We start from the raw sequence: 110,863 nt of genomic DNA, 5'->3' as shown, positions 1-110,863 counted from the left end.
CAGGATCGCGCAATCGTAGGATTCGCTGAAGAAATCGACGGTGTCGACATCCATCCACACGCTCGCGATCTGCACCTCGAATGCGGGCCGCGTGTCGCGAAAGGCGGCCAGCGCGTCGAGCAGCCAGCGCATCGTGAGCGTGGACGGCGCCTTGAGCCGCAGCACGTCGCGTTGCGACTGGAACAGCATGCAGGCTTCCTCGATCTGCCGGAAGCCGCGCCGCAGGCCCGACGCGAAAATCTGCGCTTCCGCCGTGACGGTCATCCTGGGCCCGCGCCGGACGAACAGTTTCCGGCCGAAGTAGGCCTCGAGCGTCCTGACGTGCTTGCTCACCGCGCTCTGCGTGAGGCTCAGTTCCTCGGCGGCAAGCGTAAACGAGCCGGTGCGCGCGGCGCTTTCGAATGCGCGCAACGCGTAGACAGGGGGGAGCGGTTTGGCCTTCACGGGGCTTGAATATGAATAAAACTCATGTCATTCGACAGGATTTTCCGTTTTTCAGCAGCGGGCCGGGCACGCGATACTGCAAAAAACCATGCAATCCGCCGCGCTGAATCCCGATGATGCCATCGTAGCGCGCACGCGCGTCGATCCATCCAACAACTTTTTGTCATGGCACTCCATTACCCGCTGCTGTTCGCCTATCTCGCCGCGATCGTGCTGCTCATCGCGACGCCCGGCCCCGTCGTCATGCTCGTGGTCGGCACCGTCGCGCGGCGCGGGTTCCGCCAGGGCATGCTGACCGCGGTGGGCGCGAATGCCGCGAGCCTCGTGATGATCGCGGGGGCGATGCTGATGGTGTTCGGCGTCGTGCTCGTCAGCGATCGCCTGCTCACGGGGTTGCACGTGGCGGGTTGCGTCTTCATCGCGGTGCTGGCCGTCCGGACGCTGCTCGGCGAATGGCGCGCCGGCCGTACGCGCGACGCCAACGGTGCCGCGCCAGGCGAACCGGCGTCGCAAGCGTGGCGCTTGCCGGGTGTGGTGCGTGGTTTTCTCGTCGGCATCGCGAACCCGAAGGACCTGCTGTTCTTCGTCGCGTTCTTTCCGCAGTTCGTCGGCATCACGCCGGATTCCCGCGTGAGCCTGGCCATCCTGGCCGTGCTATGGATCGCGGTCGATTTCACGATCATGGTCGGCTACATGGCCGCGATCAACCATCCGCTGATTCACCGCAAGCAACGATGGATCACGGCCTCGTCGGCGGGTGCGCTGCTCGTGATTGCGCTTGCCGGGCTCGGCGGCGCGATCGCGGGTGGTGCGTAAGCCAGCGGACGATCTGCGTGACGTTTCGTTTGTCCTGTTTTTTGTCGAGTTCAATCATGTCCAGCACTGCCCCGACTTTCTCCGAGCACCTCTTTTCCTATGGCACGCTGCAACTCGAACCGGTGCAGCTCGCCACCTTCGGCCGCAGGCTCGACGGTCGCGAGGATGCGATGCCCGGTTACGCGATGACGATGCTGAAGATCGACGATCCGGAGGTGGTCGCGACGAGCGGGAAGACGCATCATCCGGTGGTGGCTTATACCGGCCGACCGGGCGACCGCGTCACGGGCACCGTGTTCGCGATCACGCGCGAGGAACTGCAGCACGCGGACGACTACGAAGTCGACGCGTATCGCCGCGATCGCGTGGTGCTGGAATCGGGCGTCAGCGCGTGGGTGTACGTGGATGCGGGTTCGCCGCGCCCGGAATGAATCCGGGGCACGGGAACGATCGACGTCGTCGCGTGTTTCCCGCTACCCGTTGCGCAGGAACACGACATAACCGCGGAACCACGGGTTTGCCGCGAGGTAGGGCGGCGCGTCCCATTCGCCGCCCTGGATGATGCCGATGCGAAACGGCAATTGCAGCCGCGCGACGCGCGGCAGGTAGTCCGCATAGTCGGGAATCGTGCGGCGGCCCTGGTAGGTCTGCACGACGACTTCGTCGACGATCCCCCTGAGCTGGTTGACCTGGTCGGTATCGATGCGGCTGCTCCAGTCGAGCAGCCCCGTGATGCTCAGCCGGCAATCGGCGGGCAGCGTCTCGCGCAGCGTCCGCAGGAATTCGAGGTAGTCCTGCAGGTGGCGCGTGCGTGCATCGAAGTCGATCTGGATACCGGTGATCGTGCGACCCGACGCGCGCCAGCGTTCGAGTTGCGCGAGCATGATCTGCGTGACGCGCGGCGTCCAGCGCAGCGTATGCGCACGATAGACGAGCCACACGCGCGCATGCGGCGCGGGTGGCAGCGCGACGCCCTGCGCGATCACGCGTACTTGCGACTCGTCGCGCGGGGAGGCCTCGATCTGCCCTTGCAGCACGTAGACGGCGCGGGCGCCGCGCACGACCGCCTGCGGCTTCACGCCCGCCCACAGCCAGAACGTGTCGTACTGCGCGGCATCGACGGTGCCGGCCAGCGCGACGCGTCCGGCCAGCAGCAGCGCCATACACGTGATAAACGCGACATACGCGACATTCGCGACACGCTTCACGCGGCGCTTACCAGTAGTAGCGGAGTTTCTGCGCCCACAGGCTGCCCGCGTAGCTGGCCTTCAGCGTATCGAACCAGCGCTTGCGCACGTTCTTCGGCACGTCCTTGCCGCCGCATTCGTTGGAGCCTGCCGGCGCATAGCATCTGATCGCGCGGTAGTACGCATACGCGCGGTCGTTCGGGTTCGCCTGTGTATCGGCCATCACCGTCACGTAGCTCGACATCCGCTCGTACGGCTTGCCCGCGAACTGCGACGGCGCCGCGCCGAGCGTCGGCGGCACGCGCGCGGCGGTCGCCGACGACGCGTTGCGCATCCACGGAGGCACCGCATCGCCTTCGAGGTTGGCCGTGAGCGGGTTGACGCGCACGAAATCGGCGAGGCAGTTCAACCCTTTCGCGTCGGCCGGATTCTGCTGGAGCGTCGCCGCGATGTCGCGCGCGGACGGGCACGTGTAGCCGTCTTCGTTTTTCGCGCCGGGCGCGACGAACGGCTTCAACGGATCGGCAGGCGTGCCGGACACCAGCGCGGCGTCGGCGATGAACTCGGCGTAGTGCGAACGCGTGAGTTCCTTGTACAACAGCGTGTACAGCGCGGTGTCGCGCAGCGCGCCGCCGGCCGCGGGGTTTTGTGCCTGCGCGCGCAGCAGGTCCGCATTGGCGGCGCGTCGCAGCAGCACGGCGCGGATCGCGGCGTTCTGAACGGGCGAATCGTCGGCGAACGCATCGTTGACGAGCCCGGCCTGTTCCAGGTTGATCGCGAGCGCGAGTTCCAGCGCCTCGCGCTGGAAGCGGAATTTCGCGAGCGGGATCAGGTCGCGCCACAGCTGGCGCGCCTTGTCGGCCTGGCCGCTATCCTCCAGCGCGAACCCGCGCAGCGCCTGCTGGCTCAGGCCGAAGTAGTCGAGCGGCTCGGCGGGCGCCTGCGGCAGCAACGCGAGCGCGGCGTCCGGCTTGTGGCCGATCTGGACATACCAGGTCGCGAGCAGGTAGTCGTAGAGCGCGGGCGCGTTCGCGAAGCGCGGCTTCTGCGCCTGCAGTTCGTCCAGGGTCAGCGGCTTGCTGCGGCTCGAATCGCTGTTGTCCGACGTGCGCATGCGCAGCAGGTCGACGGTCGCGAGCACGGTCGGCGACTGGATCTGGCGCGCGTCGAATTCCGAGCCGAACAGCAGCTTGCTGTCGAGTTCGTTCGCCAGCTGGATCAGCGGTACGTTCGACGTCGCCGGCGACCAGCGCGCGAGCGCGTGGCCGTAGAGGTCGGCCTGCTGCGTGACGTTGCCGCCGAGCCACGCGACCCGCCGCAGCAGCCCGTTCGCGGAGGTCGCGTAGCGTCCCTGCGGATAGATCTTCAGGTAGGTGCGAAACACCGTATTCGCGGCGTCGAGCGACACCTTCGTCACGCGGCCGAGCGACGGCGTCGGGTTGTCGTTGTCGAACACGTTGGCCTGCGCGGCGTTCAGCTGCGCGCGCCCGGCCATGTAGAGCCCGGTTTCCTTCAGCCACGGGTTCGCGCTGTGCGACGCGTTCGCGAAGGCCCGGGTCGCGGTGAGGAAATCGGCGCGGTAGAACGCGTTCGTGCCGTCGAGGTACGCGGCGAACTGCTGGCCGAGCGGCGACTTGACCGGCGGTTTGGTCCACGCGGCGCTCGCGCCGCCGGCGTTGCAGGTCTTCTGCGCGATGTCGGCGCGGGCCGCGCGCAGGCGTGCGGCTTCGTCGGCGGGGAGGCCGCCGGCACCGCCCAGTGCGTCGTTGAACGCGTCGGCGCCCGAGTTCATGCTGCGGCAGATGCTGCCTTCGCCGTCGGCGTAGCGGTTCGACGACGCGTCGCTATCCGCCGTGTTGCCGGCCTTGGCGGTCGTGTCAGGCTCCTTCTGCCCGATGTAGATCCACCCGGAGAAGTCCATCGGAAACGGCACGATGATCTGGTTGATCCGGTCTTTCGCGGGGATCGTCTTCGGGTCCGGAAACGCCTGCGCGACCTTGGCGCTGTCGACCATCATCAGCATCGCGTTGATGCGCGTGTCGTTCGCGGGGCTCAGCATCGGCAGGTTGGCGCACGAGTAGGCGGTCTGCCGGAGCGTGGTGGGCGCGTAGCAGCCATCGTCGCCGCTGGCATGGGCAGCCGGAATCCAGAACAGGCCGGCCGCCAGCGCGGCGAACAGGTGTCGGTGCAGCAATGGGTTTCTGGGCATTTTTTTCTTGTGCCGGGTGTGGGGCCGCAGCGGCCGGGTCTCTCAGGTGAGGCGTTTCGCCCCGGCGCGTATCGTACCGCACCCGAGGCCCCGGCCGCGAGCGCGCGCAGGCGGGCCGGCGAAATGGAAGTCCACTCAGTGTGGACGCATCGCCACCTTGAATCCGGACCGCCTGAATTAAGATGCAGCCGGCAGCGACGGACCTTCGACGACAGACGTCGGTCGGCGTCCTCGTTGCCCGACGGGGGTGGTCTGCCGAAGGCGGTGTTCGCATCGATCCGCACGACGGAGCCGATCATGACGGGGGGCGAACGGACGGCGGTTTTCGTGCCTGTTCAATAGCATTGCTTATCAATATGCCGATCGGTGCGGTACAGCGTATCGGCGAACGGCAGACGAGAGTACGCCGGAAAGAGAAAAAGAGGATTCCGATGAAACCCATTGCATGGATGGTCATGGCAGCCGCGCTCGCGCTGTCCGCATGCGGCGGTGACGACGTTGCCACGAACGGCGGCGCATCGTTGTCGTCGCCGAACAATTCCGGTTCACCTTCCGGTTCGACCTCGCCCGGCGGTGGCTCGAACGGCGGCTCGAACGGCGGGCCGACGGGCGGCGGGACCACGCAGCCGCAGGCCGGCTGGTCGAAGGCCGCCGCGGTGGACGGCAAGGGGCCGGAAGGCGAGCCGAGCGTGACCATCGACGCGAGCGGCAACGCGCTCGCCACCTGGATGACCAACGGCACGGCCGGCACGACCGGGAACGAGATGTGGGGCGCACGCTATGTGCCGGGCTCGGGTTGGGGAAGCGCGACGCGGCTCGACACGAGCGACGGTTCGCATGCGATGAATTCGCTGACCGGGGTGCAGCCGCAACTGGTCGGCAACGCGAGTGGGCAGGCGGTCGCATTCTGGACCGAGTGGACGCCGGGCCCCAACACGTATGCCCTGTGGGCACGCCCGTACACCCCGAATGGCGGTTGGGGCACCCCGGTCGCACTGGTGCCGGACATGGCCGGTTCGTCCTATTCGGCCGGCATGGACAGCCAGGGCAACGCGCTCGTCACATGGACACAGTCGATCAGCCTGCTCGACACGCGCATCGCGTGGACGCGCTATACGCAGGCCGGACAGTGGTCGCCGACGGCGCTGGTCCAGATGCCGGTGCAGACCGGGCCGGGTGCGGTGACCGGCGATACGGACAACGTGAGGCCGATGCTGTCGGTCCTGTCGTCCGGCCGCGCGGTGCTCGCGTGGCGGCAGACCAACCATACGAAGTCGGCGTTGTGGACGGCCACCTACGACGCGACCAACGGCTGGACCAACGTCAACCAGGCCGTATCGAATACGAGCCTGTTCACGACGATCATCTCGCCGGTCGCCGGCATGGACGCGAAGGGCAACATCACGCTGCTCTGGGGGCAACTCGACGTGACGGGCGGGAAGATCTACACCGCCACGATGTCGCAGCGCTACGTCGCCGGAACCGGATGGCAGCCCTCGCAGCCGGTGGCGCCGGCGATCGCGGAGCCGACGGGTTTCATCGCGACGCCGATGCTGGCCGTCAACGAAAACGGCGTGGCCGCGGCGATGTGGGCGGAAGGGGGCGCGGTCCTGCAGGCTAGCGTGTCCGATGCCGGCGGAAACTGGGGGGCGCTGCAGCGGTTGACGGAACACCTGAACGGGGCGGCGCTCCAGTACCCGCCGCTGGTGATCGACGCGGCCGGTAACGTGACCGTCGCCTGGCAGGACACGGGCACACCGAACGCGTCGCTCCTCCTCGTGGCCGGCTATCGGAACGGGACGTGGAGCACGTCGACGCTGGATCCGCAGGACGGGTCGTGGCCGGCGCTGGCCGTCAATGCCGCGGGGGCGATGGCGCTCGTCTGGCAATCGTTCGTCGCGAACGTCGGCAGCCAGATCCAGTCCAGCTTTTTTACGCCGGGCTCGTAATCGTGCCCCACCGGGAATTCGAAGGAGAAACCATGAAGCAGATCCTGCAATGCGCCGTCACCTTGCGGACGGCGCTGGGCGCGGCGGCCGCCGGCCTCGTGTTGTCCGCGTGCGGTTCGACGCAGATGAACATGGTCGACGTGCAGACGTCGACCGCGAAGACGCTCGGGCTCGCGTCGTCGGACGAGATCACGATCGCCAACGTGCAGTACGGGAAGAAGGACGGGCTCGGTGGCCAGAAGGTGAGTTACGACGCGACGACCGGCAAGGGGCGGCGTTTCGGCTGTACGGTGTTCATGATTCCGGGGCTCACGCCGATCGATCGGCCGACGTACAACAACTGGGAATGCCATCCGCAACGCTGATGGCCGCGGCAACGACGGCGCCCGTCGCGGGGCGCCCGTCGACCGCCTGGGTGGACGATGTGCCGCGCCGGCCTTGCGCCGGCGCAGTTTGGTCCGATAATCTGCGAACCGATCTATCCTCTCGTGTCGGCTCGATAAAAACACTGTCATGGATCAAACGGCATTCGTCCCCGTTTTCAAGTTTCGCACCATCGACTACCCCGAGCGGGACAGGTTCCATGTCTGGGTCAAGGACATGCTGTGCGACTGCCGCCTGGAAGACGACGGCGGCCACGGCGCGTTCGACGCGGAAGCGAGCGGCGCGGCACTCGGCCCGCTGATCCTGTCGGGCCGCCACTGGCGATCGCGCGCGCCGGCCTACCGGGTGCATCGGACCACGCGGCGGATCCGCCTCGACGGACAGGATTCGATCCGCTTCACGCTGCTGCTCGGTGGCCGGATGGCCAGCCACACCGGCGGGCCCGAACTGGTCAAAGGCGCCGGCGACGTGTTCGTGTACGACGTCGCGCAGATCAACGACTGCAAGGTCGAGGCCGGCGACGTGATCAGCCTGGTCGTGCCCAGGTACCTGCTGCCGAGCCATGCGGCGCAGGCGCACGGGCAGACGCTGACGAGCGGCGTCGGGCGGCTGCTCGGCGACCACATGCTGTCGCTGTTCCGCAATCTGCCGAATCTGCGCACGCACGAGATCCCGAGCATCGTCCAGTCGATGCTGGTGCTGCTCGCCGCGGCCGTCGCTCCGACCGCGCAGGCGCTGCACGACGCACGCGGCCCGATCGACGGGGCGCTGGCCGAGCGGGTCCGCCGCTACATCGACGTGCATCTGCTGGAGCCCGACCTCGATCCCGACCGGATCTGCCGCGACATCGGCGTGTCGAGAGCGCGGCTCTACCAGCTGTTCAAGGAAGACGGCGGCGTGATGCGGCAGATCACGCGGCGGCGGCTGCGTCACGCGTACCACGTGCTCGGCGACCCGCAGCGCCGGCATCAGCGCATCGCGGAGATCGCGTGGGCGCACGGTTTTCCCGACGAGAAGTATTTCCACCGGCTGTTCAAGGCGGAGTTCGGCCATACGCCGAAGGAAACGCTCGAATGCGCGGCCGCGCCGATTCTGCTGCCGTGCGATGCGGCCGGCGATCGATGGGCGGATGGCGGCCGGCTGGCGGGATGGACGCTGCCGTTCGGCGTGCTCACCAACTGAGCGGGCCGCGTGTTCCGGCCGCCGCGCGGCGGCTCGTTTCGTGCGTCACGCGTACGCGCTGCTGGCCGCGCCGCCTTCATCGACCTCGTCGATCGCGGCCCGCAAGTCGTCGATCGCCACCATCAGCTCGCGCACCTGCCGCAACGACGGGTACTGGTGCAACACCGCATGCCATTGCGGCATCGTCAGCAGCGCGTGCCAGACGACGCCGAGGCCGTCAGGGGTGGTATGCGGCTGTTGCGCGAGCGCGCTCGCGTACTCGAGGCTGGCTTGCGCCGACAGCAACTGCATCCGGCTCGCGGCGCCCAGCAGGCGCGGCGTCGCGTCCGCGGACGCATCGCAGCAATAGAGCACTTCCCGTTGCAGTGCGGCGTCGTCGGTCGTGAGCGCCCGCAGCGACGCGCCGTGCACGCGCACCGTGCCCTGGTGCGTCTCGAACGAATAGATCGTGTCCGGGTCGGCCTGCGCGAGCAGGGTCAGGCCGCGCAGCAGCCGCGGCAGATCGGTCGTCGCGGCATCCGCTGACGCTTTCGCTTCGACGAGGAAGCGCACGTTCCACGCGGGCGCCGGGTCATCGCCGCGAGGGCGTTCGAGCAGGATCGCGTCCCATTCGGTTTTCGCGCGATCGTGCCGGCCCGGTATCGACGACGGCACGCGCATCGACGTCACCACCCGGTACGTGCGGCGTGCGTCGACGGCGTCGAGCCTGCGGGCCAGCGCGTCGAGCGCCTGTGCGGCCAGCGCTTCGACGGCTGCGCCGCGCTGCTGCGATGCGACGCCCTGTGCAACGGCGACCGAGCTGCCTTCGAGCGGGCCCTGGCGGACCCACAGCGCACGGTAGCGGCGCACGTGCTCGTCCGATGCCAGGGCGTCGACACGCAGCAGGCGTTCGAGCGCGGGGCTGTCTTTCAGCTTGACGATGTCCTGTTCGAAGGCCGGGTCGGTCTTCATGTCGGGCAGTGCGAGCAGGTGCCGCAGCGTGTCGTGCAGATCGGCCCACGACGCGCCGGTGGCGGCCGCATGCAGCCGCGCGAGCCCGTCGCGTTGCCACGGCCGGGCGCTGCGCTCGAGCTTGGCGGGGTGCGCGACCGCGTTGACGGCGGAGTGCAGCGCGCGACGGTCCTGCTCCGCGTGTGCCGACAACGACGCGTATTCGCGCACGCTCGGCGCATCGTGCCGCAGCACCGCGGCCTGAAACGCGGGATCGCCGGAATGCGTATCCATCGCATCGCGGATCATCCGCGCGAGGGCGTCGATGAAGCGCTGCCGCAGCGCTGCGTCGGATGTGTGCCCGTCGCTTCGCATCCTGCGCGCTTCCTCGATCACGATCGCGAGCGTGGCGGCCGGGTTCGCGGCGTCGGCCGGCGACGACGCGCTGTCGAGCGGCGGCAGCCGGTAGCGGCGCACGACGGTGCGCAGGGTTTCGTCGAGCAGGGCGGGAAGCGGTGTCAGCGACATGTTCGATATCGGCGTGAAAGCGGTGCGCATGCCAAGAGGTGGGGCGCGGTGTGCGCGGGGATGTGCAACGTTATCACGGTGTGGCCGAAAGAGCGGATGGCAGGGCAGTCGCGCCGGCGCAGAACGCGAGTGCTCGCGGAGTCAGTTCCGCGCGATGTCTTTCGTCAGCGTCTCGATGGTCAGGGTGTGGTCGCGCGGTGTGCCCACACCCGCGTCGAACGGGCCCGTCGTTTCACCCATCGGAGTCACTCTGTGTGAGTTGCTGCGGTTTGTCATGGACGTCACGTCGTCCAGGGAAGGTTTCCAGGGATGGTTGAACGGCCGGACGGCGGTGATTGGCGACCGGGGCCGGCCCGGTCAGCCGGGCCCGCGCGCCGCGTGCATCAGGCCGTCAACGTCACCGACAAACTGCCGAGTTCGCCGAAGCGAACCGTCAGCGCATCGCCGAGCGGCACGTCGATCGCGCCCGCGTACGATCCGGTCGTCACGATCTGCCCGGCGCGCACCGGGTCGCCGCGCGATGCGAGGAAGTTGACGAGCCACACCAGCGGCTTCAGCGGATCGCCGTCCGGATGGCGGCCGTCGATCGTGCGGTTCAGCGCGCCTTCGAACGACAGCGCCAGCGTCTCGAGCGGCACGTTCAGCCCGTCGGGCACGACCGGGCCGACGCACAGCCCCTGGTTGAATTGCCCGTCGGCCAGCAGCTCGAACTTCGACGCGCGCGCGGGCTCCGCATAGCGGCAGCCGAGCACCTCGAGCACGATGCGCACCTCGCGGATCGCGTCGCGCACGTCCTGTTCGTCGTACGGCTGTTCGCGCGCGGGCAGGTCGCGATCGAGCACAAACGCGATTTCCGGTTCGATCCGCACGATCGGGCCGCCGACGACGCGGTACGGCGCATCGGCCTCGCGGATCGTCGACGCGAAGATCGGTGCGAGGATCACGCGGTCGGGCGGCGGCAGCGCGCATTTCCATCCGCCGACGGATTCGCCGAGCAGGTCGGCCACGCGCTGCTGGATCGCGAGCGCGGTGTCGCTGTCGTCGGGGCGCAGTGCATCGGGCAGTAGCGGGCCGGGCGAGCCGGCATGGCGGGCGGCGACGAGATGCTGGGCGGCGCCGTCCACGCGTTCGGTAGTCGTTGTCATGTCGGTTGAGCGAGTTGAAAGTGGGCCGGGAAATAAGGGCCGGACGAAAGTCGCACATCCGATGATAGCGCCTTCGGCATGGTGACCGCTCGATTCCGGTGCGCACGGGCGGCGCGCGGCCGCCGCGGGCCCCGCGGGCCCGGCGGATTCCGTCGCGCGCCGGCGGGTTCGACAAGCACGCGTATCGCGCGCCGCATACGCGAAGACGCACAAGGGTGCGGGCTCCGGCGCGTGTGCCGCGCCCTGCGTCGGCCGGTCGCAGCCGGCATGGGCGCTCGCTTGATCGCCGTCAACATTCGAACCTGCCGTCCGCCGATGATGGTGACAGGCCGCGCGCACCCAGCCGCGCGGCAATTCACCCCAGCGAGGTTTGCATGTACAAGAAGATCATGGTGGCCGTCGACGGCAGCGCTTCGTCGAAACTGGCGCTTGCCGAGGCCGTAAAGGTCGCGCTGGCAGGCGACGCGCAAGTCAGTGCCGTGTATGTGGTCGACAAGTCGGTGCTGTTCACTTACGCGGGCCGTTTCGATCCACACGCGCTCGTCGAGGAAATGCGCGACGACGGGCGCAAGGTGCTGCGCGAAGCCGAACAGGTCATCGCGCTCGCCGGTGCGAAAGGCGAAGCCGAACTCGTTGAGACGGAGAGCATCGGCGAGGACATCTCGGAACGCCTGCAGCGCTATGTGAAGGAAGGCGGGATCGATCTCGCGGTGGTCGGCACGCACGGGCGGCGCGGCATCCGGCGCGTGCTGCTCGGCAGTGTCGCCGAGCGCTTCGTGCGCGGCTCGAAGTGCCCGGTGCTGCTGATTCGCGGCGACGATGCCGACGTAGCGGCTGCGGCCGCGTAACACGGAGGGGCGCGATGATACGCCGCCAATCCAGAATCGTCGTCGCGGCGATCGCCGTGTTCGTCTCGCTCGCGGGGATGATGGCCGTCGTGACGGGGCTATTGTTCGACAACGCGATGGCGCTGCGCGGCGGCGCGGTCGCGCTGGTCGTCGGCGTGGCCGGCTTCGTCGTGATGCTCAATCCGGGCGCGAAAGGCGAGGAGTGACGACGCGTTACGCGGCGTCGCTCCCTGAAATCACGGCGCGCGGCGCGTGCGGTTACGTACCGCTCGTACCGCTCGTACCGGGCGACGCCGCGCCGTCCGGGCTCGCCCCCACGTTCAGCCGCTTCAGTGTTTCTTCCAGGTCCGCGTTGTCCGGCTGAATCTTCCGCGCCTGCGCGAACGCATCGCGCGCGTCATCCGCGCGGCCCAGCTTCCACAGTGCTTCGCCCTTGTGCGTCAGCCCGGTCGCATGGGCTTCGCGCACGTCCTTGTCCGCGTCGCCTTCCTTCGCGAGGATCGCGATCGACCGGTCGAACCACGTCAGCGCTTCGTCGTCGCGACCGAGGCGATGGAGCGCCCAGCCCTTGCTGTCGAGCGCATACGGGTCGTCGGGTGACTGCGCGAGGCGCGCATCGATCATCGCCATCGCACGATCGATCTTCAGGCCGGCGTTGACGAGGTCGTAGCCGATGCCGTTCAACAGGTCGCCCGAGAAATTGCCTGCGTCGAGCGCGGTGTCGATGCGGCCTTCGTCCCGCTCGGCAATCGCCAGCGCGATCATCTTGGCCGCGATCTGTTCCCGGAGTGCCCGGCCGAGGTGCCGGCCGTCGGCGACCAGGCTGCCGAGATACTGCGTGTAGAGATCGGGCGTGCCCGGATCGCCGGCATGATTGGCGATGTCCGTGCCGGGCCCCGCACACCAGTCGGTGTCCGCCGGCGCGCGCAATACCGTGCGACGCAACCTGAGCTTGCGGTCCACGTTCGACTGCACGAAGACGGTGTAGCCGTTGGCATCGATGCGCCCGCAGACGAGGTATTCCCCCGTCACGTCGAGTACGTACGGGTAATGGCCGTAGGGCCGCCCCGTATCTTCGTCGATCACCTGAAACGTCCCGCCGCTGTCGCCTTCGCCCACGACAGGCTGAAGCGCCCATTGGCTCTCGGGGTACCGCGCGGGCAGGCGGATCCGCACGGTGCGTCCGGCGGCATCGGTCGTGCCGAACACGACGCTGTCGCCGCCTGCCTGATGGGGCGGCAGCCCCGCGATCGCGTGTCCGGGCAGCAGCAACCGGTATCGCGCATTCGGCAGCGGCCGGTGCGTGACGGGGTCGCGCAGCACGAACCGATGCACATAAGGCCCGTTGCCGAACGACGCTGTCGGCGGGACATAGGTGCGCGCGTGGGCAGCGGGCAGCACGGCGCAGCTCAAGGCCGCGGCAGCGAGCGCGGCGAGAAGTCGGAATGTCATGGAATTGGCGTGCTTGTCGGTATGGATCTTGTTGTTCGACGGCCGGAAATCGACATGCGTTGACGCTGTTGCGAAACCGTCGTCGGCCTGCGGCGGATCGTATGGGCGCTCGGCGCAATTCAGTGCGGAACCCGCGCGCCGCAGCGTCATGCAAGGAAGCGGCGGACGAATGGCGTGCGAATGCAGTCGCAGCATAGCAGGCGTGTACCAAGCGCTCGTTTCCCGTTTGGTTTCGGTGCTGCACGTGGATCGACGATGTCGCGACTCGTGTCGGGTCGTGACATGTCGACCCGCACGACAATCGATTCCACAGCGATGAAACGGGTGAAACGACCTCAATTCGATCGATCCTCGCATCCTTTCGCGCTACGCGTCACCGCTGCGAACTTTCCGGCGCCCGGCGCCTGCCGTCCCCGGAACGCCGTGCGCGACGTATCCGGCCACGCGCGCTTCTGTCAAACTGGCGCCCATGAAACCGCGCCTCGCCTCACCGCCTTCCTCCGATTCCGCGCCTGCGCCCGCAGGTTATCCCGACGCCGACGAACTGGCCGCGCTGCGCGCATGGTACGCGGGCATGACCGTGCGCCAGGCCGTCGAGCGTTACCTGCCCGATCGTCTCGGCGAAGGGCGCTCGGCGCGCGGCGTGATCGGCGGGATTCGCCGCCGCCTCGTGCGCGTCGCGCGACAGGCCGGCCGGCCCGATCTCGCTGAGCGTCTCGGTCATCCCGACGGTGAGCGTATTCGGGAGGCGAAGGCGGTCGCCGAAGCGATCGGCCTGCTGCGTCATGCGCGCGCGCCGGTCCCGCAGATCAGCGACGACGTCGGCCTGTGGCTGCCCGCGCGTGCGGTCACCGCGCTGCGGGCGCACGGGATCGCGACGCTCGCCGATCTCACGGTGCGGATTCCGCGCCGGCGCCAGTGGTGGCGTGCGATCGCGGGCCTCGGCGTGGCCGGTGCGCGGCACATCGAGGCGTTTTTCGCCGCGCATCCGGACCTGACCGAACGGGCGCGCGCGCTGATCGCGGCGACGCCGCGCGGCAGCATCGTGCCGTGGGAGCAGTTGAAGCTGCCGCACGAGGTCGACGGCTCGGCCGGCACGTTCCGCGCGCCGCGCGCGACCAGCACGCTCGATGCGGACAACGATTACGCGGCCGTGCACGCGTGGCTGTCGCTGCACGAATCGGCCGCGACGCGGCGTGCGTACCGGAAGGAGGCCGAGCGGTTGATCCTGTGGGCGATCGTCGAGCGCGGCCGCGCGCTGTCGTCGCTGACGACCGAGGACGCGGTCGCGTATCGCGCATTCGTGCGGCGCCCGAGCCCGCACGAACGCTGGGTCGGGCCCGTGCGGCCGCGCGGCGCGCCCGACTGGCGGCCGTTCTCGGGCGCGCTGTCCGCGCGTTCGGCGGCGTACACGCTGTCGGTGCTCGGCGCGTTGTTCCGCTGGCTGATCGAACAGCGCTACCTGCTGGCGAATCCGTTCGCGGGCGTCAAGGTGCGCGACACGCGCGGCGCGAACGCACTCGACACGTCGCACGCGTTCACCGAAGGCGAATGGCTGCTCGTGCGCACGATCGCCGACGGGCTCGAGTTCCGCACCGGCACGGCGGCCGGTGCGCCGCAGTCGGGCTGGACGCCGGCCGCCGCGCAACGGCTGCGCTTCATCCTCGATTTCGGTTATGCGACCGGGCTGCGCGCGAGCGAGCTGGTCGGCGCGACGCTCGGCGGCATCGAGACGGATGCGCACGGCGACGCGTGGCTGAAGGTGGTCGGCAAGGGCGGCAAGGCCGCGCGCGTCGCGCTGCCGCCGCTCGCGCGCACGGCGCTCGACCGTTACCTGGTCGCACGCCGGCTGCCGGTCACGCCGGTGCGCTGGCGGCCCGATACGCCGCTGATCGCGAGCCTCGCGGAAGACGGCGCGGCCGCGATCACGAGCGTGCGGCTGTGGAAGGTGATGCAGCGTTTCTTCACGCAGACGGCCGATCAGGTCGAGGCCGACAACCCCGCGCTCGCGCAGAAGCTGCGACAGGCGAGCCCGCACTGGATGCGCCACACGCATGCGACGCATGCGTTGGCGCGCGGCGCGGAGCTGACGACCGTGCGCGACAACCTGCGGCATGCGTCGATCTCGACGACGTCGATCTACCTGCACGGCGACGACGTGAAGCGGGCGCGGCAGATGTCGAGCGCGTTTGCGGCAGACAAGTAACGACGTCGCGACGATCCGGCAGGGCCCGCGTGCGCGTCATGCCGGTTGTCGGTTCGCGTCGGGTTGCGCGAGGCGCTGCGCCGCACGCGCCACGACCGCATGACGATCGGGCCGCACGCGCTCGAACAGCGCGGACACCGATGCGAGAATGTCCGGCGCGGCCTGCTCGGGACGTCCGCAGTCGAACGGCGGCTCGGGCGCATATTCGATGCCGAGCTGCACCGCTTGCGCGTAGGCCGGGCCGGCCAGGTCGGCCATCACCGAGAGCGCCATGTCGATGCCGGCGGTGACGCCGCCCCCCGTGACGACCGGGCCGTCGCGCACCACGCGGCCTTCGTCGACAATTGCACCGAACGGCGGCAGCAGGTCGCGCCACGCCCAGTGGCAGGCGGCCCGCCGGCCTTGCAGCAACCCGGCCGCGCCGAGCACCAGCGACCCGCTGCACACGGAGGTAACATAGCGGGCGCCGAGCGCGAGCCGGCGCACCTCGCGGACGAATGCAGCGTCGGCGATCGCATCGATCACGCCGAGCCCGCCCGGCACGCAGACGAGATCGGCGTGCGCGATGTCGGCGAGCCGCTCGACCTCGGCAACGGTCAGGCCGCTGTCCGCGCGAATCGATCCGCCGCGCACCGAGGCCCGCCGGATCCGCGCGCCCGGCAGACGCCAGAACACTTCGTCCGGCCCGGTGAAATCGAGCTGCGTGACATGATCGAACAATGCGAAAACGACGACGAACGGCGTGGTGGCCATCACGATCTCCCAAGGTATGAGCGGCGTGTAGCATCGCGCCGCGCGCTGTCCGTCGCAATGTCATTTCTCCCGCACTTTCTGCCATGACCCATCGCGTCGCCATGCTCGTGTATCCCGGTTTCCAGGTGCTGGATGCCGCCGGGCCCGTTTCCGCGTTCGAGATGGCCGACTACGCGCGCACGCCGTATTACGCGGTTCGCATCGTCGCGGCGCAGCCGGGGTTGGTGCGCAGTTCGTCGGGCGTGAGCTGGCACGCCGAACCGTTGCCGGATGCGGAGGATCTCGATACGTTGCTGGTCGCGGGCGGCGACGGCGTCGATGCCGCGATGGCCGACGCGGCGACGTGCGCGTTCGTCCGGCGCTGCGCGGCGCGCGGCATCCGCGTGGCGAGTGTCTGTTCGGGCAGCCTGCTGCTGGCCGCCGCCGGTGTGCTGGACGGCCGGCTGGCGACCACGCACTGGGGCTGCGGCGAGCGGTTTGCGCGGGCGTTTCCGCAGGTGCGGCTTGCGCTCGATCGCATCTACGTGAACGACGGGCCGTTCTGGACGAGTGCCGGCATCACGGCCGGCATCGACCTGACGCTCGCGTTGATCGGCGAGGATCGCGGCGAGCGGCTGGCGCGTGCCGTCGCGAAACGTCTGGTCGTGTACTACCGGCGCCCCGGCGGACAGTCGCAGTTCTCGGCGCTGATCGAACTCGACAGCGCGCAAGGGCGCTTCAAGCCGTTGCTCGACCACATTCGCCGCAATCTCGGCGCACGCTTGCGCGTGAGCGACCTGGCCGAGCAGGCGTGCATGAGCCCGCGTCAATTCGCGCGGGCGTTCCAGACGGAAACCGGCCTCACACCGGCCAAGGCCGTCGAGAAACTGCGCGTGGAAGCCGCTCGCGCGGCGCTCGAAAGCGGGGCGTCGTCGCTGCAGCGCGTGGCGAACGAGTGCGGTTTCGGCGATACCGAAAACATGCGGCGCAGCTTTCATCGCTGGCTGGGCGTCGCGCCGTCGGCACTGCGTTCGTAGGCGGGCGTTGCCGCTTTGTTACGTCGTCGATCGCGATCGTCTCGCTCGGCCGCGCGCCGTCATGTGACTGTCGCGACACGGAACGACACGACACGGCACGCAGCGTGTTGCGGGCCGCGAATGCCTGCACGTGCCTGAATGCACCCGAATGCGCGTTCCGCCGACGAACGGATGACGCACCGCAGCGCATCCGCCGATCAGGCGGAACGGTCGGGCACACGCTGCGGTCATACACCTTTTGCAAGGAGCAGGGATGGCATCGAGCCAGGGCACAGTCGATTTCATCGTCGAGCAGATGGCGGCGGCCGGCACGGTATCGGCGCGCAAGATGTTCGGCGAGTACGGTATCTATTGCGACGGCAAGATGGCGGCGCTCGTCTGCGACGATCGGCTGTTCGTCAAGCCGACGCCCGAAGGCCGAGCGTTTCTCGGCACGTGCGAGGAAGGCTCGCCGTATCCGGGCGCGAAGCCGCACCTCGTCATCTCGGGCGAGCGCTGGGACGATCGCGAATGGCTGTCGGCGCTGATCCGGATCACCGCCGCGCAGTTGCCGGTGCCGGTGAAGCGGCGTCGATAGCGGCCTCTTCGCATGCAATGTTGCGCTGCGGCCAGGCGTATTCTGTGACACATGCGCGCGACCATCGCGCGCCAGGCGGGAGCACAAGAATGAAGACATCCGGACATCCGCGCGGCACGTGGCTGGCTCGCCGCGCCCGGTACGCGCTCGTCGCGGCCCTGTGTACGGGCTGGAGCGCGCTGTCGTTCGGCGCGGACGATGCGGCGGCGTTGCTCGACCGTTACCGCAGCCTCGGCGCGCAACTGAAGGACAACGCGTTTCATCGGCCGCTGGTGCTCGAATCGGCGGAAGCGTCGTCGTCGCTGAAGGGCGACATCTACGCGGTGGTCGACTATCCGTTCTCGGTCGTGAGCGGCCAGCTCGACGATCCCGCGCAGGGCCCCGCGAACTGGTGCGCGGTGCTGATCCTGCACCTGAACACGAAGTACTGTCATGCATCGGGCGGCGGCAACGGCCCGGTGCTCGACGTGAACCTCGGCCGCAAGATCCAGCAGAAGCTGTCCGACACCTATCGCGTGCAGTTCCGCTATCGCGTGGCGGCCGCATCGCCCGACTATTTCCAGGTCGACCTGACCGCCGACAGCGGCCCGATGGGCACGAAGGATTACCGGATCGCGCTGGAGGCTGTGCCGGTCGGCGCGTCGCGCACGTTCCTGCATCTCACGTATTCGTATGGTTTCGGCACGGTCGGCCGCATGGCGATGAAGACCTACCTCGCGACCGTCGGCAGCGACAAGGTCGGCTTCACGAACGTCGGCGGATCGGCCGCGCAGCCGCAGTACGTCGGCGGCGTGCGCGGGCTGCTGGAGCGCAACACGATGCGCTACTACCTCGCGATCGATGCGTATCTCGCGACGCTCGACAAGCCGCTCGACCAGCGCCTCGCGCGCTGGTTCGACGCGACCGAGCAGTATCCGCAGCAGCTGCACGAGGTCGAGCGCGGCGCTTATCTGCAGATGAAAGTGCAGGAGGTGCAGCGGCAGCAGGCGGCGCGATGACAGTGTGGTTCCCGGTCGCGCCGCCGCGCGTCAGTTCGACGCGCCGCCGACCGTGCGGATGCTGTGCCACTGCCCCTGTTCGACGCGGAACAGCGTGTACGGCGGCTTGATCAGGTCGCCGCGCTCGTCGAACGAGATCTTTCCGGTCACGCCGGTGACCGACACGCCGGGCAGGCTCGCGACGATCTTGCCGCGATCGAGCGAATCGGCCTTGCGTACCGCCGCAATCATCGCGAGCGCCGCGTCGTACGAGAACGGCGCATAGAGCTCGACATCCTGGTTGAAGCGTGCCTTGTAGCGCTGCGCGAACGCGACGGCGGACGGCAGCTTGTCGAGCGCCGGCCCCGGTTCGAGATCCTGCGTGCCTTCGCCTGAGGTGCCGGCGATCTTCAGGAATGCATTGCTTTTCAATGCACCGGCGCCGAACAGCTGCGCGCGGATGCCGAGCGAGCGCATCTGCTTGACGAGCATCGCGCCCTGTTCGTCGAGGCCGCCGAAGAACAGCAGGTCGACGTTGTTGCTCTTCATCGTCGTCAGGATCGCGCGGAAATCGACGGCCTTGTCGTTCGTGTATTCGCGCGACACGATGCTGCCGTGCGCGTCCTTCACGCCCTTCTCGAACGCGTCGGCGAGACCCTGGCCGAACGCGGTGCGATCGTCGATGATGCCGATCCGTTTCGCCTTCAGCTGCTCGACCGCGAAACGGCCGGCCACCACGCCGCCGACGCCGTCGTGCCCCATCGTGCGGAACACGTTCTTGAAACCTTGCATCGTCAGTTGCGGATTGGTCGAGCCGGGCGTGATCATCGCGACGTTCGCCTGCTTGTAGACGGCCGACGCGGGAATGCTGCAGCCCGAGTTGTAGTGGCCGATCACGCCGACCACGCCGTCGTCGACGAGCTTCTGCGCGACCTGGATCGCGATGCGCGGATCGGCCTGGTCGTCCTGCACGTCGAGCACGAAGCGCACGGGCTTGCCGCCCACGGTCGGATGTTTCGCGTTCTCTTCGTCGAGCGCGAGTTGCGCGCCGTATTGCAGATCCTTGCCGACGCGCGCGACGGGCCCCGTCAGCGGGCCGGCGAAGCCGATCTTGACGGTTTCGGGGTCCGCGGCCTGCGCGGATGCGCCGACCGTGCCGATCGAACAGACGGTCAGCCAAACCAGCCAGTTACGACGATTCATGATGGATGCCTCCTTGCAGTGGTGAAAATCGCGGCGCGCGTCAGAATCGCGCGGCCCGGTACGGTGCGAGGTCCAGCGGCGGTGCGCGCTGGGCGACGAGGTCGGCGACGATTTGCCCGGTGATGCCGGCGAGCGTCACGCCGAGATGCTGATGGCCGAATGCGTGGATCACGCGCGCGCTGCGCCGCGCGCGGCCGATCACGGGCACGCCGTCCGGCAGCGTCGGCCGGAAGCCGAGCCAGCTGCGCGTCGGTGCGCCGAGCGACGGCACGGCTTCGCGCGCGGAACGCGTGAGCAGCGCGACGAGCGACGGATTCATCGGCGCGTCGAAGCCGCCGAGTTCGACGGTGCCGGCCGCGCGCAGCCCTTCGTCGAGCGGTGTCATGTAGAAGCCGCGCTCGGCCCAGCCGACCGGCCGCGAGACGATCGGCTCGTGCGCGCCGAACTGCACGTGATAACCGCGCTCGGTATCGAGCGGCACCGTGTCGCCGCACGCGGCCGCGAGTGCGCGCGAGCGGGCGCCGGCGGCAATGACGACGTGATCGAAGGTGCGCACGGCGCCGCCCGCATGAACGGTCACGCTGTCGCCGGCGGGCTCGATCCGTTCGACGCGCGTGCGTTCGAGCGCGGCGCCGTCGGCGGCGAGGTGCGCGAACAGGGCGCCGAGAAATCCACATGGATCGGAGAAGTGCCAGCTTCCGACGAACAGCACGCCGCGCGTGAAGATCGGCGCGAGTGCGGGCTCGAGCCGGCGGATCGCGCTCGCGTCGAGCGTCTCGAACGGCACGCCGAGCCGGCGCCGCAGCGCGAGCGACGGCTGCGCGGCGTCGAACGACGCCTGCCGCGCATACAGGTACAGGCATTCGCGCGGCCGCACGAACGCGGCGAGCCGCGACGGTGCAAGCAGCGGCGCATAACCGTCGGCGGCGCGCGACAGCAGCGCGGCCAGCGCGGTCGCGCTGCGTGCGTGGCGCGCGGGCGTCGATGCGAGCAGGAACCGCACGAGCCACGGCGCACCGCGCAGCAGGTACGGCCAGCGGATGCGCAGCGGGCTGTCGGCGGCGAACAGGAAGTGCGGCATGTCGCGGAACACCGACGGGCCGTTCACCGGCACGCAGCCGTACGGCGCGAACGTCGCGGCATTGCCGAACGACGCGCCCTGGCCGATGCCGGCCGGATCGAACAGCGTCACGCGATGCCCGTCGCGCTGCAGCCATGCCGCCGCGCCGAGCCCGATGAAGCCTGCACCCACGATGGCGACATTCGCCATGACGCGTTCCCTCCGGTCCACATGATTCACACAAAGTTGCGATCAAGAATCACACAGTAATTTTTTGTGTGCAATCAAAATGAGATTGTGTGGTGCTAGTGTTTACCCGATTCCAACTGACTGATTCGACAGACTTTTCAGCTGACGTTTGACGGGGAGGGGATGTCGGATACAATCGCTGGGCAGGTCAAAATGGCAGACAAACGCTTTTTGTGTGGTCACGGGCGATAAATGGCATCAGACAAACTTTCCGGCGAGCGCGCCGGCGGCGCGCCGGCGCAGGCGAAGCGGCCGACCTACGTCGAGGTATCGAGCTCGATCGAGGAGGAAATCCGCAGCGGCATGTATCCGCCGGGCAGCCGCCTGCCGCCGCAGCGCCAGCTCGCGACCGAGCTCGGCATCAACGTGTCGACCGTGTCCCGGGCGTACAAGGAATTGCAGCTGCGCGGCCTCGTGATCGGCAGCAAACGGCGTGGCTCGCTCGTCACCGGCGGCGCGATGCCGAGCATCGAGCCGGCCCGCGCGTCGCTCGCGGCGGGCAACGGCGTGATCGACCTGACGGTGAACCGCCCGGCCACCGGCGAGTTTCTCGCGAGCCTCGCGCAGACGTTCGGCACGCTGCCGAACGACCCGCGTTTCGCCGCCCTCCAGGAATACCAGCCGCCGCAGGGCCCCGACTGGGCGCGTGCCGCCGGCGCGCAGTGGCTCGCCGCGCCGGGCTTCGCGCCGTCGCGCGACCAGGTGGTCGTCACGAGCGGCGCGCAGCACGGGCTGTACGCGGTACTGAACAGCCTGATCGGCACCGACGGCGTGATCGTGGCCGACCGCCTCACGTATTACGGGCTCAAGGCGCTCGCGCCGGTATTCCAGTTCGAGATCGTGAGCGCGCCGGCCGACGACGACGGCCTGCTGCCCGACGAGATCGAGCGGATCTGCCAGCGCATGCCGGTCAAGGCGATCTTCGTCGTGCCGAACCTGCAGAACCCGACCGTGACGACGATGAGCCTCGCGCGCCGGATGGCGCTCGTCGACATCGCGCGCCGCCATCACGTGACGATCATCGAGGACGACGTATACGGCCCGCTCGTGCGCGACCGGCTGCCGGCGATCGCGGGGCTGTGCCCCGAGCTGACGTTTCATATCGGCGCGACGTCGAAGATCCTCGCGCCGGGGCTGCGCCTCGGCTATCTGAGCTGCCCGCGCGACAGCGTCGCACTGTGCGCGGAGGCTGTGCGCACGACCGCGTGGATGCCGGCCCCCACGTCGATGCTGATCGCGACCGTGTGGATCGAGGACGGCACCGCCGAGCGGATCATGGGCGCGCAACTCGCGGAGATCCGCGCGCGCGTCGATCTGGCGCGGGAGCTGTTGCCGGCCGGGCAGCTGAAATCCGACCCGGCGTGCATGTTCGTGTGGCTGCGCCTGCCGCCGCCGTGGCGCGCCGACGACTTCGCCGCGAACGCGAAGGCGCGCGGCGTGATCGTGATGCCGTCGTCGACGTTCGCGGTCGATCGCGCGGAGATCGAGCACGGCGTGCGCATCAATCTCGCGTGCCCGGCCTCGCGCGACGAACTCGTCAACGGGCTGCGGATTCTCGCCGGTACGCTGAAGGACCGGCCGCGCGCGCTGTTCGGTTCGATCTGACGGCGTCCGCTCAATCGAGCAACCCCGCGACGACGTCGACGATCCGCTGCAGCAGCGCTTCGTCGTAAGGCAGCCACGGCACCGCGCGCAGCGGCGACGGCGGCGGCTCGATCGCGGCATCGACGGGTTCGCCGTCGCGCATCACACGCCCGGTCGCGCAATGCACCGACCACGCGCCGACGCGCACGTGCCGTTCATCGATCGTCATCTTCCCTTGCGCCACCGGCCCGGCGAACACGAGCGACAGCACGTGCCGGCGATGCCGCGCCATCGTGCCCAGCGGCACGTCCGACAACCGGTTCAGGCGCTGCCAGCGTTGTGCTTCGCGCTCGCGCTGGCGCGCCGGGTCGACCGTGAGCGCGGCCGTCGCCGCGCGGGTTGCGTCGTCGTCGAGCGCGAACGCGGCGACGCTGACGAGCAGATCGACCGCGCGCGCCACTTCCGAGAACACCACACGATCGATTTCGCCGATCGGCAGCGGTATCCAGTGCCGGTCGTGCCGGCGTTCGAAGTGCAGCCGGCGCGACGTGCCGTGGCTTTCCGAGCCCGGATAGAGCCGCGCATCGACGAAGAAAGTCGCGCGCACGTCGCCGAATTCTCGGACGAGCCCGTCGTCGTACGCGCGGATCGACCAGCCTTCGCGACGCGCGACGCCGATCAACTGCCGGCTCGACAGCACGTGGCCTTCGAACATCGCGGAATCGCTGGCGGACGCGTCGCCGTCGGCCGGTACGTAGTATTCGCGGAAGGCCTGCCTGACCGGCTGCCGCAGCGTGCGGCCGACGATCGCGCGTTGCCAAGCGAGCCGCTCGTCCGCATCGGCCAGCAGCGGGTGCCATAACCGGATGTCGCTGTCGCCGGCGATGTCGATCGCTTGCCCGGCCGCGTCGCGCAGCACGACCTTGCCCTTTGCGATCTCGGGCATGAACGACTGCGTCGACCCATTGCGGCCGCGCGCGTGCCAGATCGTGCGTGCCGCGAACACGGCGCCGGCCGGCGCATCGATGAGGCGTTCGCGCCATTCGGCGTGGCCGAGCGTCATCGACTGCCAGAAGCCGGCTTCCATGCAGGTCGCGAGCATCGCGAGCTGTTTCTTGTCGGGCTTCGCGTCGAGCGTCATGCGCAGCGCGGTGTGCGGCCGCTCGCCGAGCGCGCGTTCGGCCGGCTTCAGGTTGCGTGCCAGCTTCTTCTGCACGCCCGCGTGACGCACGATGGCGAGTGCATCGCGCAGCGCGCGCACGCCCTCGGGGGTCGGGATCGTCTCGACCGCGTGGCCGAGCGCGATCGCGAGCGACTGGGACGGCGCGGTCTTCGCGGCCGTCGGCGCGACGCACACGCCGGTCAGCAGCGGCCCGATCAGCGGGCGCAGCCATGCTTCGTCGCGATAGGCGGCCACGCGGGCGGCCCGGGCGACGACCTGCGCGTCGTCGGTCGTGAAAGCACGATCGGCCTCGTATGGGACGGCGCCCGCATGGAGCGCCGCCAGTCGTTGCGCGGCTTCCGTCAGCGCATCGCGCGCGAACGCGACATACGCGGCGTCTTCCGCGAGCGTGACGGCCGGATCGCTCAAGTCGAGCCACAACCGCCTCGGCGCGAAATAACCGTTGTTCGTCGCGGCCAGCGCGAGCAGCCCGGCCAGCCCGAGTTCGGGCAGCACGTCGAGTTCGCGCACGCGAAACGGCGAATCCGCCAGCGCCTGCGCATACGCGTCGCGTCGCGCCGAGAAGTCGCGGCGGCCGGCGAACCGGTCGAGCGTATACACGCCATACGTGCTGGACGCGGTGCGCTCGTCGCCTTCCTCCGGCTCGCCCGCGATGCGCGCGAGTTCGGCCTGCAGCGCGGGCGACGGCAGCGCGTCGAGGCAGGGCAATTCCTCCAGTGCGCGTTTCCAGCCGCCGGCCGGGATGTCGCGGAACAGTTCGAGCGCGGCGTCGGCGTCGACGAGCGGCACGAGTCCGAGCGCATCGATCTGCCGGTGCAGCCAGCGCGCGAAATCCGCGCGCGGATCCTCGAATGCCTGGTCGTGCACCATGATCTCGTACTCGACACGGCGCAGGGCCGGCCAGACCGCGCCGAGCGCGTGCGCGTCGAGCGTCGACAGGTCGATCGGCGCGCCGGCGAAGCGCTGATGGTCGGCGCGGCTGGTCAGCCGCGCGACGAGCTGGTCGACGAGGGCGCGATCAGTCATCCGTGGGCCTCGGTGCCGGCCGCGTCGTTCCTGCGCCATTTCTGTACGTTCCGGGCGTCGCGGATCACGCCGCCGAGGTCGGATGCCTGTTCGATCGTGTACTGCATGGTCTGACTCCGGGAATGAAAACCGAGCGGACGCACAGTATTGCACCCCAATTGATGCAGCCGGGCGGAAGGCCGTGCGGCGGGCGTTCCGGGCCGATCCGGCCACGCTGTGCCCCGCTTGCGGCGGCCCGGCCGTTTCATAAGACGTACAGTTCGCCCACGATGCGCGATTCGCGCCGAACTGTACTCTTGTTCGCGCGAACGATGTGTGCACTCGTCGCCAACTGTTCTGCTCTTAAGATTCCAGCATCAAGGGCACAGTGCCGCAGATCCAGTCGTACCGGAACCCTGCTGGCGCATCTTCAAGAGCGAGCCAGTGCGATGGAAAAGGCAAAACCGGAGGGAAAGATCAGGAATCACGATGGCCCGGCCGACGGGCGGAACCCGTGCGTATCGGATGAGCGCAGCGGGGCGGGGCGGCTGCGCAGGCCGGCGGGAGGCACCCGATGAAACTCTATGAAAAACTCGCGGACGACATTGAGCGCCTGATCCGCCAGGGCGTGTACCGGCACGGCGACCGGATTCCGTCGGTGCGGCAGGCGAGCCAGCAGCACCGGATCAGCATCACGACCGTGCTGCACGCGTATCTGCTGCTGGAAAGCCGCGGGCTGCTCGAAAGCCGCCCGCAGTCCGGCTATTTCGTGAACCTGCGGCGCGACGACGGCCATGCGCCGGTGCGCGAGCTGCGGCCGTCGAAGCCGATCGCGATCTCGTCGTCGGTTGACGTGAGCCGGCTCGTGCTGTCGACGCTGCGTTCGATCGGCACCGACGACGCCGTGCCGCTCGGCTCGCCGTACCCGGACCCGAGCCTGTTCCCGTTCGAGAAGCTGAACCGCTATGCGTACGCGGCCGGCCGCGACAAGTCGCTGTGGGGCGTGACGGACGGATTGCCGCCCGGGCATCCGCGGCTGATCCGTCAGATCGCACGGCGCTACCTCGAAAACGGGATGTCGGTGGACCCGAACGAGATCATCGTGACGGTCGGCGCGACGGAGGCGATCAACCTGTGCCTGCAGGCGGTGGCGAAGCCGGGCGACACGATCGCGGTGGAATCGCCGACGTTCTACGCGATGCTGCACGCGATCGAGCGGATGGGGATGAAGGCGATCGAGGTGGCCACGCATCCGGAATACGGGATCGACATCGCGGCGCTGGCCGCGATCGCGAAGTCGCAGCCGATCGCCGCATGCATGGTGATGCCGAACTTCCAGAACCCGCTCGGCTTCCAGATGCCCGACGAACGCAAGCGCGAACTGGTCGAGTTCGCGACGAAGGCCGGAATGCCGCTGATCGAGAACGGTGTGTATAACGAACTGTATTTCGGCGATGCGCATCCGAGTTCGTTGAAGTCGTATGACCGCAACGGGATCGTGCTGCATTGCTCGTCGTTCTCGAAGAGCCTGACGGCCGCATACCGGATCGGCTGGGCGCTGCCGGGCCGTTATCGCGATCAGGTCGAGAAGCTGAAATTCCTGAACACGCTTGCGACGCCGTCGTTGCCGCAACTCGCGATCGCGGAGTTTCTCGAACGCGACGGTTACGAGCATCACCTGCGGCGCTTGCGCAAGGCGTATGCGCAGCAGGCGAACCTGATGCGGGCGATGGTGTCGCGGTTCTTCCCGGAAGGCACGCGCATCTCGAGCCCGGCGGGTGGTTATGTGCTGTGGGTCGAGTTGCCCGCGCAGGTCGACGCGATGCGGCTGTACCAGCTCGCGCTGGAGCAGGGCATCACGATCGGGCCCGGCTACATGTTCTCGATCACGGACAACTACCGGAACTTCATCCGGCTGAACTACAGCAGCCCGTGGTCGCCGGAGATCGAGCAGGCGGTGATTGCGGTGGGGAAGCTCGTCTCGGCTTGCATGAAGTGACGGGGGCGTGTTGTTGCTCGAGGGGGCATGACGAAGCCGGCTTGGGGCCGGCTTTGTTTTTGGTTTGGCGGGGGAGTGCGATGAGCTTTGCCACGTTGGCGTTGGCAGGACAACACCACACTGTTGAAGCTGCCATGCAGGCGTCGCCGCACGGATTCGGGGTAATACCGGTGAAAAGGCGCCGGGTTTCGAATCGCGTCGCGAAGTTGCTTGCGGTGGCGTGAAGCCCGCGGCAAATGACGACTGAACGCGAAGTGTTGGCGAATCGGAGCGAAGCACGGCAGGAATGCCTGCTTCCGCCCCGGCAGTCGAAAGCTGCGCATGCGTCGCTTGAGTTCGCGCTTGGGCGGATGACTGTTCTCGGCGCGGTTGTTCATGCGCGCAGCCGTTCTGACGAAAACATGCTCACTCTTGCGAGCTCCGGATCGGTGACGATCTTGTTCGGTGCGGAGCACTCGCTCGAAGAAGCATTGGGCCGCGGCCTTGTCACACCGCTTCGCGTCGAGCGCTGCCTCGCTTTGCTCTTCCGGTCTGTTGCCGAATCTAATCGCGAATCGTGGAGAACTCGCGTCAGCGACTCTTGTCGCAAGCCGGCGATAGATGTTGCTTCGGTATCTTGATGAATGTCGGGAGTCGAACCGGAAACGGTCGTCGTTGACGACTGATCCCGACGATCGTCAGTGAGGTGCGACCCGTCGCCGGCGCGGGGACAGGTCTCCTCGAAACATCGCGTCAGCGCGAAGCCTCGTCGTCACCGAGCCATGATCCGCGACAACCGACGGCGTTCAGGCGGCTGCCTTTTGAATCGAGTCGTGCTGCTGCTCGCCCCCGAGGCTTTCGACGAGATCGGCGAGCATCCGCGCCAATTCACCCGTCATCAGCGCGACGTCCGAATCGAAGCGTTCATCGTCGTTCTGCGCGGTGGGATCCGCCGCCTCCTTGATCACGTCGAGCGGCGTCACGCGCTTGATCGTCAGCGATGGCGTCAGCACGAACGAGATCCGGTCGTTCCAGGTCATCGCGAGGCGCATGCATTGCTTGCCGGCCTCGATGTGCCGGCGCATGTCGCTCGCTTCCAGCGCGTGGCCGACGTATCGCACCGTGGCGCCGCCTTCGCCGCTCGAACGCAACTCGGCGTCCTGGTCCACGGTGAATCCGCCCGGCGCCTCGCCGGACAGCAGCCACTCCGTCATCGCGGCAACCGGCGAATGCGCCACTTGAACGCCGGCGAGCGGCAACTGGTCGATCGATTTGACGAGCAGGCCGCGGATCTCGTCGGCGAGCGCCTGTGAAGCCGCATCGATGACGAGCCAGCCGTTCACCGTATCGATCCACACGCGAGTATCGCGGCGAATGCTGAACGCGCGCGGCAGCAGTTCGTCGGTGATCTGCTCCTTGAGTTCACGCAGCTGCTTTCGTCCGACCTTGAAGCCCTGTTGCTCCTCGACCTCGAGCGCCCGGGCCTTGGTCACCTGATTGATGACCGACGCCGGGAGCAGCTTCTTTTCCGAACGAAACACCAGCAGCATCTGCCGGTTGTTCGAATACACAAGCGCGCCGTCGTCACGCGGCGACGCCCATCCGAAGCGCTGCATCTCGATGCTGTTGCACGGCTGAAACGCGTAGGGCGCCAGCCAGGCTTCCATCTGGTCGGGGGTAACGGCCCAGGGAGCCGGAAGACGATGAAGCTGAAGATTCTTGAACCACATGGGCGTACGGGCAAAGCGCATCATTCTATATGACGGGGACGTTCGCCGGCCAGGCAGGGCATCAAACGTCGATACACCGGCTGAACGATTCCATCGCGCTGTCGCATGGACCGGCTGAATTTACCGTCGACGCCGGACGGCGACTTCGCGCGAAAGCCTGACGCCCGATGCCCGATGCCCGTCATGGACAGGATCGCACCGACAGACGCGAGCGTCGAATGCCGGCCTCGGTCGAAGCAGCGGCCCTCTGGTCGTGGAGTAGTATTCCCCCCATGTCCGGGTTATTGTTCTGCCTCTCTGGCCGACGGCCGGCCCGTCCAGGACGGGGGCAGCAAGCTCGTTGAAGGGTGTGGAAACTGCTTCAACGATACGTATGGCGGCGTTGGCCATGACAACGGCATCGACGGGAATGCATCATGTCAACCGAGTGGAAGCACCGCGTCAGACTGTTTATCCAGCGCTTCTGGCAGCCGACCAGTGCGTGCATGACCTGCATGCCGGGGAGCTGGGGCAACATCATGAGCGTTGCCCACTGGACTATCGCATTTCATACAGGTCTGCTTACGGGACTCCTGGCCGTCCTTTTGACGTTCACACCCGTGGCGAAACTCTATGCGCATCGATACGGCAATGCGCTGATCGTCGGCTGCCTGACGACGTTGGGAGACGCCTACTCGCACACGAGCCACTACCGCATCCCCTATCTCGAGCACATCGTGACGGGCGCAATTTCAGGTCTCCTGACGCTGGCGGCCTCCTATCTCCTCGAAGACCGCGCGCGACGCCTTCGGGCGGTATGGGCGCGGGTATTCGGATAGCTCGTCCGTTTCATCGGAGCACGCCAGGAAATCCGCTGACGAATGCCGTCTGTGTCGCGGCGTAAGGGGCGAGGTCAGAACTCGGTGAGAAACCCGATGTTTGATAGAAGCAGGAAGACGGCCCCCGTGACGGGCGCCTCTTCGGAAATGTCGCGATCATTCAGGTGACAATCTTGACCATCGTTTCATTGCCCGACTGAATGCGGAGGAATTCTTATACCCCAATCTGGCTGCTATCTCCTTGATTGTGTATTCCTTTTCCGCAAGATACCGCGACGTCAGATCTTGTCGGACAATATCATACAGGTCGCTAAACGATGTCCCCATTTCCTGAAGCTTCCGCTGCAAACTTCGCATTGACATTCCAAGCTTTCTGGATTGTTCCGCGATATCCTGGCACGTAGGGTCGTCATACATAAGAGCGAGCAGCCGCCCGATGAGGTCGGAAGGAACCCAGTGCGCCAGTTCAAATTCACGCTTGGCGCATGCTTTCCTTGCGACTTCGAATTCGATCGGATGGGCGAGCGGAAGGGCAGTCTCCAGCACCGATGAGCTGAATTCGAGGTAATTTTCGTTGGCGTCGAATTCGATGGGGCAGTCAAAATATTCGGCGTAAGAACTCGCGTGTGGCGGCTCGGGAAAAACAAACCCTATTCTGGAAAAAGCGGGATTGTGTCCGATCAAATCGCGTATCTGTCGACGTAAAGCGGTAAATACCATGTCGGTATTTACGACAAGCAGGTCGGTACGATAGGTATAGCCGCCGACTATAATCCTCGCGGTCTCGCCTATTGTGGTTATCCGAATTCTGAAATAACTGATCCCGAGCAACGGGTGCTCGAAGCCCATGCGCAGCGCATCGCCCAACGTTGGGCTCACCAGCATTGCGTGGCCGCGCAGGCCGTACGACGTCACCGGGATCGCATATCCGATATGCAGTCCGATCGCGCTGTTGCCGGTCGCTTCCAGCGCATTCGCAAACAGGACCATTTCCTGTGCATGCGTCACCATTGCACCGGGCCGCTCGATGTCTGCAGGAGAAATGCCGGTGCCTTTCAGCAGGACGTCGACCGGAACACCCATGCGCTTCATCAAATCGAGCGTGATGAAGATGGTGTGCAGTGGCGCTGGACATTGCGCAGCAGTGCGGCGAATCGCGTCGGCTACCGGCTTCATTCGACTCCTTGGATTCTAGTCCACAAGCAACTTTGTAAATACGACCTGACACCCGTACTCGTCCAATTCGCCGCGCTTCCACCCAAGACGCTGGTAAAAGCCATCGGCCCGCGAGCCTGGATCGGTCACAAGGGTGACATGATTCACTCCCTTGTCTTTCAGCCATGCAAGCGCACGGGCAAGCAGCTCGCGGCCGATGCCGACACCATGGAACCGCGGTGCCACAAACAAGGCCGAGATGAACGGCGTCTCGGTGATGACCGGCAGGCAGACCCCGGCGACCTCGTCGCCACATTCACAGATCCAGCCACCGCCCTGCCTGATTTTCTCGATCAGGAGGTTGCGGTTCAGAAGATGAACCTGGTGGGGATGGATTCTATTCTCGCTCACGGAGAATCGCACATCATAAAAAGCGCCGACGTCGCGCTCAGTCATCGGTCGGTATTCTAGCTGCTCAGCAGTGGCCATGTTTTTACCGTCTCTCTTCTCGTTATGTGAAATTTACGTGGCGAAACTCGGATAACTATCTCACGATTTTTGCAAATTCTCCAACGAACGTGATCGCGGGTGTCAGATAGCCGTGCTGGTCAACGGAGCACTATAACGAACATCCGTCAACAGAATTGTTGTGAGTGTTATTGATCCAGTTGAAGTGCGTCGCTTGTTGTTCGTTATGGAGCAGTTGGGGCTGCATGGAAACCGTGGCATCCACGCGTTCGCTCCGGAGGCTGGAGTCAAGCGATTCTGCCGGCGACGTCGTCGCACACCCCGCGAATTATCGGTTTGGCGTCGGCGCATGGCGCTGTGCACCGTGACCGAATATTTAGACGAAATATTCGGTTAGCCCCGAATATTGTGGATGGCGCCCTCAGTAAGACTCGAGCGCGGGAATTTCTATATATGAAATAATCCGCAATAAAATACATTTCCTCAAATTTATAATGGAAATGGCACACAGGGATAACACATTGGCGTGATCGGCACACATGCCGACTATAAATGATGCCATTGATTTGGTACGCTTCTTGCCAATCGAACTGAATGATTTGAGGTAGTTGGCAGTGCGCCGAGTCCGAATACTCAATCTGCTGAAATCATGGCGGCCAATGGCCAGCCCGACGGCGTTCGTCATGATCGCGGGCGTTGTCCTTCCGATGATCGTTCTGGCAGTGGTCTCGCTCAGTGCACCGCGCGACTTCGGCGGCGTCTCGTGGGGCGACTTCACTGCCGGCGCATACGAGCGGATTGTCTTCGATCGGGACTGGGATGGGGGACGCGTCCTTCAGCAGGGTTATCTCGCCATTTTCATCAGGTCGATGACCATGGCCGTACTGACCACCGCGGGATGTCTGCTGATCGGGTTCCCGACGGCGCTGTTCATGGCGACGCGCTCCCTGAAGTGGAAGGCCGCGTTGCTGATCCTGATCACGATCCCGTTTTGGACCTGCGTCGTCGTCCAGATGTACGGATTGATCATCGTCATTGCGGACGACGGCCTCTTGAATCAGATGCTGTCCCGAGCCGGCCTCATGCATGGCCCGCTCGGATTGCTCTACACCGATCTTGCGACGCTGATCGGTCTCGTCTATGCGTTCACGCCGTTCATGGTCCTGCCGATCTTCGCTGCGCTTGATGACTTCGACTGGCGGTTGGCCGAAGCGGCCTACGATCTGGGGGCACACAAGCCGGCGGTACTGGTCCATGTCGTCGTACCGTGTTGCCGTCCGGGCATCATGGCAGGAATCGGGCTCGTCTTCGTTCCGGCGCTGGGTTCCTATACGATCCCGGGTCTGCTCGGCGGTAACCACGCTTTCATGATCGGCAATCTGATCGACTTCCAGTTTGCCGGCGGACGGGACTGGCCTTTGGGCGCCGCGATGTCGTTCGCGTTGCTCGCCGCTGTGCTTCTGGCGATGCTCGCGTCTCGACTCGGTTCGCTGTTCCAGCGGCAGGAGCGCATTCATGATTTCGCCTGAACTGCGCCGGTTTCCGCTGACCGCAACGATCGCGTGCGCGGTGCTGGTGTTCCTCTATCTGCCGATGCTGACCGTGATGGCGATGAGCTTCAACGTCGGCCCGTCGGCCCTCATATGGGACGGGTTTGGCATTCGAGGTTACGTTGAGGCCTGGTCCGATCCGACACTGGTCCGCGCTGTGAAGAATTCGCTGTTGCTGGCGCTGGCGTCGACGGTGCTCTCCACCACGCTCGCGACGAGTGCGGCGGTCGCCTGGTGGTCGAGAAGTGACCGGCGTGGTTTCGATTCGGTCGGACTCGTCATTGCGCTTCCGCTCGCGATACCTGAAATCGTGCTGGCGATCGCGACCATGATGCTGTTCTCGATGTTCGAGTCAGAGCTTGGATTCGGCGCCGTTCTGTTTGCTCATGTGGTGTTCAGTGTGCCGCTTGCCTATCTGCCGATCAGAGCCAGACTCAAGACGATCGATCGCACGCTGCTCGAGGCGGCCGCGGACCTGTCGGCCACGCCATGGGCTGCATTTCGGCAAATTACCGCGCCTTTGGCGCTACCCGGCATCATCGCGGGGGCTTTGCTGTCATTCGTCGCGTCGATGAATGATTACGTCACCAGCTACTTTCTCGCCGGCGCCGGCATGACCACATTGCCGATGTATATCTTCGGTGCATTGAAGATCGGAATCACACCCAAGGTCAGCGCGGTGTCAACCGTCGTCATCGGCCTCTCGACAATACAACTGACGGTAGTCTGGATCATAGGTGCTCGAGGTAAAAGAAGATCCCGAGCCGAGCAGTCCGAAATACACCACGCCAATCTCCACGCAATAGGAACAGCATGAAAAAAACAATCGGTGCGATGTTGCTTCTTGCCGCTGTCACGACCCAGGCCGCCGAGCTGCATATCGGAAGCTGGCCGAACATCCTGCCTGTCAATTTGCTCAAGAAGTTCCAGGCTGATACCGGCATCGAGACGACACTCGACACCTATGCGAGCGATGCAGCGCTGACCCAGAAACTGCAGGCAGGAGGAGGGGGGTACGACGTTGTGGTCGCCGGAGACTACTACGTTCCGGTGCTCGTGAAGTCCGGCCTTCTGCTCAAGCTCGACAAGCGCAAGTTGCCGAATGTCGCAAACATCAAGCCCGAGTACCGTCATCCGTCGTTCGATCCTCAGCGGGACTACGCGATGCCCTTCACGGTCGTCCTGACCGGGTTTGCTTACGACAGCGCGCGTGTGCCGGGCGGACGCCTCGACGATAGCTGGAAGTCGTTCTTCGAGCCCCCCGTCGCACTTCGCGGCGAGGTCGGCGATCTGGACGTCGAGGAGGAACTGTACATGGCAGCGAGCTGGTATCTGGGACAGGATGAATGCACCGAGCGCCCCGACGATGCAAAACGCGTCCTCGACGTGCTGCAGAAGCAGAAACCATTCGTGAAGACCTATAGCAACGACGGAACGGTCGATCGTCTCGCGTCCAGGCAAATCATCGTTCAGCACGTCTGGAACGGTGCGGCTGCGCGGGCCCAGGATCGCTTGCCGACTATCCGATTCGTGTATCCGAAAGAGGGCGTCCGACTGTTCATGGACAGCCTGCTTATTCCGGCAAAAGCGCGAAATGTCGACTCGGCCTACAAGTTCATCGACTGGATGATGCGACCCGAGAACATCGCGCTGGTGACGAACGCGCTACGGTACAGCAACGAGATTACCGGATCGGAGCGCTACATCGATCCTGCACTGCATGACAATCCTGCGATCAAGACGCCGGAGCAGTATAAGGATCGACTCAAGCCTTACAAGATGTGTTCACCTGCAGCGATTCAACTGCGTAACAAGGTCTGGCTGAAGCTGAAGGGAAATCAATGAAGCGCGCTGAACGTCGATGGCGTCCCGGATGACCAGATCCGCTCTGGCAGATACGGAGTCGATCGTGAACGAGGCGCGCCGCGCAAGCGCGCCAGCCACTGCCTCGGCCTCTGCCCGAATCACCCAATGCGGTCGTCGTCCCCAGCGGGGATCGAACACCAGGGCACGGAGCCGGTAATCTGTCGCCGGCCCTGCCTGTGTTCGGCGACTCGCGAGATCTCGGCGCAGGCGGTTCGCGATCCCGCTCTCGATCGCGCTTTTGATGCCATACGGGTGTGGTGCGTCTGATTCATATAATTCGCACACCTATATTTAATGATCGCAACATCCGAGAACCAAGGCGAGTGCCTGGCTCTCTTCTCTTCGAGAATACGATATGCAAAGCTACCGTGATTTGAAAGAGCAGATTCAGGAACTTCAAAAGCAGGCTGAGCTTGCTCGCACTCAGGAATTGGCGAGTGCGGTCAAGGAAATACAAAAATTGATCGAGGAATTCGACCTGATGCCGGAGGACCTGTTCTCTGAGCGCAAGCTCAAGCTGCGTCGCGGCAAGCGTCGCGGCCCGGCCACGGTAAAGTATCGTGATCCGGAGTCCGGTGCCTTATGGAGCGGGCGGGGACGAGAGCCTCGGTGGATCGCTGGCCGAGCAAGGGAGCAGTTTCTGATCCACCGGTCGAATCGGATCGCGGAGCCGGCGGCATCATCGGCAGCCGATGCACTGAGTTGACTTGCCATGCCATCGTCCGTCGTCACGCATCATCCCGAATACGGTCGTTGGCCGCTGAGTGCCGGTCCGGTTCATGCATAGGCTTGTGCCCTGCCATGTCCATATCCTTGTTGCTCGACCGAATTCGCGTTGCGTCGGGACGCATTCGTGCTCGGGTTTCGAGTTGCATTCCCACGGCGAATCGCAAGCCAATCGGCCCTCAATCGTCGAGCGTTCTTGTCGAGGATCCGAGCGGGGCCGATGTGGTCCTCGCCGCTACCATTTCTGCCGTCAGAGCGGAAGCGAGTGTCTCCGAACTCGAAAGTCTCGAAGTTCGGCACTCGAGGCTGCCGACCGCGCATTTTCCGAGCACTCGCGCTCACATAGACCTGATCGGCTCACGTGTCCGGAAAGCGCAGTTCCACGCCGCGCGTGCCCGCGCCCATGCCAACGCTGCGGTTTTGATTTTCATGGGTGGAACGGAGGATCACTTGGGTCCGCCGTTGGACGACCTCAAGCGCCACGCGGAGCAAGCGAAACAGGCGCAAGTACTCGCAAGTGATCTCCTGGAAATTTCGCTCACGTTAGAGCGTAGGGCAAAATCTCGTTCTCCGCGATGCCGATGAAGACGCATTTTAAAGTCCGGCCTCTCGGAGTCAGGGACGTAAGCTGTTCTCTTCCGTTGCATGAAGTGATTCCGCGAGGGATCGCATGTGAGCTTGGCCCGGACCGACAACGGTGCTGGCAATATCCGCTGCGCCGTGATGGTCGTGCCCGCGCGAAGCTTGAATCACGTCGCGGCCGCGAACCTCGTCATACCGCTGCGCGCATTGGCGTCGGCCGCGAATTGGCGTCGGCCGCGAGGCGTCGTTCCGGTTCCGTCGCATGGATGCGATCCCATGCAAGTCCCTTGGGAGTCATCAGCCGGTGCCAAAGCGGCGGAATCGTCGCGACGACCGGCGATTGGCCGACGACGGAACGTCGTATCGCGAGATCCTCGAAAGCGTGCGCCACGCGCTGGCGGTTGAGCGCGTGAAGGCGGGCAAGCTCAGCCTGCAGGAAATTGCATTCCTGCTCGGCTACGACAGTCTCGGGAATTTCCGCCGTGCACTCATCCGCTGGGAGAGCATGTCGCCGTCCGAATTTCGTCGGGCCGAACCCCGTTCGTGAAACATTGCCAGCGACGGGCCTGTCCTGGTCGGGGCCGATTGCGATGATGCGTGTTGCCTGCGGAACCGGACGGCATCTGCGCGTACGCATCGGGCTGACGGAACCCGGGATCGGTATCGTGAAGGGCAAGCAGCCGCCGCGCGCCGGCCCGTATCCGGCACCGGAGTGATCCCGCCCGTCGCGACGTCACCCGCCCGTCACCGGCGGGAAAAACGCGACCTCGCTGTCCTCCCGCACGACGAATTCACCCGTCACCATCTCGAGGTTGACGGCCGCGCGCACGGGCCGGTCCATCCGCAGCGCGTCCGCGCTGCGGGCGTCGCGCGCGGCCAGCGTGCTGCGCAGCGCGTCGACGGTGAGTTCGCGTGCGTCGACCTCGACGGTTTCCTCGTCGCGCTCGAGTTGTTCGCGAATGCTTGCGAAGTATTTGATCGTCAGTTTCATTGCGATGTCTTGAATGGAGTCGGCGGAATCGGAAAACGCGCGGCGGACCGGCTCAGCCCCAGCGCCGCATCGCCTGGTCGTCGTGCGCCTTCGCTTCGACCCAGCCGGATTCGCCGTCGTGCCTGATCTCCTTCTTCCAGAACGGCGCGTGGGTCTTCAGGAAGTCCATCAGGAATTCGCACGCATCGAACGCACACGCGCGATGCGCGGCGGCCACCACGACCAGCACGACGGCCTGGCCGAGCGGGATGCGCCCGACGCGATGCACGATCTTCACCGCTTCGAGCTGCCAGCGCGCGCTGGCTTCCTCGACGATGCTCCACAGGGCCTGCTCGGTCATCGTCGGGTAGTGCTCGACCTCAAGCGCGACGACATCGTCGACATCACCTTCGTTACGCACGACCCCGAGAAAACTCACGACCGCGCCGACATTCGGATTGCGAACGATCGGCGCAAGCTCCGCGCCTGCGTCGATCGGCGCGTACTGCACGCGCACTTCGAAGCCGGCGGTAATCGCGGGCGGCGGTTCGTGGTGCGGGTCGGCCGCATCGACGGGAGGCGGGTGGCCGTCGGCACGCAACGGATCGTCCGGCAGCCCGGCAGGGGATTCGGTGAAGGTCGTCATGACTGGTTCTCCATTTGGCGGCGCGTGCGGTGTCGCGCGGCGGCCCTCAGCCGCCGACGAGCGACATGCGCACGGTCGGATAGGTCTTGCCCGGCACGCGGGCCGGCCGCGCGGCCCGGCGCTCGGAATAACGATCGTCGCGGTGCGTCCAGCGATCGCGCACGGCGGCGGCGAGGTCGGCGCTCGACGCTGCTTCGTCGAGCCACGGCCGCAGGTCGGTGCCTTGCGTCGCGAACAGGCACGTATAGAGTGTGCCGTCGGCCGACACGCGGGCGCGCGAACAGGTGCCGCAGAACGGATGCGACACGCTCGCGATGAAGCCGACCTCGCCTGCACCGTCGATGTGCGCGCAACGGATCGCGGTCGCATCGTGCGCCGGTTCGCCGACGAGCACGAGCGGATAGTGCGCATCGATCAGCGCGCGCATCCGCGCGGCCGGCACGACCTTGTCGCCCGACCAGGAACTCGCGCCGCCGACATCCATGTATTCGATGAAACGCACGGCCACGCCCGTATGCCGGAAGTGCCGCACGAGCGGCAGGATCTGGCCGTCGTTCACACCGCGCTCGATCACCGCGTTGACCTTGACCGGCGCGAGCCCGGCCGCCTGCGCGGCCTCGATGCCGGCCAGCACGCGCGACACGGGCACGTCGGCGTCGCTCATCCGGCGGAACATCGCGTCGTCGAGCGCATCGAGGCTGACGGTCACGCGCGACAGGCCCGCGTCGCGCAGCGAACGCGCCTTCGCGGCCAGCAGCGAGCCGTTGGTCGTCAGCGCGATTTCGACGGGCTTGCCGTCGACGGTCGTCAGCGCGGCGAGGCGTTCGATCAGCGCTTCGAGGTTACGGCGCAGCAGCGGCTCGCCGCCCGTGATGCGGATTTTTTCGACGCCGAGCGACGTGAACGCGCGGGCGATCTTTTCCAGTTGCGCGAACGACAGGCGTTCGGACGACGGCATGAACGCATAGTCTGCACCGAAGCTTTCGCGCGGCATGCAGTAGCCGCAGCGGAAATTGCACTGGTCGATGACGGACAGGCGCAGGTCGCGCAGCGGGCGGCCGAGCGTGTCGGTCGGGCGGGGGAAGGCGCCGGGCGATGCGCCGCCGGAAGCTGCGGCGGCGGCCGGCGCGGCGGAAACGATGGCATTCACGATCGGTTCGTCGGCCTGCATGAAGTAAGCGAAGGGGCGGCGCCGGTCGGCCGTGCGCATGCCGAAATGGCGGCGCACGGCGCGTGACGAGCCTCATCGTGAGGATAGTCCGCCGGGTTTTTCCGGCAGGGACACAATCGCGCCCGAATTGCAGGAATACAGTTCGCGGCGCGGGACGCGCGACGCACGCGCGGTAGCGGCAGCGGGCGCGTGTCGGGCGTCGCGCTCATGCGAGCCACGGCGCGAATTCGTAATACGGTACCGCGTCGCCGTTCGCGATGCGTCGCCCGGCGGGCAGCCGGGCCAGCCCGCTCGCCTGCACGAGCGACTGCAGCGTGCCGGCGCCTTGCTGGCGGAGCGTATCGAGGACGGGCATGCCGTCGAGGCCGACCGTGCAGTGCACGCGCACGAAGCGCTCGCGCTGCGCGTCCGGTTCGAAGTCGCCGTCGATCGGCAGCGACGGCACGGTCGGCAGGCGTGCGGCGCGCCCCTGCAGGCGGCGGATCAGCGGCGCGACGAACAGCGCGAACGCGGTCATCGCCGCGCCGGGGTTGCCGGGCAGCAGCACCACCGGCCGCGTGTCGAGCCGCGCGAGTGCAACCGGCTTGCCGGGCTTCATGCGCACGCCGGCGACGATGAACGATGCGCCGAGCGCGTCGAGCGCGGGGCGCAGCAGATCCTTGTCGCCGACCGACGCGCCGCCGACGCAGATCACCAGGTCGCAGCCCGCGTGCAGATCGCGTAGCGCGCGATCGACGGCGGGCGCGGTGTCGGCCGCATGCAGGCTCATCGCGACCTCGGCGCCGGTGCCCGAGACCAGCGCGCCGAGCATCGGCGCATTGCTGTTGTAAATCTGTTGCGGCGCGCGCGGCTGGCCGCACGCGACGAGTTCGTCGCCGGTCGTCAGGATGCCGACGCGCAGCGCCGGACGCACGTCGATACGCGCGAACCCTTGCGCGGCGGCCACGCCGACATGCATCGCACTCATGCGCACGCCGGCCGGCACGAGGAGGTCACCGGCGCGCACTTCCTCGCCCCGGCGGCGGATGTGCGAACCGCTGCGCTGCGGCGCGTCGAATGCGACCCGGCCGTCCTGCTCGTGCGCATGCTCCTGCATCACGACGGTGTCCGCGCCGGGCGGAATCAGGCTGCCGGTGAAGAGGCGCGCGGCCGTGCGCGGGGCCAGCGGCGCCGGCATGTCGCCCGCATAACAGCGCTGCGCGACGTGCAGCGGCTCACCGAGTGCGAGATCCGCGTGACGCACGGCGTAGCCGTCCATCGCGCTCTGGTCGGCCGGCGGCTGGTCGAGCACGGCGGTGAGCGGCGCGGCCAGCACGTGGCCTGCCGCTTCGGCGACCGGGACGGACAGGGTGGCCCCGAGCGGCGCGAACGCGCTCGCGAAATGCTGCTGCGCGGTATCGAAATCGGTCAGTGGTTTCATCAGGAGAAGTCCGGGTGTGCTTGCGCAAGCGCCGGTTGGTCGGGGTGAACGGCGTCGGGCGACACGTACTCGACGAAGCCGTCGTTGCGGCAGAAGCCCAGCAGCCGCACGCCGGCTTCGCGGGCGACGTCGATCGCGAGCGACGTCGGCGCCGAGATCGTCGCGATCATCGGGATGCCGACCCGCGCGGCCTTGCGCACCAGTTCGTAGCTCGCGCGGCTCGACAGGAACACGAAGCCGTCGTGCAGGTCGGCGCGGCGCCGGGCGAGCCGGCCGATCAGCTTGTCGAGCGCGTTGTGGCGGCCGACGTCCTCGAACACGTCGAGCACGGCGCCGTCCCGGTCGCACCAGGCGGCCGCGTGGATGCCGCCGGTCTCGCGCATCAGCGTCTGATGGGCCGGCAGCGTGCGCGCGGCGCGTGCGATCGCGTCGGCGCCGATGCCGGCGGCCGCGCCGGCGGCGGCGATGCGCGGCGGGTGCAGGTCGAGCTGCGCGATGCTTTCGATCCCGCAGACACCGCAGCCGGTGCGGCCGGCCAGCGCGCGTCGGTGCGCCTTCAGCGCCATGAACGCCTGCTGCGACACGGTCAGGCGCACTTCGGCGCTGCCGGGCCGGCATTCGCTCTCGATGTCGAACACGTCCGACGCACGCTCGACGATGCCTTCGCTGAGCACGAAGCCGAGGCCGAACGCGTCGAGGTCGATCGGGGTCGCCATCATGACCGTGTGTGCAATACCGTTGACCACGAGTGCAACCGGCGTTTCGTCGACGACGCGATCGACGGTGTCGCGCACTTCGCCGGCACGGTGACGTGTCACATGACACGCGGTGCTGCCGGTCGGCTCGTCGCGGCGGATGCAGGACTCCATGCGGTTTCTCCAGGCGGATCGGCCGGCGGGCCGGCCGGGTCGGGCGCGTGCGCCGGACCAGGGGAATCGGGGCTGCCGGGCGGGCGCGGCCGAGAGGCGCGCCGTGGCCGCGGGCAGGCATTGCATCGGATGTTAACGGGGATGAACAGTGCGCCCGATGTACAGCGCCGCAGTGCGGAAAGCAGTACAGCTGAACGTCCCGCCGGCGCGAAATGTGTTTTCCGTACACACATCTTCGGCAACGGAAGCAGCACAGTTTCAGCGCACGTTCGAACGATTGCGAGTATCGTTGCAAACGCGATATCGTCATTCACGCTCCGATGCCATGCGAGTGCCCGTTTTGTATTCGCATGTGTCTTCGGCAAGCCGTCGCGCGATTTCCTGCTTCGGGCGGACGTCCTCACAAACACGAGCAAATTACGGTCATGGAAATCTTCGATGCGTTCCATCTCGCACGATTGCAATTCGCATTCACGGTGTCGTTCCACATCGTGTTTCCCGCGATCAGCATCGGTATGGCGAGCTTCCTGGCGGTGCTGGAATGGCGCTATCTCGTCTCCGGCGACGCCGCCTACAAATCCATGTTCCAGTTCTGGTCGAAGATCTTCGCGATCGGCTTCGGGATGGGCGTGGTCTCCGGCGTCGTGATGGCGTATGAATTCGGCACGAACTGGGCCGGCTTCTCGCGCGTCGCGGGCAACATCACGGGCCCGCTGCTCACCTATGAAGTGCTGACGGCGTTCTTCCTCGAAGCCGGCTTCCTCGGCGTGATGCTGTTCGGCTGGCAGCGCGTGAGCCCGCGCGCCCACTTCTTCGCGACGCTGATGGTCGCGGTCGGCACGCTGATCTCGACGTTCTGGATTCTCGCGTCGAACAGCTTCATGCAGACGCCGCAGGGCTACAAGATCGAGAACGGCCTCGTCGTGCCGGTCGACTGGTTCAAGGTCGTGTTCAACCCGTCGTTCCCTTACCGTCTCGTGCACATGACGATCGCGGCGTTCATCGTCGCGGGCTTCATCGTCGCCGCGTGCGGTGCGTGGCACCTGCTGAAGGGGCGCCGCGACGAGCCGGTGAAGCGCAGCTTCTCGATGGCGCTGTGGATGCTGCTGGTGCTTGCGCCGATCCAGATCGTCGTCGGGGACGCGCACGGGCTGAACACGCGCGAATACCAGCCGGCGAAGATCGCGGCGATCGAAGGGCTGTGGGAAACCGAGAAGGGCGGCACGGCGCTGAACCTCGTCGGGCTGCCCGACATGCAGGCGGAAACCACGCGCTATGCGATCCAGGTGCCGCACCTCGGCAGCCTGATCCTCACCCACAGCTGGGACGGCGAGATTCGCGGGCTGAAGGAATTCCCGCCGCAGGACCGCCCGTACTCGCCGATCATCTTCTGGACGTTCCGGATCATGGCGGGCCTCGGGATGCTGATGCTGCTGACCGCGCTGCTCGGGTTGCTGCTGAGAAAGGGCGGGCGCCTCTATGAAACGCGCTGGTTCCAGTGGTTCGTGGTCTGCATGGGGCCTTCCGGCATCGTCGCGCTGCTGGCCGGCTGGATCACGACCGAGGTCGGGCGGCAGCCGTGGACCGTGTACGGCGTGCTGCGCACCGTCGATTCCGTCTCTCCGCTCAACGCTCAGCAGGTCGGCGTGTCGCTGCTGGTCTTCGTGGTCGTGTACTTCCTGGTATTCGGAACAGGTATCTACTACATGATGAAACTGATGAAGCGCGGGCCGGCTGCCCAGGCCGGGTATATCGAGCTGCACCGGCATCCGGGGCTGCGCAAGAGTGCGCTGTCCACGCCGCTGAACGTGACCGAAGCGGAGTAAGCCATGCAAATCGATCTTCCTGTCGTGTGGGCCGCGATCATCGGCCTCGGTGTATTCATCTACGTGATGCTGGACGGCTTCGATCTCGGCATCGGCCTGCTGTTTCCGTTCTTCGATGCGAAGGCCGAGCGGCAGGTGATGCTCGACACCGTCGCGCCGGTGTGGGACGGCAACGAGACGTTCCTGGTGCTCGGCGGCGCGGGGCTCTATGGCGCGTTCCCGGTCGTCTATTCGACGCTGCTGCCCGCGAACTACCTGCCGCTGGTCCTGATGCTGGTCGGGCTGATCTTTCGCGGCGCGGCGTTCGAGCTGCGCGCGAAGGCCACCCGCACGCAACACATGTGGGATCTCGCGTTCATCGGCGGCTCCGCGCTCGCGGCGTTCTGCCAGGGGATCGTGCTCGGTTCGCTGCTGCAGGGGATCAAGATCGTGAACAACCAGTTCGCGGGCGGGCCGTTCGACTGGCTGTCGCCGTTCAGCCTGATGTGCGGAATCGGCGTGCTCGTCACGTATGCGACGCTCGGCTGCGGCTGGCTGATCCTGAAGGTCGACGGCGAGTTGCAGCGCAAGATGCGGCTGCTGATGAAGCCGCTCGCGGGCGTGCTGCTCGCCGTGATGGGCGTGGTCAGCCTGTGGACCGTGATCGGGCTGCCGGCCGTCGCGCACCGCTGGTTCGGCAGCGGCAACCTGGGCTGGTTCCTGCCGGTGCCGATCCTCGTCGTTGCATGCGTGTGGGGCATCTTCCACTCGGTGAAGCGCGCGCACGAGGCCACGCCGTTCCTGCTGACGCTCGCGCTCGTGTTCCTCGGCTACACGGGGCTCGTGATCAGCATCTGGCCGAACATCGTGCCCCCGTCGCTGTCGATCTGGGATGCATCGTCGAGCCATTCGAGCCAGAAGTTCGCGCTGATCGGCACCGTGATCGTGCTGCCGATCATCCTCGTGTACAACGCGATGCAGTACCGCGTGTTCCGCGGCAAGGTGCGCGAGGGCGACGTCGGCTATCACTGAGCGCCGCATGATGTGACGGGCGCGGCGCGCGCGGGCGTATCATCTCGCGCAGCACGGCGCCCGGCCCGGCATCCACCCGACAGCGGCCCGCCACGCGCGGGCCGCTGCGCATCGGGCGCCGGCGTGCCGTATCGCGTATTTCCCTGGCAGTCGAGAAAACACCATGATCGTCCGACCACGACAAAACTGGCTCAGGATGCTGTTCGTCTGGAACGGCTCCGTGCTGCAATCGATCATTCCGCAGCTCGTGTTCATGGCGATCGTCAGCACGCTGGCGGTCTTCACGAACGGGCGCATCTTCGGCGAGAAGATTCCCCTCAATACCGCGCCGTTCACGCTGTTCGGGCTGGCGCTCGCGATCTTCCTCGCGTTTCGCAACAACGCGAGCTTCGAGCGGTTCAAGGAGGCGCGGCATCTGTGGGGCAACCTGCTGATCGCGGCGCGCGCGCTAACGTCGCAACTGAATCGCTACCTGCCCGACAGCGTCGGCGACGCCGAGCGCGACCGGCTTGCCGACCTGCTGATCGCGTTCACCTATGCGCTGAAGCATCAGCTGCGTCATACCGATCCGACACAGGACCTGCAGCGGATCCTCGGCGCGGAACGCACCGCCGCGCTCGCGGGCAAGTGTTTCAAGCCCGTGGCGATCCTCGACGAGTTGCGCGGCAGCATCGTCCGCGCGCTGGGCCGCGCGCCCGGCAGCGACGCGACCTGCTGGATGTTCGAGGCGCAACTCGACGAGCTCGGCAAATCGGTCGGCGGTTGCGAGCGCATCCTGTCCACGCCGATCCCGTTCTCGTACAGCGTGCTGCTGCATCGCACCGTGTATGCGTATTGCGTGCTGCTGCCGTTCGGCCTCGTCGATTCGACGGAGTTCTTCACGCCGCTGATCTGCGTGTTCATCGCATATACGCTGATCGCACTCGAGGCGATCGCGAACGAGGTGGCCGAGCCGTTCGGCCTCGCGCCGAACGCGCTGGCGCTCGATGCGATGGCACGCACGATCGAACGGTCGGTGCTCGAACTGGGCGATCGCCCGCTGCCGGAGGAATTCGTGCCGGCGTCGACGTACCAGATCACGTAGGTGGGGGCGCGGAAGGAGCGGGTCGCGTCGGGCGCTAGAATGGCGCTGGCCTGTTCTGTGGACCTGACGCAATGACCCTCGTCGACACCTATCTCGCCGGCCTGCGTGCCGTGCTGCCCGACACCGACAACGCGGCGCTCGCCGCCGCCACGGGCGCGACGCCCGCGCAGCTCGACGCGCTGCGTGCCGCGTATCCGCAGTGCCCGGCCAGCCTGCTCGAACTGCTCGGCAAGCTCGACGGCACCTACTGGCGCGACTACGGCGGCACGTCGATCAACGTGCTGGTGCTGGGCTCCGACGTTCACGAATACCCGTATTACCTGCTGTCGGCCGCGCAGATGCTCGAGGAAGGGGCGAAGTACCGCGACAGCATCGCCGAGATCTACGGCGACGACGCGAACGACGACGGCGAACTCGTCGACCCGCGCATCGACATCGCGCTGCCGATGGGCCGGCGGCTGTGCTTCTCGCATTGCATGAACAACGGCGGCACGTCGCAGCTCTACATCGACTTCGAGCCGGCCGCGGGCGGCAAGGTCGGGCAGGTCGTGCGCTTCCTGCACGATCCCGACAGCTATGCGGTGATCGCCGACGACTTCGACGGTTACCTGCGCCAGCTGATCGACGGCGGTTATGCGTTTGTCATCGATTTCGACGAAGAATAGCGGCGGCGACGGCTGCTATTTCAGAGAGGTTGAAATGCGAATCTACGTGACGAGTATTTTTGTCGACGACCAGGACAAGGCGTTGACGTTCTATACCGACAAGCTCGGTTTCAAGCTGAAGAACAACGTGCCCGTGGGCGGGTACCGCTGGCTGACCGTGGTGTCGAAGGATCAGCCGGACGGCACCGAGCTGCTGCTCGAGCCGAGCAACCATCGGGCGGTCGGGCCTTACAAGCAGGCGCTGTACGAGGACGGCATTCCGGCGGCATCGTTCCAGGTCGACGATCTCGATGCGGAATTCGCGCGGCTCAGGGATCTCGACGTTCATTTCACGCTGGAGCCGATGGACGCGGGGCCCGTGCGCGTCGCGATCGTCGACGATACCTGCGGGAACCTGATTCAACTGATGCAGATGAAGTGACGCCGCGCCGCTCGAGGTTGATCTACACGATGTTGTCCAGTGCCTTGACGTCTGCAATTCGAGGGTCGGTGATCCAGAGCGCATCGATCATCTGAAACACCAACGGGGCCAGCGGCGTACCGATGACCTGCTCCCGGGCAAGCGCGAATTCAAACAAGTCGGAAATATCGACACCCCGTTCCGCGGCGTTCACGACGGAGACAGGACCGCCTCCCTCGCGCGGAATATAGATCAATGAAACCAGGACGCGGTCGGCAGGCCCGGCGCTTTCCCCCCAGTCGCCCAACACGAGGTCGATGATCGGTGGATGGTCCGGCCTTTTCCGGGTGCCCATTGGATGAAGTAGACGCCAACCACTGAATCGTCTTGATGCAGTTCGCCCGTGATTCTCCTCGTCTCGCTACCACAACACGCACAATTGAAAGTGGATGCTTCACCCGGGTACGCGTGTATCGATTCGTCGGCTGACATTGGGCGGAGTCCCGAAAGTAGTTGCAGGTCGAAGGCGGCGGTTCCTGCGGGGATTCGCGCGGTTCTCCTATCCAGGACCAGGCTCGCGGACAGGAGAACCGCCGAAATGAAGCCTATCAAGAAACCGGGTCACCGACCTCGAAGTGCTCCACCAATGTGCTCGGAAGGACGTCGTCCGTGGATCGCATGCGAAACGATAGCGGGGTGCGCGGGCGCGGCATCGGCGGAGTGGACCAAGGGACGGCCCGCTACCGCCATGAACGACATCGCGTGTGACAGTGTCGGGTGTGCAGGTATTGCCCACGAGCGGCAGCGTGGCTTCGGCGCGAATTGTCGCGCTCATGTAGACTCGTGTGCCCTTCAACGGAGTAGATGCAATGCAACTGCTTGATCACGTGTCAATCAGCGTGCCGGATATCGAACTGGCGCGCCCGTTCTACGATGCCATCATGGCCGCGCTGGGCGCGGCCAGGGTCTATGACCGGGGCACCGCACTCGGCTACGGCGAACGCTGCAATGCGAACGACACCGCATCGACCTTTCTCGCGATCTACCTGGATCCCGCCGAAGTCGGCGTGAGCAAGCGGCACTGGTGCTTCAAGGCCGCGAGCCGCGCGCAGGTGGATGCGTTTTTCGAGGCCGGCCTCGCGACGGGCGGCCAGTCCGACGGTGAGCCCGGCTTGCGGCCGCATTATCACGGCGACTACTACGGGGCGTTTCTCGTCGACCCGGCCGGCAACCGGGTCGAGGCGGTGTGCCACGCGTCCGTGCCGGCAAACGCATCGTGACGAGAGGCGGTTGCAGCGACGCACGCACGCGCACCTGATGCGGTGATCGCCACGCGCCGGCCCGATACCGTCCGGCGCGCGGCGCGCGTTCACGCGCGCGCTGCCTGCGCCGCTCAATCGAAGTAGTTCAACCCCATCGCCCCCTTCACCTCCGCGAGCGTCGCGCCGGCCACGTCCCGCGCGTGCATCGTGCCGCGCTTCAGGATCGCCATCACCTCGGCCTTGTCGGCCTCGAATTCGCGGCGGCGCGCGCGGATCGGCTCGATCAGCGCCTGCAGCCGCTCGTTCAGCACGCGCTTGACGACGCTGTCGCCGAGCCCGCCGCGACGGTAGTGTGCCTTCAACTCGTCGACCTTCTGCACGTCGGGTTCGAACGCATCGAGGAACGTGAACACGACGTTGCCCTCGACCTGGCCGGGATCGCTCACGCGCAGGTGGTTCGGGTCCGTGTACATGTCCTTCACGGCCTGCGTGATCTCGTCCGGCGTCGAGCCGAGCGTGATCGCGTTGCCGAGCGACTTGCTCATCTTCGCCTTGCCGTCGATCCCCGGCAGCCGCGTGACCGCCGACAGCACGGCCTCGCATTCGACCAGCACGGGCTGCTCGACCGTCGCGTTGAAGCGGCGCACGAGTTCGTTGGTCTGCTCGATCATCGGCAACTGGTCGTCGCCGACCGGCACGTGCGTCGCCTTGAACGCGGTGATGTCGGCCGCCTGGCTCACCGGGTAGGTCAGGAAGCCGGCCGGGATGTCGCGCTCGAAACCGCGCAGGCGGATCTCTTCCTTGATGGTCGGGTTGCGTTCGAGGCGCGCGACCGTGACGAGGTTGAGCAGGTATTGCGACAGCTCGGCGAGCTCGGGCACCTGCGACTGCACGACGATCGTCGAGATTGCCGGATCGATGCCGACGGCGAGATAGTCGAGCGCGACTTCGATCACGTTCTCGGTGACGCGCTGGCGGCGGCCCATGTTGTCGGTCAGCGCCTGCGTGTCGGCGAGCAGCAGGAACTGCTTCGCTTCGTGCTGCATCTGCACGCGCGCGCGCAGCGAGCCGATGTAGTGGCCGAGGTGCAGCGGGCCGGTCGTGCGGTCGCCGGTGAGGATGGTCGGTCGGGTCGGGTGGGTCATGTTGATCGTTGCTCCGGGTTATCGAAGCCGCCAGCCATGACGTCTGCGCAGAAACGCAAATGCCGCCATGGCTGGCGGCATCACGTTTGGGACATGCAAAAGGAAACGGGCCGCCTGGGTCAGGCGCGCCACCAGCAATGCACGTTCGGCGAGGCGGGTCGGGTTTCCATTGCGCGAGTATAGCGTAGTGCGGGGACGGACGTGCCGTGTCAGCGGATGACGGACTCCATCGCAAGGTAGGCGGTTTCGGCCGACGGCCACAGCAGGTACAGCAGGCCGGCCATCAACAGCAGCGCGCCGGCGCGTACCAGCGGCGTGCGGTCTTTCTCGCGCGGGAGGCGGGTGGGCGGCTTCGAGTTCTTCATGCTTGCTGGCGCGCGAGGCGCCACTCCAACGGTTGCTGCAACGGGTCGGGTGAGGCGACGCCGGGGTGTTGCGGGGTTCGACGGGGGCTGGGGTGCGGCCGGGCACCGTGTCGCCCGGGCGGGACGGCGGGTTGGCCGCTGGCGGGCATAAAAAGGGACGGTTGAACGCCCTTTGGCTGCCATCCATGCCGAGGCGACCGGCATCCTACCAGTTCGGCGGCGTGGACACAGTCAAGAATTGTCGGGGGCAGGGCCGCAGGAGGCAGGGGGGCGCGTCGAATGGTCGTGACGCTACCGGCTCGGGATAGGGTCATCCAGATGCCGTGATGCAACCTTGCCCGTTCTCTGCGAGCTTTCAGTCGCATGCGTGGCACCTGACAACCGTAAGGTGCCCGCCGGTCGATTGCATTCGTAAACATCGCCGGGCACCCGTGATTATCCCGAGCCTGTTTACTACTATCGCGTCGTAAATTGGTGCGATTATTTCGGAAAATTAAATAGGCCAATCATCACTTTCGCCTCCGGATTTTTTTGAGAATCCAGGTCGCCTTGTCCTTGCTAAAACCAATTCCATCTGCTTTATTTACTCATACCAAATCAGGATAAAACGCTAACGGGGTATCACGGTCACTTTGTCGGGTATTGGTGCCTGACGAAGTGACATCGATTCACTACAGCATCCCTACGATCTGAAGGCGCAGCCCCTTTCCAGAGGGCGTGCTACGTCTGTTGCGCGTGTCCGCGCCCATGGAGGCGATCAGGTGACCACGCGGGCCCGCCCATGGCCCGCCGATTAATGCTTTCAAAATGCCAAGCGATATTTGAATAAAGCGAATTCGATTGAGCGCGAGTTTAAATATTTATTAACTACCTGCTTACGTTCAAAACCTGGCGGCCAAACCCTAATGCCACCCACGAAGGAGGCTGGATATATCATGAATAACGCATCTGGAGTCAGAGTTCGTCCGTCGATCGAATCGTTGCAAGTCGAATATCGGAAAGGCAACAAAAAGCCGCTGGAAGACCTGATGCGCGCGTGGAAAGGCATCAAGGCATTGCCGCCCGACGATCCGAACTCGTTCTTCATGATCGGCGGCTTCCACGGCGAGCCGTTCCGCGGCGCCGGCTGGGGCTCGGCGTCATACTGGGGCGGTTATTGCAACCACGGAAACGTGCTGTTCCCGACCTGGCACCGTGCGTACCTGCTGCGGCTGGAACAGGCGCTGCAGAGCATCCCCGGTTGCGAGCAGGTGATGCTGCCGTTCTGGGACGAAACCAGCGAAGAGTCGCTGACGAAAGGCATCCCGTGGGCACTGACCGACCCGGATTTCGAGCTCGACGGCGAAAAGATCCCGAATCCGCTGGCCTCCTTCACGTTCAACCGGGCGATCACCGACAACATCAACGGCGACGATCCGAACTACAGCAAGCCGCTGCCGTACGTCACGGTCCGTTACCCGCTGTCGGGGCTCGTGGGTACCGACAAGGACCGGGCCGCGACCGAGAAGCACAACGCCAGGTTCAAGGATGCCAAGGAGAACGTGGTGTTGCTGAACCGGAACATCGTGGACTGGCTCACGTCCTACATCGTCGTGAAGGGCAACGTGGTGCCGACCAACGTGAAGCGCAAGTTCGAGCAGTGCCTGGACGCGCCGAACTACACGGTGTTTTCCAACACGACGTCCGCGGCCCAGTGGAACGAGAATCTGCCGGAAGGCGCGATTCCCGTCGTCCCGCTCGAGTCGCCGCACAACAAGATTCACCTGGCGGTCGGCGGGTTCGACGTGCCGCACGGCCCGAACAAGGGCGACTTCTCGCCGATTCCGGGCGCCAACGGCGACATGGGCGAAAACGACACGGCGGGCCTCGACCCGATCTTCTATTTCCATCACTGCTTCATCGATCGCGTGTTCTGGCTGTGGCAGAAGCGGCACGGCTTCACGCAGCACCTCGACGTCATCGCCGAGTATCCGGGCACCAACTCGGTCGACGCGCAGGGGCCGACGCCGGGCACGGTGCCCAACTCGTGGCTCACGCTCTCGTCGCCGCTCGATCCGTTCAAGAAGAGCGAGAACGGCAAGGAGCGCGCCTATACGTCGCTCGACTGCATCAACATCGAGGAGCAGCTCGGCTACACGTACGGCCCCGGTTCGCTGGAAGACCTGCCGAAGCTCTCGCTGGCGGCGACGACCGTGCCGGCCGGCAACAGCAGCAAGGTCGTGCGCGTGTCCGGGCTGAATCGTGCGCCGATCGCGGGGTCGTTCCTGGTATCCGCGTACGTCAACGTGGACGGCGAGCGGCACCTGCTCGGCACGGAGGCCGTGCTGAGCCGCTGGAGCGTGCAGTACTGCGCGAACTGCCAGACGCACCTCGAAGTGAAGGCGTTCTTTCCGCTGGACCAGTTCTCGGTGAGTGCGGTGGAGGGGGCCCAGTACGACGTCGAGATCCATACGCGCGAAGGCGTACGCCTGCAGACACAACCAGCTTCGCCGCCCGCTTCGCAAGCCGTCGCCGGTGCGGCTCCGCAGGCCGCGCCGAAACTGTTCCGGCTCGAGGTCCGGTAACGACGGCGCGTGACGAACCGGCGCCATCGCGTGGCGCCGGTTCACTTCGGTATTTCGACGACATGGACATGAAGGGGAGACGCGCGCATGAGCTACACACCCGAAACCGGCAGCCTGGTGGGCCAGTGGACCTATCGCAGTTTCCTGAACGATCCCGATCCGGCCACCGCATTCAACGACCTGGAATTCGGCCTCGGCACGATCGAGATCGCGCACGCACCGGCGGGCATTTTCAAGGGGCGCATTTTCGGCCCGGGATGGGAGCTGCAGCTCAACGGCTGGATCAGCTACGGGAATCCCGGCACCGTCCGCTTCCAGGGGCGCGGGGTGGTCAGCGGCGAGGAGTGGGTCTACGACTATGTCGGGTACGTGAGCGCGCCCTGGCCCAACGGCATCAACCAGCGTCCGGCGCTGACCGGTTCGATCGTCCGGACGGTTCCGCATGCGAGCGGCAACGGCGGCGTCGCGCCGGCCGGGGTGGTGTGCTCGTGGTATGCGGTCATGCGAGATCCCGCCTGAACGGCCATGACTGCCCGGAGTGCTCCGCCGGCCGACCCGACCAGGCGTCCGGCGACGGTGACGGGCGCGATCCGCGCATGCGTGGAGGCCGGGCCCGCGCGAACGGCCATGCTCCCGATGCCCGAACGCGTGCGCGGCGCGCTGGCGTTCGCGACCCTCGGCTACCTGGCGTGCGACTTGCCGACGAGGCTGCATGGTGCCCCTTCCAGCTGGATATGGAACGGCATCGGTGCGCTTGCCTGCGGCGTGGCGGGGTACTCGACGAGAGGCGGAACGCCGGGCAGGTGCGCGCGCCGGTCGATGCTCTGGTGCATGGCCGCCATCTGCGCGGGACTGACGCTCGATGCGATGCGGGCGCCCCTCGAGGCCATTCTCGACATCTGTGGCGGCACGCTCGATACCGGTGCCATGTGGAACATGCTGGTGCTCCATCTCCAGTGGTTCCCGATGTCGATGCTGGCCATGCTGGCGCTGTTGATTCGGCGCGAAGCCGACCGCAAGGACGGGCATCGACGCGGCCCGGTAAGCGTGCTCGTCAGGGCGCCGGTGCGGGTCGCGCTCGAATTCGCGGGGATGTTGCTCGTCATGGCGCTCGGCATGACCGCGATCAGGGCAATCGCGTTCAGCGTGGGGCTGCGTTGGGATACGAGCGGCGTGGCCTTTGCGATGCTCGTCAGCATGCTGGCGTTCTACGCCCTGAGCGATCGAGCGGCCCTCGCAGAGGAATCGTTGAAAGGCCGCTTGCGAAACAAGAACGGCCAGATTACTTAGGATCGCAAAAACAGGTTGGAGATCGAATTCGGCGGAACATGATCGCGGCGTAGGTCGATTTCAATAAAAGAGACCACGCACCGGGCAGCGGGCGAACGGGGCGCAACGGTATCGGCCGGCATGCGCGGCGGCACTGCTTGCCTGCGCATGGCCCGCCGGCGTAGGCGCGACGCACGGCGACAACCGATTTCACAGACCCGTCGCACGGTTCGTCCCTGCAGCGGTCCCGCCGAAATTTCCGGCGGGGCTGCCGCCTGTCCATTTCCCGGAGAACACCATGCGATATCCATTGCAGTACGCCAGCGTCGGCGCCCCGGCGCTGCGTCCATCCGTACCCGAACCGCACGCACCGGCGCCGCGGGCCGACCTCGAGGAGGTGTGAGCCATGAGCGACGACGCACTCGACCCGTTGCTGCGGCAGTTCGCGGAGAAACGATTGGGACGGCCCCTCGAGCCGGCCGAAGAACGGGCGCTGCTCGAGCGGCTGCCGGGTCGTCACGCGGCCCGGCCGGCCCCGGCGGCCGGCACGGCCACGCAGGCGAGCGCCGCGAACCCGCCATTGCCGCGCCTGAAAACCCGGCAGGAGGCGCGCGAGCAGGTCAAGCATTTTCTGCAGCTCAACCAGCAGAAGGCATACGAGAAGATGCGCGGCATCCTGCAGACGATCGACGCGCAGAACGAGACGACCCTCGGCATGCTGGCGTCGGAACAGCAGAAGGTGTCCGGCGTACTCGACGCGCACGAGCCGCCGGACGGCGCACCGGCATCCGGCGCGGCCGACATCCAGGACAGCACCCGCGAGGCGCTGGCGGTGATCGGCGAACAGCTGACCGGCCTCATCCGGCAGGAAATCGACGCCTGCTTCCGGCACTACGTCGATTCGCTCGCCGTGCGGCTCGACGCGATCGACGAGCGGCTGCAACGCATCGGCGCCCGTCCGGCCGAGATGCACGAACCGGCCGCTGCTGCCACAGCCACTGCTTCTGTTCACGATACCCCCGGGCCAGCGTCCATGGAGTAGCACACCGGGCATGCGGTTGAAGTCGAGCGGCTGAAGTCCGGCGGCTGGACACGAGACCGGCCGGCCCCGATGTGCGACCTCTCAACTACGTGAATCAAGGAGCAAAAAATGGGTGATACGTGTCAGGTGTGCCAGGTCAATCCCGCGATTACCGATGCCGTCACGCAGGTCAACGTCAAGGTGGTCGCCGAGGCGCCGGCGATGGCGATGGGCTCGCTGTACCAGGCCCAGAGCCATTCGCTCAGCATCCTGTTCGAGAACGCGGTGCAGCAGCAGTCGCAGGCCGCGATCCAGTCGCAGACGTCGACGAACGTGGGGACGATGCAGCTCTACACGATCGGGCCGGAAAGCGCGGGGGCGGCCGCCACGGAAATCGGCGCGAACGGGATCATCTCCATTCTGGCCGACGTGATCGCGATCGGGAAGGCGATGCGCCCGTAACGCGCGGTCGCTACTCCGTGATCGAGCGGCGGCGCAGGCGGCACGGGCCGCCGATATCGCCGCCGATCCGCCGTGCCGCCGCGTCGCCGAACCGCAGCACGTCCGCCGGCGCCTGAACAGCGGTGCCGCGCGGTGTTCCGGAGCAAACGACAGGACGGGTAGAGCCGATTCGATGCGGCGCCCGTTCGCAAACCAGGAGAAATTCGATGGCAAATGATACAAGCGCCCCGACGGATCCGAAGGATCCGAAAGACCCCTGCAACTGCAAGACGTGCGCGGTCAATGCCGCGATCACCGACGCCGTCACGCAGACCAACGTCAAGGTGGTGGGTGAAGCGCCTGCGATGGCAACGGGCTCGCTGTACCAGGCCCAGAGCCATTCGCTCAGCGTGCTGTTCGAGAACGCCGTGCAGCAGCAGTCGCAGGCCGCGGTACAGCTGCCGACCTCGACGAACGTGGGCACGATGCAGCTCTACACGCTCGGGCCGGCGAGCGCCGGCGCCGCGGCGACGGAAATCGGCTCGAACGGCGTGCTGTCCGTGCTGGCCGATGTGCTCGCGCTCGGCAAGGCGCTGGCCTGACGCGTAACCCGGCGTCGACGCCGGGCGGCGGCCCCGATTCCCGTGGCTGTCGCCCGGCGCCTGTCGTCGTCCCGACGCTCGCGACGGCGAGCGCTCGCACGCACCGATGCAACCGTCCGGCGCACGTCGCCGACCGACCCATTCATGCGTTCGCCGTGACTGCCTCGCAGCGGCGGGCAAACCAGGAGCAACGACATGCCGGAACAGGTTTCCGCCGCGGTGACCGATGCGGTCACGCAAGCCAACGTCAAGGTGGTGGGCGAAGCGCCCGCCGTGGCCTTGGGCACGCTCATGCAGTCGAACAGCCATGCGTCCGCGATCCTGCTTCACAACGCGGTGCAGATGCAGGCGAACCAGGCGATGTCCAACCTCGCCGCCACGACCGTCGGCATCATGCAGCTCTACGCCGGCTCGCCGGTGGCGGTGGCCGCCGCGGCGCGCTCCGCGAACGACAACCTTGCGTCGCAACTGACCGCCGTCGCGCAGCTGATGAACGCCATCGGCCACTGGCGCGGCTGATCTTCACCGCGCGCCGCGCAACCCGGCGCGCGCGACCTCCTGCCGCCGCGGCGCGTCGCGGCGCATGCGCCTGGCGCGTCAATTGGCGTTGACGATGGTCCGCAGCTGCTCCGGCTTCTCGATCGTCACGCCGTGCGCGTGAAGCCGGATCAGGCCGTCGCGCTGCATCTTCTGCAGGCTGCTGTTCAGTCGCGGGCGGCTGACGTTGAGCATCGCGGCGAGGATGCTCTGGCTCTCCGGCAGCCGCACCTCGAGATCGTTCCCTTGCATGCGGTTCAGCAGATGGCGCGCGAGCCTGGCTTCGAGCCGGTACAGGCACGTCGATTCGACGAAGTCGCTCAGCTGGTGGACGTGCCGGCACAGCTGCTCGTGGATGCGCTCCATGAAATCCGCGTTGGCCAGCAGCGGCGCGAAGTACTGGCGATGCAGCAGCGACACACGGCAGTCGGGGCTCAACTGCGCGGTGAAGCTGCGCCGGTGGGCGCGAACCAGCGTGTTTTCGCCGATGAGTTCACCCGGCAACGAGTGGCCGAGAATGAGTTCGCGTCCGCCGGGTTCGTGCAGCGTCTTGTACACGCGGCCGCAGTGCACGAAGGCGACGAAATCGCCCGGATCGCCCTTGAAGAACAACAGGCGATTGCCGTGTTCGGGCCAGGGCGCGAGATGCCGCTCGATGTGAGCGAGCAGGCTTTCCGGAAGATCGGCGAGTATCGGGATATTGCACAGCGTTCGACCGTTGACGAGGGCAGGCATGTTTTCCGTGCAAGGTTGTTTGACGATGCGGCCACCTAGCGAAAAACGCTGCCTTTGGCATTACGTGAAAATGAATGATGAAAATAACCAGATAATGGGAAAGTGATCCCGATATGGTTTTGCTTCGGCGCCAGGGACCTTTGGTCGACCGACATCGACAGCAGCGTGCCGGCGTAATCGCATCGCGGCGGCAGTCGCCATTTTTCATCGAAATGCCATTGGTTACGCTCGGCGGCGCGCCCGAAACGACGGATGAGGAGATGCCGGGGAATTAAAGTTTCCGTTCACAATAATCAAGAAAATTTACACGAAGCGATTATCTTTAAAACGGTGTTACGCGGGTAACAGCGCCATTCCCGGCACCGAATCGATTCTGTGTTTTCCATAAAAAAGGAAGGCACGGGATGACAACCTCGAACCAGCACGCTGTTTCGACGCCTGAGTCACCGGCGCAGCAGCTCGATCACACGTGGCGGGAAATGCAGGGGAAATTGCGGCGGCGCGCGCGCCTGTTGTGCAAGGGCGATATCCACCGCGCCGACGAACTGCTCTCCGATACCGCGCTCAAGGTCCACATCTACCTGCAACGTTCGCCCGAGCGCGTCCGGAACCTGGCCGGCTTTCTCTTTCTGGCGCTGAACCACGCGTTCCTCGACGGCGCGCGCCGCCGTGTGCGCGAAAGCGGCATGCTCGAATTCGATCCGGGCTGGGACGACGATCACACCGTCGAGCTGGCCGGCCACGCGCCGTCGGTGGAGCAGCAACTACTGCTCCGGCAACAGCTGCTGCGTCTCGAGCAGGTGTTGTCCACGCTCTCCTCGCAGCAGCAGATGCTGTTCACGCTGAAGTTCGAGGAGGACCGGCCCTATCTGCACATCGCGGCGACGCTCGGGATCAACGAGCCGCTGGCCAGGAAGCGTGTCGAGCTGCTGCGCCGGAAATTGCGCGAGGAACTCGCGTGAGCGCGTTCACGAACGCGAGCATGCAGCGTTCCTAACGGCATGCGCGGCGTCGATGGCCCGCCGTTCCTTCAATCGCATGCCGGAGCCGAGATCCGAGGAGGCCTCGTGGCAGACAAAGTCAATGAGCAGGTTACCGACGCGCTGACGCAGACCAATGTCAACGTCGTCGCGGGATCCCCGGCCCAGGCGCTGGGCATGCTTTACCAGATGTTCAGCCAGGCCGTCGGCATCTCGGCGCAGAACATGACGCAGCAGCAGGCGGCGCTGAACCAGATTTCGAACGCCGTCGTGTCGAAGGCGGTGGCCATGATCCTGTCCGTCGAAGCGTCGCCGAAGCCGGCATCGGGCGGCGCGGCGCAAGCTCCGGCGGCCGGGCCGCAGACGGGTTCCACGCATTAGTCGACTCTCGGGATACCTGAACCATGAACATGAAAGGCCTTTTGGGCGGGCGCGGCGACGGTGCGCCGCAGGCGCCGCACGATGGCGCGTCCGCGGCAGCAGGCGCAACGACGCCGGCCGACGCAACGACACCCGCCGATGTCGCGCCGCCCGTCGCGGCGCCGAAGGCCGGCGCGCGCGCATGGCCGGTCAACCGGCTGCGCAGGCTCACCGATGCGCTGAAGGTGCCGAACCAGGTCGCCGGTCCGGCCGGGGGCGGCGGTTCTGCGCTGCAGACCGTGCAGGCGATCAACGCGGAGGCGGCGTCCTACGCGACGACGCAGATCGCCGTCGGCCCGAACATGATGATCACGCAGGCGGGCGGGATGGTCGCGCAGGCGGCGGCCAACTACTTCGAGGCGTCGACGTCGCTGGCGATCGCGGGCAAGAGCGTGCTGATGAAGGACCTGGCGCAGAAGACCATCGACGAGAACGTGCGCGGGATGGCGATGGATGCGGTGGGCCTGCTGTTGACCGACCTGTTCGTCGCGACGGCGGCGGTCGTCGCGGGTGCCGCGGAGGCGATCGAAGGCGAGGCCGCGAGCATCGCGCTCGACAAGATCGACGAGAGCCTGCAGCGGTATCAGGCGCTGCTGGACAAGAAGGGTGCGTAGCGCGCGACCGCGCGCGGCGACCAGGAATCAATCGACACGACCCGCCGGGCCGTCAGGCCCGCCGCGGGATGTGAGCGGCGGGAACGACGCGTGTCCGCTTTCGCGGACACGTCGCGGCCCCGCCACCGGCAGTCCCATCGAGTCAAGTGAGGAACCCATGCCCTACGACATTCAGAACGTACAAGGTCCCGCGCCGCTGGTGGTTGGCGAGCGCATCTGGGGAGACGCGGCGGAAATCGATTTCGGCGCGATGACGAGCTGCATCGCGCTCGTCGAGCAGACGCCGGGCCAGCCGGCGTCGGTGCGCGCGATCCATCTGTCGATCGTCAGCGACGACGGTACGAAGGTGTACGACCCGTCGGCGAACGTGGCCGGGCAGGTCGAGACGATCATGCAGCAGAGCGGCGACCTGCGTACCTGCCTCGGGCGCATCGATCTCTGGCAGGCCAGCGAGTCGCAACAGCTGCGGGATTTCTTCGCCGCGCTGATGCTGAGCCTCGACATGCAGAACTGGGTGCCGTTGCCGGACGGCAACCTGCGGGTGCGGATCAACGGCGGCGTGATCCAGTATCGGCAGGGCGCCGGCCCATGGACGAACGCGTAGCCGGCGCGACCGGTTGAAGCCGGCGCCCGCCGTCCGGGCGGGCACCGGTGCAACACGGGCGTGTCGTCCCGTGCCGCTCGCCGCCCGCGCGCCCCCCAGCTTTTTGCTCATCAACACCAACAAAAATCATCATTTCGCCGCAAGCGGCGTGTCAGCAGAATGTCTCCATTCCAGCTCGAGCGACAGCACGCGCGTCGCGCCGAGCCGCACTTCAGAAGGAGACAGCCGTGGCAGTCGAAACAACCTCAATCGATACGCTCGTCGTCGGCGCCGGTCAGGCCGGCGTGGCCATGAGCGAGCACCTGGGCAAGCTGGGCGTGCCGCATCTCGTGCTGGAGCGCAGCCGCATCGCCGAACGCTGGCGCACGGGGCGCTGGGATTCGCTGGTCGCGAACGGCCCCGCGTGGCACGACCGCTTCCCGGGGCTCGAATTCGACGGCCTCGACCCCGACGCATTCGCGTCGAAAGACCAGGTCGCGGACTACTTCGAAGCGTATGCGCGCAAGTTCGACGCGCCGATCCGCACCGGCGTCGAGGTGAAGCGGGTCGTGCGCAATACGGGCAAGCCGGGTTTCGTCGTCGAGACCTCCGACGGCACGATCGAGGCGAACCGCGTGGTCGTCGCGACGGGGCCGTTCCAGCGCCCGGTGATTCCGCCGATCGCACCGGACGATGCGCGCCTCGTGCAGCTTCATTCCGCCGACTACCGCAACCCGGGCCAGCTCCCGGACGGCGCGGTGCTCGTGGTCGGCGCGGGTTCGTCGGGCGTGCAGATCGCCGACGAGCTGCAGCGCGCGGGCCGCCGGGTCTACCTGTCGGTGGGCCCGCACGACCGCCCGCCGCGCGCGTATCGCGGCCGCGACTTCTGCTGGTGGCTCGGCGTGCTCGGCGAATGGGACAAGGAAGTCGCGACGCCCGGCCGCGAACACGTGACGATCGCGGTGAGCGGCGCGCGCGGCGGCCATACGGTCGATTTCCGCAAGCTCGCGAACCAGGGCGTGACGCTCGTCGGGCTGACGAAGTCGTTCAGCGGCGGCGTGGCGACGTTCGAGCGCGACCTCGCGATCAATCTCGCGCGCGGCGACGAGAACTACCTGTCGCTGCTCGACGCGGCCGACGCCTATGCGGCCCGCAACGGCCTCGACCTGCCGGCCGAACCCGACGCCCGCCACATCCTGCCGAACCCCGACTGCGTCGCGCACCCGATCCTCGCGCTCGATCTCCCCGGCGCGGGCGTCACGTCGATCGTCTGGGCGACGGGATATGCGGTCGACTACGGCTGGCTGAAGGTCGATGCGTTCGACGCGAACGGCAAGCCGCAGCACCAGCGCGGCGTGTCGAAGGAGCCGGGCATCTATTTCCTCGGGCTGCCATGGCTGTCGCGGCGCGGCTCCAGCTTCATCTGGGGCGTGTGGCACGACGCGCGGCACATCGCCGATCACATCGCGACGCAGCGCACCTACCTCGAATACCACGACGCATCGCAGCGCCGCTCGGCATCGCGTCCGGAGCCGGGCGGCGCCGCGTCGCAGGCCGACGCGCGGCCGCTCGCCGACGCGGTCAACTGACCGACCCCATGCTGCCTGCCGTACCGCGATGGTGTTCGCGCCCGGTGCGGCGGCGTGCCCCCTGACGACTGAAGGATTTCGATGAGCCAACCGACCCATACCCGTATCCGCATGTTCAACACGAAGGATACCTACCCGAACCAGACGCTCGACAACGACCTGTGCCAGGCCGTGCGGGCCGGCAACACCGTCTACGTGCGCGGCCAGGTCGGCACCGACTTCGACGGCAACCTGGTCGGCCTCGGCGACCCGCGCGCGCAGGCCGAGCAGGCGATGAAGAACGTCAGGCAGTTGCTGGAGGAAGCCGGCAGCGACCTCACGCACATCGTGAAGACGACGACCTACCTGATCGACCCGCGTTATCGCGAGCCGGTGTACCAGGAAGTCGGCAAGTGGCTGAAGGGCGTGTATCCGATCTCGACGGGGCTCGTCGTGTCCGCGCTCGGCCAGCCGCAGTGGCTGATGGAAATCGACGTGATCGCCGTGATTCCGGACAACTGGCAGCCGAACCGCGCATAGGAGGCGACATGACTTTTTCCATCGTGGGGCGCTGCCCGGAGACGGGCCAGCTCGGCATCGCGATCAGCTCGTCGAGCATCGCGGTGGGCGCGCGCTGCCCGTGGGTGCGTGCGGGCGTCGGCGCCGTCGCGACGCAGAACATCACGCTGCCGGCGCTCGGCCCGCAGATCCTCGACCTGATCGAGCACGAACAGCTCGCGCCCGCCGCGGCGCTCGACCGCGCGCTCAGCGCGAACGGCTGGAGCCAGTACCGGCAGGTCACGGTGATCGACGGGCAGGGGCAGGCGGCGTGTTTCACCGGCAAGGAAGCGCTCGGCACGCATCACGCGGTGCGCGGCGAACAGTGCGTGGCGGCCGGCAACCTGCTGGCTTCGCCGGACGTGATCGACGCGATGGCGCGCGCCTTCGAGCAGGCACCCGGCCTGCTCGCCGATCGCCTGCTCGCCGCGATGCACGCGGCGATCGCGGCCGGCGGCGAGGCGGGGCCGGTGCACTCGGCCGCGCTGAAGGTGGCCGGCGACGTGACCTGGCCGATCGTCGACCTGCGCGTCGACTGGGCCGAAGCCGATCCGGTCGGGCAGCTCGATGCGCTGTGGCGGGCGTATCGGCCGCAGATGCAGGACTACCAGGCGCGCGCGCTGAACCCGACCGCCGCGCCGAGCTACGGAGTACCGGGCGATGAATGACACGTCGAGCCGCGCGTTGCTCGAGCGGCTGATCGGTTTCGCGACGGTCAGCCGCGATTCGAATCTCGAGATGATCGGTTTCATCCGCGACTATCTCGCGGGCTTTGGCGTCGAGAGCGAACTGTTCTACAACGCGGAACGGACGAAGGCGAGCCTGTACGCGACGATCGGGCCGCGCGATCGCGGCGGCATCGCGCTGTCGGGCCATACCGACGTGGTGCCGGTCGACGGGCAGGCGTGGACGGTCGAGCCGTTCCGGCTGACCGAGCGCGACGGCCGCCTGTACGGGCGCGGCACGGCCGACATGAAGGGCTTCATTGCGTCGGCGCTCGCGGCCGTGCCGGCGTTCGTCGCGCGGCCGCTACGCGTGCCCGTGCATCTCGCGTTCTCGTACGACGAGGAAGTCGGCTGCCTCGGCGTGCGGCCGATGCTCGACGCACTGGCCGCACGCCCGCACCGGCCGCGCCTGTGCCTGATCGGCGAGCCGACCGAGCTGAAGCCGGTGCTCGGCCACAAGGGCAAGCTCGCGATGCGCTGCCACGTGAAGGGGGCCGCGTGCCATTCGGCGTATGCGCCGTCGGGCGTCAACGCGATCGACTATGCGGCGAAGCTGATCGGCCGGCTCGGCGAGATCGGCGCGGCGCTCGCGCGGCCCGAACGGCACGACGGCCGTTTCGATCCGCCGTTCTCGACCGTGCAGACGGGGTTGATCAAGGGCGGCCGCGCGCTGAACATCGTGCCGGCCGAATGCGAGTTCGACTTCGAGGTGCGTGCGCTGCCGGATTTCGACGCGCACGACGTGCCGCGCAAGCTGCAGGACTATGCGGAATCCGAACTGTTGCCGCGAATGCGTGCGGTGCGGCCCGACACCGACATTCGATTGCAGCCGCTGGGCGCGTATCCGGGGCTGGCCACTGCGCCGGACAGCGAGGCCGCGCGCCTGCTCGCGATGCTGAGCGGTTCCGATGCGTTCGGCACGGTCGCATTCGGCACCGAGGGCGGGCTGTTCGGGCAGGCCGGGATTCCGGCCGTGGTGTGCGGGCCCGGCAGCATGGACCAGGGGCACAAGCCCGACGAGTTCGTCACGCTCGACCAGCTGCATGGGTGCGACGCGATGCTGAGTCGTCTGGCTGCGTATCTGTCGTCGGCCGCCTGAAGTCGTCACTGCAAACACGCCCGCACCGCCTCGCGCGGTGCGGGCGTGTTTGCGCGTCTTATCTCGCCGTTTCCGCGACGATCTGCGCGAGCCGCTCGCGGCAGAAGTCGACGAACGACTGCGCCTGCTTCGTGAGCTGGCCGCGCTTCAACCGCGCGCTCACGAGCCCCGACGGGCTCACCGTTTCGCTGAGGCCGATCGTCACGACCCGCTGGCCGTCGTATGTGTATTCGGAATGCGGGCGCGTGACGAGCAGCGAGAAGCCGAACCCCTGGCCGACCATCCCGCGCACCATCTCGATCGACGGCGACCCGAACACGATGTTCGGCGTCAGCCCGAGTTCGTGAAAGAGGCTGACGAAATACGTGCGGCTCGGCTGCACGTCGAGCAGGATCATCGGCTCGACGCAGAGGTCGCGCAACGACACGTGTGCCTGGCCCGCGAACCGGTGGTTCTCCGGCAGCAGCACGTACGGCTGCTGCGGCGGCATCAGCGGCTCGGTCTCGATCGTGCCGTCGAGATCGTGGTCGTACATGAGCGCGAGATCGAACGTGCCGGACGTCAGGCCCTGCACGAGTTCCTGCTGGTCGCCGTCGCGCAGCCGGATGTTCACGCCCGGGTAGCGCTCGCGAAAGCCCGCGATCAGTTGCGGCAGGTAGAGCGGCGCGACCGTCTCGAAGCAGCCGATGTCGATCTGCCCGGTGATCACGTCGTTGTCGGCGAGCGCGTTCTGTTCGAATTCGTGCGCGATGCGCAGCAGCTCCTGCGCTTTCCGGTAGAAGCGCGTGCCGCCCGGCGTCAGCGATACGCCCTGCGCATGATGACGAATGAACAGCTTCACGCCGAAGCTTTCTTCCAGCCCCTTGATCGCGCTGGAGATCGACGGCTGCGCGATGAAGAGCTGGCGCGAGGCCTCGGCCACGCTGCCGGATTCCACCGTCGTCACGAAGTATTTCAGTTGCCGCAAAGTGTAGTGAGCCACACGCACCTCTGATGCACGGCCCCGGCGTGCCGCCCGGGCGCAATCTGTCCATGGTTGTGCGTAGCACCTTACCTGAAAGGCCCCGGCGCCGGAATTTCCGCTGCAGAGCTTTTTCGTATGTCCCGGAAATATTTTTAGTATTTTCCGGTCGCGATACCCGTGGCGCACCATCGTCTCCAACCTGGATCGCGACGATCACCACGATCACGAAGCGGCCGCACACGCGCCGGCGGGGCATGTCATCCGTCCCCGCGAGCGGTTCGTCCGCTGCGTTCGACTCCGCCGCGCGTGCACGCGGTGCGTCGTCGTTCGCGTATCCGGACCCGATTGCAGGCGCGCACCCCGACGCGCGCCGGCTGACACGGCACGCGCGCATCGCCGCGCAGGACAGGAGACTTCACCATGACGAACGCGGAACGCAATGCGTCCCCGATGATAGAGAAGCACACGATCGGCTACGTGCCGCCCGCCGAGCGCCACGGCAAGGTGCGCGACCTGTTCACGCTCTGGTTCGGCGGCAACATCGCGCCGCTGCCGATCGTGACCGGCGCGCTCGGCGTGCAGATGTTCCACCTGAACCTGCTATGGGGCATCGTCGCGATCGTCGTCGGCCAGGCGGTGGGCGGCGTGCTGATGGCGCTGCATTCGGCGCAGGGGCCGCAGATGGGCATCCCGCAGATGATCCAGAGCCGCGCGCAGTTCGGCTCGTGGGGTGCGCTGCTCGTGACCGTGATCGCGGCCGTGATGTACGTCGGCTTCTTCGCGTCGAACATCGTGCTCGCCGGCAAGTCGGTGCACGGCATCGCGGCGTCGGTGCCGGTGCCCGTCGGCATCGTGATCGGCGCGGTGGGTTCGGGGCTGATCGGGATCGTCGGATACCGGTTCATCCACATCCTGAACCGGATCGGCACGTGGGTGCTCGGCATCGGCATCGTCGTCGGCTTCTGGATGATCCTCGCGCACGTGACGACCGACGATTTCCTGACGCGCGGCGGCTTCGACTTCGCGGGCTGGCTCGCGACGGTGTCGCTGTCGGCGTTGTGGCAGATCGCGTTCGCACCGTACGTGTCGGACTATTCGCGCTATCTGCCGGAAAACGTCGGCGTGGCGTCGACGTTCTGGGCGACCTACCTCGGCTGCACGATCGGCTCGACGCTCGCGTTCATCTTCGGCGCGGTCGCGGTGCTCGCGGTGCCGGCCGGCGCCGACACGATGGATGCGGTCAAGCAGGCGACCGGCCCGCTCGGCCCGCTGATGCTCGTGCTGTTCCTGCTGAGCGTGATCAGCCACAACGCGCTGAACCTGTACGGCGCGGTGCTCGCGGTGATCACGTCGGTGCAGACGTTCGCGTACAAATGGATTCCGACCGCGAAGGCGCGCGCCGTGGTGTCGGTCGTGATCTTCGTCGCGTGCTGCTACGCGGCGATCGGCGCGTCGACGAACTTCGTCGGCAACCTCGTCGATCTCGTGCTCGCGCTGCTCGTCGTGCTGGTGCCGTGGACCGCGATCAACCTGATCGACTTCTACGTGATCCACAAGGGCAAGTACGACATCCAGTCGATCTTCATGGCCGACGGCGGGATCTACGGCCGCTTCAACCCGCAGGCGCTGCTCGCGTATGCGATCGGCATCCTCGTGCAGATCCCGTTCATGAACACGCCGATGTATGCGGGCCCGATTCCCGCGCATCTCGGCGGCGCGGACCTGTCGTGGCTCGTGGGGCTCGCGCTGACGTCGCCGCTGTACTACTGGCTCGCGACGCGCGACAGCGCGTATCGGCGCCGGCAGACGGGGGCGACGATGCCGCCGACGGCGGCGCGGTAAACCGGGCGTCGTTCGGCGCGATGAAATGAAAATGCCGCCGCATCGGTTGCGATGCGGCGGCCGGGAAAGGCGGGAGCGGGGCGGCAGGCGGGTTCAGGCACGCGGCGTGCCGCGACGCGAACCTGCCTGCCCGCGGATCAGACCACCGCCGAGCGCGCCACCCGCACCGGCACCGACTTGTACGACGGCGTGCCGCTTTCCTTGTCGATGTAGTCGAGCGGCACGAGCACGTTCGCTTCCGGGTAGTACGCGCCGACCGAACCCGGCGCGATGTCGTACTCGATCGCGGTGATCTTCTCGAGACGCAGCGTGCGGCCCGAGGCGGTGATCGTCTCGATGTCGACGAGGTCGCCGTGTTCGAGCCCGTACTTCGCGAGATCGGCCGGGTTCATGAACAGCACGTCGCGACGCCCGAACACGCCGCGATAACGATCGTCGAGCCCGTAGATCGTCGTGTTGTACTGGTCGTGGCTGCGCAGCGTGATGAGCCGCAGCACCTGCTCGCCGCCGAGCACGTCGGCATCCTCCTTCACGCCCTTGTAGACCGAGAACATCGCCTTGCCGGTCGGCGTCGGCCACACGCGCTGGGTGGGCGGCAGCGGCAGCCGGAAACCGCCCGGCGTGCGGATGCGCTCGTTGAACGCCTCGAAGCCGTCCACCGTGCGGTCGATCAGGTCGCGGATGCGGTCGTAGTCGGCGATCAGGTCGAGCCATGCGACCTTGCTGTTCGGCAGCGTCGCATGCGCGATTCCCGCGACGATCGCGGGCTCCGAGCGCAGCTGGTCGGACGCCGGCTTGAGCTTGCCGGCCGACGCGTGGACCATCGACATCGAATCCTCGACGGTGATCGACTGGCGGCCGGTGGCCTGCATGTCGAGTTCGGTGCGGCCGAGCACCGGCAGGATGAAGGTTTCCTTCGCGACCAGCAGGTGCGAGCGGTTCAGCTTCGTGCCGAGATGCACGCTCAGGTCGAGCTTCGCCATCGCCGGGAACGACTGTTCCGGATCGGGCAGCGCGACCGCGAAGTTGCCGCCGAGGCACAGCAGCGCCTTCGCGGTGCCGTCGATCATCGCCTGCATCGCCTGCACCGCGTCGTGCCCGTGATGCGCGGGCGGCGTGAAGCCGCACACGTCCTCGATCTTCTTCAGGAACTCGGCCGACGGCTTCTCGGTGATGCCGACCGTGCGGTTGCCCTGCACGTTCGAATGGCCGCGCAGCGGGCACACGCCGGCGCCAGGCTTGCCGATGTTGCCGCGCATCAGCAGCAGGTCGGCGATCAGGCGCACGGTTGCGGTGCCCTTGTTGTGCTGCGTGACGCCCATCCCGTACGTGATGATCGTCGCGTTCGACTTCGCGTACGCGAGCGCGACCTGTTCGAGCTGGGCCTGGCTGAGGCCGCTCGCGCGTTCGATGTCGTCCCACGACGTGGCTTCGAGGTCGGCCGAGAACGCGTCGAAGCCGTCGGTGTGCTGCGCGATGAAATCGCGGTCGAGCACGTTGCCTTGCTCGGCTTCGAGCTTCAGCAACGCCTTCATGATGCCCTTCAGCGCGGCCGCGTCGCCGCCGGCATCGACCTGGTAGTACGTCGATGCGATCCGCGTCGAGCCGAACGACGCCATCTCGATCATGTCCTGCGGGTCCGCGAAGCGTTCGAGCGCGCGCTCGCGCAGCGGGTTGAACACGATGATCGGCACGTTGCGACGCGAGCACTCGTGCAGCGTGCCCATCATCCGCGGGTGGTTCGTGCCGGGGTTGTGGCCGATCGAGATGATCAGCTCGCAGTGGTCGAAATCCTCCAGCGACACGGTGCCCTTGCCGATGCCGATCGACTGCGGCAGGCCGACGCTGGTCGGCTCGTGGCACATGTTCGAGCAGTCGGGGAAGTTGTTGGTGCCGAGCTCGCGCGCGAACAGCTGGTACAGGTACGCGGCTTCGTTCGATGCGCGGCCCGACGTGTAGAACTCGACCTGCTCGGGCGGCAGCGCGCGCAGCACTTCGCCGATGCGGGCGAACGCATCGTCCCATGCGATCTCGCGGAACGTGTCCGTCGCGCGATCGTAGACGAGCGGATGCGTGAGCCGGCCCATGTTCTCCAGTTCGTAGTCCGACATGCGCAGCAGCGACGACACGGTGTTCGCGGCGAAGAACTCGGGCGTCACGCGCTTGGTCGTCGCTTCCCACGTGACGGCCTTCGCGCCGTTCTCGCAGAACTGGAACGTCGACTTGTGTTCCTTGTCGGGCCACGCACAGCCGGGGCAGTCGAAGCCGTCGGGCTGGTTGGTTCGCATCAGCACGATCGGCGCCTCGATGGTCTCCATCTGGGTGCGCACCGCGTCGGCTGTCGCGCGAAGCGCGCCCCAACCGCCGGCGGGCCCGTCGTACTTCCTGATGCCTGGCACTTCGCGTCGATTTGTCATGGTGAATCTCCAATAGCCGGGCCCGGTGCGGGTGGCTCGGTTGCGCCGTGTCGCGGCGTGGGGCGGCTCCGTCCGGCGGACGGAGCCGGTCATGCGTGCCCCGGGTTGCAGGGCATGCGTTGTTTTAGTGGGCGTCCTTCTTCGCGCCTGACGACTTCTTGCCGGGCTTCGCCGCGGGCGGCGGGGCGTCGGCGGGCGTGTCGTCCGGCTTCGCGTCTGCTGCCTTGGCGGCCTTGCCGTTGGGCTTGACCTTGCCGTCGGCTTCCTTCGTCTCTTTCGCTCCCTTCGCTTCAGGCGCGGCGAGCTTGTTGAACTTCACTTCGTCGCTGTCCTTGTCGTAGTCGACCTCGCACTTGTCGCCCGACTTCAGCCGGTCGGCGAGGATCTCCTTGGCGAGCCGTGTCTCGATGGTCTGACGGATCTGGCGCTTCAGCTCGCGCGCGCCGAACTCCGGCTGGTAGCCGGCTTCGGTCAGGTGCTCGACGAGCGAATCGCCCATCACGAGCGTGATGTCCTGCGCGGCGGCCGTGCGGACCACGCGGTCGAGCTGGATCTGCACGATCGAGCGGATGTTCTCCTTCGACAGCGCGTGGAAGACGATCACCTCGTCGATGCGGTTCAGGAACTCGGGGCGGAAATGGCCCTTCAGCACCTGCATCAGTTCCTCGCGGATCGCCTTGTCGGTCTTGCGCGCGGCTTCCGGCTGCGTGAGGTTGTCCATGATGATCGCGGCGCCGAGGTTGCTCGTCGCGATGATGATCGTGTTGCTGAAGTCGACCACGCGGCCCTTGCCGTCGGTCAGGCGGCCGTCGTCGAACACCTGCAGCAGCACGTTGTACACATCCGGGTGCGCCTTCTCGATCTCGTCGAGCAGGATCACGCTGTACGGGCGGCGCCGCACGCGCTCGGTGAGCTGGCCGCCTTCGTCGTAGCCGACGTAGCCGGGCGGCGCGCCGATCAGCCGCGCGACCGCGTGCCGCTCCATGTACTCGGACATGTCGATGCGGATGATCGCCTGCTCGTCGCCGAACACGGTCTCGGCGAGCGCCTTCGCGAGCTCGGTCTTGCCGACGCCCGTCGGCCCGAGGAACAGGAACGTCGCGATCGGCCGGTGCGTCTGGCCGAGCCCCGCGCGCGACAGCCGCACGGCATCGCTGACGGCCACCACCGCGTCGCTCTGGCCGACCACGCGCTCGCGCAGTTGCTCTTCCATCTTCAGCAGCTTCTGGCGTTCTTCCTGCGTGAGTTCGGACACGGGGATGCCGGTCAGGCGCGACACGACCTCGGCCACGGATTCGACCGTCACCTCGAGCGTCTCGGAGCCCGTCTTGCGCTGCCACGCCTCCATCTTCTCGTCGACGGCCTTCTGCTTCGCGTTGATCTGCTCCTCGAACTGCTTCGCTTCGTCGAAGCGCTTGCGCGAGGTCGCGTAGTCCTGCTCGCGCTTCAGTTGCGCGATCTGCGCTTCGCCTTCCTGAATGTCGACCGGGCGCGACGTCGCGCCGATCCGCACGCGTGCGGCGGCCTGGTCGATCAGGTCGATCGCCTTGTCGGGGAGGAAGCGCGACGTGATGTAGCGGTCGGCGAATTCAGCGGCCGCGACGAATGCGTCGTCGGCGAACGTCACCTGGTGATGCGCCTCAAGGCTGTCGCGCAGCCCGCGCAGGATCACGATCGTCTGCTCGACGCTCGGCTCCGGCACGAACACCGGCTGGAAGCGCCGCTCGAGCGCGGCGTCCTTCTCGATGTACTTCTGGTATTCGTTGAGCGTCGTCGCGCCGATCAGGCTCAGTTCGCCGCGCGCGAGCGCGGGTTTCAGCACGTTCGCGATGTCGAGGCCGCCTTCGCCGCCGCCCTGGCCGGCGCCGACGATCGTATGCAGCTCGTCGATGAACAGGATCAGTTCGTCCTGCTTCGCCGTGACTTCGTCGATCAGCTGCTTCGCGCGCTCCTCGAACTCGCCGCGATACTTGGCGCCTGCCACCATCGAGTTGATGTTGACTTCGACGAGCCGCTTGTCGCGCAGCACCTCGGGCACGTCGCCGTTGACGATCCGCTGCGCGAGCCCTTCGACGATCGCCGTCTTGCCGACACCCGGCTCGCCGATCAGCACCGGGTTGTTCTTCTTGCGGCGCGCGAGCACCTCGATCGTGCTCTCGATTTCCTGCGCGCGGCCGAGCACGGGGTCGAGCTTGCCCTGGCGCGCGATCGCGGTGAGGTCGCGGCCGAACTTGTCGAGGTTCGGCGTGCCGGTCGGCGCATCGACGCGGCCGTCCTCGGCACCCTTGCCGACCACCTTCACGACTTTCTGGCGCAACGCCTCGGGCGTCACGCCGTATTTCTTCAGCAGCGTGCCGGCGACGCTGTCCGGCACCGACGCGAGCCCGATCAGCAGGTGCTCGGGGCCGATGTACGAATGGCCGAGATCGCGCGACGCCTGGAACGCGTATTGCACGGCCTTCTTCACGCGCGGCGAGATCGACAGCTTGTCGAGCGGCGCATCGGGGTCGGCCGTGCCGGTGTGCGCGTGCTCGTCGATGTACGACCGGATGTCCTGCGGCGACAGCTTCAGTTCCTTCAGCAGCGCGGCGCACACGTCGGTGTCCGCGAGCGCGTAAAGCAGGTGTTCGGAATCGAGCTCGCTGCGGCGCAGCTCGTGCGCCTTCTCGGCCGCGCGCTGCAGCAGTTCCAGCGTCTGCTCGCTGAACGCGTCGGTCGGGTCGACCGATTCGCGCGGGACTTCGGCGGCGAGCGGCGATTCGTCACCGAGCCCGCCGAACAGCGACGACGAGCCGCCCCCGCCCAGCAGCGAATCGAACGGGTTCAGCATGCTTTGATGCCGCATCAGCTGACGGAAGTGGTAGTCGCAGATCGAGATGGTCTTGCGCTCGCCGTCCTGCATCACGGTTGCGCGCGCGACGGCCGGCCGGGCGTGGCAGATATCGCAAAGTGCGGGCATGGTGGTCTGGCTCCTGTCGGTGAAAGTGGGTCGAAGGGTGAAGTCCCGATGCGGTGCGGCGCTTGCGCGGCCCGACCGCGTATGCACGACATGAAGCAGGGCGGCACGGCGGCGCGCGGGCCGTGCCCGGGCTGTCGCGCAGTGCGCGCCGGCGTCGTGCGCGGTCGCGGTCAGGACGGCAGGCGTGCGTGCCGGGAGGAGCCCACGGCATCGCTTCGACTGCGTTCAAAATAGCGAATCGGCGGAGGCCATCCAAGACACAGTTCCACGCCGGCCCGGCCGCGAATTGCACCCTCGGATGCGGGCGCGCACGGGCGAAGAGGAGCACAGACGCGCGGATGCACGGCGGCGCGGGCGTGCGCGGCACGCGTAACGCGTGGTGACGGGAAAGCGGGGCGGGCGCCACGCGAACGGGGCGCGGTGCGACATGGGCGCGCAGGGCGCCGGTTGCAGGTGGATGGAGGGTGCCGCGGGTGGTCGGGCGCGATGGAAGCGCTGCAACGGGGACGTGCGGCGAGCGGCCGGATGCAGCCACGCACGCACCGCGGACGATGCGTGCGTGGCGGCCGAAGGAGCAGGCGGGTTGCACGGTCCGGCGCGGACGGGGCGCAACCGCGGCGTGCCGCGGTCAGTCCGGGAGGGTCATCGCGAGCCGTTGCCGGGCGATCTGCTTCACGTCGGTTGACAGTGCCGCATCCGGCAGGCCATTGGCCCAGACGGAGAACGAATCCTCGATCAGGTTGCGCGTGTCGGGCGGCAACTCGGCCAGGACCAGCGACAGGACGGTGAACAGCACGGCGGTATCGCCGGCCTGGCGGCTCGCGTTCGCGTCGACCGCCTGCTTCAACTGGTCGACCGACGCCTGCAGCGCCTGTAATGCCTCATTCGACTCGCTCATCACACACTCCATGCAAAGTGGGCTCGATCGGCGACGAACATGCGGCCGGCGGTGCGGCCGGCCGCGCGCGACGCCCGGCGGGCATCGCGCGGACAGCCGAGGTCAGGCCGTTGGGTTGCCCTGCGGCGCGACGGCCACCGATGCTTCGCTCGTCAGCATCAGGAACGTGAACGTTTCGCGCAGGTACAGGCGGACGACCTTGTCGGTATGGCTCGTGTAGCCGATCGATACGTCTTCCCCGAGATGCAGCTCGTAATCGCCGCCACGCGTGGACAGCACGCAGCCGCCGCTGATCGCCGGCGCCCAGATGATCTCGCCGCTGACGATCCGTTTGATATGGCCGAGGACCGGATAACCCTGGTCGCGCGCCTCGCTGAGCGCCGTGTACGCATCCGAGCCGAGCACCACCGAATACGGGCCGTCGACGCCGGCCAGGCGGAGCGCCTCGAGCGCATCGCTGATCGCGTCGGGATACGCGCTGACGTCCGCCGGCAGCGTGAGCTTGCGGTTCGACGTGCCTTCGCGGATGCCGACGATGCCGGCGGCCCGGTAGCCGTCGAAGATCGCGTTGTCTTCGGCGAACGCGAGCCGCTGCGCGGCGTCCTTCGCCGGTTGCCAGTCGGCATCGCGCGCGCCGCGCTCGACACTGTCGATCGCATCGCGGCTCAACTCGAACGGCACCGTCAGCTCGACGATCGTGCGGACTTCGCGCAGCCGCGCGTTCACGTGCTCGCGCGGCGCGTCGACGGCGACCAGGTGCCCGGTGCCGACGGCCGACAGCTCGGGGCCTTCGGGGCCGTCGACATCGACGACGCGGCGGCCTGCCACCGATCGTTTGAACGTGCGTGCCACTTCCTCCTCGATTTGTTCCCAGGCGGAAGACGAGATCGGGGCGAGTTCGCGGTGCAGGTTATTCATGGATTTGGATTGCCTCACGTCAGCGGAAACACTTGATGGCGGGCCGATCGGCTGACGGGCTGTGCGTGATGCCAGCCTGCCGATCGCGGACGAAAATGAATATTAGCAGGCTCGATCGACACCGCTGCAGCACAAATCGAAACGACACCGTGCGGTCGCGCAACTGTGATGCAATTCGCGCGGTGTGGAGGTGGGCGAACACGGAATGCCGCGACCGGATTGCCGCGATACCCGGGGCGTGCCGGCGGCACCGTCGCCCGGGCCGCGTTCGACGCTGTGCGGAATCAATTCCGGTCGACGTCCTGTCGCGAGTCGTGCATTCTTACGAACATTCATCCAGCCGGGTGTCTGCCAGCAGGGGTTGGGCGGTCGTCGGAGCCCGGCCCGGAGGAATCATAGACGCAGCCTATTGATGCTTCACAACGAGTGGAGGTCGTTCATGGCATTACAACTCGTCTCGCCCGAAGACAAATACATGCTGAAGACGGGCGTCATCAATCACGAGGATGTGATCGGGCATTTGCGGCAGGTATTGAACGCGTTTGCCGCGAAGCCGGAGTACAGCAAGTTCTATATCGGCATCACCAGCGACCTGTACACCCGGCTGGCGAAACATCGCGCCACCAAGCCTGACTTCAAGCTGATGGCCCCGATCTATCTCGAAGCGCACAACCTGGTCGGGAACGCGTTCGACCGTCTGGAGCGCAAGGCCATCGAGACGTTCCGTACCGGCATCACGCACCCCCAATCCGGCGAACGGCTGCTGGCATGCAGCAACGGCCCGGGCGGGGCGTTGCCGAAGAACTGGCTCTATATTCTGGTGGGTTGAGTCGCGTGGGCGGCGTGCCGGGAATGCCAGCCTGCGCGCGTAACTGCCCATAAGCGGTGGCGCGGTGGAGGGGGCTGTTGCGCAGCGCTGCACGCGCGCTCCGGCCGACTGAACAGAGGCGGTTCCTGACACGCCCGGCGCGCGGTCGCGCGCCGGACGGCCATCGGTACCCTGCGTTACGACGGGATGCCTTTCAGCGAACCGATTTTCAGCGAACCGTCGCGATGCGGCGCGGACGGCGACGCTTCCGGCTGCGCGGCGTCGGCGGCCGGCGCCGCGCGATCGGCGAGCGCTTCGAGCAGGTCGGCGGACGGCACGAAGAACAGCGAGCCGGTGACCGCGCGGCTGTAGTCGAGCAGGCGGTCGTAGTTGCCGGGCGGGCGGCCGACGAACATGTTCTCGAGCATCTGCTCGATCGGCGCCGGCGAGCGCGCGTAGCCGATGAAGTAGGTGCCGAATTCGCCCGCGCCCGGGCGCCCGAACGGCATGTTGTCGCGCAGGATCTTCACTTCCTGGCCGTTCTCGTCGAGCGTGGTCAGCGAGCTGTGCGAGCACGACGGCTTCACGTCCGGCGCGAGTTCGATATCCGACAATTTGGTGCGGCCGATGATGCGCTCCTGCGTCTCGACCGCGAGCGCGTTCCAGCCGGCCATGTCGTGCAGGTACTTCTGCACGATCACGTAGCTGCCGCCCGCGAATTCCGCGTCTTCGTCGCCGATCACCGTGAAGTCGACCGCCTCGCGGCCTTCCGGGTTCTCGGTGCCGTCGACGAAGCCGATCATCGCGCGCTGGTCGAAATTGCGGAAGCCGTGCACCTCGTCGACCACCGTGACGGCATCGCCGAGCGCGCCGAGCAGCTGCGTCGCGAGTTCGAAGCACAGGTCCATCGCTTCCGCGCGGATGTGCAGCAGGATGTCGCCCGGCGTCGCGACCGCGACGCGCTGCCCCGCGCCGAACTCGCGGAACGGATGCAGCGCGGCGGGGCGCGGGGCGCCGAACAGCGCGTCCCATGCGTCGGCGCCGAAGCCGCATACGCAGGTGAGGTTGCCGCCCGGCACGCGCTTGCCGACCGAGCGCACGAGCGCGGCGATGTCGCCGCACCACGAACGGATCGTGTCGGCGTGCTCGGCGCCGGGATTGATCGTCGCCACGAGGAAGATCGCGCTGCGCGTGATCGGGCTGTGAACGGCCTGGGAGAGCGGGCGAGGTGTCTGCATCGCGGGCTGCCGGTCAGTCATGTCGGGACGGGCGGGCCGTGGCGCGCGAAGGCGAACGGTTGAACTGTGTCATGCGACTGTTCTCTTTGTGTCATGCGGATGAAGGACGTTGCGCGTGCCTCGCGCAACGGGCCGCGGCGGTGGCGGCCGGCCGCGCGGCGCGTGACCGGCCCGCACCGCGTAACGTCGTCGAGCAAGCAATCTAGCAGCTTCGGCGGGGCTTTGGAACCCGTATCGCCGAACTGTCATGCGAATGTGTCAAACAGGGCCGGGTTTCGGGCGGCGCACGCGCAGCTGTACTCCTGGCGTGCGCGGCGCTGTGCTCTTGAGCGTGCGTGCCGCGTGCAGTAGATTAGGTTCCGCTGCGCCCGCCGACGAGGAGCGTCATCATGAACCTGCTGGAAGCGATGCGTGTGTATGTCGCGGTGGTCGAGCGTGGCGGCCTGTCCGGCGCGGCGTCCGAACTGCGGCTCGACGAAGCGCAGGTGAGCGAACGGATCGACTGCCTCGAACGGTATCTCGGCTGTCGCCTGCTGCTGTGCCGCGAGCACGACGACGTGGCCTGCTCCGATGCGGGCGTCGCGTTCCACGTATGCTGCCGCCGGACGCTGTCCGCGGTCGAGCAGGCGATCGGCGCGGCCGGCGCGCACGCGCCGGCGGTGCCGGATGCGCCTGACGCGGCCGACGCACCCGACGCACCCGATAGCGGGACCGTGCATGCTGCCGCGCGCGACGCGGCGTTCCCGCCACCCGGCGCCGTTCAAGTTTCCTCAACGCGACTGTCACCTTGAATACGACCACCGTTCCCCGCTCGCCGGCCGAGCGCATTCGCCGCCGCTTCGGCCATTTCCTTCACGCGGCCGAGCTGGCCGGGCTGATCGTGATCGGGCTCGCGACCGCCTTCGCGATGGCGCAGGAAGCGTGGAAGGTCGTGCTGGCGGGCGAAGTGTCGCTGACCGACCTGCTGCTGATGTTCCTGTACCTGGAAGTGCTCGCGATGGACGTGCGTTACCTGCGGCTCGGCCGGCTGCCCGTGCGGTTTCCGCTGTTCATTGCGATGACGTCGCTCGCGCGCGACCTGATCCTGCGCGGGGCGACCGACAGCCCCGAGCGGATGCTGATGACGACGTTCGGAATCGTGCTGCTCGCGGTGGGCGTGCTGATCCTGAGTTTCGGCCAGCATCGCTTTCCGGCGGACGTCGACGATGTCGAGGACGATGTGCATGCGCGCCGGTGAGGAGCGGGTGGCGTGCCGCATCCGGCGCGGCGGTTGTAAGCGGCCAATGCGGCCAATGCGGCCAAAGCGGCCAAAGCGGCCAAAGCGGCCAAACTGATCAAACTGACCAACCAACCGGGCGAGGTATCGAATGACCAGGCAACTGATCGTCGCCGTGTTCGGCAGCGTCGACACGGCCCGTCGGGCCGCGAGCGATTTCGGGGCGCTGTCGGACAAGCATGAGGGATTCCACATCGAGAACGGCGTCGTCGTCGAGAAGGACGCGACCGGCAAGCTCGCGGTGCTCGATGCCGAATCGCGGCCGTTCAAGGGCGGCGTGATCGGCGCGATCGCAGGCGGACTGCTCGGGCTGCTCGCCGGGCCGCTCGGCGTGGTCACCGGCATGGCGGCCGGCGCGGGGGCCGGCATTCTCGCGGAAGCGGCCGGCAACGCGCTGCTCGACGGCACGTTCGTCGAGACGATTGCGGCGCGGCTCGTGCCCGGCAGCGTCGCGGTCATCCTCGAAGCGAAGGAGGACACGCCGTTCTCGGTCGACAACGTCGTGACGGGATTCGGCGGCAAGGTGTTCCGCCAGGCGCTCGATTGAGACGCTTCCTTTCGGTCAGCTTCGGGAGAACCGCATGCGCATCGATCAATCGTACCGTCGCTTCGACATCGCGGCGACGTTGACGCCGCTGCCCGGCAGCGGCAAGCGCGCGATCGCGACCGTCGACGTGACGACCGACGATCCGGCCCGCGTCGCCGATCTCGGCACCGGGCAATTCCTGCAGATCCGCAAGTGGGTCGAGTCGAACGACGTCGCGTGGCTGACGGTGGTGTTCGAGGAGTGCAAGGTCGCGATCGACCACTACGCGGACAACGTCGACGACGCTTGATCGCACGCGAGGCCCGAGCATGACCGGGCTTCGCGTGATGGCCGCCCGCCGGACGGCGGCAATACGCGAGCCCATGCTCCTGCATGTGCGCCCGGTGAATGGCCCCGCGCCGGGCCGTTCCGCCGCGTTCGAATCTGTTCACCACGCCAACCGGATTTGGCGTTTCCTCGCCAAACTGTCACTTACATTCGTCGAAATGACGCAGTAGGATGCCGAACCTTGTCTTGATGAGATTCGCGTTGCTATCCGCCTTCAATTTCGATAACGGACGAGGTTCGAACCGGGCCCCCCGCGCCCGGGCACGGCTATCCGGCTTCGTGCACCGGCGCGGCCATGCCGCCCGTGCAGTGCAGGCCGGTTCACCGCTGGCGGGGCGAGGCGGATGAAGCTCTACGAGAAATTTGCAAACGACGTAGAGAGACTCATCCGGCAAGGCGTATATCGACACGGCGATCGTGTGCCGTCGGTGCGGCAGGCGAGCCAGCAGCACCGGATCAGCATCACGACCGTGCTGCACGCGTATCTGCTGCTGGAAAGCCGCGGGCTGCTCGAAAGCCGCCCGCAGTCCGGCTATTTCGTGAACCTGCGGCGCGACGACGGCCATGCGCCGGTGCGCGAGTTGCGGCCGTCGAAGCCGATCGCGATCTCGTCGTCGGTGGACGTGAGCCGGCTCGTGCTGTCGACGCTGCGCGCGATCGGCACCGACGACGCAGTGCCGCTCGGCTCGCCGTACCCGGATCCGAGCCTGTTCCCGTTCGAGAAGCTGAACCGCTATGCGTATGCGGCCGGCCGCGACAAGTCGCTGTGGGGCGTGACGGACGGATTGCCGCCCGGGCATCCGCGGCTGATCCGGCAGATCGCACGCCGCTACCTGGAAAACGGGATGTCGGTGGACCCGAACGAGATCATCGTGACGGTCGGCGCGACGGAGGCGATCAACCTGTGCCTGCAGGCGGTGGCGAAGCCGGGCGACACGATCGCGGTGGAATCGCCGACGTTCTACGCGATGCTGCACGCGATCGAGCGGATGGGGATGAAGGCGATCGAGGTGGCCACGCATCCGGAATACGGGATCGACATCGCCGCGCTGGCCGCGATCGCGAAGTCGCAACCGATCGCCGCGTGCATGGTGATGCCGAACTTCCAGAACCCGCTCGGCTTCCAGATGCCCGACGAACGCAAGCGCGAACTGGTCGAGTTCGCCGCGAAGGCCGACCTGCCGGTCATCGAGAATGGTGTGTACAACGAACTGTACTTCGGCAACATGCATCCGAGCACGCTGAAGTCGTTCGACCGCCACGACATCGTGCTGCATTGCGCGTCGTTCTCGAAGAGCCTGACGGCCGCCTACCGGATCGGCTGGGCGCTGCCGGGCCGTTATCGCGAGCAGGTCGAGAAGCTGAAATTCCTGAACACGCTCGCGACGCCGTCGTTGCCGCAGCTCGCGATCGCGGAGTTTCTCGAACGCGACGGCTACGAGCATCATCTGCGGCGGATTCGCAAGGCGTATGCGCAGCAGGCGAACCTGATGCGCACGATGGTGTCGCGGTTCTTCCCGGAAGGCACGCGCATCTCGAGCCCGGCGGGGGGATACGTGCTGTGGGTCGAGTTGCCCGCGCAGGTCGACGCGATGCGGCTGTACCAGCTCGCGCTGGAGCAGGGCATCACGATCGGGCCCGGCTACATGTTCTCGATCGCGGACAGCTACCGGAATTTCATCCGCCTCAACTACAGCAGCCCTTGGTCGCCGGAGATCGAGCAGGCGGTCGTGACCGTCGGCAAGCTCGCCGCCTACTGCGTCGACTGACCGTACCGCCGCGCGTTGGGCGCGGCGCGTGGCGTCATGTCACGTCACGTCAGCCGGTACGACTGCGCGCCCGTTCCCGCGAGCGTGCCGCCGTCGACGATCAGGTATTCGTTGCGGATCGGCTTGCCGTCGAACCAGCACTGCAGGATCTCCAGCGTGCCGGCCGCATAGCGTGCCTGCGCGGACAGCGACGTGCCGGAGATGTGCGGGGTCATCCCGTTGAACGGCATCGCACGCCAAGGGTGATCGGCCGGCGCCGGCTGGGGAAACCACACGTCGCCGCCGTAGCCCGCGAGATGTCCGGACGTGACGGCATTCACGACCGCATCGCGGTCGACCAGCTTCGCGCGCGCGGTGTTGATCAGGTACGCGCCGCGCTTCATGCGCGCGATCATCGCCGCGTCGAACAGGTGCTCGGTCGACGGGTAAAGCGGGATCTGCAGGTTGACGATGTCGACGGCGCTCGCGAGCGAAGCGGCATCGGCGTGATACGTGAGCGCGAGTTCCTGCTCGACCGACGCGTCGAGCCGGTGGCGCTGCGTGTAGTGCAGCTGCAGGCCGAACGGCTTCAGCCGGCGCAGCACGGCGAGCCCGATGCGCCCCGCGCCGACCGTGCCGAAATGCATGCCCTCGACGTCGTAGCTGCGCGACACGCAATCGGCGATGTTCCAGCCGCCTTGCTGCGCGATCGCATGCGACGGCAAGTAGTTGCGCACCAGCGCGAGCGTCGTCATCACCACGTGCTCGGCCACGCTGATGCTGTTCGAGCCGGTGACTTCGGCGACGGTGACATGCGCGCGAGCGGCGGCGTCGAGATCGACGTGATCGGAGCCGATGCCGGCCGTCAGCGCGAGCTTCAGCTTCGGCGCGCGGGCGATCCGTTCGGCCGTCAGGTACGCGGGCCAGAACGGCTGCGAGATCACCACGTCCGCTTCGGGCAGCCGGCGCTCGAATTCGGAATCGGGGCCGTCCTTGTCGCTCGTGACGATCAGCGTGTGGCCGTGCGCTTCCAGATAGCCGCGCAACCCGAGCGCGCCGGACACCGAGCCGACGAGTTCGCCGGGCCGGAAGCCGGGCGGGCCGGCCGGCGTCGGCGCGGTTTGCCCGTCCGCGTAGCGCGTGATGACCGGAATCGCATCGCGCACGTAGCGCGGCGGGTAGCCGTCGACCGGATCGGGGTAGAGCACGCACAGGACGGTGGCCATCGGGTAGCACTCCTGGTGAAGGGGGGATGCGGCACGCGGATTGCGCAGGACGCGCGACGTGCCCTCGCAGGCAACGGGTGTGTTGCGCCGCAACGTTGATGACGTTCTACGCCCGTCATGGCTCGCGTACAAGCTACAGTCGGTGTTTGCGTGCGCTGCGGAGGCGTCTGTACCTGTTCTTTTCAAATGGGATGTCGATAATGGGATCCTTACCTGACTCTCAGGGAGCCACGTCATGACTGGAAGCGACGCTTCGTCTTCACGCCCCGACCTCACGCAAGGCATCGCGCTCGACGATCTCACCGACGGCGCGATGATCGAGGGCCATGTCGGCGATACCGCGGTGCTGCTCGTGCGCCGCGCCGACGAACTGTTTGCCGTGGGTGCGCAGTGCCCGCACTACGGCGCGCCATTGGCCGACGGCCTGCTCGAGGGCGACACGATCCGCTGTCCATGGCATCACGCGGCGTTCTGCCTGCGCACGGGCGCACTGCTGCGCGCACCGGCGCTCGACGGGCTCCCGTGCTGGCGCGTCGAACGCCGCGACGGCCGTGCCGTCGTGCTCGATGCGCGGCCGGCCGCCGCGCCTCCCGCGCTGAATGCGGCCGGACTGCCCGCGTCGGTGGTGATCGTCGGCGGCGGCGCCGCTGCGATCGCGGCCGCCGTGACGCTGCGGCAGGCGGGTTATCCGCATCCCGTCACGTTGCTCACCGCCGATGCCGATCCGCCGTACGACCGGCCGAACCTGTCGAAAGACTATCTCGCCGGCACGGCCGACGCCGACTGGCTGCCGCTGCGTGCGCCGTCGTTCTACACCGACCACCGGATCGACGTGCGGTGCGGCACGCGTGTCGCGCGGATCGACCCCGCGCGGCAGGCGGTCGAACTGGCCGACGGCAGCCGTGTCGGGTACGGCGCGCTGCTGCTGGCAACGGGCGCCGAGCCGAACCGGCTGAGCGTGCCCGGCGCGGATCTGCCGCACGTGTGCGTGCTGCGCTCGCGCGCCGATTGCGACGCGCTGATCGGCAAGCTGAAAACGGCCCGCCGCTGCGTGGTGGTCGGCGCGAGCTTCATCGGGCTCGAAGCGGCCGCCGCGTTGCGCACGCGCGGGCTCGACGTGCAGGTCGTCGCGCCCGATGCGCATCCGATGGCGCGCGTGCTCGGCGAAGCGCTCGGCGACACGATCAAGGCCCTGCACGAGTCGCACGGCGTCGTGTTCCATCTCGGCGCGACGCCGGTGCGGATCACGCCGGACAGCGTGACACTGTCGACCGGCGACGTGCTGCCGGCCGACGTCGTGCTGGTCGGCATCGGCGTGCACCCGAACGTCGCGCTCGCGCAGGACGCGGGGCTGGCCGTCGAGCGCGGCGTGACGGTCGACCGCTTCCTTCAGACGAGTGTGCCCGGCATCTACGCGGCCGGCGACATCGCGCGCTGGCCCGATCCGCTGACGGGCGAGCGCATTCGCGTCGAGCACTGGGTCGTCGCCGAGCGGCAGGGCATCGTCGCGGCGCGCAACATGCTTGGCCAGCAGCGCCCGTTCGACGCGGTGCCGTTCTTCTGGAGCCAGCATTACGACCTGACGATCAACTACGTCGGGCATGCGGAGCAATGGGATCGCGTCGAGATCGACGGCGACCTCGGCGCGCACGACTGCGCGATCGCGTACTGGCGCGGCGACACGCGGCTCGCGGTCGCGACGATCGGCCGCGATCTCGACAGCCTGAAGGCGGAAGCGGCATTCGAGCGGCAGATTGCAGCCGCATGACGGCCGTGTGACGACATGATTCGAACCCGGAGGCAAGATGAGTCCTGAAATCCGTGCACGTTTCGAAACCGAGTTCGCACCGCGCATCGCGGCGCGCGTGCTCGGCCTGTATCAGCCTGGTGAAGTGCGCGTGGAAGTCGTGCCGCACGACGGGCAGGGGAGCCCGACCTGTGTGGACGTGATCGGCCTCACGTCGACGGTCGGGCTGCCGAACCGGCTGAACGCGCGGCTCGCGTGGCGCGACGACGCGATCGATGCGTTGCTGGCCGAGCCCGACCGCAGCCGCTTCGATCGCTATCTCGCGGCGCTGCCGGTCACGATCGAACGCTGGCAGATGGAATTGCCGGTCGACTTCAGTTCACGGACACAGCGCGACCGCGAAATCCTGATCGGCGATCTCGATTTCGATGCGTGAAACGCGCGGCGCGCTGCCCGCCGGCGACGCGGCGATGAACCGCGCGACGTTAGCGGTCGCGTGTCTTGACGATCACGCGGCCCTGGTCGATGCCGCCGCGCAGCGCTTCGTCGCACGTGAGCCATTCGGGCGTGACGAGTTCGGGCGCGGGCAGGTCGACCGGCGCGCCGTCGCGGAAGATCCGCACCTGCGCGACCCACGCGCCGTTCGCGTTGCGCGTCGCCTCGACGCGAATCTCGTGATCCATGAAGGTGTCGGTGGCTTGCATCGGTCGGGGCCCTCCATCGTGCGTGAACGCGGTGCGTCGATCGTAGCAGCATGGCGCGCGCCGTGCACCGGAAACGAAGCGGAACTTGCATGCGATTCGGTGTGCGAACCGACGCGTGAGACGGGAGCGAACCTGTGGCCTTCGACCTGACCTTTTCGATCAAGGTGTTCGCGGCGCTGTTCGCGATCATGAACCCGATCGCGAACATCCCTGTGTTCCTGTCGCTGACCGAAGGCGCGGCGGACGGCGTGCGCCGCAAGGTCGCGCTGACGGCCGCGATCGGCGTGACGGTCGGCTGCATCGTGTCGGCCGTCGCGGGCGGCGCGATCCTGCACGTATTCGGCCTGACGATCGACGATTTCCGTCTCGCGGGCGGGTTGCTGGTGCTGCTGATCGCGCTGTCTATGCTGCACGGTGCGCCGAGTCGCCAGCATTCGCCGGGCGAGGACGAAGGCGCCGACCCGGCGGCGGCCGAGAGCGTCGCGATCTATCCGCTGACGATCCCGCTGCTCGTCGGCCCCGGCACGATCGCGACGATGATCGTGCTCGGGCACAGCGCGTTCTCGACCGGACAGGAACTCGCATTCGCGCTCGGGCTCGCCGCGTTTCTCGTGCTGCTGGCCGTTTCGTTGCTGTCCGCGCCGCTGATCGGCCATTACCTGTCGCCGCGCGTGACGGCGGTGACCCAGCGCCTGATGGGGATGATCCTCGCGGCGATCGCGATGCAGATGATCGTCGCGAGCCTGAAGGCCGCGTTCGGGCTGCCGCATTGAACGCCATGCGGCGCCACGGCGTGCGCGGCGATGTGCCCTGCGACAGCTCGAGCCCGGGCGGTTACGACGGACGCCGAACGCGGCGTGCCACACGCTGCAGCAGTGCGTCGAGCACGTTGATCTCGACGGGTTTCACGAGGTGCGCGTCGAAGCCCGCGCGTTCGGTGCGTGCGAGGTCGGACGCGCGCGCGTGGCCGGACAGCGCGACGCAGGTCGTGTCGCGCAGCGCGTCGATCGTGCGCAGTTCGTGCAGCAGCGTGAAGCCGTCGACGTCGGGCATCGTCAGGTCGAGGATCATCAGTTGCGGCGCGTAGTCGCGGGCGAGCGCCAGCGCATCGCCTGCGTTGTACGCGACGCGCGGCGCATGCCCCTTCACCTTGAGCAGCACGGCGAGCGTGTCGGCCGAGTCGCGGTTGTCGTCGACGATCACGATGCGCAGCGGCGTGGTGTCCGATGGCGTGTGCGCCGCCGGCTCGCGCGCGCCGGCCTGCTCCGCACGTCCCGTCCGTGCGATCGGCAGCCGCACCGTGAACGTCGCGCCGTGCCCGGGGCCGCCGCTTTCCGCGGAAATCCGTCCGCCGTGCAGTTCGACGAACGTCCGGCAGATCGCCAGCCCGAGCCCGAAGCCGCCGGTCGGCGGGCCGCCTGACGCGCCGCGCTGCTCGAACAGGTCGAAGATCGTTTCGAGCGCGCCGTGCGCGATGCCGACGCCGTGATCGGTGATGCGGATGGCGACCACCGGCCCTTCCACCCGTGCGCCCACGTCGATCCGCCCGCCGTGCGGCGAGAACTTCGACGCGTTGTCGAGCAGGTTGTGCAGCACCTGGACGAGCCGTGCATCGTCGCCGTGCAGCAGCACGGGATCGGCCGGCAGGTCGACGTGGATGTGCTGCCCGCGCGCGGCCAGCTTCGGCTGGATGCTTTCGACGCCGCGGCACACGATGTCGCGCACGGCGACGGGGCGATCGTTCAGCTCGACCTTGCCGGCCGTGATGCGGCCGACGTCGAGCAGATCGTCGACGAGCCGTGTCAGTTGTCCGACCTGGCGATGCACGGCGTCGCGGCATTGCGCGAGCACGGGCGCCGGATCGGGCAGGCTCTGCAGCACGCCGACCGAATGGCGCAGCGGCGAGAGATGGTTGCGCAACTCGTGCGCGAGCATCGCGATGAACACGCTGAGCCGGTGCGTGGACGCTTCGAGTTCCTCGAGCCGCTTGCGCTCGGTCATGTCCCGCGTGATCTTGATGAAGCCGCACAGCTGGTTCTCGTGATCGTGCACGGGGGCGATCGTCACGCTCGCCCAGAATTGCGAGCCGTCCTTGCGCACGCGCCAGCCTTCATCCACGAAGTGGCCCCGCGCGGCCGCCTCGTCGAGCCCGTGCGACGGCCGGCCGGCCGCGATCGCATCGGGCGGATAGAAGCGCGAGAAGTGATGGCCGACGATCTCGGCCGCGCGATAGCCCTTGATGCGCTCGGCACCCGCATTCCACGTCGCGACATTGCCGTGCGGATCGAGCATGAACACCGCGTAGTCGGTAATCGAGCCGACGACCGTCTCGAAACGGAACTCGGCGAAGCGATGCACCAGGTCGCGCGCGTCGGCTAAGCCGGGCGGCGGATGGGAGCGAGGAGAGTCGTCGTCTTTCTTCATCGTGTGGCAGGTCGAAGACGGGCAGGCAAACGCTGCCCGGCCGCCGCCGGGCGGGCCGGCGGCGGCCATGTCGATCGGATTGGCACCCCGGGAAGCATAAGGGAACTCAATTCGGCTGATCAATGGGTGCGCATCGTCCGTGCCGTCCGCGATCCCGGCGAGGGTATCCGTTCCGGGCGCGCGATGCGGCATGCCGATTGCATGCGCCCCCCCGTCCGCGTGCCGTGCCGCGGCCGCCCGGCCACCCGTAGCGGCATGCAGCGGCACGCGGGCAAGGAGGACGACATGAACAGCACGCTGAACCCCGACAACGAACCGGCCGGCCCGGACGACGACAACGCCCGTCGCGGCCGCGACGGCCGCGCACTGGGGCCGGGCGACTCGTCCGACAGCGGCAGCGACACGGCCGGCGCGCGGCGCCATCCGTTCGACATCGATTCGCCGCTCGACGCGCACGCGCTCGAACGCGGCGATGCGTCGCTCGACAGCGATACGGATCGCACGGGCACCGGCGAGCGCGCGTCGGCGGACGGCGATTCGACGCTCGAAGAAGGCGCCGATATCGAGCCGGATCGCATCGAGCGGCTGAGCGGGCCGGATCGCGACGACGCATCCGGGGGCCCGGACGATCAGGACGATCCGGGCGCCGGCGGCGGGCCATGACGCCCGGCACGCAAAAACTGCAATCGCATTGCAGATTGGCGCGGCCGGCAGCGGATCGACGGCGCGATGCGCATTCGTCGTGCGCCGGCAACGATATCGGCACGCGGCTTGCGTTGGAGCTGGCCGGCATGCGCCGTGTCGCGACCCGGCATGGGGCCGTGCGCGGCGCAGGCGCGAACAAGGAGAGACACGATGCAACGACGATATCCCGGACGGCACGGCGAGCGCGGCATCCCGGACGACCCGGCACGATGGCCGGAGGAAGACCCTGAATCGGCCCGCCGTCGCTCGGCGAGCGAGAACGTCGGCGCGGAAGACTGGGGCAGCGAATGGACCGAGCGCGCCGCGCGGCCGGCGGACCAGCGGCGCGGCATGGCCGACCCGGACCGGCAGGGCGGTGCGCGCCCGCCCGCATGGGAGGCCGAACGCGGCTACCGCGAACCGGGCCGCCGTGCGGAGGGCAGTGAAGGCCCGCACGGCGGCTACCGCCCGGAATTCCGCGGTTTTTTCCGGATGGGCCGGTACGGCGACGAGCACGACCATGGCGACCCGCGAGACACGCCGCGCCACGGCGGCTACGCGCCCGACCCGTCGCGGTACGGCGGTGACGCCGACCGCGACGCGCTGCGCCATCGTCGCGGGCCGAAGGGCTATACGCGTTCGGACGAGTGCATCCGCGAGGACGTGTGCGAGCGGCTCGCGCATGCGCTCGACATCGACGTGAGCGACGTCACCGTGCAGGTACAGGACGGCTGCGTCGTGCTGGACGGCACGGTGCCGTCACGCTGGATGAAGCACGACATCGAGGATCTGGCCGACGGCTGCATGGGCGTGCGCGACGTCGAGAATCGCGTGCGCGTGCACCGCGACGGCGAACACGATACGGGCATGGTGCTGCATCCCGACCAGCGGACCATCACGCCGACGCTGCCGGCCGCGCGCGATCCCGAACCCGGCACCGTCGAACGCGACCGCGAGCGCAAGCCGCATCATTGACCGGCCGTGCATGAAACGGTGCGGCCACGATGGAGGATGCGGGCCGCGCGCGATCCCGAACCCGGCACCGTCGAACGCGACCGCGAGCGCAAGCCGCATCATTGACCGGCCGTGCATGAAACGGTGCGGCCACGATGGAGGATGCGGGCCGCGCGCGATCCCGAACCCGGCACCGTCGAACGCGACCGCGAGCGCAAGCCGCATCATTGACCGGCCGTGCATGAAACGGTGCGGCCACGATGGAGGATGCGGGCCGCGCGCGATCCCGAACCCGGCACCGTCGAACGCGACCGCGAGCGCAAGCCGCATCACTGACCGGCCGTGCATGAAACGGTGCGGCCACGATGGAGGCTGCGGGCGGCGCGCGCATGACGACGGCCCGCACGGCCCGGCGCGGGCACGCGTTTCGGAATCGATCGGTTCACGCGCGGCCGGGGCGCGCACTGGGCGACGACGCGCAGCGTGACGTGCCGCGTTTACGGGGGCGTCGCGTTCGACGGGCTGGTCGTGCCGGTCGCATTCGCGGAACCGGCGGCGTTCGTCGCGGCGCCGCCGTTCACCGCATTGCGTTCATGCTCGGGCAGCAGCGCGAGACGGTTGTACAGCGTCTTCAGGCTGATGCCGAGCGCTTTCGCGGTGCGCGGCTTGTCGCCGTTGAAATGCCGCAGCGACGCGACGATGAAACGCTGCTGCGTATGCGCGAGCGTCGTGCCGAAATGCAGCGTCATCGCGTTGTGGCGCACGTCGTCGCGCGGCTGCAGCCGGCGTGGCAACTGCAGGTCGATCTGCTCGTCGGCGAGGATGAAGGCACGCTCGAGCGCATTGCGCAGCTCGCGCACGTTGCCGGGCCACGAATACGCGCGCAGGGCCTTCCTCGCCTGCATCGACAGCCGCTTGCGCGTGCGGTGCCGCGCATTCAGCCGCTCGACGATCTGCAGCGCGATGTCGTCGACGTCGTCCTCGCGCTGCCTGAGCGCGGGCACGTGCAGCGCGACCGGCGCGATCCGGTAGAACAGGTCCTCGCGCAGCCGGCCGCTGCGCACGGCCTCGACAGGATCGTGATGGGTGGCCGCGACGATGCGCACGTCGAGCGGAATCGGCTCGTGACCGCCGACGCGGATGATCGTGTTCGATTCGAGCGTGCGCAGCAGCTTGACCTGCAGTTCGGCCGGCATCTCGGCGATTTCGTCGAGAAACAGCGTGCCGCCGCGAGCGGCTTCGAACATGCCGACATGCTGGGCGATCGCGCCGGTGAAGCTGCCTTTCTCGTGCCCGAACAACTGCGACTCCGCGATATCGGGCGGGATCGCACCGCAGTTCACGGGGACGAATGGCCCGCGCCGGCGCGGGCTCAAATCGTGCAGCAGCCGCGCGACGATGTCCTTGCCCGCGCCGCTTTCTCCGACGATCAATACGCTGATGCGCGTCGCGGCCACGCGCGATACCTTCATCAACAGGGTCTGGATCGAACTCGAGCGTCCCGACAGACGCTTGCCGTCATCGACGGATTTCGACATGACGTGATATCGAATGGGGAAAATTTGACCGACTATGACCCAGGCACATGAAAAAACGACACGTTATGCGCCGTTGTTCATGCGCAAAGCATACGTGTTATGTCGCCGCGGCCGCATTGAATCTCGCAATGCCTGCCACGCGGGCGGATAGATTTATTCGATGACGGGCCGATGCGCGACGTCGCTCTTCTATACTGCTAAGCGATTCCTTCTTCATGGCAGCATCGCCTGCCAGTTCATTCGCTGCAGCGTGGAATGCATTGCCTCGTGCCTGGCGGCGTGCGATGCGCTGCACATCTGTCGCGATGTCCGGTCGACACTTGCACCGGCTCGCATCACGAGGAGCTTCGATGCCCTACGTCCTGATCGTCGAAGACGATGCCGATACGCGCACGATGCTGGCGACGCTCGCGCGCACGCAGCAACTCGCCTGCGATACCGCCGCGACGCTGGAGGAAGCACGCGCGCTCGTGTCGACGCATACCCCCGATCTCGTGCTGTGCGATCTCGTATTGCCCGACGGCAACGGAATGGACCTGTTCGATGCGTTGCCCAAGCGCGCGCATTGCGAGATGGTGCTGACCACCGGCCATGCGAGCCTCGAGACCGCGATCGACGCATTGCGGCGCGGCGCGACCGACTATCTGGTGAAGCCGCTGAACATGCAGCGGCTGAACAGCATCTTCGCGCGCGTGCCGCGCACGACCGCGCTGCACGAGGAAATCGCGGAGCTGCGCTCGGAACTACAGCGCCTCGGCCGATTCGGCCGCATGCTCGGCAGCTCGCCCGCGATGCAGGCCGTCTACGATGCGATCGGGCGCGTCGCACGCACCGAAGCGTCGGTGTTGCTCACCGGCGAATCGGGCACCGGCAAGGAGCTTGCCGCGCAGACCGTGCACGACCTGAGCCTGCGCCGCCGCGGCCCGTTCCTCGCGGTGAACTGCGGTGCGATTGCCGCGAACCTCGTCGAGAGCGAGATGTTCGGCCACGACCGCGGCAGCTTTACCGGCGCGGAGCGCCAGCACAAGGGCTTCTTCGAGCGCGCGGACGGCGGCACGCTGTTTCTCGACGAGATCACCGAGATGCCGCTCGAATCGCAGGTGAAGCTGCTGCGCGTGCTCGAGACGGGGCGCCTCACGCGGCTCGGCTCGACGCGCGAGATCGACGTCGACGTGCGCATCGTCGCCGCGACGAACCGCGATCCGGAAGCCGCGATGGCCGACGGCAAGCTGCGGCCCGACCTGTTTCACCGGATCAACGTGTTTCCGATTCCGCTGCCGTCGCTGCGCGAGCGCGGCGACGACATCCCGATGCTCGCCGATGCGTTCCTGCAGCACTACAACGAGGAAAGCGGCCGCAACCTGCGCTTTGCGCCGGCCGCGCGCGAGGCGCTGAAGACCTACGAATGGCCCGGCAATGTACGCGAACTGCGCAACTTCGTGCAGCGCGCGAGCATCTTTACCGACGCCGACGTGATCGACTCGCTGCCGCCGCCGATCATGGAGGAACTGTCCAGCATGGTCGATTCGCACGAGGATCGCGTGACGGTGCCGTTCGGCACGCCGCTCGAGGAAGTCGACCGCAAGCTGATCCTCGGCACGATCGCGCAGTGCGGCGGCGTGAAGGCGCAGGCGGCCGAAGTGCTCGACGTCAGCCTGAAAACGATCTACAACCGGCTCGCGCAACTGGAAGACGAAACGGAAAAGCCGGACTCCTGATGCCGTCGCGATCACACTCATGCTCCCGTTTCCGCATCACGCGTGCACACCTGACGACGGCATCGCCGGGATGCGGCGAGACGCGTCCGCGTGCCGTCGCGGCCGTCGCATGAATCATCCCGTGGCGGGCGGCTGCGCGGCCGGTTCCGGCCGGCCGTCGCGCGTCGTGCCTGTCGGCGGTGTCCGGGGCCGCGGCCGTCGGCCGGCCCCGCAGGAGCGTGTCCGATGACCGATCGTCCCCGGCCGCAGGCCGGAAACTACGCGACAGCCGCGATGCTGGTCGCGATCGCGACCGTGCTGCAGGTGCTCGCGATCCGCTTCGGCGGCGTGAACCTGCCGTTCGTGCTGTACTACCCGCTGCTCGCAGGCGCCGCGTGGGCGACGTCGTTCGTGTTCGGGGTCGTGTCGACCGTCGTCAGCGGGCTGCTCGTGTGGACCCTGTTCCTGTCCGATCCGGCCGCCTATCCGGCGCCGCTGCCCGAGCGGCTGGTGCAGCTCGGCACCTTCATCCTGATCGGTGCGCTCGTTTGCGCGATCGCGTCGATGTTGCGACAGACACGGATCACGAACGATCGCGCGAGCCGACGCGAGGCGGCTGTACGCCGGCAGCTCGAAGCCGTGCTGAGTGCGCTGCCGCACGGCGTGATCGCGGTCGATACGAAAGGGCGGCTGACCTATATCAACGCGGCGGCGGCCGAACTCGCCGGCTGCCGGCCTGGCGACGCGGCGGGGCGGCCGGTGCGCGACGTGCTGCGGATCGTCGATCGTGAAGGCCGCCGCGTGCAGACGACGCCGCTCGATCGCGCGCTCGACGGCGCGGACGCGGTGTCCGACCGGCACTGGCTGCAGCGTGGCGGCACCGGCGATCCGGTGCCGATCGTCGAGGTTGCCGCGCCGCTCGGCGATCCGGACGGCAACCTCGACGGCGCGGTGCTGCTGCTGCGCGATGCCGGCGCGGATCGCGCACGCATCGACGCGTCGCGCTTGCAACGTGCGGTGGTCGACGCATCGCCGGACGCAATCGTCGGCATCGACGCGAACGGCCGCATAGCCAGCTGGAATCCGGCCGCGCAGCGAATCTTCGGTTACGACGAGGCCGACGCGCGCGGCCGCATGTTCGACACGCTGATCGCCATGCGCTGGTTGCGGCGCAATCCGCTGGCCGAATCCTTCGACGCGATGCGCGATCCGGTCGGGCCGCTCGAACTGCTGTGCGTGCGGCGCGACGGCCGGCGTTTTCGCGCGACCATGTCGGCGTGCCCGGTACGCGGCGAGGCACGCGAATGCGTCGCGCTGTCGCTGACGCTGCGCGAAACCGGTGCGCAGCGCCGGCGCGACCTCCGCGCGCAGCGCTCGCTGCGGGGCGCGCGCGACGCACGCGACCAGGCCGCTACGTCGAACCGGCTGAAGGACGAGCTGCTGGCGACGGTATCGCACGAGTTGCGCACACCGCTGAACGTGATCTATGGCTGGGTCGAGGTGCTGCGCAATTCCGGCGACCAGGCGCTGCAGAACCAGGCGATCGATGCCATCGACCGCAGCGCGCGTTCGCTCACGCGGATGGTCGGCGACATTCTCGATGCATCGTCGCTCGCGACCGGCAAGCTGCGCCTCGACGCGACGCCGGTCGACATCGTGCGGCTGTTCTCCGATTCGGTCGGCGCGTTCCAGACGGCCGCGTCATTGGCCGGCATCGCGCTCGAATTCGATTGCGAGACCTCGTCGTGCATCGTGTCGGGTGACGCCGAGCGGTTGCGGCAGATGTTGTCGAACCTCATTTCGAACGCGCTGAAGTTCACGCCGGACGGCGGCAACGTGACGGTCGGGCTCGCGCGCGACAATGCGCAGGTGATCCTGACCGTGACCGATACGGGCCAAGGTGTCGCGCAGGAGTTCCTGCCGTACATCTTCGACATGTTTCGCCGCGCGGACGATTCGCCTGCATCGTCGCGACGCGGCCTCGGTCTCGGCCTGTCCATCGTGCGGCATATCGCCGAGTTGCATGGCGGCGGCGTGACCGTCGTGAGCGCGGGCCGCAATCGCGGCACGACCTTCACGGTGACGCTGCCGGCCGGCTGGCAGCCGGTCGGCGCGATGGCGTGGGGGCTCGCGCAGGCGGGCGGGCAGCGCGAGCCGCTCGTGCTCGATGCGCAGCGAATCCTGATCGTCGACGACGATGCGACGACGCGGGCGAGCCTCACGGCCGCGCTGACCACGTTCGGCGCGTCGGTCGCGATCGCGTCGTCGGGCCGCGAGGCGCTCGCGGTGGCCGCCGACCTGCGGCCGACCGTCGTGCTGTCCGATCTCGCGATGCCCGACGGCGACGGCTTCTGGCTGCTCGATGCGTTGCGGCACGGGGCGATGAACGGCGACAGCGGGCCGCCCGACCTGTGCGTGCTCGCGGTCACCGCGCATGCCGGCCTCGCCGACCAGCGCCGTGCGCTGGAGGCCGGGTTCGACGGCTATCTGTGCAAGCCGGTCGACGTGCGCGAACTGGTGCACAAGATCGCGCATGCGACGAAGCGCGACGGCTGACGCGCTGGCCGCGGTTACTCGACGTTGACGTTGAGGGTGCCGGCGGATTCACGCGGCCGTGATGGCGATTGTCCGGCGGGTGGGCGCATCGGCTCGACATTCGGCGCATTGAACGGACGTGCGATGTTGTCCTTCATGCCCCGTGTGGAAGTATTCGACCGATGGTACGTCGTGGCCGGCAGTCACGAGCCTCTCGCACGGACATGAACCGGGAAAGATGGCGTTGCCGTCGACGAACCCGCGTTTTATATCGTAGTCCTTCATTGAATGTTTCCGTTGCGGTGCGCGAGTACGCCAAGGCATCGTGGTCGACGTCGCGCTCCAATGATTGCTTTGCGACGTCCGCGACTTGAATCCTCTGGCATTGTCTGACCGCCCGCGTCCACACCGCCGGCTCCCCGCAATCGCGATACGCGTTCACTGATCGACGCGCTTCCTCGCCGGGTGATGCCCCGAGGTCCGGCCCGCGCACACGGGCCGCCGTGGCTTCCTGTCGGCAAGCGGCATACCCGCGACGCTGCGGGGGAAACCACTAGCCGCCATGTCGAAAAAATTACAACGCATTGGATGAAAGCGCGTCCGGCCGGCGATTGCCGCCGGCACCGGGCGGCGCGGCCGCGGCACGCGGTTTGCGCCCGTCGTGTCCGCCCGCCGGCCGTGCCGGCTCGACGAAAGGAGGTCACGATGAAGGTATTCCCGCTCCAAGCCTGCTCCCTGCGCATCCGTCGCCATCGCGCGCAGCGTGTCGGCATGGCGATCGCGATCGTCTCGGCCGCCGCCTGCGCGTCGATCGCGCCGAACGTGTTCGCCGCCGGCGACGACAACGCCGCGTCGTCATCCATGTCGTCATCGTCATCCACGTCGTCGCATTCGACGACCGGCAGGACGATCCGCGACGCGACGATCACGACCAAGGTGAAGGCCGAGCTCGTCGGCACGAGCGGCCTGTCGTCCGGCGACATCCACGTGAAGACGCGGCACGGCATCGTGATGCTGACCGGCAGCGTGCCCGACGAACAGCAGCGCACGCAGGCCGTCGGCGTCGTGAAGCAGGTGGACGGCGTGCAGGACGTGCACGACCAGCTGACCATCCGGGCCAAGTAACGGCGTTGCCGCAACAGGAGTTCGTCATGAACTGCATGCTCAAACCGGTCGGCGAGCAGACGATCGTGATCACCGGCGCGACGAGCGGCATCGGCCTCGTCACCGCGCGCAAGGCGGCACGGCGCGGCGCGAAGCTCGTGCTGTTCGCGCGCAACGAGGGCGCGCTGAATACGTTGTGCGAGGAAATCAGGCAGCACGGCGGCCTCGCGGTGCCGGTCGCCGGCGACGTCGCGAACCTCGAGGACGTGCAGCGCGCGGCCGCGAAGGCGGTCGACACTTACGGCGGCTTCGACACCTGGGTCAACAACGCGGGCGTGTCGATCTTCGGCACGGCGGCCGCCGTGCCGCTCGAAGATCAGCGCCGTCTGTTCGAGACCAACTACTGGGGCGTCGTGCATGGTTCGCTCGTCGCGGCGGACCACTTCCGCCGCAAGAGCGATTTCCACGGCGGCGCGATCGTCAACATGGGCAGCGAGGCATCCGATGCGCCGGTGCCGCTGCAAAGCGCGTACGTCGCGTCGAAGCACGCAGTGAAGGGCTTCACCGATTCGCTGCGGCTCGAGATGGAATCGGACCACCTGCCGGTGTCGGTCACGCTGATCAAGCCGGCCGCGATCGACACGATGTTCGTGATGCACGCGAAGAACTACATGAACGTCGAGCCGAGGCTGCCGCCGCCGATCTACGACCCCGATCTCGTGGCCGACGCGATCCTGTTCGCGGCCGCCCATCCGCGCCGCACGCTGTTCGTCGGCGGTGCCGCGAAATTCACGTCGGCGAGCGCGTACCACGCGCCGCGCCTGTTCGATCGCGTCGCGGCCACGCTGTTCTCGCGCGGCCAGCGCACGGTGCGGCCCGCGCGCCCGCGCGACGACAACGCGCTGTACGACTCGCGTCATGCGCTGCACGAGCGTGAAGGGATGGACGGCCCCGTGCTGCGCAGCTGTGCCTACAACACGGTGGTGCAGCGGCCGAAGATGGCCGGCGCGGTCGCGCTCGGCGCGGCAGCGCTCGTGTTCGCCGCGCTCGCGCGTGCGCGCCGCGGGCCCGCGTGATGCCGTTTTCGTTCATTCGATCAAGGAGGTTTCGATGACATCCCGACAACACACGGGCCATGAACTCAGCCGCGCCCGCGCGCACGAAGGCGAGCGCGTGCAGCAGGACCACGACAAGGGCGGGCACCAGACCGGCCACGGCAAGCCGCCCGGCCCGGTCGACGTGCAGAAGGCGCTGAAGGGGATGGACTACCCGGCCACCAAGGCGACCATCGTCGAATGCGCGCAACGCTCGCATGCGGCCCACGACGTGCTCGACATGCTCACGCGCATTCCCGATCGCGAATACGACACGCCGGCATCGGTGTCGAAGGAGCTCGGGCGGCTGATGTGAGCGGTACGGCCATCGTGCCGTGCGCGTTTCGCGCGCGGTGTACAGCGAGAAGGAGCACGAGCATGGCGATGATCGTCGCAGGCCGCTTCACGACGTTCGATGAAGCGGAAGGCGGGGCGCGCAGCCTTTACGAGCGCGCGTTCGGCACGGACGACGTGTCGATCTTCTTCCTGAACCCGGGCGGCCAGCACGCGCGCTTTCCGATCGGCGGAGACGTCTACACCGACACGGCGGCGAAACCCGGCGGGCGCGGCGCGATGGTCGGCGCGATGCGCGGGTTGCTGATCGGCGTCGTCGCCGGGCTGATCGTCTATGCGGTGGGCGTGCGCTACTGGTTCGTGCCGGCGGCGGGCGCACTGGCCGGCGCGTACCTCGGCCGGATGCGCGGCGAGCAGGACGAAGGCAAGGGCACGCTCGCGCGAAGCGATACGGGCGTGATCCTTGCCGCGCACGTGACGCCGGAGACGGCAAGCATGGCGGAGGCCGTGCTGCGCGAGACGGGCGCGAAGTCGATCGAGCGCGTCGACGGTGACTGGCAGGACTGCAAGTGGCGCGATTTCGATCCGGTGCGCCGGCCGGACGAAGCCGCACGACGACGCAGCCGGTGACGTGGGCAGCGGCAGGCTCGCCGGCAAGGTGGCGCCCGTGGCGGACGGCGCGAGCGGCATGACGGGGCAGACGCTGCACCCGAACGGCGGCTCGATCGTCGGCAACTGAAGGCGATCGGTGGCCGTCGGTGAGCATCGGCGGCGGCTTCCACGCAAGTACAAGGAGACAGCAGATGAAACATCCGAACTGGACGATCGCGGCGCTTGCCGCAGGCGTGCTCGGCGTATCGGGGCTCGCCGGCGCGCAGGCGCCGAGCGAGCCGCCCGCATCGAATTCGCGTGTGCCGGGCGGCGTGATCGATCCGTCGTCGGGCGCGGGCGACGCGCGGATCGCGAAGGCGCCGCAGGGCGGCGACGCGGAATTCATCGACAAGGCCGCGATCGCCGGCAAGGCCGAGGTGCAGGCCAGCCAGCTCGCGCTGAAGCAGGCGCAGTCGCCGGACGTGCGCGTTTTCGCGAAGCAGATGGTGAGCGATCACGGCAAGGCGAATGCACGGCTCACCGAGCTCGCCGCGCGCAAGGGCATGAAGCCGCAGGTCGAACAGATTTCGGACCCCGACGTCGAGGCGCTGCGCGGCAAGAACGGCCGAGACTTCGACGTCGCGTATGTCGCGGCGGTCGGCCCCGACGCACACCGCAAGGCCGTCGCGCTGTTCGAAGGCGAGGCGCGCGACGGCAGGGACCCGCAGCTGCGCGAATTCGCGAGCACCACGTTGCCGACGCTCAGGCATCACCTGAGCCTGGCGCAGGCGCTCGAACGCAAGGTGGGCGCGCGGTAACGCGTGCCCGTTCAACCCCGGGCCGCGTGCGGCCCGTTTTTTTCGGAGAGGCAGTCATGGCCCATCGGCAACCGAAACACGAAGGCATCCGCGAATTGCTCTGTCAGGCATACGAAACCGAGCTTGGCGGCGCGAAGCTCTACGAGGCCGCGCTGCAGTGCGCGACCGACGGCGATCTGCACAAGGAATGGGAGAAGTACCGCCGCGAGACGTTGCATCACCAGGAAGTGCTGCGCAAGGTGTTCGACACGTTAGGCATGGACCCCGATGCGCAGTCGCCCGGACGCAGCGCGGTCGCGGCCACCGGCAAGGCGCTGGTCCACGTGATCGAGCAGGCACGGAAGCACGCCGATCCGGCCGTCGCGCAGGTCGTCGCGGCGGAGTGCGTGGTGCTCGCCGAGACCAAGGACCACCTGAACTGGGAGCTGATCGGCTACGCGGCCGACCAGTTGTCGGGCGATGTGGCGAAGACGCTGAAGGACGCGCACGACGAGGTCGAGGCCGACGAGGATCACCACCTGTATCACACGCGCGGCTGGGCGCGCGAGATGTGGATCGAGTCGATGGGCTTCAAGGCCGTGCTGCCGCCGCCGGAGGAAGTGAAGAAGGTCGAATCGGCGGCGGAGGCGGCGCGTGCCGAACGCTCGCGCGGCAAGATGATGTGACGGCGACGGGGCGCCAGCCGGGGCGTTGCCGCTCCCGGTTGTGGCGCCCGATGAAGGCCGCCGCGAGCTGCACGGCGATCGGTTCGGGCGACAGGAGAAAGGGGAAGCGCGATGCAACCCGACCTCGGCGCCGATCCCGCCGCCGCCCGGCATCGGGCGTGTTCTCCCTCGCGATCGGCGCGGTGCCGTAGCGCACCCAACGCACCTCACCTTCCGCCGTCCCCGCTTGCAAAAAAGACGCCCCGCGCGAGCGGGGCGTGTAGAAAGCGGATGCGCCGGCGAACCGGCGCCGCATCGTCGTGCGATCAGTGACGGTCGCGCGCGCGCGGATCGTTCAGTTCCTCGGTCGGGTCGGTCAGCCCGAGTTCGTCGCCGCCGCTCCAGTACGGCGCGCTGCCGTAGAACTCGTGCAGCGGCTCGGCCCATTGCGGATCGGCCATCGCCGGCCAGTGGTCCTTGTCGAACCCCGGCGCGTTGCGGATGCGCTCGGACGACACCGACAGCAGGAAGCATTTGCGTTCGGTGTCGAGCGTGAGCGCGCTCCACGGAATGGCGTGCAGCTTGTCGCCGATGCCGAGGATGCCGCCGCTCGACAGCACCGCATAGGCGACGCGGCCTGAGCGCACGTCGAGCATGATGTCCTTGATCTTGCCGACATCGTCGCCGTCGGTCGTGTAGACCTTGTCGCCTTCCAGCGTATCGGCCGCCATCACGTCGGGGCCGGGGCCGGCCGCCGTCGCGGCGCCCTTGCCGATGATGCGGGTCTGACCTTGATCGGAAGTCTGCATGGTTTCCTCCAGTCTGCGTGGGGCGCGACGGTGCCCGGGGCGGGCCCTGCGGGTCGCGCGGGTAGCGTGCGGCGCGAGGATCGCGCCGTCACGTCTGCTTCGGTTGCGACACGCCTTCCAGCGTGTTCGCGACGTCGTCGCGCGCCGGGCCGGCCGAGCGCGTCGCGATGTCCGCGAGCGACAGCATGCCGACCAGCCGCTTGTCGTGATCGACGACGGGCAGGCGGCGCAGCTGCGCGTCCGCCATGTAGTGCTGGATCTCGTCGAGCGAATCGTCGTCGAAGCACCATTCGATCGGGCCCGATGCGACCTCGTGGACCCGCGTTTCCGGCGGCTTGCCGGCCGAGATCGCGCGCACCGCGAGATCGCGGTCCGTCACCATCCCGATCAGCCGGTTGTTGTCGCACACGGGCAGCGCGCCGATGTCGTAGCGCTCCATCAGTTGCGCGGCATGACGGATCGAGTCGGTCGGCGCGATGCGCACGACGTCCTGCGACATGATTTCGTTGACGCGATGCATGACTTCCTCCTTGCAGGTGGGGACGGCGAATTCGTCGGCGGAGTCCGCAAGCCGCGTGCCTTCCGGCACGCGCGGTTCGCTCGGGTACGTCACGCGCCGTCGTCGCGTTCGCGCGGGTCCTGCCACGGCCCTTCGTCGTGCGTGCCGGGCGGCGTGTCCGGCTCGATCCGCGTGACGCCGCCGGTCGCCGGCGGGTCGCTGGCCGGAAACGTGTCCTCGAGCTGCTTGTCGATATGGCGTTCCGAATGGCGCGTGCGCGTGCGGTCCTGGTGCTTCAGCGGCGGCGTCGGGTCGGGATGCCGCTCGTGGGCCGGCGTGTCGCGGCCGGGCCGGGTCGAATCCTTCATCGCGAGGCTCCGTATCGGTGACGAGGAGCCGGGCTTGCCGCAACGGCCGTGCCCGGCTCGCGGACGCGGCACACGACTTGCCGTATCGACTGCGATGACGACGCGCAGCCCGACCGGTGCCTGCCGTGCGCATTTCGAGCGGAGGCACGATGACGATTCCGAAACGACGACCAGGCGTGCGTTATGAGATCAACGTATGCGGCGGCGGATTCGATTCGGTGAAGATCCATTTCAACGAATGGAAACACGAACCGCTGATCTACCGGCCCGAGCGCCGGATGTTCGAGGGCAAGGCCGACGTGCGGCCGTTGGGCGACGAGACGTTCGGTTCAACCGAACCGGCGCGTTTCGCGCTGCAGCGTGCGTGCGAGCCGTCCGATTCGTATGCGCTGGCGGCATGCGTGAAGGACAACGGCCGCGAGCTGTGGCTCGTGATGGCCGCGTACGACGCGTAACGACGTGCTTGAAAGATTTGCAGCGAACGGTGTAGCGAAGGCACGACGCGTCGCATGGGGCCGCGCGTGTTCGCGCCGGCGCCCGCATGCGGGCGTCGCGACTGGACGGCATGCGCATTGCGGGACTTCCGTATCCAGTCCCGACCGCCGCACACGATGCCGATCCGAACCCGCCCCGATGGAATGCCGATGAAACACGATCCCGCGCAATGGCTGCAGCGGCCCATCCCGCCGTTTCCCGACCTCGAGCCGGATCCCGACGACCCCGATCCCGGCGGTTTGCCGCCCGACCTGCCCGAACCGTACCGGCAACCGGCAGGCGATCCGCCCGCGACCGCGCCACCCGAGCGCGAACCGCCGACGCGGCAGCCTCCCGTGCATGCGCCGCCGGTCGGCGGAATAACGCGCCTGCATGCGCAGGCGCGGCGATGAGCGTCCGCGTGAAACCCGGCGTGCTGCGCGAGATCGCCGAGACGCTCGGCCGCCATTTCGAAGCGCGGGCGATGCCGTTCCACATCGAGGAGCGGCCGGCCGGTGCATTGCATATCGGCTTTCGTGTCGACGGCCATCCGGCGTCGCTGTCGGTGACGTTCGACGCCGACGCATTCGCCGCGCTCGAGCGGGCCGGCATCGACCGGCAGCGCGGGACGCTCGCGCGTGTCGCGGCCGAATTCGACACGATGATGGCGCGCCGCACGCCGACCGCCTATGCCGGCGATTTCCATTTCAACCGGCTCTGAGCCATCGATCCGATGGAGGTATTCGATGAACACGATCCAGACGATACGCGCGGGCGCCCTTGCGTTCGCCGCCGCGTGCGCGCTCGCTGCCTGCACGCAACCGACGAACGGCCCCTACGGTGCGCGGGGGGCGCCGCCCGCACCGCCGGATGGCCGCGGCGCGCAGTCGACCACGACGATGCCGGACGCGAATACGCGCTACGACACGCGCCCGTCGCCGGGCAACATGATGCCGCAGGGCGCGGCCGGCGGCGAACCGGCCGACGTGCCGCCGCCGGGGCCGAACGGTGCGCAGGGCGACCGGCCGTTGCCGGGCACGCCGCCACCGATGCAGTACTGATCGAGCGTTTTCCGCGCATCACGTAAGGTGGGTGGCGGCGTTCGAGGGCACATCCGGATGCCCTTCCGGACGAGCGAATGGCGTGCCCCAAAACTTGCCGCGGCCTTGTAAAAAAGCGACCCCGGCCGCCGGCGAAGCGGGGTGCGAACCCGCGAGAACTGCGAGGCGACGCGCTTCGCCGCATTGGCACGAAAGCTGCGTAAGTCGTGCAGACGACCTAACGCGAACCGAACAATCAGGAGGCTTTCGATGCCCGTCTCGCTTGCGTTGCAGATGCGACAGCATCTGGCACTTACGCCGAGGCTTCAGCAGTCGCTGCGGCTGCTGCAGTTGTCCTCGCTCGAATTTCAACAGGAATTGCGGCAGGCGCTCGACATGAACCCGTTTCTCGAAGACGGCCCGGGCGACGAGGAAGCCGCCGACGGCGCGCCGGAGCAGCCGGCGGAAGCGGCCGCGCCCGAAGCGGCGCCCGAGCCCGAGGATGTCCGGCCGCCCGACGGCGAGGTGCCGCTTACGGCGGCACCCGCGCCGCGCGGCACGAACCGCCAGGGTGACGATGCAGACGGCCTGTCGCCGGGCGAATGGACCGCCGCCGAACCGTCGCTGCATCAGCAGCTGCACGACGCGCTCAGGCTGTATCCGTTGAACAGGCGCGATCGCGAAGCCGCGCGCATCGTGATCGACGCGCTCGACGACGACGGTTATCTGCGCCAGGAACTCGCCGAGCTGCGGGCCGCGGCCGATCCGGCGCTGCTGCTGTCGGAGCAGGATCTCGCGATCGCGCTGCGGCTCGTGCAGATGCTCGACCGCCCGGGTATCGCGGCGCGTTCGCTGTCCGAATGTCTGGTGCTGCAGCTCGACGCGATTCCGGCCGGCACGCCGGCGCTCGCGGAAGCGAAGGCGATCGCGTGCGAGCATCTCGAACGGCTCGCCCGCCGCGAGACGGCGGAGATCCAGCGGTGTCTCGGCTGCAACCCGCAGACGATGCACGCCGCCTGCGCGCTGGTACGCGGGCTCGACCCGCGCCCCGGCAACCACTACGGCAGCACGCGCGGCGATTACGTGGTGCCCGACGTGATCGTGCGCCAGGTACGCGACGAATGGATCGTGACGATCAACCCGGCCGTGCTGCCGCGCGCGCGCCTGCACGAGCGCTACGCGACGCTGTTCGCGCAGTCGAGCGGCGAGCGCGATTCGCCGCTCGGCCAGCAGCTGCAGGAAGCGCGCTGGCTGATACGCAACGTGCAGAAGCGCTTCGACACCATCCAGCGCGTGGGCGAATGCATCGTCGCGCGGCAACGCGATTTCTTTCGTTACGGCGAGATCGCGATGAAGCCGCTCGTGCTGCGCGATATCGCGGAAGCGCTCGACCTGCACGAATCGACCGTGTCGCGCGCGACGGGCAACAAGTACATGGCCACGCCGCACGGCACGTTCGAGTTCAAGCATTTCTTCCCGCGCAAGCTCGAGGCGGCCGGCAAGGGCGTGTGCTCGGCGTCGGCGGCGAAGGTGCTGATCCGCGACATGATCGCGGCCGAGCGGCAAGCCGAGCCGCTGTCCGACGTCGCGCTCACGGCGAACCTCGCGGGCCGCGGCATTCTTCTTGCGCGTCGTACGGTGACGAAGTATCGGCAGGCGATGAAGATTCCCGCGGCCGACCTGCGGCGTCGCGATGCCGCGTGACGTGAGGCTTGCGCGCCGGACCGATCTTCAACCGCGCGCGGCGCCGCCCGTCGTGTCGGCCCGCGCATCCATCCACGACAGGAGTGCAACCATGCCAGCAAAATCCCAGGCCCAGCAGCGTGCCGCAGGCGCGGCGCTGTCGGCCAAGCGCGGTGAAACGAAGATGAAGGATCTCAAACCGCCGGCGAAGTCGATGGCCGAGTCGATGAGCGAGAAAGCGCTCGAGAAAATGGCTGCCACGCCCGTGCGCGGCAAACCGAAACACAAGCACGATGCGTGACCGACGACGACGTTTGGTGACGACCGCTGTCATCCAGGAGGGTTCCATGCTTCGATACGCCATCATCTTCTTCATCATCGCGCTCGTCGCCGCCGTGTTCGGCTTCGGCGGCATCGCGGCCGGCGCGGCCGAGATCGCGAAGATCCTGTTCTACATCTTCGTCGTGATCTTCCTGGTCACGCTGCTGCTGGGCGTCGTGCGACGATGAGTGTCGCGCCCGACCGGTCGCAGCGCGTGGCCGAACTCGAACACGCGCTCGCGATCGGCTTTCCGTCGCAGTCGACCGTCGTCGTGCATGCGGACGACGCATCCGGCGGCCTGACGATCCAGGTGTCGTGGGTGCGCGTGCCGTCCGACGAGGACGCGCGCGAATGGCGTTGCGCGGTCGACCTGCGGTTCGATCCGGACGTCGTCGATCGCTACGTTTTGCTCGACGCGGCCGACCGGCTGCGCGTGCGCACGCAGTTGTGCGACCACGCGCGGCGCGCGGTGGACGAGCGCAAGCCGCGCGTCGAGGATGCCGCGATCGAATGCAGCGTGACGCTCGACGTGACGCGCGCCGAATTCGACGCGGCGCTGGCCGCGCCCTGACGCCGCGGCCGGCGTCGCGGGCGCGGTCGCTGCCCGTCGTACCGGTTTTCGCTGCCGTCCGCATGCCCGCGCCGCGGCGCGGCGGTTTGCGTGGCGACTGCCCACCCGAATGCCACGAGGATCTTTCGATGACCCGTTCCACATCAGCCGGCAAGACCGCGCCCGCGCAGTCGACCGACAGCGCGAAGTCGCGCCAGCTCGACGAACACCGTTCGCGGCCCGACCACGAAGCGCTGCGCACCAACCAGGGCGTGCGGATCGCCGACAACCAGAACACGCTGCGCGGCGGTGCGCGCGGCCCGTCGCTGCTCGAAGACTTCATCATGCGCGAGAAGATCACGCACTTCGATCACGAGCGCATTCCGGAGCGCGTGGTGCACGCGCGCGGCTCGGCTGCGCATGGCGTGTTCCGCGTCTACGAACCGATGGCCGACTTCACGAAGGCCGCGTTCCTGCAGGACCCGGCCGCCGAAACGCCGGTGTACGTGCGCTTCTCGACGGTGCAGGGCCCGCGCGGTTCGGCGGACACGGTGCGCGACGTACGCGGTTTCGCGGTGAAGTTCTATACGGAAGAGGGCAACTACGACCTCGTCGGCAACAACATGCCGGTGTTCTTCATCCAGGACGCGATCAAGTTTCCCGACTTCGTGCATGCGGTGAAGCCCGAGGCACCGAACGAGATGCCGACCGGCGCGTCCGCGCACGACACGTTCTGGGATTTCGTGTCGCTGGTGCCGGAGGCCACCCACATGGTGCTGTGGCTGATGTCGGACCGCGCGTTGCCCGCGAGCTTTCGCGCGATGGACGGCTTCGGCGTGCATACGTTCCGCTTCGTGAACGCGGACGGCGCCGAGCGTTTCGTGAAATTCCACTGGCGGCCCGTGAGCGGCGCGTATTCGCTGCTGTGGGACGAGGCGCAGCGGATTGCCGGCCACGATCCGGATTTCAACCGGCGTGACCTGTGGATGGCGATCGAGCGCGGCGACTATCCGGAGTTCGAGCTCGGCGTGCAGATGATTGATCCGGCCGATGCGGGCCAGTTCGACTTCGACCTGCTCGACCCGACCAAGCTCGTGCCGGAAGAGCGCGTGCCGGTGCGGCCGATCGGCCGGATGACGCTGAACCGCAATCCCGACAACTTCTTCGCGGAAACCGAGCAGGTCGCGTTTCACCCGGGCCATGTGGTGCCGGGCATCGATTTCACGAACGACCCGTTGTTGCAGGGGCGCCTGTTCTCATACACCGATACGCAGCTGAGCCGGCTCGGCGGCCCGAACTTCCACGAGATCCCGATCAACCGGCCGGTGTGCCCGTTCGCGAACAACCAGCGCGATGCGATGCACCGGCAAACGATCAACGTCGGGCAGGCGTCCTACGAGCCGAATTCGACGAGCGGCGGCTGGCCGCGCGAGACCCCGCCGGCGCCGTCGGGCGGCGGCTTCGAGACCGTGCACGAGCCGCTCGAAGGCGAGAAGGTACGCGTGCGAAGCGAATCGTTCGCCGATCATTTCTCGCAGGCCGCGCTGTTCTACCAGAGCATGACGGAGATCGAGCAACGGCATATCCGCGACGCGTACTGCTTCGAGCTGGGCAAGGTGACGCAGCCGCGGATTCGCGAGCGGGTGGTCAACGACATCATCGCGCGCTTCGACGCGGGGCTGGCCGCGCAGGTCGCCGAACGGCTCGGGCTGCCCGCACCGCATGCGGGCGCGACGCCTGCCGTCGCGCAGCGCTCGCCCGCGCTGAGCCTGATCGGCCGCTCGAAGCCCGGCATCCGCTCGCGCAAGATTGCGCTGATCGCGACGCCGGGTGCGAGCGAGGCGCTCGTCGAGCAGGTGCGCGACGCGCTGCAGGCCGCGCATGCGGTGCCGACGATCGTCGCGCCGACGCTCGCGCCGATCGGCAGCATCGTGCCGCAGGCGACGCTGGCCGGCATGCCGTCGGTGATGTTCGACGCGGTGTTCGTGTGCGGCGGCGACGGCGATGGCCGCGACCTCGCGCACAGCGCCGACGCGCGGCATTTCGTGCGCGAGGCGTTCAAGCACCTGAAGCCGATCGCGGCCGTCGGGTCAGGGCGGCAACTGCTGAGCGCCGCGCATCTGCCGGACCCGGCCGAAGGCGTGTGCGTTGGGCAGGCCGTCGATCTCGACGCGATCCTGAATACGCTGTCCGACCACCTCGGCCGCCATCGCGTGTGGGCGCGCGAGCAGCAGGCCGCCGAGTTGCCGGCCTAGCGCCGCGCGATCATGGACATCGTCGTCGCGCTGCTCGGACAGGGCCGGATGCTCGGCCCCGGGCAGATGGCGCTGCGCGCGATCGTCGTGTCCCTGGTCGCGCTCGTGCTGATCCGCATCGCCGGGCGGCGCGCGTTCGGCCAGCGTTCGCCGTTCGACTACGTGGTCGGGATCCTGCTCGGCGCGATCCTGAGCCGCGCGGTGGTCGGTGCGTCGCCGTTCGTGGCGACCGTCGCGGCGTCGTTCGCGATCGCGCTGCTGCATCGCGCGATCGGCTGGGCCTGCGTGCGCTCGCGCCGGCTCGAGCGGCTGCTGGTGGGCGTCGAGCGCGAGGTGTATCGCAACGGCCGCTTCGACGACGCACAGATGCGCGCCGCGCTGCTCACGCCGACCGACATCCGCGAAAGCGTGCGGCAGGCGCTCGGCGCGACCGACCTGTCCGACGTCGACGCGGCGATCCTGGAACGCAACGGCCACGTCAGCATCGTGCGGCGCAGCCGTTGCCGCAGGCCGTGACGTGCGCCGGACCACACACGCGGCAAGGAGGACATCGATGGCACGGATGATCTGGAAAGGCGCGATCAGCTTCGGGCTCGTTCATGTGCCCGTGCAGCTGTTCCCGGCCACGCGTACCGTGAAGCCGTCGTTCCGCCTGCTCGACAGGCGCTCGATGGACCCGGTCGGCTACCGGCAGATCAACAAGCGCACCGGCAGGGAAGTCACGCGCGAGGACATCGTGCGCGGCTACGAGTACGAGAAGGAGCGTTATGTCGTGCTGACCGACGACGAGATCCGCGCGGCGAACCCCGAATCGACGCAGACGGTCGACATCGTCACGTTCGTCGACGAAGGCGCGGTGTCGTTCCTGTATCTCGACACGCCGTATTACCTCGTGCCGGACCGCAAGGGCGAAAAGGTCTACGCGCTGCTGCGCGATGCGCTGAAGGACAGCGGCAAGATCGGCATCGCGCACGTCGTGATGCGCGACCGTCAGCATCTCGGCGCGCTGATCCCGGTCGGGCCGCTGCTCGCGCTCGACACGCTGCGCTGGCAGGAGGAGCTGCGCCCGCTCGACGAACTGTCGGTGCCGGCCGGCGACGCGAAGCGCGCGGGCGTCAGTGCGCGCGAACTCGCGATGGCGAAGAAGCTGATCGACGACATGTCGGGTTCGTGGACGCCGGACGAGTATCACGACACGTTTCGCGACGACATCCTCGACCTGGTCGAACGCAAGGTGCGCGCGGGCCGGATCGAGGAGATCGAGGACCGGCCCGCGCAGACGGGGCGCGCGGCGTCCAACGTGGTCGACCTGACCGAATTGCTGAAACGCAGCCTGAAGGGCGGCAGTGCGCGGGCAGCCGATGCGGGCGAGGAGGCGGGCGACGAGGCGGATGCCGGGGCGCCGGCATCTTCGCGTGCCGCCGGTGCGCGGCGCAAACCGGCTGCGAAAGCACCGGCGAAAGGGGGCGCGAAGGTTGCCGCGAAGGCTGCCGCGAAGGGGGCTGAAAAGGGGGCTGAAAAGGGCACCGCGAAGGCGCCCGCAAAACGCGCGGCCGCGAAGCACGGCACGGCCGTGGCGCACCCGGCGAAGAAGATCGCCGCGCGCCGCAAGCACGCCGCATGATCGCGCAACGGAGAACGACGCGATGGCCGCGAAACTCGACCCCTATCGCCGCAAACGCCGCTTCGATGCGACGCCGGAACCCGAGGGCGCGCACGGGCGGCGGCGCGCACCCGCCGAGGCGGACGCGAGGAAGTCGCGGCAGTCGCCGAAGGCGGGAGCGTCCGCGCGCACGACCCGGCCGCTGCGCTTCGTGATCCAGGAACACCACGCGAGGCGGCTGCACTACGACTTCCGTCTCGAGCTCGACGGCACGCTGAAATCGTGGGCCGTGCCGAAAGGGCCGAGCGTCGATCCGGCGGTGAAACGGCTGGCCGTGCACGTCGAGGATCATCCGTTCGAATACGCGTCGTTCGAAGGCGAGATTCCGGCCGGACATTACGGCGCGGGCTCGGTCGTCGTGTGGGACGAAGGAACGTGGACGCCCGACGGCGGCGTCGCGCAGGCACGCGCGGGCTACCGTGCCGGCAAGCTGACGTTCCGGCTCGACGGCGCGAAGCTGCACGGCGGCTGGGCGCTGGTGCGCAGCGGGCGGCAGCAGGGGCGCCAGGAGCAATGGCTGCTGATCAAGGAACGCGATGACGACGCGCGCGATGCGGCGGCGTTCGATGTCGTCGCGCAGCGGCCGGGCAGCGTGCATGACGGGCTCACGCAGGCCGCGCGCACGAAGGGGAACGGCGACAAGCCGCCCCCTGCGCGTGCCGCGCGGCGCGGCCACGGCAACGCGCCAGGCATGAGCGACGCGCCGCACGACGACGACGCGGGCAGGCCGTCGGCCGACCTGTCGCACGTGGACGGTGCCGTGCGTGCGGCGTTGCCCGAGCGCGTCGCGCCGCAACTCGCGACGCTGGTCGATGCGCCGCCCGCGCACGGCGACTGGCGCTACGAAGTGAAATTCGACGGTTACCGGATCCTCGCGCGGATCGCCGGTCGTGGCGCGCGGCGGCACGTCACGCTGATGACGCGCGAAGGCCGCGACTGGACCGCGAAGCTGCGTGCGCCGCGCGATGCGCTCGCCGCGCTCGAGGTCGACAACGCGTGGCTCGACGGCGAGGCCGTCGTGCTCGGCGAGAACGGCCTGCCCGATTTCCAGGCGCTACAGAACGCGCTCGGCGCGGGCCGCTCGGATGCGGTGACGCTGTTCGTGTTCGACCTGCCGTTTCTCGACGGATACGACCTGCGCGACGTGCCGCTCGCCGCGCGTCGCGCGCTGCTCGAACCGCTGCTCGCCGGCAGCGATCCGTCCCGGCTGCGTTTTTCACCCGATCTCGGCGACGACGTCGTGCCGCTGATCGCGCACGCGTGCGACACGGGGCTCGAAGGGTTGATCGGCAAGCGCGCGGAGTCGCGTTATCGCGGCGGCCGCTCGCCCGCCTGGATCAAGCTGAAATGCCGGCGGCGGCAGGAGTTCGTGATCGGCGGCTACACCGAGCCGTCGGGCAGCCGGCACGGGTTCGGCGCGCTGCTGCTCGGCGTCCGTGCGCCGGACGCGGGCGGCAAGCGGTCACGCGGCACGCCGCCGTTGTGCTATGTCGGCCGCGTCGGCACCGGGTTCGACACGCGCCTGCTCGACCGGCTCGCGGCGATGCTGCGCAAGCATGAGCGCGACACGACGCCGTTCGACCCGCCGCCGCGCGAACGGTCGCGCACACGCGTGCACTGGGTCGAGCCGACGCTCGTCGCCGAATGCGAATTCGCGGAATGGACGGGCGACGGGATCGTGCGGCAGGCGTCGTTCATCGCGCTGCGCGAAGACAAGCCGGCGCGGCAGATCGTCCGCGAAGTGCCGCGCCATACCGAATCGGAGACGACGATGGACGAACCCCACGCAGCGCACGGCAACCCGCATGACAACCACCCGCATTCACCGCATACCGATACCGGTCACGACCGCCGGCCGCGCGCACGATCGCATGCGTCCACCGGCCGCGCGCACGGCGAACCCGGCGTCGATCACGTTGGCCGCGTGCGCATCACGCATCCCGACCGCGTGCTCGACCCGCGCAGCGGCACGCGCAAGATCGACCTCGCGCATTACTGGTTGTGGGTCGCGCCGTGGCTGCTGCCCGACCTGAAAGGCCGGCCCGTGTCGCTCGTGCGCGCGCCGGGCGACATCGCCGGCGAACTGTTCTTCCAGAAGCATGCGGAGCGCCGCGAAATCCCGTTCGTCAAGCAGCACGCGGGACTCGATCCCGGCCACGGCCCGCTGCTGTCGATCGACAGCGTCGACGCGCTGCTCGGCGCCGCGCAGATGGGCACGATCGAGCTGCACACGTGGAACGCGCACGCGTCGAACATCGAGCGGCCCGACCGGATCGTGTTCGACCTCGATCCCGATCCGGCGCTGCCGTGGCGCGCGATGATCGACGCCGCGCAGATCGTGCGCGGGCTGCTCGACGAACTGGGGCTCGTGTCGTTCTGCAAGACGAGCGGCGGCAAGGGGCTGCATGTCGTCGTGCCGCTCACGCGGCATGCGGGCTGGGACGACGTGAAGGACTTCTCCCGCGCGGTCGCGCAGCACGTCGCCGCTACGCTGCCCGAGCGCTTCACCGCGACGATGGGGCCGCGCCACCGGCGCGGCAGGATCTTCGTCGACTACCTGCGCAACGGCCGCGGCGCGAGCACGATCGCCGCGTACTCGGTGCGTGCGCGGCCCGGCATGGGCGTGTCGGTGCCGCTCGAATGGGACGAGGTACCCGGCACGACGGGCGGCGCGCAATGGACGATCGACACGCTCCGCGAACGGCTCGACGCGCTGAAACGCGACCCGTGGGAAGGCTACGCGCACACGCGCCAGCGCCTCACGGCGTCGATGCGTGCGCGGCTCGGGGCGCAAACGTGAACGCGTCAGCGCCGATGCTGCAGCCGGTGATACCAGTTCATCAGCGGCGTCGCGGAGATCCCGTGCGCGATCACCGATGCCGACACGACGACCAGCACCGGTGCCGCCAGCGAGCGCACCGCGCCGGACGGCGCGTGCTCGATCGCGAACAGCAGGTAGTAGAACGAGCCGATCCCGCGAATGCCGAACCAGGCCATCAGCCGCCGCTGCGCCTGCGTCGCGCGCGAACCGGCGAGCGTGACCAGCACCGCGAGCGGCCGCACGACGACGAACAGCACGGCGGCCAGCGCGGCCGCCCCCCACGTGAGCAGCGGGCCCGGTAGCGTCGCGAGCACGCTGCCGATCATCGTCATCACGACGGCTTCCGCGATCCGTTCGAGTTCGATCGTGAAGCCGAGCACCGATTCGGCCATGAACGCGTGTGCCTTCTCGGGATGCTTCTCGGTGGCGACGACGTCTTCCGAATCGATCTGACCGATCACTTCACGCGGCCTGCGGTCGCCGCTCGCGCGGTGCTCGACGCGGCGCATCGCGACACCGGCCGCGAACGTCGCGATGAAGCCGAAGGTGTGCGCGAGCTGTGCGGCGCCGAACGACAGCACGATCAGCGCGAGCGCGAAGAAGCCTTCGAGGCCGAGCGCCTGCGCGTGCCGCGTGCGCAGCCAGCCGATCAGTTTCGTCGTCGCCCAGCCGAGGGCGCCGCCGATCGCGGCCGCGCCCGCGATGCCCCACAGCGCGACGAGCGCGAACGCGCCGGACAGCGGCGCGAGCCCGTAGGTCGCGTCGCGCGTGCCGCACAGGGTGAGCCCCGCGAGCGCGAACGGCAACGCGATACCGTCGTTCAACCCGCCTTCGCCGGACAGCGCGAAGCGCACGAGATCGCGATCGCCCGGGTCGTGCACCTGCACGTCGTGCGCGAGCACGGGGTCGGTCGGTGCGAGGATCGCCGCGAGCAGCAGCGCCGGGCCCCAGCCGAGCCCGAGCGTGAGCGCCGCGCACGCGGCGAGCAGCGGCACGGTGACGATCATCGCGAGCAAGCCGAGGCGGCACGGCACGAGCCACAGCCGGTCGGTCAGCGGCACGCGCAGCCGCAGCCCGATCGCGAACAGCGACACGAGCAGCGCGATTTCGACGATTTCACGCAGCAACGGCGCGTCGCGTTCGAGGTCGAGCTGCAGCAGGCCGGCGCCGGCCGGGCCGAGCGCGACGCCGAGCACGAGATAGATCATTGCAGTGCTGCACGGCAGGTGGCGCAGCGCCGACGTCGCGACGCCCATGCCCAGCAGTACCGCGCCGATGATCAGGTACCAGAGCGTCTCATGCATGCGCGGGCTCGCGGCGGGCGGGGAAGGCGGACGCGCAACCGGTCAGGGCTTGCGGCCGAATGCCTCGCGCAGTTTGCGTTTCGCGCGTTCGAGCGTCGTGCGGCGCGTTTTCGGCAGATTGCGGCCCGCGCGGTTCACGTAGAAGTTCAGCATCGACATCGCCGACTGGAACGGCGACGCCTTGCGGCGGCGGCTGTGTTCGGCCGAACGCTTCAGCGACGCGGCGATCGCCGCCGGATCGTCGGACTTGAAGATGTCGGGCTCGATGTCGAGCGCATCGCTGCGTTGCGTGACTTCGCCGGACCAGCGCTTGCGGTGTGCCGGATCGGCGCTGCGGGCGCGGCCGGGACGGCGCGTGAGGCGCTTGCCGTGTGCGTGGGAAGCAGAAGCGGAAGGCATGTGACGGGGCTCCGTGTGGGGTCGAGGGATGGGTCCTGCGGAGACACGCGACGCAATCCGCGTGCCGCGCCGCGGGCGTGTGCGGACGTCGGCATGGGCATTGCTGGAAGGGCGTTGCCGGAAGGCACGAACAGGCATTTCCGTTACCGCATCACCACCACGGAGACAACGCCATGAAGCCAGCAACCGATCCGAAGCCTGTCGCGCGGCGCGATGACGGCGCGGTTTCCCGGGACGGGCGCGCGGCCACCACGCAGGAGGACATCATGCAATCGAATTCCCGGATTTGGCTGGAGAACGACGAGATCGACGGCGAGGCGCTCGACGTGGACGATCTCGACACGACGGTTCATGTCGACGTCGCGACCGGC

111 protein-coding genes and 1 pseudogene (2 of these 112 running past the window's edge) are annotated in these 110,863 nt (G+C 67.5%); 74 read left to right on the top strand and 38 right to left on the bottom strand.

Annotated elements, in window-relative coordinates; all coding sequences use genetic code 11:
* On the bottom strand, positions 1-444 hold the beginning of the coding sequence (locus DPV79_RS17445) for a LysR substrate-binding domain-containing protein (protein WP_042973769.1). Its footprint begins 477 nt before the window's first position; only the first 444 of its 921 coding nucleotides appear in the window; the start codon lies at positions 442-444; its stop codon lies off the left edge, out of view.
* A 165-nt stretch (positions 445-609) separates the two neighbouring features.
* Here DPV79_RS17445 and DPV79_RS17440 point away from each other — a divergent pair, with 165 nt between their 5' ends.
* Entirely contained in the window at positions 610-1,260 is a 651-nt protein-coding gene (locus tag DPV79_RS17440) for a LysE family translocator (protein ID WP_113046042.1), read from the top strand.
* A gap of 56 nt (positions 1,261-1,316) precedes the next feature.
* Positions 1,317-1,691 (top strand): gamma-glutamylcyclotransferase family protein, encoded by a 375-nt coding sequence (locus DPV79_RS17430; RefSeq protein ID WP_059687470.1) that lies wholly within the window; start codon positions 1,317-1,319, stop codon positions 1,689-1,691.
* A 42-nt stretch (positions 1,692-1,733) separates the two neighbouring features.
* On the opposite strand, the gene DPV79_RS17425 is transcribed toward DPV79_RS17430, so the two are convergent.
* On the bottom strand, positions 1,734-2,423 hold the full coding sequence (locus DPV79_RS17425; RefSeq protein WP_048028434.1) for a DUF3142 domain-containing protein: 690 nt from the start codon (positions 2,421-2,423) through the stop codon (positions 1,734-1,736).
* 52 nt (positions 2,424-2,475) lie between these two features.
* Positions 2,476-4,656, bottom strand: a complete 2,181-nt coding sequence (locus DPV79_RS17420; protein ID WP_113046040.1) for a PA5441 family protein — start codon at positions 4,654-4,656, stop codon at positions 2,476-2,478.
* Positions 4,657-5,087: 431 nt separating this feature from the next.
* Between DPV79_RS17420 and DPV79_RS17415 the strand changes: the two genes are divergently transcribed.
* From DPV79_RS17415 to DPV79_RS17405, 3 genes are all read left to right on the top strand, one after another.
* Positions 5,088-6,605 carry a hypothetical protein gene (locus DPV79_RS17415; protein WP_113046062.1) on the top strand — a complete coding sequence of 506 codons (1,518 nt, stop codon included), beginning with the start codon at positions 5,088-5,090 and terminating at the stop codon, positions 6,603-6,605.
* Between the two features lie 32 nt (positions 6,606-6,637).
* Positions 6,638-6,970, top strand: a complete 333-nt coding sequence (locus DPV79_RS17410; protein WP_034196211.1) for a hypothetical protein — start codon at positions 6,638-6,640, stop codon at positions 6,968-6,970.
* A gap of 148 nt (positions 6,971-7,118) precedes the next feature.
* Positions 7,119-8,171 carry a helix-turn-helix domain-containing protein gene (locus DPV79_RS17405; RefSeq protein WP_113046039.1) on the top strand — a complete coding sequence of 351 codons (1,053 nt, stop codon included), beginning with the start codon at positions 7,119-7,121 and terminating at the stop codon, positions 8,169-8,171.
* A 45-nt stretch (positions 8,172-8,216) separates the two neighbouring features.
* Here DPV79_RS17405 and DPV79_RS17400 read toward each other — a convergent pair whose 3' ends face one another.
* A complete protein-coding gene (locus DPV79_RS17400; RefSeq protein WP_113046061.1) occupies positions 8,217-9,629 on the bottom strand; it encodes a 3-deoxy-D-arabino-heptulosonate 7-phosphate synthase in 1,413 nt (470 codons plus the stop codon).
* 383 nt (positions 9,630-10,012) lie between these two features.
* Entirely contained in the window at positions 10,013-10,774 is a 762-nt protein-coding gene (locus DPV79_RS17395; RefSeq protein WP_113046038.1) for a 2-keto-4-pentenoate hydratase, read from the bottom strand.
* 374 nt (positions 10,775-11,148) lie between these two features.
* On the opposite strand from DPV79_RS17395, the gene DPV79_RS17390 reads away from it, so the two are divergent.
* Positions 11,149-11,622, top strand: coding sequence for a universal stress protein (locus DPV79_RS17390; protein ID WP_027792431.1), 474 nt, complete (start codon positions 11,149-11,151; stop codon positions 11,620-11,622).
* Between the two features lie 14 nt (positions 11,623-11,636).
* Positions 11,637-11,828 carry a DUF2964 family protein gene (locus tag DPV79_RS17385; protein WP_113046037.1) on the top strand — a complete coding sequence of 64 codons (192 nt, stop codon included), beginning with the start codon at positions 11,637-11,639 and terminating at the stop codon, positions 11,826-11,828.
* Between the two features lie 52 nt (positions 11,829-11,880).
* Here the strand turns inward: DPV79_RS17385 and DPV79_RS17380 are convergent, their stop codons facing one another.
* A complete protein-coding gene (locus DPV79_RS17380; protein ID WP_113046060.1) occupies positions 11,881-13,074 on the bottom strand; it encodes a tetratricopeptide repeat protein in 1,194 nt (397 codons plus the stop codon).
* Positions 13,075-13,543: 469 nt separating this feature from the next.
* Between DPV79_RS17380 and DPV79_RS17375 the strand changes: the two genes are divergently transcribed.
* Entirely contained in the window at positions 13,544-15,280 is a 1,737-nt protein-coding gene (locus DPV79_RS17375) for a site-specific integrase (protein ID WP_113046036.1), read from the top strand.
* Between the two features lie 36 nt (positions 15,281-15,316).
* Here DPV79_RS17375 and DPV79_RS17370 read toward each other — a convergent pair whose 3' ends face one another.
* Positions 15,317-16,033 carry a DJ-1/PfpI family protein gene (locus DPV79_RS17370; RefSeq protein ID WP_113046035.1) on the bottom strand — a complete coding sequence of 239 codons (717 nt, stop codon included), beginning with the start codon at positions 16,031-16,033 and terminating at the stop codon, positions 15,317-15,319.
* A gap of 83 nt (positions 16,034-16,116) precedes the next feature.
* On the opposite strand from DPV79_RS17370, the gene DPV79_RS17365 reads away from it, so the two are divergent.
* The 3 genes from DPV79_RS17365 to DPV79_RS17355 all read left to right on the top strand — a co-directional run bounded on the left by DPV79_RS17365 (position 16,117) and on the right by DPV79_RS17355 (position 18,624).
* Positions 16,117-17,049, top strand: coding sequence for a GlxA family transcriptional regulator (locus tag DPV79_RS17365; protein ID WP_113046034.1), 933 nt, complete (start codon positions 16,117-16,119; stop codon positions 17,047-17,049).
* 253 nt (positions 17,050-17,302) lie between these two features.
* Positions 17,303-17,626: a TfoX/Sxy family protein gene (locus DPV79_RS17360; RefSeq protein ID WP_021157895.1), complete on the top strand. Its 324-nt coding sequence runs from the start codon at positions 17,303-17,305 to the stop codon at positions 17,624-17,626.
* Positions 17,627-17,715: 89 nt separating this feature from the next.
* On the top strand, positions 17,716-18,624 hold the full coding sequence (locus DPV79_RS17355; RefSeq protein ID WP_113046033.1) for a hypothetical protein: 909 nt from the start codon (positions 17,716-17,718) through the stop codon (positions 18,622-18,624).
* 30 nt (positions 18,625-18,654) lie between these two features.
* On the opposite strand, the gene DPV79_RS17350 is transcribed toward DPV79_RS17355, so the two are convergent.
* Together DPV79_RS17350 and DPV79_RS17345 are read right to left on the bottom strand one after the other, a co-directional pair.
* Positions 18,655-19,806 carry a branched-chain amino acid ABC transporter substrate-binding protein gene (locus tag DPV79_RS17350; RefSeq protein ID WP_113046032.1) on the bottom strand — a complete coding sequence of 384 codons (1,152 nt, stop codon included), beginning with the start codon at positions 19,804-19,806 and terminating at the stop codon, positions 18,655-18,657.
* Positions 19,807-19,846: 40 nt separating this feature from the next.
* Positions 19,847-21,076, bottom strand: a complete 1,230-nt coding sequence (locus DPV79_RS17345; protein ID WP_113046031.1) for an NAD(P)/FAD-dependent oxidoreductase — start codon at positions 21,074-21,076, stop codon at positions 19,847-19,849.
* Between the two features lie 231 nt (positions 21,077-21,307).
* On the opposite strand from DPV79_RS17345, the gene DPV79_RS17340 reads away from it, so the two are divergent.
* Complete coding sequence (locus DPV79_RS17340) at positions 21,308-22,720, top strand: aminotransferase-like domain-containing protein (protein ID WP_113046030.1); 1,413 nt, start codon at positions 21,308-21,310, stop codon at positions 22,718-22,720.
* Between the two features lie 10 nt (positions 22,721-22,730).
* On the opposite strand, the gene DPV79_RS17335 is transcribed toward DPV79_RS17340, so the two are convergent.
* Positions 22,731-24,908 carry a DUF4132 domain-containing protein gene (locus DPV79_RS17335; RefSeq protein ID WP_113046029.1) on the bottom strand — a complete coding sequence of 726 codons (2,178 nt, stop codon included), beginning with the start codon at positions 24,906-24,908 and terminating at the stop codon, positions 22,731-22,733.
* Positions 24,909-25,461: 553 nt separating this feature from the next.
* Here DPV79_RS17335 and DPV79_RS17325 point away from each other — a divergent pair.
* Together DPV79_RS17325 and DPV79_RS43875 are read left to right on the top strand one after the other, a co-directional pair.
* Complete coding sequence (locus tag DPV79_RS17325; protein WP_113046028.1) at positions 25,462-26,886, top strand: aminotransferase-like domain-containing protein; 1,425 nt, start codon at positions 25,462-25,464, stop codon at positions 26,884-26,886.
* Positions 26,887-27,122: 236 nt separating this feature from the next.
* A complete protein-coding gene (locus DPV79_RS43875) occupies positions 27,123-27,506 on the top strand; it encodes a hypothetical protein (RefSeq protein ID WP_133295679.1) in 384 nt (127 codons plus the stop codon).
* 165 nt (positions 27,507-27,671) lie between these two features.
* Here the strand turns inward: DPV79_RS43875 and DPV79_RS17320 are convergent, their stop codons facing one another.
* Complete coding sequence (locus tag DPV79_RS17320; RefSeq protein WP_113046027.1) at positions 27,672-28,595, bottom strand: recombination-associated protein RdgC; 924 nt, start codon at positions 28,593-28,595, stop codon at positions 27,672-27,674.
* Positions 28,596-29,011: 416 nt separating this feature from the next.
* On the opposite strand from DPV79_RS17320, the gene DPV79_RS17315 reads away from it, so the two are divergent.
* Positions 29,012-29,413, top strand: coding sequence for a hypothetical protein (locus tag DPV79_RS17315; protein WP_021157904.1), 402 nt, complete (start codon positions 29,012-29,014; stop codon positions 29,411-29,413).
* A 156-nt stretch (positions 29,414-29,569) separates the two neighbouring features.
* Here the strand turns inward: DPV79_RS17315 and DPV79_RS17310 are convergent, their stop codons facing one another.
* Positions 29,570-30,589 carry an AraC family transcriptional regulator gene (locus DPV79_RS17310; RefSeq protein ID WP_113046026.1) on the bottom strand — a complete coding sequence of 340 codons (1,020 nt, stop codon included), beginning with the start codon at positions 30,587-30,589 and terminating at the stop codon, positions 29,570-29,572.
* A gap of 15 nt (positions 30,590-30,604) precedes the next feature.
* Positions 30,605-31,057, bottom strand: coding sequence for a GNAT family N-acetyltransferase (locus DPV79_RS17305; RefSeq protein ID WP_048028446.1), 453 nt, complete (start codon positions 31,055-31,057; stop codon positions 30,605-30,607).
* A 662-nt stretch (positions 31,058-31,719) separates the two neighbouring features.
* Between DPV79_RS17305 and DPV79_RS17300 the strand changes: the two genes are divergently transcribed.
* The 5 genes from DPV79_RS17300 to DPV79_RS17280 all read left to right on the top strand — a co-directional run bounded on the left by DPV79_RS17300 (position 31,720) and on the right by DPV79_RS17280 (position 36,307).
* Positions 31,720-32,565: an ABC transporter permease gene (locus DPV79_RS17300; RefSeq protein WP_113046059.1), complete on the top strand. Its 846-nt coding sequence runs from the start codon at positions 31,720-31,722 to the stop codon at positions 32,563-32,565.
* Positions 32,552-33,403 (top strand): ABC transporter permease, encoded by an 852-nt coding sequence (locus DPV79_RS17295; protein ID WP_113046025.1) that lies wholly within the window; start codon positions 32,552-32,554, stop codon positions 33,401-33,403. The genes DPV79_RS17300 and DPV79_RS17295 overlap by 14 nt, the downstream gene beginning before the upstream one ends.
* Complete coding sequence (locus DPV79_RS17290; protein WP_021157909.1) at positions 33,400-34,431, top strand: extracellular solute-binding protein; 1,032 nt, start codon at positions 33,400-33,402, stop codon at positions 34,429-34,431. The genes DPV79_RS17295 and DPV79_RS17290 overlap by 4 nt, the downstream gene beginning before the upstream one ends.
* A gap of 376 nt (positions 34,432-34,807) precedes the next feature.
* Positions 34,808-35,158: an H-NS histone family protein gene (locus DPV79_RS17285; protein ID WP_059485994.1), complete on the top strand. Its 351-nt coding sequence runs from the start codon at positions 34,808-34,810 to the stop codon at positions 35,156-35,158.
* A gap of 864 nt (positions 35,159-36,022) precedes the next feature.
* On the top strand, positions 36,023-36,307 hold the full coding sequence (locus tag DPV79_RS17280) for a helix-turn-helix domain-containing protein (RefSeq protein ID WP_244321770.1): 285 nt from the start codon (positions 36,023-36,025) through the stop codon (positions 36,305-36,307).
* A gap of 186 nt (positions 36,308-36,493) precedes the next feature.
* On the opposite strand, the gene moaD is transcribed toward DPV79_RS17280, so the two are convergent.
* The 5 genes from moaD to fdhD all read right to left on the bottom strand — a co-directional run bounded on the left by moaD (position 36,494) and on the right by fdhD (position 40,836).
* The gene (moaD, locus tag DPV79_RS17275) at positions 36,494-36,751 is read right to left on the bottom strand and encodes a molybdopterin converting factor subunit 1 (protein ID WP_021157913.1); all 258 of its coding nucleotides are present in this window, start codon (positions 36,749-36,751) and stop codon (positions 36,494-36,496) included.
* 52 nt (positions 36,752-36,803) lie between these two features.
* Complete coding sequence (locus tag DPV79_RS17270; RefSeq protein ID WP_113046024.1) at positions 36,804-37,376, bottom strand: molybdenum cofactor biosynthesis protein MoaE; 573 nt, start codon at positions 37,374-37,376, stop codon at positions 36,804-36,806.
* Positions 37,377-37,422: 46 nt separating this feature from the next.
* Positions 37,423-38,547, bottom strand: coding sequence for a GTP 3',8-cyclase MoaA (gene moaA, locus DPV79_RS17265; protein WP_113046058.1), 1,125 nt, complete (start codon positions 38,545-38,547; stop codon positions 37,423-37,425).
* 205 nt (positions 38,548-38,752) lie between these two features.
* Positions 38,753-39,967, bottom strand: coding sequence for a molybdopterin molybdotransferase MoeA (locus DPV79_RS17260; protein WP_113046023.1), 1,215 nt, complete (start codon positions 39,965-39,967; stop codon positions 38,753-38,755).
* A complete protein-coding gene (fdhD, locus tag DPV79_RS17255) occupies positions 39,967-40,836 on the bottom strand; it encodes a formate dehydrogenase accessory sulfurtransferase FdhD (protein ID WP_027792470.1) in 870 nt (289 codons plus the stop codon). Before fdhD ends, DPV79_RS17260 begins: the two co-directional genes overlap by 1 nt.
* Before the next feature lie 425 nt (positions 40,837-41,261).
* Here fdhD and DPV79_RS17250 point away from each other — a divergent pair, with 425 nt between their 5' ends.
* The 5 genes from DPV79_RS17250 (at position 41,262) to DPV79_RS17230 (ending at position 45,843) form a co-directional block, all read left to right on the top strand.
* Positions 41,262-42,662 carry a cytochrome ubiquinol oxidase subunit I gene (locus DPV79_RS17250; RefSeq protein ID WP_113046022.1) on the top strand — a complete coding sequence of 467 codons (1,401 nt, stop codon included), beginning with the start codon at positions 41,262-41,264 and terminating at the stop codon, positions 42,660-42,662.
* Between the two features lie 3 nt (positions 42,663-42,665).
* Entirely contained in the window at positions 42,666-43,673 is a 1,008-nt protein-coding gene (gene cydB, locus DPV79_RS17245; RefSeq protein WP_021157920.1) for a cytochrome d ubiquinol oxidase subunit II, read from the top strand.
* Between the two features lie 163 nt (positions 43,674-43,836).
* Positions 43,837-44,757, top strand: coding sequence for a bestrophin family protein (locus DPV79_RS17240; protein ID WP_021157921.1), 921 nt, complete (start codon positions 43,837-43,839; stop codon positions 44,755-44,757).
* A 71-nt stretch (positions 44,758-44,828) separates the two neighbouring features.
* Complete coding sequence (locus tag DPV79_RS17235; protein ID WP_113046021.1) at positions 44,829-45,422, top strand: SMI1/KNR4 family protein; 594 nt, start codon at positions 44,829-44,831, stop codon at positions 45,420-45,422.
* 34 nt (positions 45,423-45,456) lie between these two features.
* Positions 45,457-45,843 carry a VOC family protein gene (locus DPV79_RS17230; RefSeq protein ID WP_021157923.1) on the top strand — a complete coding sequence of 129 codons (387 nt, stop codon included), beginning with the start codon at positions 45,457-45,459 and terminating at the stop codon, positions 45,841-45,843.
* A 22-nt stretch (positions 45,844-45,865) separates the two neighbouring features.
* Here DPV79_RS17230 and DPV79_RS17225 read toward each other — a convergent pair whose 3' ends face one another.
* Positions 45,866-46,177: a hypothetical protein gene (locus DPV79_RS17225; RefSeq protein ID WP_113046020.1), complete on the bottom strand. Its 312-nt coding sequence runs from the start codon at positions 46,175-46,177 to the stop codon at positions 45,866-45,868.
* Between the two features lie 514 nt (positions 46,178-46,691).
* Between DPV79_RS17225 and DPV79_RS17220 the strand changes: the two genes are divergently transcribed.
* The gene (locus tag DPV79_RS17220) at positions 46,692-47,102 is read left to right on the top strand and encodes a VOC family protein (RefSeq protein WP_060060917.1); all 411 of its coding nucleotides are present in this window, start codon (positions 46,692-46,694) and stop codon (positions 47,100-47,102) included.
* 113 nt (positions 47,103-47,215) lie between these two features.
* Here the strand turns inward: DPV79_RS17220 and trpS are convergent, their stop codons facing one another.
* Positions 47,216-48,229 (bottom strand): tryptophan--tRNA ligase, encoded by a 1,014-nt coding sequence (trpS, locus tag DPV79_RS17215; RefSeq protein ID WP_043192038.1) that lies wholly within the window; start codon positions 48,227-48,229, stop codon positions 47,216-47,218.
* A 209-nt stretch (positions 48,230-48,438) separates the two neighbouring features.
* A complete protein-coding gene (locus DPV79_RS42680; protein ID WP_021157927.1) occupies positions 48,439-48,594 on the bottom strand; it encodes a hypothetical protein in 156 nt (51 codons plus the stop codon).
* A gap of 935 nt (positions 48,595-49,529) precedes the next feature.
* Here DPV79_RS42680 and DPV79_RS17210 point away from each other — a divergent pair.
* The 7 genes from DPV79_RS17210 to DPV79_RS17180 all read left to right on the top strand — a co-directional run bounded on the left by DPV79_RS17210 (position 49,530) and on the right by DPV79_RS17180 (position 55,010).
* The gene (locus DPV79_RS17210; RefSeq protein ID WP_021157928.1) at positions 49,530-51,158 is read left to right on the top strand and encodes a tyrosinase family protein; all 1,629 of its coding nucleotides are present in this window, start codon (positions 49,530-49,532) and stop codon (positions 51,156-51,158) included.
* 87 nt (positions 51,159-51,245) lie between these two features.
* Positions 51,246-51,677: a hypothetical protein gene (locus tag DPV79_RS17205; protein WP_059485981.1), complete on the top strand. Its 432-nt coding sequence runs from the start codon at positions 51,246-51,248 to the stop codon at positions 51,675-51,677.
* A 108-nt stretch (positions 51,678-51,785) separates the two neighbouring features.
* Positions 51,786-52,448: a hypothetical protein gene (locus DPV79_RS17200; protein WP_133295677.1), complete on the top strand. Its 663-nt coding sequence runs from the start codon at positions 51,786-51,788 to the stop codon at positions 52,446-52,448.
* Positions 52,449-52,833: 385 nt separating this feature from the next.
* On the top strand, positions 52,834-53,469 hold the full coding sequence (locus DPV79_RS17195; RefSeq protein ID WP_113046018.1) for a hypothetical protein: 636 nt from the start codon (positions 52,834-52,836) through the stop codon (positions 53,467-53,469).
* Positions 53,470-53,577: 108 nt separating this feature from the next.
* Complete coding sequence (locus tag DPV79_RS17190) at positions 53,578-53,910, top strand: RebB family R body protein (RefSeq protein ID WP_021157934.1); 333 nt, start codon at positions 53,578-53,580, stop codon at positions 53,908-53,910.
* Positions 53,911-54,116: 206 nt separating this feature from the next.
* Positions 54,117-54,491, top strand: a complete 375-nt coding sequence (locus DPV79_RS17185) for a RebB family R body protein (RefSeq protein ID WP_021157935.1) — start codon at positions 54,117-54,119, stop codon at positions 54,489-54,491.
* A 195-nt stretch (positions 54,492-54,686) separates the two neighbouring features.
* Positions 54,687-55,010 carry a RebB family R body protein gene (locus tag DPV79_RS17180; RefSeq protein WP_048028509.1) on the top strand — a complete coding sequence of 108 codons (324 nt, stop codon included), beginning with the start codon at positions 54,687-54,689 and terminating at the stop codon, positions 55,008-55,010.
* Positions 55,011-55,088: 78 nt separating this feature from the next.
* Here DPV79_RS17180 and DPV79_RS17175 read toward each other — a convergent pair whose 3' ends face one another.
* The gene (locus tag DPV79_RS17175; protein WP_042973784.1) at positions 55,089-55,763 is read right to left on the bottom strand and encodes a Crp/Fnr family transcriptional regulator; all 675 of its coding nucleotides are present in this window, start codon (positions 55,761-55,763) and stop codon (positions 55,089-55,091) included.
* Positions 55,764-56,167: 404 nt separating this feature from the next.
* Between DPV79_RS17175 and DPV79_RS17170 the strand changes: the two genes are divergently transcribed.
* The 8 genes from DPV79_RS17170 to argE all read left to right on the top strand — a co-directional run bounded on the left by DPV79_RS17170 (position 56,168) and on the right by argE (position 62,310).
* Entirely contained in the window at positions 56,168-56,725 is a 558-nt protein-coding gene (locus DPV79_RS17170) for an RNA polymerase sigma factor (RefSeq protein ID WP_027792484.1), read from the top strand.
* A 105-nt stretch (positions 56,726-56,830) separates the two neighbouring features.
* On the top strand, positions 56,831-57,124 hold the full coding sequence (locus DPV79_RS17165; RefSeq protein WP_021157938.1) for a RebB family R body protein: 294 nt from the start codon (positions 56,831-56,833) through the stop codon (positions 57,122-57,124).
* Between the two features lie 23 nt (positions 57,125-57,147).
* Positions 57,148-57,777: a hypothetical protein gene (locus tag DPV79_RS17160; RefSeq protein WP_113046017.1), complete on the top strand. Its 630-nt coding sequence runs from the start codon at positions 57,148-57,150 to the stop codon at positions 57,775-57,777.
* 157 nt (positions 57,778-57,934) lie between these two features.
* Entirely contained in the window at positions 57,935-58,381 is a 447-nt protein-coding gene (locus tag DPV79_RS17155; RefSeq protein ID WP_113046016.1) for a hypothetical protein, read from the top strand.
* A gap of 227 nt (positions 58,382-58,608) precedes the next feature.
* On the top strand, positions 58,609-59,949 hold the full coding sequence (locus tag DPV79_RS17150) for a flavin-containing monooxygenase (protein WP_113046015.1): 1,341 nt from the start codon (positions 58,609-58,611) through the stop codon (positions 59,947-59,949).
* Positions 59,950-60,030: 81 nt separating this feature from the next.
* Positions 60,031-60,468, top strand: coding sequence for a RidA family protein (locus DPV79_RS17145; RefSeq protein ID WP_021157943.1), 438 nt, complete (start codon positions 60,031-60,033; stop codon positions 60,466-60,468).
* An 8-nt stretch (positions 60,469-60,476) separates the two neighbouring features.
* Positions 60,477-61,154 carry a DUF1028 domain-containing protein gene (locus DPV79_RS17140; RefSeq protein ID WP_113046014.1) on the top strand — a complete coding sequence of 226 codons (678 nt, stop codon included), beginning with the start codon at positions 60,477-60,479 and terminating at the stop codon, positions 61,152-61,154.
* Positions 61,147-62,310, top strand: a complete 1,164-nt coding sequence (gene argE / locus DPV79_RS17135) for an acetylornithine deacetylase (RefSeq protein ID WP_113046013.1) — start codon at positions 61,147-61,149, stop codon at positions 62,308-62,310. Before DPV79_RS17140 ends, argE begins: the two co-directional genes overlap by 8 nt.
* Positions 62,311-62,368: 58 nt before the next feature.
* Here the strand turns inward: argE and DPV79_RS17130 are convergent, their stop codons facing one another.
* Positions 62,369-63,292 carry a LysR substrate-binding domain-containing protein gene (locus DPV79_RS17130; RefSeq protein ID WP_059485967.1) on the bottom strand — a complete coding sequence of 308 codons (924 nt, stop codon included), beginning with the start codon at positions 63,290-63,292 and terminating at the stop codon, positions 62,369-62,371.
* Positions 63,293-63,694: 402 nt separating this feature from the next.
* On the opposite strand from DPV79_RS17130, the gene DPV79_RS17125 reads away from it, so the two are divergent.
* A complete protein-coding gene (locus tag DPV79_RS17125) occupies positions 63,695-65,116 on the top strand; it encodes a purine-cytosine permease family protein (RefSeq protein WP_113046012.1) in 1,422 nt (473 codons plus the stop codon).
* Positions 65,117-65,253: 137 nt separating this feature from the next.
* Here the strand turns inward: DPV79_RS17125 and DPV79_RS17120 are convergent, their stop codons facing one another.
* From DPV79_RS17120 to DPV79_RS17105, 4 genes are all read right to left on the bottom strand, one after another.
* The gene (locus DPV79_RS17120; protein WP_113046011.1) at positions 65,254-67,533 is read right to left on the bottom strand and encodes an FdhF/YdeP family oxidoreductase; all 2,280 of its coding nucleotides are present in this window, start codon (positions 67,531-67,533) and stop codon (positions 65,254-65,256) included.
* 124 nt (positions 67,534-67,657) lie between these two features.
* On the bottom strand, positions 67,658-70,492 hold the full coding sequence (locus tag DPV79_RS17115; RefSeq protein ID WP_113046010.1) for an ATP-dependent Clp protease ATP-binding subunit: 2,835 nt from the start codon (positions 70,490-70,492) through the stop codon (positions 67,658-67,660).
* Between the two features lie 628 nt (positions 70,493-71,120).
* Positions 71,121-71,390, bottom strand: a complete 270-nt coding sequence (locus DPV79_RS17110) for a hypothetical protein (protein ID WP_059682427.1) — start codon at positions 71,388-71,390, stop codon at positions 71,121-71,123.
* A gap of 102 nt (positions 71,391-71,492) precedes the next feature.
* The gene (locus tag DPV79_RS17105; RefSeq protein WP_021157952.1) at positions 71,493-72,308 is read right to left on the bottom strand and encodes a family 1 encapsulin nanocompartment shell protein; all 816 of its coding nucleotides are present in this window, start codon (positions 72,306-72,308) and stop codon (positions 71,493-71,495) included.
* Positions 72,309-72,747: 439 nt separating this feature from the next.
* Here DPV79_RS17105 and DPV79_RS17100 point away from each other — a divergent pair, with 439 nt between their 5' ends.
* Positions 72,748-73,137, top strand: a complete 390-nt coding sequence (locus DPV79_RS17100; RefSeq protein ID WP_021157953.1) for a GIY-YIG nuclease family protein — start codon at positions 72,748-72,750, stop codon at positions 73,135-73,137.
* Positions 73,138-73,313: 176 nt separating this feature from the next.
* Here the strand turns inward: DPV79_RS17100 and DPV79_RS17095 are convergent, their stop codons facing one another.
* Positions 73,314-74,375, bottom strand: a complete 1,062-nt coding sequence (locus DPV79_RS17095) for a Dyp-type peroxidase (protein ID WP_113046009.1) — start codon at positions 74,373-74,375, stop codon at positions 73,314-73,316.
* A 368-nt stretch (positions 74,376-74,743) separates the two neighbouring features.
* Here DPV79_RS17095 and DPV79_RS17090 point away from each other — a divergent pair, with 368 nt between their 5' ends.
* The 5 genes from DPV79_RS17090 to DPV79_RS17065 all read left to right on the top strand — a co-directional run bounded on the left by DPV79_RS17090 (position 74,744) and on the right by DPV79_RS17065 (position 78,273).
* Complete coding sequence (locus DPV79_RS17090; RefSeq protein WP_113046008.1) at positions 74,744-75,145, top strand: LysR family transcriptional regulator; 402 nt, start codon at positions 74,744-74,746, stop codon at positions 75,143-75,145.
* Positions 75,142-75,591, top strand: a complete 450-nt coding sequence (locus tag DPV79_RS17085) for a phosphate-starvation-inducible protein PsiE (protein ID WP_042973791.1) — start codon at positions 75,142-75,144, stop codon at positions 75,589-75,591. The genes DPV79_RS17090 and DPV79_RS17085 overlap by 4 nt, the downstream gene beginning before the upstream one ends.
* Positions 75,592-75,721: 130 nt before the next feature.
* Positions 75,722-76,177 carry a DUF1269 domain-containing protein gene (locus DPV79_RS17080; protein ID WP_048028537.1) on the top strand — a complete coding sequence of 152 codons (456 nt, stop codon included), beginning with the start codon at positions 75,722-75,724 and terminating at the stop codon, positions 76,175-76,177.
* 34 nt (positions 76,178-76,211) lie between these two features.
* A complete protein-coding gene (locus tag DPV79_RS17075) occupies positions 76,212-76,466 on the top strand; it encodes a hypothetical protein (protein ID WP_113046007.1) in 255 nt (84 codons plus the stop codon).
* 382 nt (positions 76,467-76,848) lie between these two features.
* Positions 76,849-78,273, top strand: coding sequence for an aminotransferase-like domain-containing protein (locus DPV79_RS17065; RefSeq protein ID WP_113046005.1), 1,425 nt, complete (start codon positions 76,849-76,851; stop codon positions 78,271-78,273).
* Between the two features lie 44 nt (positions 78,274-78,317).
* Here DPV79_RS17065 and DPV79_RS17060 read toward each other — a convergent pair whose 3' ends face one another.
* Positions 78,318-79,478, bottom strand: coding sequence for an NAD-dependent formate dehydrogenase (locus DPV79_RS17060; protein ID WP_048028541.1), 1,161 nt, complete (start codon positions 79,476-79,478; stop codon positions 78,318-78,320).
* 235 nt (positions 79,479-79,713) lie between these two features.
* Between DPV79_RS17060 and DPV79_RS17055 the strand changes: the two genes are divergently transcribed.
* Both DPV79_RS17055 and DPV79_RS17050 read left to right on the top strand, forming a co-directional pair.
* Positions 79,714-81,246, top strand: coding sequence for an FAD-dependent oxidoreductase (locus DPV79_RS17055; protein ID WP_113046004.1), 1,533 nt, complete (start codon positions 79,714-79,716; stop codon positions 81,244-81,246).
* A 37-nt stretch (positions 81,247-81,283) separates the two neighbouring features.
* On the top strand, positions 81,284-81,661 hold the full coding sequence (locus DPV79_RS17050) for a DUF5594 family protein (RefSeq protein ID WP_060084510.1): 378 nt from the start codon (positions 81,284-81,286) through the stop codon (positions 81,659-81,661).
* A 49-nt stretch (positions 81,662-81,710) separates the two neighbouring features.
* On the opposite strand, the gene DPV79_RS17045 is transcribed toward DPV79_RS17050, so the two are convergent.
* Complete coding sequence (locus DPV79_RS17045) at positions 81,711-81,929, bottom strand: DUF6566 family protein (RefSeq protein ID WP_034189953.1); 219 nt, start codon at positions 81,927-81,929, stop codon at positions 81,711-81,713.
* Positions 81,930-82,063: 134 nt separating this feature from the next.
* Between DPV79_RS17045 and DPV79_RS17040 the strand changes: the two genes are divergently transcribed.
* A complete protein-coding gene (locus DPV79_RS17040) occupies positions 82,064-82,702 on the top strand; it encodes a MarC family protein (RefSeq protein ID WP_027792504.1) in 639 nt (212 codons plus the stop codon).
* Between the two features lie 61 nt (positions 82,703-82,763).
* On the opposite strand, the gene DPV79_RS17035 is transcribed toward DPV79_RS17040, so the two are convergent.
* On the bottom strand, positions 82,764-84,353 hold the full coding sequence (locus DPV79_RS17035) for a PAS domain-containing hybrid sensor histidine kinase/response regulator (RefSeq protein ID WP_113046003.1): 1,590 nt from the start codon (positions 84,351-84,353) through the stop codon (positions 82,764-82,766).
* A 285-nt stretch (positions 84,354-84,638) separates the two neighbouring features.
* Between DPV79_RS17035 and DPV79_RS17030 the strand changes: the two genes are divergently transcribed.
* On the top strand, positions 84,639-85,016 hold the full coding sequence (locus tag DPV79_RS17030) for a chemotaxis protein (RefSeq protein WP_113046057.1): 378 nt from the start codon (positions 84,639-84,641) through the stop codon (positions 85,014-85,016).
* A gap of 192 nt (positions 85,017-85,208) precedes the next feature.
* A complete protein-coding gene (locus DPV79_RS17025; protein ID WP_113046002.1) occupies positions 85,209-86,012 on the top strand; it encodes a BON domain-containing protein in 804 nt (267 codons plus the stop codon).
* Positions 86,013-86,488: 476 nt separating this feature from the next.
* Here the strand turns inward: DPV79_RS17025 and DPV79_RS17020 are convergent, their stop codons facing one another.
* Entirely contained in the window at positions 86,489-87,529 is a 1,041-nt protein-coding gene (locus tag DPV79_RS17020; RefSeq protein ID WP_113046001.1) for a sigma-54 interaction domain-containing protein, read from the bottom strand.
* A 350-nt stretch (positions 87,530-87,879) separates the two neighbouring features.
* Here DPV79_RS17020 and DPV79_RS17015 point away from each other — a divergent pair, with 350 nt between their 5' ends.
* Both DPV79_RS17015 and DPV79_RS17010 read left to right on the top strand, forming a co-directional pair.
* Positions 87,880-89,247, top strand: a complete 1,368-nt coding sequence (locus DPV79_RS17015; protein WP_048028548.1) for a sigma-54-dependent transcriptional regulator — start codon at positions 87,880-87,882, stop codon at positions 89,245-89,247.
* A 225-nt stretch (positions 89,248-89,472) separates the two neighbouring features.
* Positions 89,473-91,782: a hybrid sensor histidine kinase/response regulator gene (locus DPV79_RS17010; RefSeq protein WP_113046000.1), complete on the top strand. Its 2,310-nt coding sequence runs from the start codon at positions 89,473-89,475 to the stop codon at positions 91,780-91,782.
* 83 nt (positions 91,783-91,865) lie between these two features.
* On the opposite strand, the pseudogene DPV79_RS43375 reads toward DPV79_RS17010, so the two are convergent.
* Positions 91,866-92,046 (bottom strand): annotated as a pseudogene (locus DPV79_RS43375) (SDR family NAD-dependent epimerase/dehydratase); the annotation flags it as partial.
* A gap of 420 nt (positions 92,047-92,466) precedes the next feature.
* Here DPV79_RS43375 and DPV79_RS17005 point away from each other — a divergent pair.
* The 6 genes from DPV79_RS17005 (at position 92,467) to DPV79_RS16980 (ending at position 96,327) form a co-directional block, all read left to right on the top strand.
* A complete protein-coding gene (locus DPV79_RS17005; RefSeq protein ID WP_113045999.1) occupies positions 92,467-92,886 on the top strand; it encodes a BON domain-containing protein in 420 nt (139 codons plus the stop codon).
* 26 nt (positions 92,887-92,912) lie between these two features.
* A complete protein-coding gene (locus DPV79_RS17000; protein ID WP_113045998.1) occupies positions 92,913-93,941 on the top strand; it encodes an SDR family oxidoreductase in 1,029 nt (342 codons plus the stop codon).
* Between the two features lie 34 nt (positions 93,942-93,975).
* Positions 93,976-94,275, top strand: a complete 300-nt coding sequence (locus tag DPV79_RS16995) for a DUF2795 domain-containing protein (protein ID WP_113046056.1) — start codon at positions 93,976-93,978, stop codon at positions 94,273-94,275.
* A 62-nt stretch (positions 94,276-94,337) separates the two neighbouring features.
* Positions 94,338-94,883 carry a hypothetical protein gene (locus tag DPV79_RS16990; protein ID WP_113045997.1) on the top strand — a complete coding sequence of 182 codons (546 nt, stop codon included), beginning with the start codon at positions 94,338-94,340 and terminating at the stop codon, positions 94,881-94,883.
* A 173-nt stretch (positions 94,884-95,056) separates the two neighbouring features.
* Entirely contained in the window at positions 95,057-95,662 is a 606-nt protein-coding gene (locus tag DPV79_RS16985) for a DUF4142 domain-containing protein (RefSeq protein WP_113045996.1), read from the top strand.
* Between the two features lie 56 nt (positions 95,663-95,718).
* Positions 95,719-96,327, top strand: a complete 609-nt coding sequence (locus DPV79_RS16980) for a DUF892 family protein (protein ID WP_113045995.1) — start codon at positions 95,719-95,721, stop codon at positions 96,325-96,327.
* Positions 96,328-96,632: 305 nt separating this feature from the next.
* Here the strand turns inward: DPV79_RS16980 and DPV79_RS16975 are convergent, their stop codons facing one another.
* The 3 genes from DPV79_RS16975 to DPV79_RS16965 all read right to left on the bottom strand — a co-directional run bounded on the left by DPV79_RS16975 (position 96,633) and on the right by DPV79_RS16965 (position 97,982).
* Positions 96,633-97,115 carry a PRC-barrel domain-containing protein gene (locus tag DPV79_RS16975; RefSeq protein ID WP_059687728.1) on the bottom strand — a complete coding sequence of 161 codons (483 nt, stop codon included), beginning with the start codon at positions 97,113-97,115 and terminating at the stop codon, positions 96,633-96,635.
* An 88-nt stretch (positions 97,116-97,203) separates the two neighbouring features.
* The gene (locus DPV79_RS16970; RefSeq protein WP_027792518.1) at positions 97,204-97,635 is read right to left on the bottom strand and encodes a CBS domain-containing protein; all 432 of its coding nucleotides are present in this window, start codon (positions 97,633-97,635) and stop codon (positions 97,204-97,206) included.
* Positions 97,636-97,724: 89 nt separating this feature from the next.
* Complete coding sequence (locus tag DPV79_RS16965) at positions 97,725-97,982, bottom strand: hypothetical protein (RefSeq protein WP_113045994.1); 258 nt, start codon at positions 97,980-97,982, stop codon at positions 97,725-97,727.
* 149 nt (positions 97,983-98,131) lie between these two features.
* On the opposite strand from DPV79_RS16965, the gene DPV79_RS16960 reads away from it, so the two are divergent.
* The 12 genes from DPV79_RS16960 (at position 98,132) to ligD (ending at position 108,768) form a co-directional block, all read left to right on the top strand.
* Complete coding sequence (locus DPV79_RS16960) at positions 98,132-98,437, top strand: hypothetical protein (RefSeq protein ID WP_059687730.1); 306 nt, start codon at positions 98,132-98,134, stop codon at positions 98,435-98,437.
* Positions 98,438-98,626: 189 nt separating this feature from the next.
* The gene (locus DPV79_RS16955; RefSeq protein ID WP_165843527.1) at positions 98,627-98,869 is read left to right on the top strand and encodes a hypothetical protein; all 243 of its coding nucleotides are present in this window, start codon (positions 98,627-98,629) and stop codon (positions 98,867-98,869) included.
* Entirely contained in the window at positions 98,866-99,177 is a 312-nt protein-coding gene (locus DPV79_RS16950; RefSeq protein ID WP_113045992.1) for a hypothetical protein, read from the top strand. The genes DPV79_RS16955 and DPV79_RS16950 overlap by 4 nt, the downstream gene beginning before the upstream one ends.
* A 25-nt stretch (positions 99,178-99,202) precedes the next feature.
* Positions 99,203-99,517, top strand: coding sequence for a hypothetical protein (locus DPV79_RS16945; protein ID WP_021161227.1), 315 nt, complete (start codon positions 99,203-99,205; stop codon positions 99,515-99,517).
* A gap of 249 nt (positions 99,518-99,766) precedes the next feature.
* Complete coding sequence (gene rpoN, locus DPV79_RS16940) at positions 99,767-101,200, top strand: RNA polymerase factor sigma-54 (protein ID WP_113045991.1); 1,434 nt, start codon at positions 99,767-99,769, stop codon at positions 101,198-101,200.
* Positions 101,201-101,291: 91 nt separating this feature from the next.
* Positions 101,292-101,480: a DUF3008 family protein gene (locus DPV79_RS16935; protein WP_111941059.1), complete on the top strand. Its 189-nt coding sequence runs from the start codon at positions 101,292-101,294 to the stop codon at positions 101,478-101,480.
* A 46-nt stretch (positions 101,481-101,526) separates the two neighbouring features.
* Entirely contained in the window at positions 101,527-101,688 is a 162-nt protein-coding gene (locus DPV79_RS16930) for a DUF1328 domain-containing protein (RefSeq protein WP_021161224.1), read from the top strand.
* Positions 101,685-102,071, top strand: coding sequence for a DUF3022 domain-containing protein (locus DPV79_RS16925; protein ID WP_113045990.1), 387 nt, complete (start codon positions 101,685-101,687; stop codon positions 102,069-102,071). Before DPV79_RS16930 ends, DPV79_RS16925 begins: the two co-directional genes overlap by 4 nt.
* Positions 102,072-102,199: 128 nt before the next feature.
* Complete coding sequence (gene katE / locus DPV79_RS16920) at positions 102,200-104,305, top strand: catalase HPII (RefSeq protein ID WP_113046055.1); 2,106 nt, start codon at positions 102,200-102,202, stop codon at positions 104,303-104,305.
* A gap of 12 nt (positions 104,306-104,317) precedes the next feature.
* Positions 104,318-104,821: a DUF421 domain-containing protein gene (locus DPV79_RS16915; RefSeq protein WP_113045989.1), complete on the top strand. Its 504-nt coding sequence runs from the start codon at positions 104,318-104,320 to the stop codon at positions 104,819-104,821.
* 37 nt (positions 104,822-104,858) lie between these two features.
* The gene (gene ku / locus DPV79_RS16910) at positions 104,859-105,929 is read left to right on the top strand and encodes a non-homologous end joining protein Ku (protein ID WP_113045988.1); all 1,071 of its coding nucleotides are present in this window, start codon (positions 104,859-104,861) and stop codon (positions 105,927-105,929) included.
* Positions 105,930-105,951: 22 nt separating this feature from the next.
* Entirely contained in the window at positions 105,952-108,768 is a 2,817-nt protein-coding gene (ligD, locus tag DPV79_RS16905; protein WP_113045987.1) for a DNA ligase D, read from the top strand.
* Between the two features lie 5 nt (positions 108,769-108,773).
* Here ligD and DPV79_RS16900 read toward each other — a convergent pair whose 3' ends face one another.
* Positions 108,774-110,093: a cation:proton antiporter domain-containing protein gene (locus tag DPV79_RS16900; protein WP_113045986.1), complete on the bottom strand. Its 1,320-nt coding sequence runs from the start codon at positions 110,091-110,093 to the stop codon at positions 108,774-108,776.
* Between the two features lie 42 nt (positions 110,094-110,135).
* Positions 110,136-110,492, bottom strand: a complete 357-nt coding sequence (locus DPV79_RS16895) for a DUF3175 domain-containing protein (RefSeq protein ID WP_021161217.1) — start codon at positions 110,490-110,492, stop codon at positions 110,136-110,138.
* 266 nt (positions 110,493-110,758) lie between these two features.
* On the opposite strand from DPV79_RS16895, the gene DPV79_RS16890 reads away from it, so the two are divergent.
* Positions 110,759-110,863: the start of a DUF3022 domain-containing protein gene (locus DPV79_RS16890; protein ID WP_113046054.1), read on the top strand. It continues 261 nt past the right edge of the window; 105 of the gene's 366 nt are visible here — the first part of the coding sequence; the start codon lies at positions 110,759-110,761; its stop codon lies off the right edge, out of view.

This window comes from Burkholderia reimsis (assembly GCF_003294055.1).
GTDB classification, from domain to species: domain Bacteria; phylum Pseudomonadota; class Gammaproteobacteria; order Burkholderiales; family Burkholderiaceae; genus Burkholderia; species Burkholderia cepacia.
This window is presented reverse-complemented; position numbering and strand designations above follow the sequence as displayed.

What these genes read in the sequence shown, in the direction of transcription:
- DPV79_RS17440 (WP_113046042.1), top strand. Translation starts at nt 610, where the DNA reads ATGGCACTCCATTACCCGCTGCTGTTCGCCTATCTCGCCGCGATCGTG.
- DPV79_RS17430 (WP_059687470.1), top strand. Translation starts at nt 1,317, where the DNA reads ATGTCCAGCACTGCCCCGACTTTCTCCGAGCACCTCTTTTCCTATGGC.
- DPV79_RS17425 (WP_048028434.1), bottom strand. Translation starts at nt 2,423, where the DNA reads ATGGCGCTGCTGCTGGCCGGACGCGTCGCGCTGGCCGGCACCGTCGAT.
- DPV79_RS17420 (WP_113046040.1), bottom strand. Translation starts at nt 4,656, where the DNA reads ATGCCCAGAAACCCATTGCTGCACCGACACCTGTTCGCCGCGCTGGCG.
- DPV79_RS17415 (WP_113046062.1), top strand. Translation starts at nt 5,088, where the DNA reads ATGAAACCCATTGCATGGATGGTCATGGCAGCCGCGCTCGCGCTGTCC.
- DPV79_RS17410 (WP_034196211.1), top strand. Translation starts at nt 6,638, where the DNA reads ATGAAGCAGATCCTGCAATGCGCCGTCACCTTGCGGACGGCGCTGGGC.
- DPV79_RS17405 (WP_113046039.1), top strand. Translation starts at nt 7,119, where the DNA reads ATGGATCAAACGGCATTCGTCCCCGTTTTCAAGTTTCGCACCATCGAC.
- DPV79_RS17400 (WP_113046061.1), bottom strand. Translation starts at nt 9,629, where the DNA reads ATGTCGCTGACACCGCTTCCCGCCCTGCTCGACGAAACCCTGCGCACC.
- DPV79_RS17395 (WP_113046038.1), bottom strand. Translation starts at nt 10,774, where the DNA reads ATGACAACGACTACCGAACGCGTGGACGGCGCCGCCCAGCATCTCGTC.
- DPV79_RS17390 (WP_027792431.1), top strand. Translation starts at nt 11,149, where the DNA reads ATGTACAAGAAGATCATGGTGGCCGTCGACGGCAGCGCTTCGTCGAAA.
- DPV79_RS17385 (WP_113046037.1), top strand. Translation starts at nt 11,637, where the DNA reads ATGATACGCCGCCAATCCAGAATCGTCGTCGCGGCGATCGCCGTGTTC.
- DPV79_RS17380 (WP_113046060.1), bottom strand. Translation starts at nt 13,074, where the DNA reads ATGACATTCCGACTTCTCGCCGCGCTCGCTGCCGCGGCCTTGAGCTGC.
- DPV79_RS17375 (WP_113046036.1), top strand. Translation starts at nt 13,544, where the DNA reads ATGAAACCGCGCCTCGCCTCACCGCCTTCCTCCGATTCCGCGCCTGCG.
- DPV79_RS17370 (WP_113046035.1), bottom strand. Translation starts at nt 16,033, where the DNA reads ATGGCCACCACGCCGTTCGTCGTCGTTTTCGCATTGTTCGATCATGTC.
- DPV79_RS17365 (WP_113046034.1), top strand. Translation starts at nt 16,117, where the DNA reads ATGACCCATCGCGTCGCCATGCTCGTGTATCCCGGTTTCCAGGTGCTG.
- DPV79_RS17360 (WP_021157895.1), top strand. Translation starts at nt 17,303, where the DNA reads ATGGCATCGAGCCAGGGCACAGTCGATTTCATCGTCGAGCAGATGGCG.
- DPV79_RS17355 (WP_113046033.1), top strand. Translation starts at nt 17,716, where the DNA reads ATGAAGACATCCGGACATCCGCGCGGCACGTGGCTGGCTCGCCGCGCC.
- DPV79_RS17350 (WP_113046032.1), bottom strand. Translation starts at nt 19,806, where the DNA reads ATGAATCGTCGTAACTGGCTGGTTTGGCTGACCGTCTGTTCGATCGGC.
- DPV79_RS17345 (WP_113046031.1), bottom strand. Translation starts at nt 21,076, where the DNA reads ATGGCGAATGTCGCCATCGTGGGTGCAGGCTTCATCGGGCTCGGCGCG.
- DPV79_RS17340 (WP_113046030.1), top strand. Translation starts at nt 21,308, where the DNA reads ATGGCATCAGACAAACTTTCCGGCGAGCGCGCCGGCGGCGCGCCGGCG.
- DPV79_RS17335 (WP_113046029.1), bottom strand. Translation starts at nt 24,908, where the DNA reads ATGACTGATCGCGCCCTCGTCGACCAGCTCGTCGCGCGGCTGACCAGC.
- DPV79_RS17325 (WP_113046028.1), top strand. Translation starts at nt 25,462, where the DNA reads ATGAAACTCTATGAAAAACTCGCGGACGACATTGAGCGCCTGATCCGC.
- DPV79_RS43875 (WP_133295679.1), top strand. Translation starts at nt 27,123, where the DNA reads ATGACGACTGAACGCGAAGTGTTGGCGAATCGGAGCGAAGCACGGCAG.
- DPV79_RS17320 (WP_113046027.1), bottom strand. Translation starts at nt 28,595, where the DNA reads ATGTGGTTCAAGAATCTTCAGCTTCATCGTCTTCCGGCTCCCTGGGCC.
- DPV79_RS17315 (WP_021157904.1), top strand. Translation starts at nt 29,012, where the DNA reads ATGTCAACCGAGTGGAAGCACCGCGTCAGACTGTTTATCCAGCGCTTC.
- DPV79_RS17310 (WP_113046026.1), bottom strand. Translation starts at nt 30,589, where the DNA reads ATGAAGCCGGTAGCCGACGCGATTCGCCGCACTGCTGCGCAATGTCCA.
- DPV79_RS17305 (WP_048028446.1), bottom strand. Translation starts at nt 31,057, where the DNA reads ATGGCCACTGCTGAGCAGCTAGAATACCGACCGATGACTGAGCGCGAC.
- DPV79_RS17300 (WP_113046059.1), top strand. Translation starts at nt 31,720, where the DNA reads ATGATCGCGGGCGTTGTCCTTCCGATGATCGTTCTGGCAGTGGTCTCG.
- DPV79_RS17295 (WP_113046025.1), top strand. Translation starts at nt 32,552, where the DNA reads ATGATTTCGCCTGAACTGCGCCGGTTTCCGCTGACCGCAACGATCGCG.
- DPV79_RS17290 (WP_021157909.1), top strand. Translation starts at nt 33,400, where the DNA reads ATGAAAAAAACAATCGGTGCGATGTTGCTTCTTGCCGCTGTCACGACC.
- DPV79_RS17285 (WP_059485994.1), top strand. Translation starts at nt 34,808, where the DNA reads ATGCAAAGCTACCGTGATTTGAAAGAGCAGATTCAGGAACTTCAAAAG.
- DPV79_RS17280 (WP_244321770.1), top strand. Translation starts at nt 36,023, where the DNA reads ATGGATGCGATCCCATGCAAGTCCCTTGGGAGTCATCAGCCGGTGCCA.
- moaD (WP_021157913.1), bottom strand. Translation starts at nt 36,751, where the DNA reads ATGAAACTGACGATCAAATACTTCGCAAGCATTCGCGAACAACTCGAG.
- DPV79_RS17270 (WP_113046024.1), bottom strand. Translation starts at nt 37,376, where the DNA reads ATGACGACCTTCACCGAATCCCCTGCCGGGCTGCCGGACGATCCGTTG.
- moaA (WP_113046058.1), bottom strand. Translation starts at nt 38,547, where the DNA reads ATGCAGGCCGACGAACCGATCGTGAATGCCATCGTTTCCGCCGCGCCG.
- DPV79_RS17260 (WP_113046023.1), bottom strand. Translation starts at nt 39,967, where the DNA reads ATGAAACCACTGACCGATTTCGATACCGCGCAGCAGCATTTCGCGAGC.
- fdhD (WP_027792470.1), bottom strand. Translation starts at nt 40,836, where the DNA reads ATGGAGTCCTGCATCCGCCGCGACGAGCCGACCGGCAGCACCGCGTGT.
- DPV79_RS17250 (WP_113046022.1), top strand. Translation starts at nt 41,262, where the DNA reads ATGGAAATCTTCGATGCGTTCCATCTCGCACGATTGCAATTCGCATTC.
- cydB (WP_021157920.1), top strand. Translation starts at nt 42,666, where the DNA reads ATGCAAATCGATCTTCCTGTCGTGTGGGCCGCGATCATCGGCCTCGGT.
- DPV79_RS17240 (WP_021157921.1), top strand. Translation starts at nt 43,837, where the DNA reads ATGATCGTCCGACCACGACAAAACTGGCTCAGGATGCTGTTCGTCTGG.
- DPV79_RS17235 (WP_113046021.1), top strand. Translation starts at nt 44,829, where the DNA reads ATGACCCTCGTCGACACCTATCTCGCCGGCCTGCGTGCCGTGCTGCCC.
- DPV79_RS17230 (WP_021157923.1), top strand. Translation starts at nt 45,457, where the DNA reads ATGCGAATCTACGTGACGAGTATTTTTGTCGACGACCAGGACAAGGCG.
- DPV79_RS17225 (WP_113046020.1), bottom strand. Translation starts at nt 46,177, where the DNA reads ATGGGCACCCGGAAAAGGCCGGACCATCCACCGATCATCGACCTCGTG.
- DPV79_RS17220 (WP_060060917.1), top strand. Translation starts at nt 46,692, where the DNA reads ATGCAACTGCTTGATCACGTGTCAATCAGCGTGCCGGATATCGAACTG.
- trpS (WP_043192038.1), bottom strand. Translation starts at nt 48,229, where the DNA reads ATGACCCACCCGACCCGACCGACCATCCTCACCGGCGACCGCACGACC.
- DPV79_RS42680 (WP_021157927.1), bottom strand. Translation starts at nt 48,594, where the DNA reads ATGAAGAACTCGAAGCCGCCCACCCGCCTCCCGCGCGAGAAAGACCGC.
- DPV79_RS17210 (WP_021157928.1), top strand. Translation starts at nt 49,530, where the DNA reads ATGAATAACGCATCTGGAGTCAGAGTTCGTCCGTCGATCGAATCGTTG.
- DPV79_RS17205 (WP_059485981.1), top strand. Translation starts at nt 51,246, where the DNA reads ATGAGCTACACACCCGAAACCGGCAGCCTGGTGGGCCAGTGGACCTAT.
- DPV79_RS17200 (WP_133295677.1), top strand. Translation starts at nt 51,786, where the DNA reads ATGCTCCCGATGCCCGAACGCGTGCGCGGCGCGCTGGCGTTCGCGACC.
- DPV79_RS17195 (WP_113046018.1), top strand. Translation starts at nt 52,834, where the DNA reads ATGAGCGACGACGCACTCGACCCGTTGCTGCGGCAGTTCGCGGAGAAA.
- DPV79_RS17190 (WP_021157934.1), top strand. Translation starts at nt 53,578, where the DNA reads ATGGGTGATACGTGTCAGGTGTGCCAGGTCAATCCCGCGATTACCGAT.
- DPV79_RS17185 (WP_021157935.1), top strand. Translation starts at nt 54,117, where the DNA reads ATGGCAAATGATACAAGCGCCCCGACGGATCCGAAGGATCCGAAAGAC.
- DPV79_RS17180 (WP_048028509.1), top strand. Translation starts at nt 54,687, where the DNA reads ATGCCGGAACAGGTTTCCGCCGCGGTGACCGATGCGGTCACGCAAGCC.
- DPV79_RS17175 (WP_042973784.1), bottom strand. Translation starts at nt 55,763, where the DNA reads ATGCCTGCCCTCGTCAACGGTCGAACGCTGTGCAATATCCCGATACTC.
- DPV79_RS17170 (WP_027792484.1), top strand. Translation starts at nt 56,168, where the DNA reads ATGACAACCTCGAACCAGCACGCTGTTTCGACGCCTGAGTCACCGGCG.
- DPV79_RS17160 (WP_113046017.1), top strand. Translation starts at nt 57,148, where the DNA reads ATGAACATGAAAGGCCTTTTGGGCGGGCGCGGCGACGGTGCGCCGCAG.
- DPV79_RS17155 (WP_113046016.1), top strand. Translation starts at nt 57,935, where the DNA reads ATGCCCTACGACATTCAGAACGTACAAGGTCCCGCGCCGCTGGTGGTT.
- DPV79_RS17145 (WP_021157943.1), top strand. Translation starts at nt 60,031, where the DNA reads ATGAGCCAACCGACCCATACCCGTATCCGCATGTTCAACACGAAGGAT.
- DPV79_RS17140 (WP_113046014.1), top strand. Translation starts at nt 60,477, where the DNA reads ATGACTTTTTCCATCGTGGGGCGCTGCCCGGAGACGGGCCAGCTCGGC.
- argE (WP_113046013.1), top strand. Translation starts at nt 61,147, where the DNA reads ATGAATGACACGTCGAGCCGCGCGTTGCTCGAGCGGCTGATCGGTTTC.
- DPV79_RS17125 (WP_113046012.1), top strand. Translation starts at nt 63,695, where the DNA reads ATGACGAACGCGGAACGCAATGCGTCCCCGATGATAGAGAAGCACACG.
- DPV79_RS17120 (WP_113046011.1), bottom strand. Translation starts at nt 67,533, where the DNA reads ATGACAAATCGACGCGAAGTGCCAGGCATCAGGAAGTACGACGGGCCC.
- DPV79_RS17115 (WP_113046010.1), bottom strand. Translation starts at nt 70,492, where the DNA reads ATGCCCGCACTTTGCGATATCTGCCACGCCCGGCCGGCCGTCGCGCGC.
- DPV79_RS17110 (WP_059682427.1), bottom strand. Translation starts at nt 71,390, where the DNA reads ATGAGCGAGTCGAATGAGGCATTACAGGCGCTGCAGGCGTCGGTCGAC.
- DPV79_RS17105 (WP_021157952.1), bottom strand. Translation starts at nt 72,308, where the DNA reads ATGAATAACCTGCACCGCGAACTCGCCCCGATCTCGTCTTCCGCCTGG.
- DPV79_RS17100 (WP_021157953.1), top strand. Translation starts at nt 72,748, where the DNA reads ATGGCATTACAACTCGTCTCGCCCGAAGACAAATACATGCTGAAGACG.
- DPV79_RS17095 (WP_113046009.1), bottom strand. Translation starts at nt 74,375, where the DNA reads ATGACTGACCGGCAGCCCGCGATGCAGACACCTCGCCCGCTCTCCCAG.
- DPV79_RS17090 (WP_113046008.1), top strand. Translation starts at nt 74,744, where the DNA reads ATGAACCTGCTGGAAGCGATGCGTGTGTATGTCGCGGTGGTCGAGCGT.
- DPV79_RS17080 (WP_048028537.1), top strand. Translation starts at nt 75,722, where the DNA reads ATGACCAGGCAACTGATCGTCGCCGTGTTCGGCAGCGTCGACACGGCC.
- DPV79_RS17075 (WP_113046007.1), top strand. Translation starts at nt 76,212, where the DNA reads ATGCGCATCGATCAATCGTACCGTCGCTTCGACATCGCGGCGACGTTG.
- DPV79_RS17065 (WP_113046005.1), top strand. Translation starts at nt 76,849, where the DNA reads ATGAAGCTCTACGAGAAATTTGCAAACGACGTAGAGAGACTCATCCGG.
- DPV79_RS17060 (WP_048028541.1), bottom strand. Translation starts at nt 79,478, where the DNA reads ATGGCCACCGTCCTGTGCGTGCTCTACCCCGATCCGGTCGACGGCTAC.
- DPV79_RS17055 (WP_113046004.1), top strand. Translation starts at nt 79,714, where the DNA reads ATGACTGGAAGCGACGCTTCGTCTTCACGCCCCGACCTCACGCAAGGC.
- DPV79_RS17050 (WP_060084510.1), top strand. Translation starts at nt 81,284, where the DNA reads ATGAGTCCTGAAATCCGTGCACGTTTCGAAACCGAGTTCGCACCGCGC.
- DPV79_RS17045 (WP_034189953.1), bottom strand. Translation starts at nt 81,929, where the DNA reads ATGCAAGCCACCGACACCTTCATGGATCACGAGATTCGCGTCGAGGCG.
- DPV79_RS17035 (WP_113046003.1), bottom strand. Translation starts at nt 84,353, where the DNA reads ATGAAGAAAGACGACGACTCTCCTCGCTCCCATCCGCCGCCCGGCTTA.
- DPV79_RS17030 (WP_113046057.1), top strand. Translation starts at nt 84,639, where the DNA reads ATGAACAGCACGCTGAACCCCGACAACGAACCGGCCGGCCCGGACGAC.
- DPV79_RS17025 (WP_113046002.1), top strand. Translation starts at nt 85,209, where the DNA reads ATGCAACGACGATATCCCGGACGGCACGGCGAGCGCGGCATCCCGGAC.
- DPV79_RS17020 (WP_113046001.1), bottom strand. Translation starts at nt 87,529, where the DNA reads ATGTCGAAATCCGTCGATGACGGCAAGCGTCTGTCGGGACGCTCGAGT.
- DPV79_RS17015 (WP_048028548.1), top strand. Translation starts at nt 87,880, where the DNA reads ATGCCCTACGTCCTGATCGTCGAAGACGATGCCGATACGCGCACGATG.
- DPV79_RS17010 (WP_113046000.1), top strand. Translation starts at nt 89,473, where the DNA reads ATGACCGATCGTCCCCGGCCGCAGGCCGGAAACTACGCGACAGCCGCG.
- DPV79_RS17005 (WP_113045999.1), top strand. Translation starts at nt 92,467, where the DNA reads ATGAAGGTATTCCCGCTCCAAGCCTGCTCCCTGCGCATCCGTCGCCAT.
- DPV79_RS17000 (WP_113045998.1), top strand. Translation starts at nt 92,913, where the DNA reads ATGAACTGCATGCTCAAACCGGTCGGCGAGCAGACGATCGTGATCACC.
- DPV79_RS16995 (WP_113046056.1), top strand. Translation starts at nt 93,976, where the DNA reads ATGACATCCCGACAACACACGGGCCATGAACTCAGCCGCGCCCGCGCG.
- DPV79_RS16990 (WP_113045997.1), top strand. Translation starts at nt 94,338, where the DNA reads ATGGCGATGATCGTCGCAGGCCGCTTCACGACGTTCGATGAAGCGGAA.
- DPV79_RS16985 (WP_113045996.1), top strand. Translation starts at nt 95,057, where the DNA reads ATGAAACATCCGAACTGGACGATCGCGGCGCTTGCCGCAGGCGTGCTC.
- DPV79_RS16980 (WP_113045995.1), top strand. Translation starts at nt 95,719, where the DNA reads ATGGCCCATCGGCAACCGAAACACGAAGGCATCCGCGAATTGCTCTGT.
- DPV79_RS16975 (WP_059687728.1), bottom strand. Translation starts at nt 97,115, where the DNA reads ATGCAGACTTCCGATCAAGGTCAGACCCGCATCATCGGCAAGGGCGCC.
- DPV79_RS16970 (WP_027792518.1), bottom strand. Translation starts at nt 97,635, where the DNA reads ATGCATCGCGTCAACGAAATCATGTCGCAGGACGTCGTGCGCATCGCG.
- DPV79_RS16965 (WP_113045994.1), bottom strand. Translation starts at nt 97,982, where the DNA reads ATGAAGGATTCGACCCGGCCCGGCCGCGACACGCCGGCCCACGAGCGG.
- DPV79_RS16960 (WP_059687730.1), top strand. Translation starts at nt 98,132, where the DNA reads ATGACGATTCCGAAACGACGACCAGGCGTGCGTTATGAGATCAACGTA.
- DPV79_RS16955 (WP_165843527.1), top strand. Translation starts at nt 98,627, where the DNA reads ATGAAACACGATCCCGCGCAATGGCTGCAGCGGCCCATCCCGCCGTTT.
- DPV79_RS16950 (WP_113045992.1), top strand. Translation starts at nt 98,866, where the DNA reads ATGAGCGTCCGCGTGAAACCCGGCGTGCTGCGCGAGATCGCCGAGACG.
- DPV79_RS16945 (WP_021161227.1), top strand. Translation starts at nt 99,203, where the DNA reads ATGAACACGATCCAGACGATACGCGCGGGCGCCCTTGCGTTCGCCGCC.
- rpoN (WP_113045991.1), top strand. Translation starts at nt 99,767, where the DNA reads ATGCCCGTCTCGCTTGCGTTGCAGATGCGACAGCATCTGGCACTTACG.
- DPV79_RS16935 (WP_111941059.1), top strand. Translation starts at nt 101,292, where the DNA reads ATGCCAGCAAAATCCCAGGCCCAGCAGCGTGCCGCAGGCGCGGCGCTG.
- DPV79_RS16930 (WP_021161224.1), top strand. Translation starts at nt 101,527, where the DNA reads ATGCTTCGATACGCCATCATCTTCTTCATCATCGCGCTCGTCGCCGCC.
- DPV79_RS16925 (WP_113045990.1), top strand. Translation starts at nt 101,685, where the DNA reads ATGAGTGTCGCGCCCGACCGGTCGCAGCGCGTGGCCGAACTCGAACAC.
- katE (WP_113046055.1), top strand. Translation starts at nt 102,200, where the DNA reads ATGACCCGTTCCACATCAGCCGGCAAGACCGCGCCCGCGCAGTCGACC.
- DPV79_RS16915 (WP_113045989.1), top strand. Translation starts at nt 104,318, where the DNA reads ATGGACATCGTCGTCGCGCTGCTCGGACAGGGCCGGATGCTCGGCCCC.
- ku (WP_113045988.1), top strand. Translation starts at nt 104,859, where the DNA reads ATGGCACGGATGATCTGGAAAGGCGCGATCAGCTTCGGGCTCGTTCAT.
- ligD (WP_113045987.1), top strand. Translation starts at nt 105,952, where the DNA reads ATGGCCGCGAAACTCGACCCCTATCGCCGCAAACGCCGCTTCGATGCG.
- DPV79_RS16900 (WP_113045986.1), bottom strand. Translation starts at nt 110,093, where the DNA reads ATGCATGAGACGCTCTGGTACCTGATCATCGGCGCGGTACTGCTGGGC.
- DPV79_RS16895 (WP_021161217.1), bottom strand. Translation starts at nt 110,492, where the DNA reads ATGCCTTCCGCTTCTGCTTCCCACGCACACGGCAAGCGCCTCACGCGC.